Annotated in this window: 127 protein-coding genes, 1 tRNA gene, 1 pseudogene and 1 other annotated feature (2 of these 130 cut by a window edge); of the genes and pseudogenes, 76 read left to right on the top strand and 53 right to left on the bottom strand. The window is 62.2% G+C overall.

What is annotated here, in order from left to right; all coding sequences use genetic code 11:
• Positions 1 to 1,347 carry the 5' portion of an excinuclease ABC subunit UvrC gene (uvrC, locus tag KFK14_RS11875; RefSeq protein ID WP_212607777.1) on the bottom strand. The gene continues 573 nt to the left of window position 1, outside the view, so only the first 1,347 of its 1,920 coding nucleotides appear in the window; its start codon is at positions 1,345 to 1,347; its stop codon lies beyond the left edge, outside the window.
• Between the two features lie 234 nt (positions 1,348 to 1,581).
• Here uvrC and KFK14_RS11870 point away from each other — a divergent pair, with 234 nt between their 5' ends.
• From KFK14_RS11870 to KFK14_RS11860, 3 genes are all read left to right on the top strand, one after another.
• A complete protein-coding gene (locus tag KFK14_RS11870) occupies positions 1,582 to 2,007 on the top strand; it encodes a VOC family protein (protein ID WP_212607776.1) in 426 nt (141 codons plus the stop codon).
• A gap of 265 nt (positions 2,008 to 2,272) precedes the next feature.
• Positions 2,273 to 2,467, top strand: coding sequence for a hypothetical protein (locus KFK14_RS11865; protein ID WP_212607775.1), 195 nt, complete (start codon positions 2,273 to 2,275; stop codon positions 2,465 to 2,467).
• Between the two features lie 154 nt (positions 2,468 to 2,621).
• Entirely contained in the window at positions 2,622 to 3,506 is an 885-nt protein-coding gene (locus KFK14_RS11860) for a bestrophin family protein (protein WP_070158000.1), read from the top strand.
• Between the two features lie 105 nt (positions 3,507 to 3,611).
• Here KFK14_RS11860 and KFK14_RS11855 read toward each other — a convergent pair whose 3' ends face one another.
• The 8 genes from KFK14_RS11855 to KFK14_RS11820 all read right to left on the bottom strand — a co-directional run bounded on the left by KFK14_RS11855 (position 3,612) and on the right by KFK14_RS11820 (position 10,231).
• On the bottom strand, positions 3,612 to 4,211 hold the full coding sequence (locus KFK14_RS11855) for a F0F1 ATP synthase subunit B family protein (RefSeq protein ID WP_212607774.1): 600 nt from the start codon (positions 4,209 to 4,211) through the stop codon (positions 3,612 to 3,614).
• Positions 4,204 to 4,698: a F0F1 ATP synthase subunit B family protein gene (locus KFK14_RS11850; RefSeq protein ID WP_212607773.1), complete on the bottom strand. Its 495-nt coding sequence runs from the start codon at positions 4,696 to 4,698 to the stop codon at positions 4,204 to 4,206. The genes KFK14_RS11855 and KFK14_RS11850 overlap by 8 nt, the downstream gene beginning before the upstream one ends.
• 134 nt (positions 4,699 to 4,832) lie before the next feature.
• Complete coding sequence (locus KFK14_RS11845) at positions 4,833 to 5,060, bottom strand: F0F1 ATP synthase subunit C (protein WP_070157997.1); 228 nt, start codon at positions 5,058 to 5,060, stop codon at positions 4,833 to 4,835.
• 46 nt (positions 5,061 to 5,106) lie between these two features.
• Positions 5,107 to 5,892 (bottom strand): F0F1 ATP synthase subunit A, encoded by a 786-nt coding sequence (locus tag KFK14_RS11840; protein ID WP_212607772.1) that lies wholly within the window; start codon positions 5,890 to 5,892, stop codon positions 5,107 to 5,109.
• A gap of 39 nt (positions 5,893 to 5,931) precedes the next feature.
• Entirely contained in the window at positions 5,932 to 6,255 is a 324-nt protein-coding gene (locus KFK14_RS11835; RefSeq protein WP_212611132.1) for an AtpZ/AtpI family protein, read from the bottom strand.
• A 162-nt stretch (positions 6,256 to 6,417) separates the two neighbouring features.
• The gene (locus KFK14_RS11830; protein WP_070157995.1) at positions 6,418 to 6,816 is read right to left on the bottom strand and encodes a YdbL family probable chaperone protein; all 399 of its coding nucleotides are present in this window, start codon (positions 6,814 to 6,816) and stop codon (positions 6,418 to 6,420) included.
• A complete protein-coding gene (locus KFK14_RS11825) occupies positions 6,813 to 7,001 on the bottom strand; it encodes a YnbE family lipoprotein (protein WP_070157994.1) in 189 nt (62 codons plus the stop codon). The genes KFK14_RS11830 and KFK14_RS11825 overlap by 4 nt, the downstream gene beginning before the upstream one ends.
• Complete coding sequence (locus KFK14_RS11820) at positions 6,998 to 10,231, bottom strand: intermembrane phospholipid transport protein YdbH family protein (protein ID WP_212611131.1); 3,234 nt, start codon at positions 10,229 to 10,231, stop codon at positions 6,998 to 7,000. Before KFK14_RS11820 ends, KFK14_RS11825 begins: the two co-directional genes overlap by 4 nt.
• A 115-nt stretch (positions 10,232 to 10,346) precedes the next feature.
• Here KFK14_RS11820 and radC point away from each other — a divergent pair, with 115 nt between their 5' ends.
• Positions 10,347 to 11,060: a RadC family protein gene (radC, locus tag KFK14_RS11815; RefSeq protein WP_212607771.1), complete on the top strand. Its 714-nt coding sequence runs from the start codon at positions 10,347 to 10,349 to the stop codon at positions 11,058 to 11,060.
• Between the two features lie 122 nt (positions 11,061 to 11,182).
• On the opposite strand, the gene KFK14_RS11810 is transcribed toward radC, so the two are convergent.
• The gene (locus KFK14_RS11810; protein ID WP_070157291.1) at positions 11,183 to 11,539 is read right to left on the bottom strand and encodes an EF-hand domain-containing protein; all 357 of its coding nucleotides are present in this window, start codon (positions 11,537 to 11,539) and stop codon (positions 11,183 to 11,185) included.
• Between the two features lie 263 nt (positions 11,540 to 11,802).
• On the opposite strand from KFK14_RS11810, the gene purB reads away from it, so the two are divergent.
• From purB to pyrF, 3 genes are all read left to right on the top strand, one after another.
• Positions 11,803 to 13,113: an adenylosuccinate lyase gene (gene purB / locus KFK14_RS11805; RefSeq protein ID WP_212607770.1), complete on the top strand. Its 1,311-nt coding sequence runs from the start codon at positions 11,803 to 11,805 to the stop codon at positions 13,111 to 13,113.
• Between the two features lie 93 nt (positions 13,114 to 13,206).
• Complete coding sequence (locus KFK14_RS11800; RefSeq protein ID WP_212607769.1) at positions 13,207 to 13,551, top strand: lipopolysaccharide assembly protein LapA domain-containing protein; 345 nt, start codon at positions 13,207 to 13,209, stop codon at positions 13,549 to 13,551.
• A complete protein-coding gene (pyrF, locus tag KFK14_RS11795) occupies positions 13,548 to 14,222 on the top strand; it encodes an orotidine-5'-phosphate decarboxylase (protein WP_212607768.1) in 675 nt (224 codons plus the stop codon). Before KFK14_RS11800 ends, pyrF begins: the two co-directional genes overlap by 4 nt.
• A 122-nt stretch (positions 14,223 to 14,344) precedes the next feature.
• On the opposite strand, the gene KFK14_RS11790 is transcribed toward pyrF, so the two are convergent.
• Positions 14,345 to 14,587 (bottom strand): reeler domain-containing protein, encoded by a 243-nt coding sequence (locus KFK14_RS11790; RefSeq protein ID WP_246524604.1) that lies wholly within the window; start codon positions 14,585 to 14,587, stop codon positions 14,345 to 14,347.
• A 113-nt stretch (positions 14,588 to 14,700) separates the two neighbouring features.
• Between KFK14_RS11790 and KFK14_RS11785 the strand changes: the two genes are divergently transcribed.
• From KFK14_RS11785 to KFK14_RS11760, 6 genes are all read left to right on the top strand, one after another.
• A complete protein-coding gene (locus KFK14_RS11785) occupies positions 14,701 to 15,339 on the top strand; it encodes a phosphoribosylanthranilate isomerase (protein ID WP_070157304.1) in 639 nt (212 codons plus the stop codon).
• Between the two features lie 113 nt (positions 15,340 to 15,452).
• A complete protein-coding gene (gene trpB, locus KFK14_RS11780) occupies positions 15,453 to 16,694 on the top strand; it encodes a tryptophan synthase subunit beta (RefSeq protein ID WP_070157307.1) in 1,242 nt (413 codons plus the stop codon).
• Positions 16,691 to 17,503 carry a tryptophan synthase subunit alpha gene (gene trpA / locus KFK14_RS11775; protein WP_212607767.1) on the top strand — a complete coding sequence of 271 codons (813 nt, stop codon included), beginning with the start codon at positions 16,691 to 16,693 and terminating at the stop codon, positions 17,501 to 17,503. The genes trpB and trpA overlap by 4 nt, the downstream gene beginning before the upstream one ends.
• Positions 17,500 to 18,351, top strand: coding sequence for an acetyl-CoA carboxylase, carboxyltransferase subunit beta (gene accD, locus KFK14_RS11770; RefSeq protein WP_212610943.1), 852 nt, complete (start codon positions 17,500 to 17,502; stop codon positions 18,349 to 18,351). The genes trpA and accD overlap by 4 nt, the downstream gene beginning before the upstream one ends.
• A 37-nt stretch (positions 18,352 to 18,388) precedes the next feature.
• A complete protein-coding gene (locus KFK14_RS11765; protein ID WP_212610942.1) occupies positions 18,389 to 19,708 on the top strand; it encodes a bifunctional folylpolyglutamate synthase/dihydrofolate synthase in 1,320 nt (439 codons plus the stop codon).
• Positions 19,709 to 19,773: 65 nt separating this feature from the next.
• On the top strand, positions 19,774 to 20,214 hold the full coding sequence (locus tag KFK14_RS11760; protein WP_212610941.1) for a DUF6628 family protein: 441 nt from the start codon (positions 19,774 to 19,776) through the stop codon (positions 20,212 to 20,214).
• Here KFK14_RS11760 and KFK14_RS11755 read toward each other — a convergent pair.
• Complete coding sequence (locus KFK14_RS11755; protein WP_212610940.1) at positions 20,199 to 21,539, bottom strand: AmpG family muropeptide MFS transporter; 1,341 nt, start codon at positions 21,537 to 21,539, stop codon at positions 20,199 to 20,201. The genes KFK14_RS11760 and KFK14_RS11755 overlap by 16 nt on opposite strands.
• Before the next feature lie 125 nt (positions 21,540 to 21,664).
• A complete protein-coding gene (locus tag KFK14_RS11750) occupies positions 21,665 to 22,111 on the bottom strand; it encodes a response regulator (RefSeq protein ID WP_212610939.1) in 447 nt (148 codons plus the stop codon).
• Between the two features lie 143 nt (positions 22,112 to 22,254).
• On the opposite strand from KFK14_RS11750, the gene KFK14_RS11745 reads away from it, so the two are divergent.
• Positions 22,255 to 23,175 (top strand): pseudouridine synthase, encoded by a 921-nt coding sequence (locus tag KFK14_RS11745; protein ID WP_212610938.1) that lies wholly within the window; start codon positions 22,255 to 22,257, stop codon positions 23,173 to 23,175.
• Between the two features lie 66 nt (positions 23,176 to 23,241).
• On the top strand, positions 23,242 to 23,784 hold the full coding sequence (rsmD, locus tag KFK14_RS11740) for a 16S rRNA (guanine(966)-N(2))-methyltransferase RsmD (RefSeq protein WP_212610937.1): 543 nt from the start codon (positions 23,242 to 23,244) through the stop codon (positions 23,782 to 23,784).
• A gap of 77 nt (positions 23,785 to 23,861) precedes the next feature.
• Here the strand turns inward: rsmD and KFK14_RS11735 are convergent, their stop codons facing one another.
• Both KFK14_RS11735 and KFK14_RS11730 read right to left on the bottom strand, forming a co-directional pair.
• Positions 23,862 to 24,320, bottom strand: coding sequence for a Fe-S oxidoreductase (locus KFK14_RS11735; protein ID WP_212610936.1), 459 nt, complete (start codon positions 24,318 to 24,320; stop codon positions 23,862 to 23,864).
• Positions 24,321 to 24,449: 129 nt separating this feature from the next.
• Positions 24,450 to 24,842, bottom strand: a complete 393-nt coding sequence (locus tag KFK14_RS11730; protein WP_212610935.1) for a GFA family protein — start codon at positions 24,840 to 24,842, stop codon at positions 24,450 to 24,452.
• Positions 24,843 to 24,946: 104 nt separating this feature from the next.
• Here KFK14_RS11730 and KFK14_RS11725 point away from each other — a divergent pair, with 104 nt between their 5' ends.
• Positions 24,947 to 27,223 carry an ATP-dependent helicase gene (locus tag KFK14_RS11725; protein WP_212610934.1) on the top strand — a complete coding sequence of 759 codons (2,277 nt, stop codon included), beginning with the start codon at positions 24,947 to 24,949 and terminating at the stop codon, positions 27,221 to 27,223.
• A 136-nt stretch (positions 27,224 to 27,359) separates the two neighbouring features.
• A complete protein-coding gene (locus KFK14_RS11720) occupies positions 27,360 to 29,132 on the top strand; it encodes a tetratricopeptide repeat protein (RefSeq protein ID WP_212610933.1) in 1,773 nt (590 codons plus the stop codon).
• Here the strand turns inward: KFK14_RS11720 and KFK14_RS11715 are convergent.
• The 3 genes from KFK14_RS11715 to KFK14_RS11705 form a co-directional block, all read right to left on the bottom strand.
• Positions 29,129 to 29,680, bottom strand: a complete 552-nt coding sequence (locus KFK14_RS11715) for a GNAT family N-acetyltransferase (RefSeq protein WP_343227809.1) — start codon at positions 29,678 to 29,680, stop codon at positions 29,129 to 29,131. The genes KFK14_RS11720 and KFK14_RS11715 overlap by 4 nt on opposite strands.
• Positions 29,659 to 32,391, bottom strand: coding sequence for a preprotein translocase subunit SecA (gene secA, locus KFK14_RS11710; RefSeq protein ID WP_212610932.1), 2,733 nt, complete (start codon positions 32,389 to 32,391; stop codon positions 29,659 to 29,661). Before secA ends, KFK14_RS11715 begins: the two co-directional genes overlap by 22 nt.
• A 102-nt stretch (positions 32,392 to 32,493) precedes the next feature.
• A complete protein-coding gene (locus tag KFK14_RS11705) occupies positions 32,494 to 32,943 on the bottom strand; it encodes an energy transducer TonB (protein ID WP_212610931.1) in 450 nt (149 codons plus the stop codon).
• A gap of 127 nt (positions 32,944 to 33,070) precedes the next feature.
• On the opposite strand from KFK14_RS11705, the gene argJ reads away from it, so the two are divergent.
• Genes argJ through KFK14_RS11690 form a run of 3 tightly spaced genes read left to right on the top strand, consistent with a single transcriptional unit; the run spans position 33,071 to position 35,717 of the window.
• A complete protein-coding gene (gene argJ / locus KFK14_RS11700; RefSeq protein WP_212610930.1) occupies positions 33,071 to 34,297 on the top strand; it encodes a bifunctional glutamate N-acetyltransferase/amino-acid acetyltransferase ArgJ in 1,227 nt (408 codons plus the stop codon).
• Between the two features lie 4 nt (positions 34,298 to 34,301).
• Positions 34,302 to 35,096 carry an inositol monophosphatase family protein gene (locus tag KFK14_RS11695; RefSeq protein ID WP_212610929.1) on the top strand — a complete coding sequence of 265 codons (795 nt, stop codon included), beginning with the start codon at positions 34,302 to 34,304 and terminating at the stop codon, positions 35,094 to 35,096.
• Positions 35,097 to 35,105: 9 nt separating this feature from the next.
• Positions 35,106 to 35,717, top strand: a complete 612-nt coding sequence (locus KFK14_RS11690; protein WP_070157348.1) for a glutathione S-transferase family protein — start codon at positions 35,106 to 35,108, stop codon at positions 35,715 to 35,717.
• 19 nt (positions 35,718 to 35,736) lie between these two features.
• On the opposite strand, the gene trxA is transcribed toward KFK14_RS11690, so the two are convergent.
• From trxA to KFK14_RS11645, 9 genes are all read right to left on the bottom strand, one after another.
• On the bottom strand, positions 35,737 to 36,057 hold the full coding sequence (gene trxA, locus KFK14_RS11685) for a thioredoxin TrxA (protein ID WP_070157351.1): 321 nt from the start codon (positions 36,055 to 36,057) through the stop codon (positions 35,737 to 35,739).
• A 62-nt stretch (positions 36,058 to 36,119) separates the two neighbouring features.
• Positions 36,120 to 39,527, bottom strand: a complete 3,408-nt coding sequence (gene addA, locus KFK14_RS11680; protein ID WP_212610928.1) for a double-strand break repair helicase AddA — start codon at positions 39,525 to 39,527, stop codon at positions 36,120 to 36,122.
• A complete protein-coding gene (gene addB, locus KFK14_RS11675; RefSeq protein WP_212610927.1) occupies positions 39,520 to 42,495 on the bottom strand; it encodes a double-strand break repair protein AddB in 2,976 nt (991 codons plus the stop codon). Before addB ends, addA begins: the two co-directional genes overlap by 8 nt.
• A gap of 17 nt (positions 42,496 to 42,512) precedes the next feature.
• The gene (locus tag KFK14_RS11670; protein WP_246524998.1) at positions 42,513 to 43,232 is read right to left on the bottom strand and encodes a nucleotidyltransferase family protein; all 720 of its coding nucleotides are present in this window, start codon (positions 43,230 to 43,232) and stop codon (positions 42,513 to 42,515) included.
• Positions 43,229 to 44,218 carry an aminoglycoside phosphotransferase family protein gene (locus KFK14_RS11665; protein WP_212611128.1) on the bottom strand — a complete coding sequence of 330 codons (990 nt, stop codon included), beginning with the start codon at positions 44,216 to 44,218 and terminating at the stop codon, positions 43,229 to 43,231. Before KFK14_RS11665 ends, KFK14_RS11670 begins: the two co-directional genes overlap by 4 nt.
• A complete protein-coding gene (gene tsaE / locus KFK14_RS11660; protein WP_083276769.1) occupies positions 44,215 to 44,670 on the bottom strand; it encodes a tRNA (adenosine(37)-N6)-threonylcarbamoyltransferase complex ATPase subunit type 1 TsaE in 456 nt (151 codons plus the stop codon). Before tsaE ends, KFK14_RS11665 begins: the two co-directional genes overlap by 4 nt.
• Positions 44,663 to 47,011, bottom strand: coding sequence for a PAS domain-containing sensor histidine kinase (locus KFK14_RS11655; RefSeq protein WP_212610926.1), 2,349 nt, complete (start codon positions 47,009 to 47,011; stop codon positions 44,663 to 44,665). Before KFK14_RS11655 ends, tsaE begins: the two co-directional genes overlap by 8 nt.
• A 131-nt stretch (positions 47,012 to 47,142) precedes the next feature.
• Positions 47,143 to 48,567: an adenosylhomocysteinase gene (gene ahcY, locus KFK14_RS11650; RefSeq protein WP_070154625.1), complete on the bottom strand. Its 1,425-nt coding sequence runs from the start codon at positions 48,565 to 48,567 to the stop codon at positions 47,143 to 47,145.
• Positions 48,568 to 48,715: 148 nt separating this feature from the next.
• Positions 48,716 to 49,276, bottom strand: coding sequence for a YqgE/AlgH family protein (locus KFK14_RS11645; RefSeq protein WP_212610925.1), 561 nt, complete (start codon positions 49,274 to 49,276; stop codon positions 48,716 to 48,718).
• Positions 49,277 to 49,440: 164 nt separating this feature from the next.
• Here KFK14_RS11645 and KFK14_RS11640 point away from each other — a divergent pair, with 164 nt between their 5' ends.
• The gene (locus tag KFK14_RS11640; protein ID WP_070154616.1) at positions 49,441 to 49,920 is read left to right on the top strand and encodes a peroxiredoxin; all 480 of its coding nucleotides are present in this window, start codon (positions 49,441 to 49,443) and stop codon (positions 49,918 to 49,920) included.
• 87 nt (positions 49,921 to 50,007) lie between these two features.
• Here KFK14_RS11640 and KFK14_RS11635 read toward each other — a convergent pair whose 3' ends face one another.
• Positions 50,008 to 51,534 carry an oligosaccharide flippase family protein gene (locus tag KFK14_RS11635; protein WP_212610924.1) on the bottom strand — a complete coding sequence of 509 codons (1,527 nt, stop codon included), beginning with the start codon at positions 51,532 to 51,534 and terminating at the stop codon, positions 50,008 to 50,010.
• A gap of 119 nt (positions 51,535 to 51,653) precedes the next feature.
• Positions 51,654 to 51,706 (bottom strand) — a sequence feature (sul1 is cis-regulatory element that is thought to sense ions involved in sulfur or methionine metabolism; They are found in Alphaproteobacteria).
• Positions 51,707 to 51,892: 186 nt separating this feature from the next.
• On the opposite strand from KFK14_RS11635, the gene KFK14_RS11630 reads away from it, so the two are divergent.
• Positions 51,893 to 53,341 (top strand): AMP nucleosidase, encoded by a 1,449-nt coding sequence (locus KFK14_RS11630; protein WP_212610923.1) that lies wholly within the window; start codon positions 51,893 to 51,895, stop codon positions 53,339 to 53,341.
• 14 nt (positions 53,342 to 53,355) lie between these two features.
• Here the strand turns inward: KFK14_RS11630 and KFK14_RS11625 are convergent, their stop codons facing one another.
• From KFK14_RS11625 to KFK14_RS11615, 3 genes are all read right to left on the bottom strand, one after another.
• A complete protein-coding gene (locus KFK14_RS11625) occupies positions 53,356 to 54,513 on the bottom strand; it encodes a GGDEF domain-containing protein (RefSeq protein ID WP_212610922.1) in 1,158 nt (385 codons plus the stop codon).
• Between the two features lie 27 nt (positions 54,514 to 54,540).
• On the bottom strand, positions 54,541 to 56,370 hold the full coding sequence (locus KFK14_RS11620) for a M2 family metallopeptidase (RefSeq protein WP_212610921.1): 1,830 nt from the start codon (positions 56,368 to 56,370) through the stop codon (positions 54,541 to 54,543).
• A 61-nt stretch (positions 56,371 to 56,431) separates the two neighbouring features.
• The gene (locus KFK14_RS11615) at positions 56,432 to 57,301 is read right to left on the bottom strand and encodes an alpha/beta fold hydrolase (RefSeq protein ID WP_343227808.1); all 870 of its coding nucleotides are present in this window, start codon (positions 57,299 to 57,301) and stop codon (positions 56,432 to 56,434) included.
• A 78-nt stretch (positions 57,302 to 57,379) separates the two neighbouring features.
• Here KFK14_RS11615 and KFK14_RS11610 point away from each other — a divergent pair, with 78 nt between their 5' ends.
• From KFK14_RS11610 to KFK14_RS11600, 3 genes are read left to right on the top strand one after another with little or no spacing between them, the layout of a single operon-like run.
• On the top strand, positions 57,380 to 57,832 hold the full coding sequence (locus KFK14_RS11610; protein ID WP_070154654.1) for a MarR family winged helix-turn-helix transcriptional regulator: 453 nt from the start codon (positions 57,380 to 57,382) through the stop codon (positions 57,830 to 57,832).
• On the top strand, positions 57,825 to 58,901 hold the full coding sequence (locus KFK14_RS11605) for an HlyD family secretion protein (protein WP_212610920.1): 1,077 nt from the start codon (positions 57,825 to 57,827) through the stop codon (positions 58,899 to 58,901). Before KFK14_RS11610 ends, KFK14_RS11605 begins: the two co-directional genes overlap by 8 nt.
• A gap of 2 nt (positions 58,902 to 58,903) precedes the next feature.
• On the top strand, positions 58,904 to 60,445 hold the full coding sequence (locus KFK14_RS11600) for a DHA2 family efflux MFS transporter permease subunit (RefSeq protein ID WP_212610919.1): 1,542 nt from the start codon (positions 58,904 to 58,906) through the stop codon (positions 60,443 to 60,445).
• Positions 60,446 to 60,510: 65 nt separating this feature from the next.
• Here KFK14_RS11600 and KFK14_RS11595 read toward each other — a convergent pair whose 3' ends face one another.
• From KFK14_RS11595 to KFK14_RS11500, 21 genes and pseudogenes are all read right to left on the bottom strand, one after another.
• Positions 60,511 to 61,536 (bottom strand): aspartate-semialdehyde dehydrogenase, encoded by a 1,026-nt coding sequence (locus KFK14_RS11595; protein ID WP_212610918.1) that lies wholly within the window; start codon positions 61,534 to 61,536, stop codon positions 60,511 to 60,513.
• Positions 61,537 to 61,809: 273 nt separating this feature from the next.
• Complete coding sequence (locus KFK14_RS11590; RefSeq protein WP_212610917.1) at positions 61,810 to 62,934, bottom strand: tyrosine-type recombinase/integrase; 1,125 nt, start codon at positions 62,932 to 62,934, stop codon at positions 61,810 to 61,812.
• A gap of 205 nt (positions 62,935 to 63,139) precedes the next feature.
• A complete protein-coding gene (locus tag KFK14_RS11585) occupies positions 63,140 to 63,532 on the bottom strand; it encodes a hypothetical protein (RefSeq protein WP_212610916.1) in 393 nt (130 codons plus the stop codon).
• The gene (locus tag KFK14_RS11580; RefSeq protein ID WP_212610915.1) at positions 63,525 to 63,902 is read right to left on the bottom strand and encodes a hypothetical protein; all 378 of its coding nucleotides are present in this window, start codon (positions 63,900 to 63,902) and stop codon (positions 63,525 to 63,527) included. The genes KFK14_RS11585 and KFK14_RS11580 overlap by 8 nt, the downstream gene beginning before the upstream one ends.
• A gap of 190 nt (positions 63,903 to 64,092) precedes the next feature.
• Positions 64,093 to 64,506: a helix-turn-helix domain-containing protein gene (locus KFK14_RS11575; protein ID WP_246524997.1), complete on the bottom strand. Its 414-nt coding sequence runs from the start codon at positions 64,504 to 64,506 to the stop codon at positions 64,093 to 64,095.
• 539 nt (positions 64,507 to 65,045) lie between these two features.
• Complete coding sequence (locus KFK14_RS11570; RefSeq protein ID WP_212610914.1) at positions 65,046 to 65,303, bottom strand: hypothetical protein; 258 nt, start codon at positions 65,301 to 65,303, stop codon at positions 65,046 to 65,048.
• Between the two features lie 75 nt (positions 65,304 to 65,378).
• Positions 65,379 to 65,588, bottom strand: a complete 210-nt coding sequence (locus tag KFK14_RS11565) for a hypothetical protein (protein WP_212610913.1) — start codon at positions 65,586 to 65,588, stop codon at positions 65,379 to 65,381.
• Positions 65,581 to 65,784, bottom strand: coding sequence for a hypothetical protein (locus KFK14_RS11560; protein WP_212610912.1), 204 nt, complete (start codon positions 65,782 to 65,784; stop codon positions 65,581 to 65,583). Before KFK14_RS11560 ends, KFK14_RS11565 begins: the two co-directional genes overlap by 8 nt.
• Positions 65,781 to 65,984 carry a hypothetical protein gene (locus KFK14_RS11555; protein WP_212610911.1) on the bottom strand — a complete coding sequence of 68 codons (204 nt, stop codon included), beginning with the start codon at positions 65,982 to 65,984 and terminating at the stop codon, positions 65,781 to 65,783. The genes KFK14_RS11560 and KFK14_RS11555 overlap by 4 nt, the downstream gene beginning before the upstream one ends.
• 176 nt (positions 65,985 to 66,160) lie before the next feature.
• Positions 66,161 to 66,637: a hypothetical protein gene (locus KFK14_RS11550; protein WP_246524996.1), complete on the bottom strand. Its 477-nt coding sequence runs from the start codon at positions 66,635 to 66,637 to the stop codon at positions 66,161 to 66,163.
• Positions 66,638 to 66,875: 238 nt separating this feature from the next.
• Positions 66,876 to 67,076, bottom strand: coding sequence for a hypothetical protein (locus KFK14_RS11545; RefSeq protein ID WP_212610909.1), 201 nt, complete (start codon positions 67,074 to 67,076; stop codon positions 66,876 to 66,878).
• On the bottom strand, positions 67,073 to 67,471 hold the full coding sequence (locus KFK14_RS11540; RefSeq protein WP_212610908.1) for a hypothetical protein: 399 nt from the start codon (positions 67,469 to 67,471) through the stop codon (positions 67,073 to 67,075). The genes KFK14_RS11545 and KFK14_RS11540 overlap by 4 nt, the downstream gene beginning before the upstream one ends.
• Positions 67,472 to 67,664: 193 nt before the next feature.
• A protein-coding gene (locus KFK14_RS11535; RefSeq protein WP_115288562.1) for an IS3 family transposase occupies positions 67,665 to 68,791 on the bottom strand; the annotation gives its coding sequence in 2 pieces (ribosomal slippage) (positions 67,665 to 68,560 and positions 68,560 to 68,791; 1,128 coding nt in all).
• A gap of 150 nt (positions 68,792 to 68,941) precedes the next feature.
• Positions 68,942 to 69,154, bottom strand: coding sequence for a hypothetical protein (locus KFK14_RS11530; RefSeq protein ID WP_212610907.1), 213 nt, complete (start codon positions 69,152 to 69,154; stop codon positions 68,942 to 68,944).
• Complete coding sequence (locus tag KFK14_RS11525) at positions 69,151 to 69,441, bottom strand: hypothetical protein (RefSeq protein WP_212610906.1); 291 nt, start codon at positions 69,439 to 69,441, stop codon at positions 69,151 to 69,153. The genes KFK14_RS11530 and KFK14_RS11525 overlap by 4 nt, the downstream gene beginning before the upstream one ends.
• Positions 69,442 to 69,667: 226 nt before the next feature.
• Positions 69,668 to 70,528: an IS21-like element helper ATPase IstB gene (gene istB, locus KFK14_RS11520; RefSeq protein WP_212608198.1), complete on the bottom strand. Its 861-nt coding sequence runs from the start codon at positions 70,526 to 70,528 to the stop codon at positions 69,668 to 69,670.
• A pseudogene (istA, locus tag KFK14_RS11515) lies at positions 70,525 to 71,783 on the bottom strand (IS21 family transposase). Before istA ends, istB begins: the two are co-directional and overlap by 4 nt.
• 110 nt (positions 71,784 to 71,893) lie before the next feature.
• Positions 71,894 to 72,019: a hypothetical protein gene (locus KFK14_RS24230; protein ID WP_281417183.1), complete on the bottom strand. Its 126-nt coding sequence runs from the start codon at positions 72,017 to 72,019 to the stop codon at positions 71,894 to 71,896.
• Positions 72,016 to 72,801, bottom strand: a complete 786-nt coding sequence (locus KFK14_RS11510) for a hypothetical protein (RefSeq protein ID WP_212610905.1) — start codon at positions 72,799 to 72,801, stop codon at positions 72,016 to 72,018. Before KFK14_RS11510 ends, KFK14_RS24230 begins: the two co-directional genes overlap by 4 nt.
• Before the next feature lie 92 nt (positions 72,802 to 72,893).
• Positions 72,894 to 73,301 carry an HIRAN domain-containing protein gene (locus tag KFK14_RS11505; protein ID WP_246524995.1) on the bottom strand — a complete coding sequence of 136 codons (408 nt, stop codon included), beginning with the start codon at positions 73,299 to 73,301 and terminating at the stop codon, positions 72,894 to 72,896.
• Between the two features lie 577 nt (positions 73,302 to 73,878).
• Entirely contained in the window at positions 73,879 to 74,628 is a 750-nt protein-coding gene (locus tag KFK14_RS11500) for a S24 family peptidase (protein WP_212610904.1), read from the bottom strand.
• Positions 74,629 to 74,691: 63 nt separating this feature from the next.
• Between KFK14_RS11500 and KFK14_RS11495 the strand changes: the two genes are divergently transcribed.
• From KFK14_RS11495 to KFK14_RS11425, 15 genes are read left to right on the top strand one after another with little or no spacing between them, the layout of a single operon-like run.
• The gene (locus KFK14_RS11495) at positions 74,692 to 74,988 is read left to right on the top strand and encodes a hypothetical protein (RefSeq protein WP_212610903.1); all 297 of its coding nucleotides are present in this window, start codon (positions 74,692 to 74,694) and stop codon (positions 74,986 to 74,988) included.
• On the top strand, positions 74,988 to 75,314 hold the full coding sequence (locus KFK14_RS11490) for a hypothetical protein (protein WP_212610902.1): 327 nt from the start codon (positions 74,988 to 74,990) through the stop codon (positions 75,312 to 75,314). The genes KFK14_RS11495 and KFK14_RS11490 overlap by 1 nt, the downstream gene beginning before the upstream one ends.
• The gene (locus tag KFK14_RS11485) at positions 75,311 to 75,475 is read left to right on the top strand and encodes a hypothetical protein (protein WP_212610901.1); all 165 of its coding nucleotides are present in this window, start codon (positions 75,311 to 75,313) and stop codon (positions 75,473 to 75,475) included. The genes KFK14_RS11490 and KFK14_RS11485 overlap by 4 nt, the downstream gene beginning before the upstream one ends.
• Positions 75,472 to 75,759, top strand: coding sequence for a LexA family protein (locus KFK14_RS11480; protein ID WP_212610900.1), 288 nt, complete (start codon positions 75,472 to 75,474; stop codon positions 75,757 to 75,759). Before KFK14_RS11485 ends, KFK14_RS11480 begins: the two co-directional genes overlap by 4 nt.
• Positions 75,760 to 75,794: 35 nt before the next feature.
• Positions 75,795 to 76,232: a hypothetical protein gene (locus tag KFK14_RS11475; RefSeq protein WP_212610899.1), complete on the top strand. Its 438-nt coding sequence runs from the start codon at positions 75,795 to 75,797 to the stop codon at positions 76,230 to 76,232.
• A 40-nt stretch (positions 76,233 to 76,272) separates the two neighbouring features.
• Complete coding sequence (locus tag KFK14_RS11470; protein WP_212610898.1) at positions 76,273 to 76,737, top strand: hypothetical protein; 465 nt, start codon at positions 76,273 to 76,275, stop codon at positions 76,735 to 76,737.
• Positions 76,737 to 77,663, top strand: a complete 927-nt coding sequence (locus tag KFK14_RS11465) for a DUF5131 family protein (protein WP_212610897.1) — start codon at positions 76,737 to 76,739, stop codon at positions 77,661 to 77,663. The genes KFK14_RS11470 and KFK14_RS11465 overlap by 1 nt, the downstream gene beginning before the upstream one ends.
• Positions 77,660 to 77,941, top strand: coding sequence for a hypothetical protein (locus KFK14_RS11460; protein WP_212610896.1), 282 nt, complete (start codon positions 77,660 to 77,662; stop codon positions 77,939 to 77,941). Before KFK14_RS11465 ends, KFK14_RS11460 begins: the two co-directional genes overlap by 4 nt.
• A complete protein-coding gene (locus tag KFK14_RS11455; RefSeq protein WP_212610895.1) occupies positions 77,925 to 78,149 on the top strand; it encodes a hypothetical protein in 225 nt (74 codons plus the stop codon). The genes KFK14_RS11460 and KFK14_RS11455 overlap by 17 nt, the downstream gene beginning before the upstream one ends.
• Positions 78,146 to 78,862, top strand: coding sequence for a DNA-methyltransferase (locus tag KFK14_RS11450; RefSeq protein WP_212610894.1), 717 nt, complete (start codon positions 78,146 to 78,148; stop codon positions 78,860 to 78,862). The genes KFK14_RS11455 and KFK14_RS11450 overlap by 4 nt, the downstream gene beginning before the upstream one ends.
• Positions 78,859 to 79,185 carry a DUF7768 domain-containing protein gene (locus tag KFK14_RS11445; protein WP_212610893.1) on the top strand — a complete coding sequence of 109 codons (327 nt, stop codon included), beginning with the start codon at positions 78,859 to 78,861 and terminating at the stop codon, positions 79,183 to 79,185. The genes KFK14_RS11450 and KFK14_RS11445 overlap by 4 nt, the downstream gene beginning before the upstream one ends.
• On the top strand, positions 79,182 to 79,379 hold the full coding sequence (locus KFK14_RS11440; RefSeq protein WP_212610892.1) for a hypothetical protein: 198 nt from the start codon (positions 79,182 to 79,184) through the stop codon (positions 79,377 to 79,379). Before KFK14_RS11445 ends, KFK14_RS11440 begins: the two co-directional genes overlap by 4 nt.
• Positions 79,376 to 79,642: a DUF2312 domain-containing protein gene (locus KFK14_RS11435; RefSeq protein ID WP_212610891.1), complete on the top strand. Its 267-nt coding sequence runs from the start codon at positions 79,376 to 79,378 to the stop codon at positions 79,640 to 79,642. Before KFK14_RS11440 ends, KFK14_RS11435 begins: the two co-directional genes overlap by 4 nt.
• Positions 79,643 to 79,646: 4 nt before the next feature.
• Positions 79,647 to 80,075, top strand: coding sequence for a DUF7694 domain-containing protein (locus tag KFK14_RS11430; RefSeq protein ID WP_212610890.1), 429 nt, complete (start codon positions 79,647 to 79,649; stop codon positions 80,073 to 80,075).
• Between the two features lie 4 nt (positions 80,076 to 80,079).
• Entirely contained in the window at positions 80,080 to 80,610 is a 531-nt protein-coding gene (locus tag KFK14_RS11425) for an HNH endonuclease (RefSeq protein WP_212610889.1), read from the top strand.
• Positions 80,611 to 80,663: 53 nt separating this feature from the next.
• Here KFK14_RS11425 and KFK14_RS11420 read toward each other — a convergent pair whose 3' ends face one another.
• Complete coding sequence (locus tag KFK14_RS11420) at positions 80,664 to 80,954, bottom strand: hypothetical protein (protein WP_212610888.1); 291 nt, start codon at positions 80,952 to 80,954, stop codon at positions 80,664 to 80,666.
• Between the two features lie 373 nt (positions 80,955 to 81,327).
• On the opposite strand from KFK14_RS11420, the gene KFK14_RS11415 reads away from it, so the two are divergent.
• The 36 genes from KFK14_RS11415 to KFK14_RS11250 form a co-directional block, all read left to right on the top strand.
• Entirely contained in the window at positions 81,328 to 81,918 is a 591-nt protein-coding gene (locus KFK14_RS11415) for a hypothetical protein (protein ID WP_212610887.1), read from the top strand.
• Complete coding sequence (locus tag KFK14_RS11410; RefSeq protein WP_212610886.1) at positions 81,905 to 82,102, top strand: hypothetical protein; 198 nt, start codon at positions 81,905 to 81,907, stop codon at positions 82,100 to 82,102. The genes KFK14_RS11415 and KFK14_RS11410 overlap by 14 nt, the downstream gene beginning before the upstream one ends.
• Positions 82,099 to 82,233 carry a hypothetical protein gene (locus KFK14_RS24225; RefSeq protein WP_281417182.1) on the top strand — a complete coding sequence of 45 codons (135 nt, stop codon included), beginning with the start codon at positions 82,099 to 82,101 and terminating at the stop codon, positions 82,231 to 82,233. The genes KFK14_RS11410 and KFK14_RS24225 overlap by 4 nt, the downstream gene beginning before the upstream one ends.
• Positions 82,233 to 82,814 (top strand): hypothetical protein, encoded by a 582-nt coding sequence (locus KFK14_RS11405; protein WP_212610885.1) that lies wholly within the window; start codon positions 82,233 to 82,235, stop codon positions 82,812 to 82,814. Before KFK14_RS24225 ends, KFK14_RS11405 begins: the two co-directional genes overlap by 1 nt.
• A 97-nt stretch (positions 82,815 to 82,911) precedes the next feature.
• Positions 82,912 to 82,985: transfer RNA gene (locus tag KFK14_RS11400), tRNA-Gly, on the top strand.
• 188 nt (positions 82,986 to 83,173) lie between these two features.
• Entirely contained in the window at positions 83,174 to 83,362 is a 189-nt protein-coding gene (locus KFK14_RS11395) for a hypothetical protein (RefSeq protein ID WP_212610884.1), read from the top strand.
• Positions 83,362 to 84,105, top strand: coding sequence for an HNH endonuclease (locus tag KFK14_RS24310; protein ID WP_212610883.1), 744 nt, complete (start codon positions 83,362 to 83,364; stop codon positions 84,103 to 84,105). The genes KFK14_RS11395 and KFK14_RS24310 overlap by 1 nt, the downstream gene beginning before the upstream one ends.
• Before the next feature lie 242 nt (positions 84,106 to 84,347).
• A complete protein-coding gene (locus tag KFK14_RS11385) occupies positions 84,348 to 84,749 on the top strand; it encodes a hypothetical protein (protein WP_212610882.1) in 402 nt (133 codons plus the stop codon).
• Positions 84,706 to 86,583 (top strand): terminase large subunit, encoded by a 1,878-nt coding sequence (locus KFK14_RS11380; protein WP_212610881.1) that lies wholly within the window; start codon positions 84,706 to 84,708, stop codon positions 86,581 to 86,583. The genes KFK14_RS11385 and KFK14_RS11380 overlap by 44 nt, the downstream gene beginning before the upstream one ends.
• Before the next feature lie 11 nt (positions 86,584 to 86,594).
• Positions 86,595 to 88,538, top strand: coding sequence for a phage major capsid protein (locus KFK14_RS11375; RefSeq protein WP_212610880.1), 1,944 nt, complete (start codon positions 86,595 to 86,597; stop codon positions 88,536 to 88,538).
• 60 nt (positions 88,539 to 88,598) lie between these two features.
• Positions 88,599 to 88,856 carry a hypothetical protein gene (locus KFK14_RS11370; protein WP_212610879.1) on the top strand — a complete coding sequence of 86 codons (258 nt, stop codon included), beginning with the start codon at positions 88,599 to 88,601 and terminating at the stop codon, positions 88,854 to 88,856.
• Positions 88,857 to 88,861: 5 nt separating this feature from the next.
• Positions 88,862 to 90,241 (top strand): phage portal protein, encoded by a 1,380-nt coding sequence (locus tag KFK14_RS11365; RefSeq protein ID WP_212610878.1) that lies wholly within the window; start codon positions 88,862 to 88,864, stop codon positions 90,239 to 90,241.
• Entirely contained in the window at positions 90,234 to 91,418 is a 1,185-nt protein-coding gene (locus KFK14_RS11360; RefSeq protein ID WP_212610877.1) for a collagen-like domain-containing protein, read from the top strand. The genes KFK14_RS11365 and KFK14_RS11360 overlap by 8 nt, the downstream gene beginning before the upstream one ends.
• Positions 91,411 to 91,935 (top strand): head-tail connector protein, encoded by a 525-nt coding sequence (locus KFK14_RS11355; protein WP_212610876.1) that lies wholly within the window; start codon positions 91,411 to 91,413, stop codon positions 91,933 to 91,935. The genes KFK14_RS11360 and KFK14_RS11355 overlap by 8 nt, the downstream gene beginning before the upstream one ends.
• Before the next feature lie 13 nt (positions 91,936 to 91,948).
• Complete coding sequence (locus tag KFK14_RS11350) at positions 91,949 to 92,209, top strand: spike base protein, RCAP_Rcc01079 family (protein WP_212610875.1); 261 nt, start codon at positions 91,949 to 91,951, stop codon at positions 92,207 to 92,209.
• Positions 92,210 to 92,265: 56 nt separating this feature from the next.
• Positions 92,266 to 92,613: a hypothetical protein gene (locus tag KFK14_RS11345; protein WP_212610874.1), complete on the top strand. Its 348-nt coding sequence runs from the start codon at positions 92,266 to 92,268 to the stop codon at positions 92,611 to 92,613.
• Between the two features lie 257 nt (positions 92,614 to 92,870).
• On the top strand, positions 92,871 to 94,052 hold the full coding sequence (locus KFK14_RS11340; protein WP_212610873.1) for a hypothetical protein: 1,182 nt from the start codon (positions 92,871 to 92,873) through the stop codon (positions 94,050 to 94,052).
• Positions 94,053 to 94,557: 505 nt separating this feature from the next.
• Positions 94,558 to 97,074, top strand: a complete 2,517-nt coding sequence (locus tag KFK14_RS11335) for a glycoside hydrolase family 16 protein (RefSeq protein ID WP_212610872.1) — start codon at positions 94,558 to 94,560, stop codon at positions 97,072 to 97,074.
• On the top strand, positions 97,071 to 97,289 hold the full coding sequence (locus KFK14_RS11330) for a hypothetical protein (RefSeq protein WP_212610871.1): 219 nt from the start codon (positions 97,071 to 97,073) through the stop codon (positions 97,287 to 97,289). Before KFK14_RS11335 ends, KFK14_RS11330 begins: the two co-directional genes overlap by 4 nt.
• A gap of 14 nt (positions 97,290 to 97,303) precedes the next feature.
• Positions 97,304 to 98,299 carry a phage head spike fiber domain-containing protein gene (locus KFK14_RS11325; RefSeq protein WP_212610870.1) on the top strand — a complete coding sequence of 332 codons (996 nt, stop codon included), beginning with the start codon at positions 97,304 to 97,306 and terminating at the stop codon, positions 98,297 to 98,299.
• An 83-nt stretch (positions 98,300 to 98,382) separates the two neighbouring features.
• Entirely contained in the window at positions 98,383 to 99,093 is a 711-nt protein-coding gene (locus tag KFK14_RS11320) for a hypothetical protein (RefSeq protein WP_212610869.1), read from the top strand.
• Between the two features lie 121 nt (positions 99,094 to 99,214).
• Positions 99,215 to 99,697, top strand: coding sequence for a hypothetical protein (locus KFK14_RS11315; protein WP_212610868.1), 483 nt, complete (start codon positions 99,215 to 99,217; stop codon positions 99,695 to 99,697).
• A gap of 10 nt (positions 99,698 to 99,707) precedes the next feature.
• Positions 99,708 to 100,070: a phage head completion protein gene (locus KFK14_RS11310; protein ID WP_212610867.1), complete on the top strand. Its 363-nt coding sequence runs from the start codon at positions 99,708 to 99,710 to the stop codon at positions 100,068 to 100,070.
• The gene (locus tag KFK14_RS11305) at positions 100,067 to 100,495 is read left to right on the top strand and encodes an HK97-gp10 family putative phage morphogenesis protein (protein ID WP_212610866.1); all 429 of its coding nucleotides are present in this window, start codon (positions 100,067 to 100,069) and stop codon (positions 100,493 to 100,495) included. The genes KFK14_RS11310 and KFK14_RS11305 overlap by 4 nt, the downstream gene beginning before the upstream one ends.
• A 1-nt stretch (position 100,496) precedes the next feature.
• Positions 100,497 to 100,892: a tail completion protein gp17 gene (gp17, locus tag KFK14_RS11300; RefSeq protein WP_212610865.1), complete on the top strand. Its 396-nt coding sequence runs from the start codon at positions 100,497 to 100,499 to the stop codon at positions 100,890 to 100,892.
• A 3-nt stretch (positions 100,893 to 100,895) separates the two neighbouring features.
• Complete coding sequence (locus KFK14_RS11295) at positions 100,896 to 101,342, top strand: phage tail protein (RefSeq protein WP_212610864.1); 447 nt, start codon at positions 100,896 to 100,898, stop codon at positions 101,340 to 101,342.
• Positions 101,342 to 101,734: a hypothetical protein gene (locus KFK14_RS11290; protein WP_212610863.1), complete on the top strand. Its 393-nt coding sequence runs from the start codon at positions 101,342 to 101,344 to the stop codon at positions 101,732 to 101,734. The genes KFK14_RS11295 and KFK14_RS11290 overlap by 1 nt, the downstream gene beginning before the upstream one ends.
• Positions 101,735 to 101,817: 83 nt before the next feature.
• Complete coding sequence (locus KFK14_RS11285) at positions 101,818 to 101,982, top strand: hypothetical protein (RefSeq protein WP_212610862.1); 165 nt, start codon at positions 101,818 to 101,820, stop codon at positions 101,980 to 101,982.
• Positions 101,983 to 101,992: 10 nt separating this feature from the next.
• Positions 101,993 to 103,945: a tape measure protein gene (locus KFK14_RS11280; protein ID WP_212610861.1), complete on the top strand. Its 1,953-nt coding sequence runs from the start codon at positions 101,993 to 101,995 to the stop codon at positions 103,943 to 103,945.
• Complete coding sequence (locus KFK14_RS11275; protein ID WP_212610860.1) at positions 103,942 to 104,538, top strand: hypothetical protein; 597 nt, start codon at positions 103,942 to 103,944, stop codon at positions 104,536 to 104,538. The genes KFK14_RS11280 and KFK14_RS11275 overlap by 4 nt, the downstream gene beginning before the upstream one ends.
• Entirely contained in the window at positions 104,539 to 105,120 is a 582-nt protein-coding gene (locus tag KFK14_RS11270) for a hypothetical protein (RefSeq protein ID WP_212610859.1), read from the top strand.
• Positions 105,113 to 105,523, top strand: coding sequence for a DUF6950 family protein (locus KFK14_RS24335; protein ID WP_425516672.1), 411 nt, complete (start codon positions 105,113 to 105,115; stop codon positions 105,521 to 105,523). Before KFK14_RS11270 ends, KFK14_RS24335 begins: the two co-directional genes overlap by 8 nt.
• On the top strand, positions 105,523 to 107,364 hold the full coding sequence (locus tag KFK14_RS11265) for a phage tail protein (RefSeq protein WP_212610858.1): 1,842 nt from the start codon (positions 105,523 to 105,525) through the stop codon (positions 107,362 to 107,364). Before KFK14_RS24335 ends, KFK14_RS11265 begins: the two co-directional genes overlap by 1 nt.
• A complete protein-coding gene (locus KFK14_RS11260) occupies positions 107,361 to 107,906 on the top strand; it encodes a hypothetical protein (RefSeq protein ID WP_212610857.1) in 546 nt (181 codons plus the stop codon). The genes KFK14_RS11265 and KFK14_RS11260 overlap by 4 nt, the downstream gene beginning before the upstream one ends.
• 24 nt (positions 107,907 to 107,930) lie before the next feature.
• Entirely contained in the window at positions 107,931 to 108,353 is a 423-nt protein-coding gene (locus tag KFK14_RS11255) for a hypothetical protein (protein WP_212610856.1), read from the top strand.
• Positions 108,346 to 108,506: the 5' portion of a hypothetical protein gene (locus KFK14_RS11250; protein WP_212610855.1), read on the top strand. The gene runs 1,537 nt beyond the window's last position; 161 of the gene's 1,698 nt are visible here — the first part of the coding sequence; it begins with the start codon at positions 108,346 to 108,348; its stop codon lies beyond the right edge, outside the window. The genes KFK14_RS11255 and KFK14_RS11250 overlap by 8 nt, the downstream gene beginning before the upstream one ends.

Genomic DNA, 108,506 nt, shown 5'->3' with positions numbered 1-108,506 from the left:
GGCGTTCTTGCGGAAGCCCTCCGGCCCGGCGACGACCATGGCCCCCAGCGCGTTGGTCCCCTGGATATGGCTGTTGTCATAGACCTCTATCCGGTCCGGCACGCCGTCCAGCCCAAAGACGTCGACCATATCGTTCAGCACCCTGGTCTGCGTCGTGGATTCGGCGAGGCGGCGGTCCAGCGCCTCCACGGCGTTGCGCTGCGCCTGACGGATCAGCTTCATCCGCTCGCCGCGCTGGGGCACCTCTATCCGCACCTTGACGCCGATCCGTTCCGTCAGCGCCTCGGCCATCAGGTCGCATTCGGCGGGCGCGCGGTCGGCGAGGATCAGGCGCGGCGGCGGCACTTCCTCGTAAAATTGCGCCATGAAGCTGGCCAGCACCTCATCCTCCGCGACCTCCGCCGTGTGGACGGGGAAGAAGCTGCGATGGCCCCAATTCTGGCCGCCGCGAATGAAGAACGCCTGAATGCACATCGCGCCGTTCTTCGACGCGAGGGCGAACAGGTCGGCGTCGCCCAGTCCCTCCGCATTGATCGCCTGCGACCCCTGAATGAAGGTCAAAGCCTTCAGCCGGTCCCGGATGACGGCGGCCTGCTCGAAATCCATCGCGTCGGACGCCGCCTGCATCGCCTGCCCCAGCTTCTGCTGCACCTTGGTCGATTTGCCGCCGAGGAAATCCTGCGCATCCTGCACCAGTTCACCATAGGCGGCGTCCTCTATGCGGCCGACGCAGGGGGCGGAGCAGCGCTTGATCTGATAGAGCAGGCAGGGACGGGAGCGGTTGGCGAAGAAGCTGTCGGTGCAGCTTCTCAGCAGGAACAGCTTCTGCAGCGCATTGATCGTGCGGGTGACAGACCCGGCGCTGGCGAAGGGACCATAATAGCGTCCCTTCGCCTTGCGCGCGCCGCGATGCTTCTGAATGCGGGGGAAGGCGTGATCCTCCCGCAGCAGGATGAAGGGGAAGCTTTTGTCGTCGCGCAGCAGCACATTATAGGCGGGCCGGAACCGCTTGATGAGCTGCGCCTCCAGCAGCAGCGCCTCCGCCTCATTATTGGTCGTGACGATGGTCATCGATCGGGTCTGGGCCACCATGCGCTGCAGCCGCTTCGGCAGGCGGTCGACCTGCGTATAATTGGTGACCCGGTTGCGGAGGGCGCGGGCCTTGCCGACATAGAGCACGTCGCCGCGCGCGTCCTGCATGCGGTAGACGCCGGGGCGCGCGGGAAGGGTTTTCAGGACGTTACGGATGGCTTCGACACCGGCGTCGATGTCCGGCTGGCCCGCGCCGCGCACGGCATAGGTCGCCTGATCCTCGTTGAAACGGTCTGGAGATTGGGGGCGGGACATGGTGGGGAGATAGAGCGCGGGAGCGGGAAAGCAAAGGCCGGGAATGGCGGCGGGGACGGTTTGGCCATCGGGCGGGACGGAAGCCGTTCGCCTCTCCCCTACGCCGGATTGTCGAGCAGCGTATCCATGGCGATCCCCGCGTCCCTGATCGCGATGGCCATTTCACATTCCAATGGCATGTGAAATGACCGTAGGCATAGAAATGGGCATAGGCGTGGATTGGGGAGAGTGTCGATGAAGCAGATGTTGGGCATGGTGATGGCCGGGGCCAAGGATATTGGCGCGCTTCGCCGTTTCTATGAGGATGGGCTTGGCTGGACGCCCTGGACGCCAGCCGACGACAATCAGGTGCAATACAGGCTTGGCGGGACAGTACTCGTGTTCCTGCCCCTGCCCTATCTGGAGGCCGAGAGAGGCGTTTCCGCGACGCCCCAGGGCAATGTCAGCCTGGCGATGTTCCTGTCCAGCAAGGCGGAAGTCGATGCCGCTTTTCAAAAGGCGCTGAACGCTGGCGCGACAGAGACAAGTCCTGTGCGCGAGCGGGATTTCGGCGTCTATTCGGGATATGTCGCCGACCCCGAAGGCAATAGCTGGGAGATATGCTGGAGCCAGTTTCTGCATCAGGACGGCGATGGATCGCTGCAATTCCGGCCGGGCTGACGCGCCTTGCGCGCATCAAGCGCCCTGTTCCACGCAAGGCAGCAATCAAGCCTTTAAAATTATTGCGGTTGCGAATTGCAGCAGACATGTTCGCGACGAATATGCTGATAATTTCCTACAATATATTGAATAACCGGTGATTTATCGTCGCAATTTTATAACTCTCCATTACGTTGCGTTGCAGCAATCACACCTCACAATAGGCTAACATATATTCGCTTTGGCCGAACCTACATAGGCGCTCCCCCAACAGAGGAGACTATGCATGGGTCAATTCGACGATGAGAGAGGCAAGAGCAAATTGGAAACGATAGTGGGATCGCTGATGCTGCTGTCATTCGGTCTGGGCATATTGGCGTTCCTGATCGCGATCGATCACCCCGAATGGTTCAGCCTGCGCCCGGCGTCCGGCACCGCCGCCGCCATGTCCAAGGCGTCCAACTTCGCCCCACATAAATAAGCGGCGCAGGCATGCCGCCACGGACCGCATAAAGCCGGCCGTCATGAGAGGGAGAGGATGCCGGAGGGTACAGAATAGCCTGACAACGGCTGCTGTTTCAGGAACATTTCCGCCGTTCGTCGTTTGACGAGCGCGTCCATGACCCAGAGGGCCTATGATCATTACCGCCGCACCAAGTTTCAAACAGATTATCCGGGAAGTATGGAAGCCGCTGGCCCTGCTTTTCGTGTGGGACGTATTCGTAACCGTCACCTATTATGTGCTGCCGTTCACGGCCCCTTCCCTGCCGCTGACCCTGTTCGGATCGGCCCTGGTCCTGTTTCTGGGTTTTCGCAGCAACTCGGCCTATCAGCGCTGGTGGGAGGCGCGCGGTCTGTGGGGACTGATGATCAACGCCAGCCGCAGCCTCGCCCGGCAGGCGCGCAACTTCCTGCCCGACGAAGCCGACGAGTTGAAGCGGTCCATCGTCCTGCGCCAGATCGCCTATGTGAACGCCCTGCGCTGCCAGCTACGCCGGCAGAAGCCGGATGACGAAGTGCATCGCTTCCTGACGCGGGGCGAAGCGGATTTCGCGCTGGCGCGGACCAATGTGGCGAACGGCATTGTCGACGGCACGGGACGGCGCATCAATGTCGCGCGGGAAAAGGGCTGGATAGACACGATCCAGCAAACGTCGATGGAAAGCGTGCTGGTGGACATCGCCAATGCGCAGGGCGGCATGGAGCGGCTGAAGAATACGCCATTGCCGAGCCATTACCGGTTCTTCCCGACGCTGTTCACGCATCTGTTGTGCATATTGCTGCCCATCGGACTGGTGGAGACGCTGGGCTTTGCGACGCCGCTGGGATCGACGATGGCGGGGCTGATGTTCCTGGCGGTGCTGGCCATTGGGGACGATCTGGTCGATCCCTTCGCCAATACGCCGCATGACGTGCCCCTGACCGCCATGTGCCGCACGATCGAGATCGACCTGCTGCAGGCGATTGGCGAAGCCGCGCCCGAACCGTTGAAGCCCGATGCCGGAGGCGTGCTGTGGTGATGCGGGACAGATAGGCGGCCGGACCGATAGCAAACGGACCGGCAGCAAAAGAAAAGGCCGCTCCGGCATTCCGGGCGGCCTTTTTCGTTTCTTCGGGGATGGCGGTCAGACGACCGGGCCAAGACCCTTGATGGCGCCATCCACCAGCAGCTTGTCAGCCTTCGCATCATGCGTTTCGGCGATGATCGAGGCAGCGGCGCTGGTCGCCGCCTGAACCGCCTTGGCGCGGATGTCGGAGACGGCGCTGCGCTCGGCGGCGGCGATCTTTTCCTCGGCCATCTTCTGGTGGCGCTTCACCAGCGCGGCGGCGCGGGTCTTGGCGTCGTCAACGAGCTGGGCGGCTTCTTCCTCCGCGCGCGACCGCAGAGCGTCGGCTTCGGCGGCGGCGCCGGAAAGCTTCTTCTCATATTCGGCCTTGAGCGCTTCGGCTTCGGCGCGCAGCTTGGACGCTTCGTCAAGCTGGGCGCGGATGCCGGCGATCTTGCCGTCCAGCGCCTTGCCGATCAGGGCAGGCACCTTCTTGAACACCAGCACCAGGAGGAATACCGCCATCGCGCCGCTGACCAGAGCGCCGGGAGTCAGGACCCCGAAAAGCGCCAGCTCCGAATGGGTTTCGCCGCCATGAGCGACAAGCCCTTCCTGATGATCGGCCTGCGCCAGATTGTGCGCGACTTCCGCCGAGCCTGCGTCGAGTTGTTCAGCCATGAGCGAGGGCTGCCTTTACTGCTTTCTTGGCCGCAGCCGCGGTGGGCTGAACGCCGGAAATCTTGACCACCATGTCCTGCGCAGCCTCGGCGGCGACCGCCTCGATCTCCGCCATGGCGGACGCGCTGGCGGCGCGGATTCCCGCTTCCGCAGCGGCGATCTTGTCCGCTATCTTGGCGTCGGCCGCCGCGATCTTCTTCTCCGCATCCTTGGCGGCCTTGGCCTTGGCCTCTGCGACCAGGGCCTGCGCTGCGGCGCGGCTTTCATTCTCACGAGCGCGATAGTCCGCCTCGATCTCGTCGCCGCGGGCGAAAGCGGCCTTGGCGGCTTCCAGATCCCCGGCGATCTTGCTGTCCCGCGCTTCCACGGTCGACTGGATCTTTGGCACCATGCCGCGTCCAACGACGAAGAAAACGAAGCCGAAGGTCACCAGCATCCAGAAGATCTGGGACGACCATACTTCAGCAAGTTGCGCGATTTGAGGCATTGGAACTCCGCGATACCTTAACCCGTTCCGACTGAGCTTGTCGAAGTCCCCGCCTGAGCGGAGCGAAGGCGCCTCGCTTACGCTCGGCCGAACCCTTCGACTTCGCTCAGGGCGAACGGATTATGCGTTTGATCTTAGGCGACGAAGATCAGGATCATCGACACAACGAACGCCAGCAGGCCGAGAAGTTCGGCAGCGGCGAAGCCGATGAACAGGCGGCCCTGCTGACCGTCGGCGGCCGACGGATTGCGCAGCGCGCTCTCAAGGAAAGAACCGAAGACGTTGCCCACGCCGAGCGCGGCCATGCCGGCACCGATAGCAGCCAGACCGGCACCGATCAGCTTTGCGGCTTCTGCGTCCATTTTACGTAACTCCTTCTAAGAAACTTTGAAAAACAACCAATAAAACTCAGTGAAGATTGACCGCGTCGTTGATGTAGAGCGAGGTCAGAAGTGCGAAAACATAAGCCTGGATCACGGCGACCAGCAGTTCCAGCGCGCTGATGCCGATCATCAGGATGAAGCTGGGCACGCCGATCATCAGGCCCCAGCCAGCGCCGGCGTTGCCGCTGTTGATGACGAAGCTGGACAGCACTTCCAGAAGGATGTGGCCGGCCATCATGGCGACGAAGAGTCGCAGGCCAAGGCTGAACGGGCGAACCATGAAGGACACGAGTTCAATGAAGGGGATCAGCCACAGCAGCCAGACGGGCGTGCCATGCGGCACGAACAGCGAGAAGAAGTGCAGGCCGTGGCGCGCGAAGCCGACGATCAGGACGATCGAGAAGCTGAGGATCGCGAGGACGCCGGTGGCGGTGAAGTGGCTGGTGAAGGTGAAGGCATGGCTGCCGACGAGGCCGAGGGGCAGCAGGCCCAGCAGGTTCGCGAACAGGATGAACATGAACAGCGAGAATACGTAGGGAACGTAGCGCTTCCCCTCCGGCCCGACATTGGCGAGCAGCAGATTGTCGATGAACCCGGTCATCGTTTCCGCAGCGGCCTGCCAGCGGCCGGGAACCAGTTCCCGCTTCATGCCCAGCAGCATGAAAGCCCAGAGCGCGACGGCAGTAATGACCATCCACAGCGCGCTGTTGGTGAAGGCGATATTATAGCCGCCGATCGCCCAATGTTCCGTGCCGAACAAAGGCTCGATCGCAAACTGGTGCATCGGGTCGATTTTGCCTGCCTCTGCCACGCTTACTCCAAGCCTTCCAATACTGCGACAAAAGCGCCCTTATTTATCAGGACGCTTCGTCGAAATCCTAATGATGTTCCTGAAGGCGGCGATGGTCCCCAGAGCGAGGAGCGCCAACAGGAGCCAGGGGGACGTTCCGAACCAGCGGTCAAGCAACCAGCCGATCAGCGCGCCGCCGGCAAGACCGCCGATCAGTTCCGCAAGGACGCGGTTGCCAAGGCGATAGCTTTCGTCCGCCCCGTGCACCTGCCCCTTTCCGGTCCTGACCGCTTCGTCATGCTCGGCCCGGACAATCCGCTCTCTGAGCGATTTGATCCGCGCGTCCTCGCCGACTGGGTCTTCCCCGGGCGCATCCTCGACCATCATCCTCTCCACATTTCCCGTATGGAGGCGGCATGGCCCGTGCGGCTGCACCCGTCAAGGCGCGGCCCGTTTAGAAAGGGTGTGTGTCCGAGTCAACACTTCTGCCAACCCCGGCCAAAAGGACAGTGCGGCAGGCCGATTTCGGGACGGAATCGCGGGCGATCAGCCAGCGGTTGCGCAATAGTCCGGCAGCGCGATCGCGCCGCTTTTCTTCTGCCAACCACCGCCGGACAGCTTATACATCTGCCCGTCCTTCACCCGGCTGGCGAGGGTCTGACAGCCCGTGGCGGCGGCCACATCGGCGACGGTTACGCCGCGCTTCGACGCCAGATCGGTATAGACCGCGCGGCGCTTGATGTTGATCGAATCCACTTCCGACTTCACGTCCGCGCCGACCGAGCCAACGATGCCGAGATAGCCGTCCGCCTGCTCGCCGACGGTTCCGGCGGCCATGGCGGCCGCGACAGCGCCGGACTGGGCGCGCGCGGGTGCTGTGAGGACAAGCCCTCCGGCGACGATGACGGCGGCGGTTGCGGCGAGAGCGATAAACTTGCGTGTCATTGCGGGAACAACTCCGGGTTATTCTGGATCAGATCCTGTGCGTCGCGTTGCAGGCGCACGACCACTTCCTGTTGAACCTTCACGTTGAGGTTGATCTCAATCGGCTTGTCCGGCGCGCGCACCTGAATGCACCCTCCCAAGGAAAGGCCCGCGATGGCGGCCGCAAAATATCCTGCTGTCTTCATTTCTGCTCCCCAGATGGCACTTTGTCGCTTTCGGCAGGCTGAACCGCAAGCCCCTTCAACACCTGTTCCTGATATTGGTCGCCCACGCTGTTGCGGATGAGGCCGCTCGGATCGACGAAGGACTTGGCCGTGCTCATCAGCCCGCGGAAGGGCGCCTGTATGCGGATGTTGAACAGGAAGGGCAGGCCCAGGAAATTGCTGGCGATGCCCTTCTGCTCCGGCTGACCCCGGTTGATGCCGTTGAACACGACATTGGTCACGACTTCTCCGTCCAGCGCGCCGTCCATCAGGATGGACAGGCATTTATACTGGAGATTCTTGAGCGCATCGAAGGCCATCTTGCCGAAAACGCCGACCTGCTCGTTGGAAACGGGGCCGACATAGGAAAGGGTGCCGGACTGGCGCTGCGGATCGCAGGGAATGGAGGGCAGAACCCCTTCCGGCATGATCAGCGGCGGAAGCCCATCCTGCCGGGCGACAAGGACGCCGCCCGCGATCCGGCCGCCGTCCATGTTGAAGATCAGCGGCATGATGCCGTCAAAGGTGCCGGTCGCGGAGATATTCTCCAGCTCCATCTTCTGAATGAAGGCCCCCGCATCGAGGCCGATGACCCGGAAGGTCAGATAGCGCTCCGTATCGGCGCTGAAATCCATCGTAGTCGGCAAAAGCTTCAGATCGCCGCCGGAAAAGGGCCATGCGCCGCCCTCTATATGCACCTTCTGCCCCGGTTCCAGCCGGTAATAGACGATGCCGTCCGTCGCCTCGATACCCGGATTGACGCTGGCGATGCGCACTTCCTGATGCGGCGCGGTGACGAGACCGACAAGGTCAGTGAAGCGAATCTCGCCCGAAAGGCCGCTGACCGGGCCGAAGGCGGCGGCAAGGTCCATCTTGTCGGTTCTAAATACGCCGTCGCTGGTGACGGCATTGCCATTCCAGCGCACCTGCCCCTTGCCCGACACTGTGCCGGCGGCATTGGCGACGACGCCGAGCGCAAGCCGGGTGATCGCCTCCGGCTGTAGCGTGGGGGAGAAGGTGATGCCCGGCACGTCGAGATCGGCATGGCCCCGGCCCGGTCCCAGATCATGCACGATGTCGGCGAGCAGGACCGTCGCGCCGCTGGCCGGTTCGGCCAGCGTTCCCTTTGCCGTGATGCGGCCATTCTGCATGGTCAGGCGGAAATTGCGGCTGTCGAGCGGATTGAAGCGGTCCGGCGCGGCGGTATCGCTGAGCGTCAGGCCGCCATTGACCGTGAGCGCACCCTTCGCAAAGCCCCAGCGGCCGGAGAAATTGCTGGCCGCCAGCGGCACCGCGCCGATCCGGCCTGCGCCGCCGCTTAGCTGGCCGCCCATCCCGCCGCCCGCCGCCAGTCCGGTAAGCTGGGCGGCGGTGATGCGCACCGGCGAATCAGCGGGACCGATACGCAGGTCGGCGTTGCGCGCCTCAAATCCCGGTCTGGCGAAGGCGACGCGGATCAGATCGGCGGAGAGGCGCAGCGGACTTTGCCCCAGCCGCCCCTCAAGCAAGGGCGCGCGGACCGATGCGCCGCCGGACAGGCCATTCGGCCCATAAGCGAGGATCGCGCCGTCCGCCGGGCACAGCGTCATCCGGGTGCGGCCGAGCGAGACATTTTCATAGGCGAGGCTGGTGAGCGCTACGGGCGCGCACGCCGGATTGACCCGCAGGTTGCCGCGCCCGTCCACGCTGCCGTCGATGGGCAGGGTCAGCCCGCGCAGGCCGCCGCCGGGCAAGGGGCCATCCAGGCGGGCCTCCGTCTGAAAGCGGGTGACGCCGCCTCCCCCGGCAGTGAAGCGCACGGGTTCGAGCGCGAGGCTGGCGCCGCCCTCCGCCGTGTAGGGGTCCATGAAAAGCTGGCCGCCAAATCCGCCGCCCGGCCGCTTGGAAAGACGCAACGCCGCCTTGGGCAGGCCGCCGCCCTCCATCGTCGCGCTGCCATCCAGCGCCCAGTCGACCTTCGGCCAGGACAGGGAGAAGCGGCCGCCCTCCCCCAGTGCGATGCGCGCGCCGCTGCGGCTGGCGAGGTTGGAGTCCGACAGGATGAGCGCGCCGGTCCCGCCGCGCTGGGACAAAGCGAATCGGGTGCTGATCCGGTTCTCGCGGCCTATGCCCTGCACGGCGTTGGCGAACTTCACGCCCAGCGGGCCAAAGGGCATATCCGCGCCAAGCCGCCGCAGCGAACCCGCCGGATCATCGCCGCCATAGGCCGCATTCTGGACGGTCAGCATCCCCTCCGCCCGTGCGCGCAGCCCCTGCGGCGCGCTGGTGTAGGACCAGGATCCCGATGCCCTGGACGCGGCGGCGGTCGCGCCAGCGCCCTTGAACGCGGCCGACGCAAGGTCGAACTGCCCACGCGCGGCGTAGGCGCTGCCGTCGAAAAGGACGCGCCCGGAAGGACGGGACGCCGCAAGGCCGGGAACGCGAAGCGCCGATCCGGCAAGGCTTGCATGCCCGGTCCAGCGGTCCAGCGCCTTGCCGAATGTCACGTCCATATCGGCCTGCGGCGCGGCGAGCGCGATGCCGCTCGCCGAGCAGCCCAGCGCACGGGCGCGCACCGGGCCGGACAGCCTTGGCTGGCCCTCGCGCATCGTGACGTCGACATAGGCGGTCGCACCGCCGACGCCGCAGCCGCCGAAGCGGGCATTGGGCATGACCGCGGCGAGCTTGCCCGCAAACCCGTCCTGCAGATTGCCCCGGCCATCGAGATGAATGCCGAGCTGCCCCGCGTCCGTATCCAGACGCATCCGTACATCCTGAAGCGCGACGGCCATGTTTGGCAGGCTGAACGGCGCGGTGGATTTGGGGTCGCGAAACTTGTCCAGCTCGCCAAGCGACAACGCGCCGTCATGGACCCGGCCGCGCAGCCGGACCCCGCCCGCGCGGACGGCCGCCACGCCAGGGGTCAGGCCGCTGAGCGTCAGGTCGACCTCCACCCATTTGGCGGTGAGATCGGGGCGGGCCGGATCGCCCAGCACGATATTCTCTATCCTGTGCGTGCGAAGGCCGATGGACACGAGATCATAGCGCGCCCGGACATCGAGGGCGTTCAGTTCCCGGCCGATGAAATTTTCCGCAATCGGCGCGCGCTGCGTCCAAAGCCCAAGCAGGACAAGGCCCAGCGCGCCGGCCGAGCCGGCGATCCAGGCAGTCCGGTTGCCGCGATGCGTCGCCTCGCTCTCCCCATCCCTACCGTCCCCGTCCTCATCGACCATGCGCGCGTCCGACCCCGGTACCTGTCTTGCAATGCCATTCCGTAACGCATCGACAACGTCCCGTGCCACGGAAATATCCTTGCGGGGCGTTTCTCCCGGCCTTAGCCCTGGAATCATGACGGGGGGCAATCCGGACGAAAGTAGCAAAAGCGGGGTCGCGCATGTCGGCGCGGGCCATCGCGAACGGTTGCGCACGCGGCTGCGCGAAGGCGGCGGCGACGCTTTGCTGGACCATGAGCTGATCGAATATCTGCTGGCGCTGGCGATACCGCGCAGGGACACGAAGCCGCTTGCCCGGCTGCTGCTGAGCGAATTTGGCGGCATAGAGGGCGTGCTGACGGCGGATTGGGCAGCGCTGGAGCGGGTGCCGGGCATGGGCGAAACCAGCGTGGCGGCGATCAAGGTGGCGCAGGCGGCTTCCCTGCGCCTGCTGCGCAACCGCGTCATTGAGCAGCCCGTGCTGGGAAGCTGGCAGGCGGTGCTGGATTATCTGCGCGCGGACATGGCCTGGCTGGGCGTGGAGCGAGTCCGGGTTCTGCATCTCAACAGCCGCAACATGTTGATCCGGGATGAAAAAATGTCGGACGGATCGATCGACCAGGCGGCGATCTACACCCGCGAAGTCATCAAGCGCGCAATGGAGCTTGGCTCCAGCTCCCTGATCCTGGTCCATAATCATCCGAGCGGCAATCCCGCGCCGAGCAGGCAGGACATTGAAATAACAAAGCATATCGCCGAAGCGGGCAAGCGCATGGGCATTTCCGTGCATGACCACATCATCATGGGCGCGGAAGGCCATAGCAGCATGCGGGCGCTGGGCCTCCTCTAGACTGGAAGCGGGAATGGAAAGCGGGCGGCCCGGCGCTTGGCCGGACCGCCCGCGATCGACCCGTGGGCGGGGTCCACACGGGCCGGGGGGACTGTTCAGGAGACTCAGGCGGGGGACGTCATTCAGGACGATCCGCCAGTTAGATATTTCACCAACTCTTCCTTGCTGACCGCGCCACTGCCGTCGGCGTCGGCCGAGGTGAAGGCGCCGCTGGCCCAGGCGCTGATCTCTGAGGCAGGCAGGGCCTTGCCCGTCGCCTTCATCTCCTGATCCTTCAGCGCGACCATCCATTTGATGAATTCGGGCTGCTCAAGCTGGCCGGACTGATTCGCGTCATAGGCGGGAAATTCGCTGTCGACGATCGACTGCACGGAGCTTGCGCCCTGGGACTGGTTGCCGGAGGCGGCATTATCCCCCTGCCGCGCCAACGCCGGGGACGCCGCAAACAGCGCCACGGCGCAGACCATCATGAACTTCATTCTTTTTATCTCCGGTTTTCAAACCGCTAGGGCGACCCATTTTTGGATGGGGTGTTGACAGATAGTATGTCCAGCAGGTGCATTCCGTTCCAGTAACGATTGCTGAACGGCATCGTTCCAGCGCGGGAAATCGTCGTTTCACCGGCGTCTGCAGGCGTTTTTGCGACCAGTTGCAGGATGCGGCCATTTCCGATCCGATTTGCCGCGCGGGATCAGCGCTGCTACGCGCCGCCCATCCCATTTTCTGACAGGATTCGACCCCCATGGTTCCGCGTTACTCCCGCCCTGAAATGACCGCGATCTGGGAACCGGAGGCGCGATTCCGCATCTGGTTCGAGATTGAGGCGCATGCGACCGAGGCGCTGGCCGATCTGGGCGTCGTGCCAAAGGAAGCGGCCAAGGCGCTGTGGGACTGGTGGGCGACCAACCCGGCCATCGATGTCCCCGCCATCGACGCGATCGAGGCGGTGACGAAGCATGACGTGATCGCTTTCCTGACCTGGGTCGCGGAAAATGTCGGCGACGAGGCGCGCTTCATGCATCAGGGCATGACCAGTTCCGACGTGCTCGACACCTGCCTGGCCGTGCAGCTCGCCCGCGCGTCCGACATATTGATCGCCGATCTCGACAAGCTGCTGGAGGTCATCAAGCGGCGCGCGTTCGAGCATAAGCTGACCCCGACCATCGGCCGCAGCCATGGCATTCATGCAGAGCCGGTGACGTTCGGCCTGAAGATGGCGGAAGCCTATGCGGAATTTTCCCGCTGCCGGGCGCGGCTCGTCGCGGCGCGGGCGGAGGTTGCGACCTGCGCCATTTCCGGGGCGGTCGGCACTTTCGCCAATATCGACCCGCGCGTCGAGGAATATGTCGCCGGCAAGCTGGGCCTGGCGGTGGAGCCGGTATCGACGCAGGTCATTCCGCGCGACCGGCATGCGATGTTCTTCGCGACGCTGGGCGTCATTGCTTCGTCCATCGAGCGGCTGGCCGTGGAAGTGCGCCATCTGCAGCGCACCGAAGTCCTTGAGGCGGAAGAATATTTCTCGCCGGGGCAGAAAGGTTCATCGGCGATGCCGCACAAGCGGAACCCGGTGCTGACCGAGAATCTGACCGGCCTCGCCCGCATGGTCCGCTCCTACGCCCTGCCGGCCATGGAGAATGTGGCGCTGTGGCATGAACGCGATATCAGCCATTCCTCGGTCGAGCGCTATATCGGCCCGGATGCGACGATCACCCTCGACTTCGCGCTCGGCCGCCTGACCGGCGTGATCGACAAGCTGCTCGTCTATCCCGAACGGATGATGAAGAATCTCGACAAGATGGGCGGTCTTGTTCACTCGCAGCGCGTTCTGCTGGCGCTGACGCAGGCGGGCGTCAGCCGTGAGGACAGCTATCGCTATGTTCAGCGCAACGCCATGAAGGTGTGGGAATCCGATGGCGCATTGTCGCTGCTGAACCTGCTGAAAGAGGATGAGGACGTGAGGGCGGCCCTTTCCGCGCAGGAGATCGAGGAGAAGTTTAACCTCGATTATCACTTCAAGCAGGTGGATACGATCTTAACGCGGGTGTTCGGCTGAGGAACAGCGCTTGGCAAATATGACCGTGACGGGGTGGAACGGCCCGGAAATTTCCCTTAAGCTTGCGATGAAGCAACTGTGGAAGGGGATGGAATGCAGTTCCTGAGAACCGCTTTGTGGGTCGTGCTTGCCGTCGCCCTGGCCCTGTTCTGCAAGGCGAACTGGGTTTCTGTATCCGTGAAACTGTGGGGCGACATGGTGGCCGACACACGGTTGCCGGTTCTGGTCGTCGGCGCGTTCCTGCTGGGCGCGGTGCCCTTCTGGATCATGGCGCGGGCGACGCGGTGGCGGATGAAGCGGCGGCTGGACGCGACGGAGCGCGCTCTGGCCAGCGCCACCGCAGCGGCGGCGCCCCCGCCCCAGACCGGCATGAGCCTCCCTAATTCCACCGACCCCCTCCTCGACAAATCCCCCCTGACCCCGGCAAGCGAAGCATGACCAGCCCAATCTATGTCGCCATCGATACGCCCCACCTGCGCAAGGCGCAGACGCTGGCGCAGCGCGTGCGCGGCCATGTGGGAGGATTGAAGCTGGGCCTGGAATTCTTCTGCGCCAATGGCCATCACGGCGTGCATGAAATGACGAAGTTCGGCCTGCCGATCTTCCTGGACCTGAAACTGCACGACATCCCCAACACCGTCGCCAAGGCCGTGCAGGCGCTGCATGTGCTGGAGCCGGCGATCCTGACTGTCCATGCCGCGGGCGGACGGGCGATGCTGGAGGACGCCAAGGCCGCCGCCGGGCTGAACACGAAAGTCGTGGCGGTCACCGTGCTGACCAGCCTGGATGACAGCGACCTGATCGACATTGGCGTTGGCGGCGCGGCGATCGATCAGGTGGAGCGGCTTGCCGATCTCGCCCGCGCGTCCGGCCTGGACGGCATCGTCTGTTCCGGCGAGGAAGTGGCCGCCGCGCGCAAGGCGTGGCCGGACGGCTTTTTCGTAGTCCCTGGCGTCCGCCCCAGCGGCGGCGCGATGGGCGACCAGAAGCGCGCCGTCACGCCGCGCGAAGCGCTGGACCGGGGCGCATCGATCCTGGTGGTGGGCCGGCCGATCAGCCTGGCCGCCAATCCGGATATCGCCGCGCGCGAGATAGAAGCGACGCTTTAGGGCGCGATCAGAAGGACATTTGCGCTCCTGCGGATGCAGACGGCTGGCCCTAACGTCTGAACTGTGCTGCCGCCTTCGCAGGAGCACTCGCGTTCCTAAGCCTTAGATGCGGCGCAGAGTTCTCAGCACACATCCGCTTCCGCCACCACCGGGCGGCTTTCGCGCGTGGCGCGCATGCGGCTGACCGGATCGTCGGGATCGGACGTCAGCACGACATGATCGTCATGCACCTCCATCAGCACGCCCATGAAGGGAAAATCGGCAAGGCTGCCGGTCACGCGATAGCTGACCGTATCGCCGACCTTGAAGGTCGCGGGGTCGAAATTAAATTCGAACGGGCAATTTTCGCCGCTGCCATTGTCCATATCCTGTCTCCTTTGCATGCAATCTATGGGATGGCGGACGACTTTCAAGAGCATTTCTGCGGCGGATGCGACGGCGGTTTCCTGCCGGGCCAGTAGCGTCTAGACGAGCCGCCATGTCCCGAATCGCGATCAAGATTTGCGGCCTCTCGACGCCGGAGACAGTCGAGGCAGCGCTGAAAGGCGGGGCGAGCCATGTCGGTTTCGTGCATTTCGCCAAAAGCCCCCGGCATCTGGAGATAGACCGGCTGGCGGCGCTTGCCCGGCGCGCGCCCGATCATGTCGGCCGGGTGGCGGTGCTGGTGCAGCCGGACGACGCATTGCTCGCCGCCATCGCGCCGCATGTCGATATCGTGCAACTGCATGGCGATGAGACGCCGGAGCGCGCCGCAGCCATCCGCGCGCGGTTCGGCAGGACGCTATGGAAGGCGATCCCGGTAAAGACGCGGGCCGACCTAGCCGCCGGATCGGCCTATGCCGGCGCGGTGGACATGCTGCTCTATGACGCAAAGACCCCTAAGGGCGCCGACCTGCCGGGCGGAATGGGTCTGCGATTCGACTGGGACCTGCTTGCCGGGTTCCGGCCGCCCGCCCCCTGGGGGCTTTCCGGCGGGCTGGACGCCGACAATGTGGCGGAGGCGATCCGCATCACGGGCGCGCCGCTGGTCGATGTGTCTTCGGGCGTCGAAAGCGCGCCGGGCATCAAGGATGTGGACAAGATCGCCGCCTTCTGCAATGCGGTTTCGACATGTTGACGCAGGCCGCCACGATCATACGCACGGGCACGCGCATCTGGACACGATGGCGCTGATCGCTTCCCCTTTACCGAAGCGAACAGTTTTCCATGTCTAGTGAGATTGAAGCGACCATGACCGATACCATCACCTTGCCCAACAGCCTGCGAAGCCAACCGGACGAACGCGGCCATTTCGGCGCTTTCGGCGGACGTTATGTCGCCGAGACGCTGATGCCCCTGATCCTCGACCTGGAGAAAGAATATCGGGCGGCCAAGGCCGATCCCGCTTTCGAGGAAGAATTTCAGACGCTGCTTAAGCATTATGTCGGGCGGCCAAACCCGCTTTATTATGCAGGGCGGCTGACCGAGGCGCTGAGAAAGAATGCGCCGGCGGGCAAAGGCGCGAAAATCTACCTGAAGCGCGAGGAATTGAACCACACGGGCGCGCACAAGATCAATAACTGCATCGGCCAGATCCTGCTCGCCAAGCGGATGGGCAAGACGAAGATCATCGCGGAAACGGGGGCGGGCCAGCATGGCGTGGCGACGGCGACGGTGGCGGCGCTTTTCGGCCTGCCCTGCACCATCTTCATGGGCGCGAAGGATGTCGAGCGGCAGAAGCCCAACGTCTTTCGCATGAAGCTGCTCGGCGCGGAGGTGCATGCCGTCACTTCGGGATCGCAGACGTTGAAGGATGCGATGAACGACGCCCTGCGCCACTGGGTGTCGAACGTGCATGACACATTCTACATTATCGGCACGGCGGCCGGACCCCACCCCTATCCTGAGCTGGTTCGCGATTTTCAGTCGGTCATCGGCAAGGAAATCCGCGCGCAGATGCTGGAGGCGGAGGGCCGCCTGCCCGACATGCTGATCGCGCCGGTCGGCGGCGGGTCCAACGCCATCGGCATGTTCCATCCTTTCCTGGACGACAGCGACGTCGCCATGGTCGGCGTCGAAGCGGCCGGCGAAGGGCTGGACGGCAAGCATGCCGCGAGCCTGGCGGGCGGCGCATCCGGCATATTGCACGGCAACCGCACCTATCTGCTGCAGGATGAGGATGGGCAGATCACCGAGGCGCACAGCATTTCGGCGGGTCTCGACTATCCGGGCATCGGGCCGGAGCATAGCTGGCTGCATGAGATCGGCCGGGTCGATTATGTGCCTGTGACCGACAAGGAGGCGCTGGCCAGTTTCCAGAAGCTCTCCTCGCTGGAGGGCATCATCCCAGCGCTGGAATCGGCGCATGCCGTGGCGGCGGCGGAGAGGATCGCGCCGACGCTGGATGCGGACAAGATCGTGGTGGTCAACCTTTCCGGGCGGGGCGACAAGGACATCTTCACCGTCGCAGAGGCGCTGGAGGTCGAGATATGACGGACCGTTTTGCGCAAAGGTTCGCGGCGTGCCGCGATCAGGGGCGATCGGCGCTCATCACCTTCGTCACGGCGGGCGACCCGACAGCCGCCGACAGCGCCGCCATATTGGATGCGCTTGTCGAGGGCGGCGCGGACATTATCGAGCTGGGCATGCCCTTTACCGATCCGATGGCCGATGGACCGGCGATCGAGCTGGCCAATCTGCGCAGCCTGGGATCGGGCACGACGACCGCCGATATCCTGGCCATCGCCACGGCGTTTCGCGGGCGGCACCCGGATATCCCGCTGGTGCTGATGGGATACGCCAACCCAATGCTGGCGCGCGGCGCGGACTGGTTCGCGACGCAGGCCGAGGCGGCGGGCGTCGATGGCGTGATATGCGTCGACATCCCGCCGGAGGAGGACCGGGAGATCGGCCCCGCCCTGCGCGCGGCCGGGATCGACCTGATCCGCCTCGCGACGCCGACCACCGATGCGGCGCGGCTGACCGCCGTTCTGGATGGCGCGGGCGGGTTCCTCTATCATGTTTCGGTCGCGGGCATCACCGGCAAGCAGCAGGCGCAGCTTACCCACATAGAACATGCCGTCGCGAAACTGAAGGCGGCGACCGACCTGCCCGTGGCGGTGGGCTTTGGCGTACGCACGCCGGAGCAGGCGGCCGCCATCGGGCGCGTGGCCGACGGCGTTGTCGTCGGGTCCGCGATCGTCGATATTGTGGGTTCGCATGGAGACAAGGCGGCGCCCTTCGTGCGCGACTTCGTCGCCTCGCTGCGCGCCGCCATGACAGCAAGGGAGCATGCCGCATGAGCTGGCTGAACCGGGTTCGCAACGCCATTCCGTTCATCGCCAAGCGCGAGACGGCCGATAACCTCTGGCATAAATGCAGCGGTTGCAACCAGATGGTGTTCACCAAGGAGTGGGAGGATAATCTGTCCGTCTGCCCGAAGTGCGACCATCATGGCCGGATCGGCCCGAAGGACCGTTTCGCGCAGATACTGGATGCGGGCAGCGCGGTCATCCTGCCGACGCCGGTGGTGAAGGAAGACCCCCTCAAATTCCGCGATTCCAAAAAATATACCGACCGGATCAAGGCGGCGCGCTCCTCCACCGGAGAAACCGATGCGCTGATCAATGCGCGCGGGACGATCGAGGGTTCGCCCGTCATCATGGGCGTGCAGGATTTCGCCTATATGGGCGGGTCGATGGGCATGGGCGTGGGCGCAGCCTTCGTCCAGGGCGTGGAGGAGGCGATTGCCCGCCGCGCGCCTTACCTGATCTTCACCGCCGCGGGCGGCGCGCGGATGCAGGAGGGAATCCTCTCCCTGATGCAGATGCCGCGCGCCACCGTGGCGATCCGCAAGCTGCACGATGCCGGACTGCCCTATATCGTCGTGCTGACCGATCCCACGACCGGCGGCGTCACGGCCAGCTATGCGATGCTGGGCGACGTGCAGATCGCCGAACCGAACGCCCTGATCGGCTTTGCCGGGCAGCGGGTGATCGAGAATACGATCCGCGAAAAGCTGCCCGAAGGGTTCCAGCGGGCCGAATATCTGCTGGAGCATGGCATGCTGGACATGGTGGTGCACCGGCATGAGCTGAAGGCGAAGCTGGCGCAGGTTATCGGCTACCTGACGACCAGGGCGGCCGCCTGACCTTCAGAGTTCGACCATAGCCAGCGGCAAGGACGCCATGCCAGACCACGCCGTTTCATCCGACCCCGCCGTGCAGGCGCAGCTCGACCGGCTGGCGATGCTGTCGCCGGGCGCAGACATATTGGGTCTGGAGCGCATAACGTCCCTGCTGGACAGGCTGGGCGATCCGCACCTGGCCCTGCCGCCGATATTCCATGTCGCGGGAACGAACGGCAAGGGATCGACCTGCGCCTTTCTTCGCGCGGCTCTGGAGGCGGATGGCAAGAGCGTCCATGTGTTCACCTCGCCCCATCTGGTCCGGTTCAACGAGCGCATCCGCATAAATGGCGGGCTGATCTCCGACGAACTGCTGGCGGCCTATCTGGAGCGGGTGCTGGATGTGGCCGAGGGGATCGGCGCGAGCTTCTTCGAGGTGACGACCGCGGCGATGTTCCTGGCCTTTGCCGAACATCGGGCGGACGCCTGTATTTTGGAGGTCGGGCTTGGCGGGCGGCTGGACGCGACCAACGTCATTGCTTCGCCGGCCGCATGCGGCATCGCGCAGCTTGGCATCGATCATCAAAGCTTTCTGGGCGACACGCTGGCGGAGATCGCCGGGGAAAAGGCCGGGATCGCGAAGGCCGGGACGCCCGTCGTCACCATGCGCTATCCCGCCGCGATCGCTTCGGTCGTCGAGCGCGCGGTTGGCGACCGAGGCGGTTTGTGGCGGCCCATGGGGTCGGACTGGGACGCTGCGGTCTATCGCCAGCGGCTGCACTATCGGGACAGCGAGGGGCGGATCGACCTGCCGCTGCCGCGCCTGTCCGGTCCGCATCAGCCCATGAACGCCGCGCTGGCGACAGCGATGCTCCGCCATCAACAGGTCGTGCCGGTAAGCGAGTCGGCATTGAAGGCGGCGCCCTTATGGGCGCACTGGCCCGCCAGACTGCAGCGGCTGGAGGATGGCCCCCTCCTCGCGCCGCTTGGGCCGGAAAGCATCGTCTGGCTGGACGGCGGGCATAATGCCTCGGCCGGAGAAGTGTTGGGCCAATATTTCGACGACGAGCGGCTGAACGGCCGGAAGCTGCACCTGGTGGCGGGCATGCTGGCGAACAAGGATATCGAAGCCTTCCTTGCGCCGCTTGAAGGGAAAGTCGCGCATATTCATGGACTTCCCGTAGAGGGGCATGCGCATCATCCCCCTGCCCGCTTCGCCGGGATCGCCGGGAAATGGGGCGTTCCGTTTACCGCGCATGCGGATGCGGCCGCCGCCATCGGCGCGATCGGCGCGCAGGACCGGTCCGCCGCCATCCTGATTGCAGGCTCGCTCTACCTGGCCGGAGACGTGCTTAAGGCGAACCGGCAATCGCCAGATTGAATTTAATTGCGATTGACTCGCAATAGCTGCATGATATGCCTCTGTCAGGAGATTGGAGGCACGGCATGCGCAACCCAGAAATCACGCACAAAATGACGGACAAGGCCCTGCCGGAGGACCGGGGGAACCGGCTGTTCCTGTTCGCGGTGCGGCGCATGGCGATGGCGGGCGTCAACGACGCGCACGCCGCCAACGCCCTGCTCGGCACGTTCGGCAAAAGCTATCGCAGACCGCTGGTGCTGTTGCGGGCGATGATGCTGGAGATGGCGCGGGCGTCGAGCCGCAAGATCATGGTCGCGCCCTGCTGCTGCTCCAAGATGACCGGCGATGAGGCGCTGCTGATGCAGGCGGTGTCGGAAGGTCTGAGCGATCCGCATGCCGCCTATGAGCGCGTGTCGGAGCTTCTGGCTTCCGACGCAGCGCTAGGCGCGCTGACATGCGTTCAGGCGGTGGCGCAGTCCTTCGCCGATCTGGGCCGGCCGATGGAATTTTACACGGCCGTCTGACCGGCGGGTTCCTCCACGCCAGCCTCGCCTATGCTCTGGTCGATGAGGCCGGAGCGGAGGAGGAACCAGTAGAGCAACACGCCCGGCAGCGCGAAGGCGGTGGTCAGCAAATAGAAGTCGACATAGCCGAACCGCTCGATCAGCGACCCCGCCGTGGTTCCGGTCAGGAAGCGCCCGACAATCGCCGCCGCGGCGGAGAGCAGCGCGAACTGCGTGGCGGTGAAGCGCAGGTTGCAGAGCGCGGACAGATAGGCGACCACGGTGACGCCGCCGATGCCGCTGGCGAAATTCTCAAAACCGATGGTCCAGGCAAGCATGGGCATGGAGTGGCCCACCGCCGCCAGCCCGGCGAAGCTGAGGTTCGATACGGCCATCAGGATCAGGCTGACCATCACCGACCGCTTCATGCCCAGGCGCGCATAGATGATGCCGCCGACGAAGATGCCGGCCAGCAGCGCAAAGAAGCCGACCCATACGTCGCCCCACAGGATTTCCGGCTTGGTGAAGCCAAGCTGCACGAGAAGGTCGCGGATCATGAGGTTCGCCATCGTGTCGCCGATCTTGTGGATCAGCACGAACAGCAGGACGAGAATGGCGCCCTTGCGCTTGAAGAAGTCGACGAGGGGGCCGTAAAAGGCGGCGAGCGCTTCGCCCGCGCTGCGCAGGGGTTTCGGCTCATGATGACGGGCGGGTTCGCCCGCGAAGATCGATGCGATGGGTCCGGCGAAGGCCAGCGGCATGCAGGCGATATAGCCCCAGGTCCAGTTGGAGATGCTGGCGACGGCGAGCGCGATGGTGGCGGCGAAGAAGGCCCCCAGCCGCCACCCATATTGCGACATGCCCGAACCGACACCGAGCTGTTCCGGCGCGAGCAGTTCGATGCGGTAGGCGTCGATCACAATGTCGAACGTCGCGCCCGCAAAGCCCAGCAGCAGCGCGCCGACGACAACGGCCTGCAATCCGGTGAGCGGGTCGGCAACGCCCAGCACGAACACCGCGATGGCCGTGGCGGTGCCGCAGAGCCAGAGCCAGGAACGGCGCTGACCCAGAGCGCTGGACAGGAGAGGCAGGCGGAACCGGTCGATAAGCGGCGCCCATGCCCATTTGAAGCTGTAGACGAGAAGCGCGAGAGCAAAGGCCGAGATCGATTTCTTCTCGATCCCGGCGTCGGCCAGACGATTGGTCAGCGTCGCGGCGAGCAGCGCGAAGGGAAAGCCCGAAGAAATGCCCAGAAACAGCGCCGTAAGCGGGGCGCGCTCGGCATAGGGGCGGATCGATTGCGGCAGGCTGGCGCGCCAGCCTTTTGCCTGTTCAGCATTTTCCATCTGCGGCCCCTGCCCCTTTTTGAACGTCGCGCCGCTGACAATGCGGGGGCCGGGCCGATGACGCAAGGGGATGTGACGTCATTCCGTCACGCGGGCCGCTCCCCCGCCCGATTTACGCCGGTTTTTCAGGCGGCGTTGCCATCCATCCGGCGTTCGAAAAGGCTGAGGCCGCGCGGCAGGCGCGGGACCTTCGCACCGCGCATGATGGCGTCCACAACCTCTATCGCAGAGAGGAGATCGCGCTGGGAATAGGGCTTGGCGAGGCAGCCATAGGCCAGATGGCGGGCATCCGCCGGGCAGGAGCCGGTGACGAACAACACGGCGATGCCTCGCCGGTGCGCCTCCGTGGCGACGGCGATGCCGTCCCGGTTCCCCGAAAGATTGACATCGGCGATCACCAGATCGATCACCTGCGAAGCAAGAACGGACTGCGCATGGCCAAGGCTGTCGACCGTATCGACGACCACATAGCCCGCATGGGTGAGGAAATGCTCATTGTCGAACGCGACCAGAGGCTCATCCTCAACCACCAGTATCTGGTGGACAACCCGCCGGTCTTTCCCAAAAAACATTGCCGTTCCGCCCTGTTTACGCCATCACCGCCTTAACGCGGCATATCTTGTATCGGTTTCAATTGGTTAGCGGACTCGCCGCCGAGTCTGCACCCTTTGTCCAATATTACACGCCGTTTTACCCCGGCGAAAGGAAGCTGTTCGTGCAACCCCCTCAGAAAAAATCACCGGGGAAAGGCCCACGGCCGGGGCCTCGCACGGCCGCGCGGCCCAAGTTTGGGGAAAAACCGGCGGGCGGCTTCCCCAAAACGCCAAGGCCGGCGTCCTCCAAGCCCAAGACGAACAAAGCGGCGTCACCCGCCAACCCGCATCCAGCCCGCGCCAAGGCCGCCGATGCCGGCGGCAAGGAGCCGCAGCGCATCGCCAAGCTGCTGGCGCGCGCGGGGGTCGCGTCGCGGCGGGAGATAGAGCGGATGATCGAGGAAGGACGGATAGCGCTGAATGGCGATGTCCTCACGACCCCTGCTACCCTTCTGAACTCGCTGCATGGCGTGACCGTGGATGGAAAGGCGATCGGCGCGACCGCCCCGGCCCGGCTGTTCCTGTTCCACAAGCCGAGCGGCTGCCTGACCACGGAACGCGATCCGCGCGGGCGGCCCACCATCTATGACCGGTTGCCTACGGATCTTCCCCGCGTGATGCCGATCGGCCGGCTGGATATGACCACGGAGGGTCTGCTGCTGCTGACCAATGATGGCGAGTTCAAGCGGCAGATGGAGCTGCCCTCGACCGGCATTCCCCGCACCTATCGCGCCCGCGCATTCGGCGAGGTGAGCCAGACGCAGTTGGAGGAGCTGATGATGGGCGTGGAGATTGACGGCATGCGTTATGGCCAGATCGACGCCAATCTGGAACGCAGCACGGGCCACAATAAATGGATCGAACTGACGTTGAAGGAAGGCAAGAACCGGGAGGTGCGCCGCGTGCTGGAGCATCTCGGCCTTCAGGTCAGCCGGTTGATCCGCACGAAATATGGTCCGTTTGAACTGGGAGAACTGGCATCCGGCGCAGTGACGGAAGTGCGGCAGCATGACCTGGTGGTTTTCCGCAAGGGACTGAAATGAAGATCATTTCTGGGCGTATGAGGGGACCGAAATGAGGATCATTTCCGGGCGTATGAGGGGGCCGAAATGAGGATCATTTCTGGCCAGTGGCGCGGGCGTCCCCTGGTTGCGCCGAAGGGCGAGGCGACGCGGCCGACGGCGGACAGGACGCGCGAGGCGCTGTTTTCCATGCTGACGAGCAGGCTGGGAAGTTTCGAGGGGCTGGCCGTCGCCGATCTGTTCGCCGGATCGGGGGCATTGGGGCTGGAGGCGCTGTCGCGCGGCGCGGGCAGTTGCATATTCGTGGAACAGGACCGGGAGGCTGTGACGGCCCTGCGCGCCAATGCGGAGAAGCTGGGCATCCGGCCGGACCTGCGGCAGACGTCCGTCCTAGCGCTGGGCAGCGCGCCCGCGCCGCTCGACCTGGTGATGATGGACCCGCCCTATGGCACGGGCGCGGGCGCGGTGGCGCTGGACAAGCTGGCGCGGCTGGGCTGGATCGGCCCGGCATCCTGGGTCACGATAGAAACGGACCGGCGCGAGGAGATCGACGTCAAGGGCTTTGCGGCGGAGGCGGTGCGGGACATCGGCAAGGCGCGGCTGCATATTCTGCGTTCAGCCGGCGACTGAACAATAGCCGGTAACGGGATGATAAACAGGGGTCAGGTTCGACCGGAACCTGACCCCCGATTGCAAAACCCGGCGGATTATTTCCGCTTCTTCTTCATCTTCTTCGCTTCGCCGGGATTGATGCAGCTATCCTGCACCGTCTTGCTGCACAGCGGATAGTCGGCCTGCGCGGCTGGCGGCGGCGTGGCGTTGCCGCCCACCTCAACCGGATTGGCCGATGTGCCGACCGGGGCCGCCGGGTCCTTTGGCGCGCGAGGGTCAGCGGGCGTCATGCCAGTCGCGGGCGGCACTGCGCCTGTCGGCTGACCGGCGTTGGGATCGGCCGGGGGCGCTGGAGGGGGCGGCGCGGGCGTCTGGGTCTGCGGCATCTGCGCTGCGCCCATGTCATTGGTGGCGGGCGGAGGCGGCGGTGGTGCGGTCGTCGACGGATCACTGGCCGCTGGCGGTGGCGCGGGCGGCGTGGCCGGTTGGTCCTGCGCCACGGCGGCGGCGGATAGGCTGAGCGCGGCTGCGCCGATGAGAAGCCTTATTTTCATGGTTTTTCCTCTCTCTGGGTGTGATCCCCGTTGGTGGAGAGAAAACCGGAATCGTGACGCTTGCGTTCCCTTAACCACTATCCCGCGCGACCAGCCGTGCCGTAGCTGACGCAGACCGTTTACGCGCAATCAGCCAGGATAACGCTCAAACTTCGGCAGAGTATGCGCCTCGGCCATCCAACCGGCGGTTTCAGCCATCTGGATATGGCCGAAGGGCGGGAAAGCGTCGAGATCGTCCAGCGTGCTTGTCTGAACATCGATCTTTCCCTGAAAGATCGCCGTGCTTGTGTAGAACAGGCCAGTGCCGCATATGCCGCAAAAATGCCGGGTCGCATGTTCCGACGACTGATATTTGACCGGCGTCCCCGTGATCGTCACCTTATCCTCCGGGAACAGCGCCCAGCCGACCATCGGCGCGCCCGCGCTGCGCGTACAATCGCGGCAGTGGCAAAGCGCGCTATGCTCCGGCTGCCCCTCCACCGTGTAGCTGATCGCCCCGCACATGCACTGTCCCGTCGCCATGACAATCCTCCTGATATTGATTCGTGTTTTGTTCTCATAAAGCATAGCGCTGCGCAATGCCATCGGGCTTGCCCGATCGCTCACCGTTCCCTAATTGTTCAGCTATGACAGCGCCTTCCCTTACTCCCGACGAACCCGCCTATCTGCACGGTCTCAACGCGCCGCAGCGCGAGGCCGTGCTGACCACGGAGGGTCCGTTGCTGGTGCTTGCCGGCGCGGGCACGGGCAAGACCGCCGCGCTTACCGCCCGACTCGCGCATCTGGTGGCGACACGGCGCGCCTTCCCGTCCGAGATCCTGTCGGTCACCTTCACCAACAAGGCCGCGCGGGAGATGCGCGAGCGTGTCGGGCGGATGATCGGCCCGGCGGTGGAGGGCATGCCATGGCTCGGCACTTTCCATAGCGTGGGCGCGAAGATGCTGCGCCGTCATGCCGAACTGGTGGGTTTGCAGAGCAATTTCACCATCCTGGACACGGACGACCAGTTGCGCCTGCTCAAACAGCTTATCCAGGTGGAGAGCATCGACGAGAAGCGCTGGCCCGCGCGCCAATTGGGCGGGCTGATCGACCGGTGGAAGAACCGGGGCATGACGCCCGCCGAGGTCGATGCCGGCGAGAGCGAGCATTACGCCAATGGCAAGGGGCAGAAGCTTTATGCGGCCTATCAGGCGCGGTTGCTGGCGCTCAACGCCTGCGACTTTGGCGATCTGCTGCTTCATATGCTGACCCTGCTCAAGACCGACCGGGAGGTGCTGGCGCACTATCAACAGCGGTTCCGCTACATCATGGTGGACGAATATCAGGACACCAATAGCAGCCAGTATCTCTGGCTCCGCCTGCTGGCGCAGGAGCGCAAGAATATTTGCTGCGTGGGCGATGACGATCAGTCCATCTATAGCTGGCGCGGGGCGGAGGTCGCCAACATCCTGCGGTTCGAGAAGGATTTCCCCGGCGCGAAGATCGTGAAGCTGGAGCAGAATTACCGCTCCACGCCCCACATCCTGGCCGCCGCTTCGGGCGTGATCGCGGAGAATGGCGGGCGGCTGGGCAAGACCCTGTGGACCGACGAGGCGGAGGGTGAGAAGGTCCAGGTGCTGGGCGTGTGGGACGGACCGGAGGAAGCCCGGCGCGTCGGCGACGAGATTGAAAGCCATCAGCGCAATGGCGGCACGCTGGACGATGTCGCCATCCTTGTCCGCGCGCAGCACCAGACCCGCGAATTTGAGGACCGCTTCATCCAGATCGGCATGCCCTATCGCATAGTCGGCGGTTTTCGCTTCTACGAGCGGGCGGAAATCCGCGATGCGCTCGCCTATCTGCGGTTGGTGAACCAGCCCGCCGACGACCTGGCGTTCGAGCGGATCATCAACGTGCCCAAGCGCGGCCTGGGCGACAAGGCGGTGGAGAAGCTGCACCGGCTGGCGCGGGCGGAGGGCATCCCCCTCACCTTCGCCGCCGCGCGGATCATCGATACCGATGAACTGACGCCGCAAGCGCGGCGGGCGCTGGGCAATTTCGTCGGCGATCTGGCGCGCTGGCGGGACAAGGCGGCCCAGTTGCCGCATCCGGAGCTGGCGCGGCAGATATTGGACGAGAGCGGCTATACGACCGTCCTTCAGGCCGAGCGCACGGTTGAGGCGTCCGGCCGTCTCGAAAACCTCAACGAGCTTGTCCGCGCGATGGAGGAATATGAGACGCTGGGCGCCTTCCTGGAGCATGTCTCCCTCGTCATGGACAATGAGGCGCAGGCGGACGAGCGCAAGGTCACGATCATGACCATCCACGCCGCCAAGGGGCTGGAGTTCGACACGGTGTTCCTGGCCGGATGGGAGGAAGGCATATTCCCTTCCCAGCGCGCGCTGGACGAGGGCGGCCTGGCGTCGTTGGAGGAAGAACGGCGGCTGGCCTATGTCGCGATCACGCGGGCGCGGCGCAAATGCGTGATCCTGCACGCGGCGAACCGGCGCATTTACGGCCAGTGGACATCCTCCATCCCGTCACGCTTCGTGGGCGAATTGCCCAGGGCGCATGTGGATGAGGAAAGCAGCATGTCGGGCGGCGCATCGCTATGGCGCGCCAACTGGTCGGAACGCGCCGATCCCTTTGCCGATGTCGGGCGGGGCACCGGGCGCGGGCCGGGATGGCAGAGGGCGCAGCAGGCGGGCGCCTTTTCGCGGGAGCCGGTGCGGGTTGTGGAAGCGCGCGGGTCGGCAGTGTCGCTGGGCAATAAGGGCCGCGACGATATGAGCGTGGGACTGCGCGTGTTTCACCAGAAGTTTGGATACGGCACCGTTGCGGAGATTGAAGGCAACAAGCTGGAGATCGATTTCGAGACCGCCGGGCGGAAACGAGTGATGGACAGCTTCGTCAGTCCGGGCTGATGGCCGCACCGGCTGCGTTGCAGCGAAAGCCTTTGGCCTGATCCCGCGAGAGTGATATCATCCCCCGCGAACGCCCCCGCCATATTCCGGCCGGGGCCGACGAATATTTCTTGCAAGCGTCTTTGGGGGGATTGCGATGCGGAAAGTTCATGCAAGCCTGTTTGCCGTTGCGGCCTTCCTTTCCGGCAGTTTCGCCAGTGAAGCGCATTTCTCTCAGGCGGCGCTGACGGCGCTAGACCCGCTCCGCGCAGCCTCCTCGCTCTGTGGAAGCAGGAAGGGTCAGGCGGCGTTCCGCCAACGCCTTATGCTCGCGGCGTTGGCCGTGGAACCGGCGAGCGGCGTTTCGGCGCCCATGCCGCTTTATCCCGACCTGGGGGTATCGCGCTTTCCGGTAAGCACGGACAATGTGCAGGCGCGCGCCTATTTCAATCAGGGACTGATGCTGACCTACGGGTTCAACCATGCCGGGGCGGTGCGATCCTTTCGCGAGGCGCAGCGGATCGACCCCGGCTGCGCGCTTTGCTGGTGGGGCGAGGCGCTGGCGCTGGGACCGAACATCAATGCGGCGATGGACGAGCGGGACAAGGATATGGCGTTGGCCGCCATCGATCGCGCCAGGGGGCTGAGCGGAAAGGCGTCCCCGGCCGAACAGGCCCTGATCGCCGCGATGGCGCTGCGCTATTCCCGCGATCCGGGCGCGGAACGGGCGGCGCTGGACGGCGCCTATGCCGATGCGATGATCGACGTCGCAAAGCTTTACCCGGATCAGGATGACGTCGCCGTACTTGCGGCGGAGGCGGTGATGGACACCACGCCCTGGAATTATTGGGAGGCGGACAAGATAACGCCTGTCGGGCGGTCGGGCGAAGCGGTTCGCCTGATCGAACAGGTGCTGGCCCGCGATCCCGACCATGCCCAGGCGGCGCATCTCTACGTGCATCTGATGGAGAATAGCGGCGATCCGAAGCGGGCCGAAGCGGCGGCCGACCGGCTGAGCGCTGCTCCGGTGCCCAGCGCGGGGCATCTGGTCCATATGCCAGCGCATATCTATCAGCTTCGCGGCCGTTACGCCGACTCCATGCGGGTGAATGTCGCGGCGGCGCGGGCGGATGAAGCGTTCATCCGGGATACGGGCGACCGGGGCCTCGTCCGCTATGGCTATTACCCCCACAATATCCATTTCATCGTCATGTCAGCGCAGATGACCGGCGACATGCGAACCGCCGTGCGGGAGGCGCAGAGGCTGCGCACCGTTCTGGACCCCGCCACCTCGGCGAAGATCGCGTGGATACAGGCGATCGATGCAGCGCCCTTCCTGGCGATGGCGCAGTTCGCGCCGCCCAAGAAGATATTGGCGATGCCAGCACCCGACTCGCGGCTGCCCTATGCCACCGCCATGCGGCATTATGCCCGCGCCGTGGCCTATGCGCAGTTGCGGAACGGACGGGCATTCGATGCGGAGCTATCCGCTCTGGCGAAACTGCGCGCATCGGACGCCTTTGCGGACATGATTGCGCAGGGCGTTCCCGCACCGGACCTGCTGTCTCTGGCGGAAGCGGTGGCGCGCGGTCGCTTCGCGTTTGCGCAGGGGCGCTACGGGGAAGCGGCCGGCCATTATCGAGCAGCGATCGTGCTGGAAGGGAAAATCCCCTATCAGGAGCCGCCCTACTGGTATTATCCGGTGAGCCAGTCCCTGGGCGCGGCGCTGCTGCGTGACGGCAAGCCGCAGGAAGCGGCGCAGGCGTTCCGCACGGCGCTGGCGCAGACGCCCGCCAATGGCTGGGCGGTCTATGGCCTTGCAGAAGCGGAGAAGGCGCAGGGGCATGAACTGGAAGCAGCGGCGGCGCGGCAGTCCCTGCAAAAGCTATGGATGGGCGATCCGGGCTGGCTGCGTGTGGACCGGCTCTAGATAGTATTCTCCAAGGGCTTGCGCATCACCGCCAGAAAAAATGGCGGATCGAGAGGGATCGGGAAAGGCTTCATGTCTCCGGTCTCGATATAGCCGCGACGGGTATAATAAGCGATCAGCTCTGGCCGCTGCGACACGACCGACAATTCCATCGTCCTTGCGCCGAAACGGCGCATCGCCTCCCGCTCGGCCGTGGCGATGATATGCTTGCCAAGGCCGCCGCTCTGCCGCCCCGGCTGGACCGTCAGGAGGCCGAAATAGGCCGAGGTAGCGGAAAGCCGGGTCAGGTGGACGCAGCCGATTATCGCGGAGCCGTCCCGGAATAGCAGCAGCAGTTCATCGGGATTGCCCAGGATCGCTTCCAGGGCCTCCAGACTGGTTCTCGGCCCTTCCAGCAGGTCCGCCTCATGGGTCCAACCCGCCTTTGCGGTGTCTCCCCGATAGGCGCTTTCGATAAGCGCATGCACCTCCGGCAAGTCCGCCGTTGTCGCCGGACGCGCCTCAGGATGGTCCATGATCGCGGGGGTCAGGCCAGCGCCCCGTGACAATGCTTGTATTTCTTGCCCGACCTGCAGGGGCATGGCGCGTTGCGGCTGATTTCCCCAGTGGCGACCGTCTCCCCATTTTCCGGGACGGCAAGGCGCTGGGTCGGGATCATCGTCGTGATCGCGCCTTGCGATCCGGCATCGCTGTCATCGGTATTATCCATGCCGGTGAACGGATCGATATGGGTGGTGATGAAGTCCGGTAGGACCGGCAGCTCCGGCATGTCCATGGGTTCTTCCATGCGGAACTGCACGCGACCGATGGTCTGCGTCACATCCTCGCGGATGTTGGAAAGCATCCGCTCGAACAGGGCGAACGCCTCCTGCTTATACTCATTGATCGGCGTTTTCTGCGCATAGGCGCGCAGGTGGACGACCTGACGCAGAGCGTCGAGCGTGGAAAGATGCTCCTTCCAGTGATGGTCGAGGCTCTGCAGCAGAATGCTCTTTTCGACCATGTGCCAGTCGTTGGTCTCAATCTGAGTCATTTTCTCCGCGACATGCGCGTCGGCCATCGCGGCAAGCCGTTCCTCGATCATCTCCGGATCGACGGCGTCTTCGTTCAGCCAGGCCTGAAGGTCCGGCTCGATGCTTAGAATCTCGCGCGACTGCTCGGCAAGCGCGGCGATATTCCACTGTTCGGGATAGCTGCCCGGAGGGCATGCGGCGCCGACAATATCATTCACCGTCTCGATACGCATGTCGGCGACGACATCGTCCACGGTCTCCGCATCCATGATGTCGCTGCGCTGTTCGTAGATCACCTTGCGCTGATCATTCATCACGTCGTCATATTCGACGACCTGCTTGCGGATGTCGTAATTGCGCGCCTCAACCTTGCGCTGGGCGGTTTCGATCGCCTTGGACAGCCATTTGGAGCCGATAGCCTCGCCATCCTCCATATTCGCATTCATCATGCGGGCGAACAGCGTGTCCGGGCCGAAGATGCGCAGCAGGTCATCGTCCAGGCTGAGATAGAAGCGGGACAAGCCAGGGTCGCCCTGACGGCCCGACCGGCCACGAAGCTGATTGTCGATGCGGCGGCTTTCATGCCGCTCAGTGCCAAGCACGAACAGGCCGCCGGCGGCGAGCACCTCGGCCTTTTCGGCGTTGATTTCCGCGGCGATGCGCTCGACGGCCGCATCGCGTTCCGGCCCCTCCGCCATGCCGGCGAGTTCATCGTCGACGCGAAATTCCAGATTGCCGCCAAGCTGGATGTCCGTACCGCGGCCCGCCATGTTGGTGGCGATGGTGACGGCGCCCTTGCGGCCCGCCTGCGCAACGATATGCGCTTCGCGTTCGTGGAAGCGGGCGTTCAGCACCTCATGCGCGACGCCCTCCTCTTTCAGGAAGTCCGACAGCATTTCCGACTTCTCGATGGACACGGTGCCCACGAGAACCGGCTGGCCGGTCTTAGCCTTCTCACCAATCGCCTTGGCGATGGCGCGGAACTTGTCATTGGTGTTCTTGTAAAATTCGTCTTCCTCGTCGATCCGCTGCACCGCCTTGTTGGTGGGGATGGTGACCACGTTCATCTTGTAGATCTCGTGGAATTCGGTCGCTTCGGTCGCGGCCGTCCCGGTCATGCCCGACAGCTTCGGGTACATGCGGAAGTAATTCTGGAAGGTGATGGAGGCGAGCGTCTGGTTCTCCGGCTCGATATTCACGCCTTCCTTGGCCTCGACCGCCTGGTGCAGACCGTCCGACCAGCGGCGGCCGTCCATCATGCGGCCGGTGAACTCGTCAATGATGATGACCTTGCCGTCCTTGACGATATAGTCGATGTCGCGGCGGAACATCATGACGGCGCGCAGCGCCTGATTGACGTGGTGGACGACCTGGGTGTTCTCAAAATCGTAGAGATTGTCGCCTTCGAGCAGCCCGGCCGCTTCAAGCATGCGCTCGATCTTCTCGGTGCCGTCCTCCGTCAGCGTGATGTTCCGCTGCTTCTCATCCTTCTCATAATCGTCGTCGGTGAGCTGCTTCACGATGCCATCGACGGAGATATAGAGTTCCGACTTGTCGTCGGTCGGGCCGGAAATGATCAGCGGCGTGCGCGCTTCGTCGATCAGGATCGAGTCCACCTCATCGACGATGGCGTAGTTGAAGGGCCGCTGCACCATCTGGGCGCGGTCATATTTCATATTGTCGCGCAGATAGTCGAAGCCGAGTTCGTTGTTCGTCGCATAGGTAATGTCGGCGTTATACGCCTCGCGCCGCTCCTCCTCACGCATGTTCGGCACGATGACGCCGGTGGTGAGGCCGAGGAAGCGGTAGACCTGCCCCATCCAGTCGCAGTCGCGGCGGGCGAGATAGTCGTTCACGGTGACGACGTGAACGCCCTTCCCCTCCAGCGCGTTGAGATAGGTGGCGAGCGTCGCGACCAGCGTCTTGCCTTCGCCGGTGCGCATCTCTGCGATCTCGCCGCGATGCAGGACAATGCCGCCGATCATCTGCACGTCATAATGGCGCTGGCCAAGGGTGCGCTTGCCCGCCTCGCGGACGGTGGCGAAGGCTTCGGGCAGAAGGTCGTCCAGGGTTTCGCCGGCGGCAAGACGTTCGCGGAACTTCACCGTCTGCGCGACCAGATCCTCGTCGGACAGCGCGGAGATTGCAGGTTCGAAGGAGGCCACCTTATCGACCAGCTTGCCCAGCGATTTAACGTACCGCTCATTGGACGATCCGAAAATGGACTTGGCGAGTGCGCCGAACATGCAAATTCCTGACGATTGAGAAACACAGGGCGGCCCCTTCGGACCCTATGCGGATATGCGCCGCGATTTAGGATCGCACGGGGGGATAGTCAATTGACAGCGTTAATCGGGTAACTGCCAAACAATGCGGCGATGCATACTATATTCGGTCCGGTGGCCGCTTGCATCACGGGCGGGCGTGAAGCGGCCGCGCAATGTGATCGCATTGCAGGCCGCCTCGTCGAGTACCCGATGCCCGCTGCTGTTAACCGTATGGCAGTCCGTAACGCGCCCGCGCTTATCTACGGTCCAAACAATCGCGCTGGTCCCCTCCCACTGATTGCGCAGCGCCTCGGCTGGATAATCGTCAGAGGATATCCATGTGGCCATGCCTTCGCCAAATGGGGAAGGCACCGCTGGACCCGGCGCTATATCGTCCAGATCTTCGAAGAATACACCCACGACACGCTTTTTCCATTGCTGTGCGCCTTCGGTCTGGGCCGCGAGAACAATCATCAGGGAAACCAGGAGAATAGCCAGCAGGGCTGTGGCTGTTTCAACATATTTGCTCATTGCCGCCCCCTGTCGATGATCGCGCATTGCCTGTCCGGAGCTACGCTATGCCGTATCCTGCGCCAAAATCCAGCGATGGCGCGATGCGGGCGATTGACCCTCGCCCCATATCGGCTAATCCCCGCGCATGACCGAACGCTCACCCCTCGCCCCCGCCACATTCCCCGACCTCCCGGCCATTGCGGGCGTGACGCTCCGTGTCGCGAAGGCGCGATACAAGGCGTGGGACCGGTGCGACCTGACCTATGTGGAGCTGGACGCTGGCACGGCCGTCGCGGGCGTGACGACGCAGAGCAAATGCCCTTCCCCCGAAGTCGAATGGTGCCGGGACGCCTTTCCGCTGGGCAAGGCGCGGGCGCTGGTCGTCAATGCGGGCAACTCCAACGCCTTTACCGGCAATCGGGGGCGCGCGGCGGTGGAGGCGATCGCCGCGCGGGTCGCGAACCATCTGTCCTGCCTGCCGAGCGATGTGTTCATCTCCTCGACCGGCGTGATCGGCGTGCCGCTGCCCATCGACAAGGCCGAGGCCGGGTTGGACGCCGCCTTTGCCGCCAAGCCGTGCGGATGGGAAGACGCGGCCGCGACGATCATGACCACCGACACTTTCGCCAAGGCGGCGACGGCCAGCGCGGTGGTGGATGGCCGGACGGTCAATCTGGTTGGCATCATCAAGGGTTCGGGCATGATCGCGCCGGATATGGCGACGATGCTGGGCTATATCTTTACCGACGCAGCGGTGGAGCCTGGCTTCCTGCAGCAGATGCTTTCGGCGGCGAACCGGACAAGCTTCTCCTGCATCACGGTGGACAGCGATACGTCGACCAGCGACACAGTGCTCGCCTTTGCGACCGGCAAGGCGGGCAATGCGCCGCTGGCGTCCTTCGACAGTAGCGGGGCGGACGCTTTCGCCGCCGCCTTGTCGGATGTCTGCCGTCAGCTCGCGCATCTGGTCGTGCGCGATGGCGAAGGCGCGTCGAAATTCATCGCCGTGACGGTAGAGGGAGCGGAAAGCGACGCCAGCGCGCACAGGATCGCCCTGTCGATCGCCAACTCGCCTTTGGTCAAGACCGCCATAGCGGGCGAGGACGCCAATTGGGGCCGCGTCGTGATGGCGGTGGGCAAGGCGGGCGAACCGGCGGAACGCGACCGGCTGGCGATCCGGTTCGGCGCGACGCAGGTGGCGAAGGACGGCCTGGCAGTCGAGGGCTATGAAGAAGCCCCCGTCGCCGCCCATCTGAAAGGACAGGAGATCAGCGTCGGCGTCGACCTGGGCCTGGGCGACGGACGGGCGACGGTTTGGACCTGCGACCTGACGCACGGCTATATATCCATCAACGCCGATTACCGGAGCTGACGCGATGCACGCACTTTACCGCCCGGTCGCGGAACTGATCGAGAAGGTCGCCGCCGAGATCGTCCTCCCGCGCTATCAAAATCTGACGGCGGAGGAGATCAGCGAAAAGGCGGCGGACGATTTCGTCACCATCGCCGACAAGGAAAGCGAGATCGCGCTGGTCGAAGGGTTGTCCCGCATCCTGCCCGAAGCGGGGATGATCGGCGAGGAAGCCAGCGCTGCTGACCCTTCCATCCTGGACGGTGCGGGTCAGGGCCTCAAATGGATCATTGATCCGATCGACGGGACCGGGAACTTCGCCGCCGGGAAACCGCCCTTCGGCATCATGGTGGGCCTTACCGACAATGGCGTGCCGCAGGCGGGATGGATATTCGATCCGCTGGATGGGCGGATGTGCCATGCCCTTGCCGGGGGCGGCGCGTTTATCGACGGGGAGCGGTTTTCCGCACGGGAAAGCGGCGCAGCCCTGCCGATCGTCGCCCTGCCCGTCTATTTCCTGTCCGCCGAACAGAAGGCGGAAATCGGCAGAAAGGCGGAGGCCAGTTTTACGCTGGTGGATATTCCCCGCTGCGCCGCCGAACAATATCCCCGGCTGGCGCTTGGCCAGAATGACGTCGCCCTGTTCGAGCGCTCTCACCCGTGGGACCATGTTGCGGGCGCCCTGCTGCTCAATGAATCGGGCGGCAGGCTCGCGCGGCGGGACGGGTCGGACTATGTGGTCGGCGACGGAAAATCGGGCCTGATCGGCGCATCCTCCCCCCGATTGTGGGAAAAGGCGGCCAAGGCCTTTGTCATTTAGGGTTCGGGCATGCTGACGCTTTGGGGCCGGTTAAATTCCCATAATGTGAAGAAGGTCGCATGGTTCGCGCAGGAGTTGGGCATCGCCCATGTCCGCCATGATATGGGCGGGCAATTCGGCATGTCGCCCGCCTATCTGAAGCTCAATCCCAACGCCCTTGTCCCGACCATCGAGGAGGATGGGCTGGTGCTGTGGGAGTCGAACGCCATCCTGCGCTACATGGCCGCGCGCCACGGCGGAGCGCGTTTCTGGCCCGCCGATCCGGCAGAGCGCGCGAGGGCGGACAAATGGATGGACTGGCAGTTCAGCTTTGCCGATGCGCAAAGAGACGCCTTCCTGAACCTGGTGCGCCGGCCCGAAGCGGAACGGGACAAGGCCGCGATTGCGCGTTCCGCCGAGAATGCAGGCCGCATGATGCAACGGGTGGAGGATGCGCTGACTGACGCGGACTGGCTGTCCGGCGCGGCGTTCGGGATCGGCGATATCCCCATGGGCGTCTATGCCCACACCTTCTTTACGCTCGATTTCGAGCGGCCGGACCTGCCGAATGTCAGGGCATGGTATGAACGGCTGAAAAGCCGGGGCGCCTATGCCGGAACGGTGATGATACCGCTGACATAGGCGCCCTGGAGCGACAGGATCAGAGTTCGCCCTGTAGCCAGCCCTTAAGCTGGCTCTTGGGCGCAGCGCCGACCTTGGTCGCGGCGACCTGGCCGCCCTTGAACAGGATCATCGTCGGAATGCCGCGCACGCCATATTTGCTGGGCGCGTCGGGATTTTCGTCGATATTGATCTTCGCGATCGTGACCTGCTCACCCAGCTCCTCGGAAATCTCCTCCAGAGCGGGGCCGATCATCTTACAGGGGCCGCACCATTCCGCCCAGAAATCGACAAGCACCGGGCCGGACGCATCAAGTACGTCGGCCTGAAAGCTGCTGTCGGAAATCGCCTTGGTAGCCATGAACTGTCTCCTTTGTTGGATCGCTATCTAGTGCGGCGAGGCACCGGCCTCAACGGCTGAACTCACAAATTGTGCTGCTCAGGCGAGAAGCCTGGCTTGTGGGGCGTCAACACCGCCGGCGGCAGGCCGATCAGCGCCGGTCCAGCGGTGTAGAGCAAGGCCGCCTCCACCGTCCGGCCGGGGAAAATCGCCTCCAGCGCGGCGACATAGGCGGCCATCTGACGCAAGTGGGGAACGGGCACGCCCTCCGCCGTTTCGGGGAAGCGGCCGCCGGTCTTGAAATCAACGACCTGAATGCTGTCCGGGCCGATACAGAGCCGGTCGACCGTGCCCGCGATCACATCCTCCCCCACCACGGCGGCGATCGGGGCTTCGGCCAGCGCTTCGGGCGAAAACAGCGCGGCGAAGCGCGGTTCCTCTATGATGCCCAGGGCATGATCGATAATACGCGAACGGTCGTCCGGGTCCGCAAGGCGCGCGACGGATTCCAGCCAGCGGTCCGCCGCCGCGCGCCGATCAGCAGGGGCGATGGCCGGAAGCCGTTCAAACAGGGCGTGGAGCCATTTGCCCCGATCCGCCGCAGCGCGCATGGCCGGGCTGGGCGGAGGATCGGGCGTGTCGTCGTCCACCGGCGCGGAAGGGGCAAGCGGACGCGGCGGGCGGGCCTCGACCGGTGCGGGAGTTCGCAGCCAAGCGGGTTCCGCCATGTCCTGACGTGTAACGCTTTCCTTCGGCTCCGGTTTGTGGGGCGGCAGTGCCTCCCTGCCCCGCCAGTAGCGGACGGCGCCCCAGAGAGGATCGGCATCCCAATCCGCGCTAAGGCCCTGCATGGCCCGGTCGACGGCGGAAAACCAGCTCGTCTCCGGCACCAGGCCCTTGCAGCGGGGACCGAGCGAGCCGGTGACGACCAGTTTCTCCTCGGCGCGGGTCAGGGCGACATAGAGCAACCGGCCATGTTCCTGCCGGTCGTCCCGTGCGGCCGTTTCGGCGGCGGCCCCGATCGGGCCAGCGCGTTCGGCCTTGCGCGGCGATATGAGCGGTAGACCCTCCCACTCCAGCGCATCGCTGCGATTACCGGCCTCCGGGTCATGCGCGGCGTCGGCGAGGATGACGATGGGGGCCTGCAGTCCCTTGGCGCCATGGACCGTCAGCAGGCGGACGGCATCCCCCTGCGCGGCGGCGTCACGGACGATATCGACCTCTCCCCGGTCGAACCAGTCGATGAAGCGCTGCAGCGAAGGCTGCCCGTCGCTTTCGAATGCAAGGGCGGCGTTCAGCAGTTCCTCGATGGGATCGGCCGCCTCCGCCCCCAGCCGGTGGAGCAGTTTCCGGCGGCCCTGCATGGGACCGGAGAGAATGCGCTCCAAATAGCGATAGGGCGTCATCAGGTCCGCCTGTCCCAGCAAGGCGCGCAGCGGGTCAAGCAGCGGGCCTTCGCCCAGGGTCGCGCGCAAATAGGTCCACAGTCCATCCCTGCGCGGCGCAGCGCGGGCGAGAAGATCGTCCTGGCTCCAGCCTATCAGCGGAGAGACCAGCAGGTTGGCGAGGTTGAGGTCATCCTCCGGCTGCACGGCAAAGCGCAGGGCGGCCAGCAGGTCGCGCACGGCGAGCGGCGCGTTGAGGCGCAGGCGGTCGATGCCCGCGACATTGACCCGCTCCTCATAAAGACGCGCGACGATGAGGCGGGCAAGGTCGCTGCGGCGGCGGACCAGGATCATGATGTCGCCGGGGCCGACGGGACGCCCCTTGCTTTCCAGCATCACGCCGTCGCGCAGCCATTGCGCGATCTGCGTGGCGATCTTTGCGGCCAGCGCGCGTTCCTGATCAGCGAGCCAGTCTTCCGCGCCTTCGGCTTCCTCCTCCGCGATGGGGCCTGCCGCGACGGGCTTCCACAGCATGACTTCGCCGGGATAGCGGTTGGCGCTGACATGTCGGGACGGAACATCGGGGAGACCAAGCCCCTCCTTCGTCAGCACATCGAGGGTTGCGTCCACAACATCGAGCACCGCCGGCGTCGAGCGAAAGCTGCGATCCAGGGAAAGGTCGTGGAAATCGTGTTTGGCTTCTTTGGCATAACGATGGAAGAGCATCTTGGCTGCTTCGAACGAAAGCGGGCTTGTGCCCTGAAAGCCGAAGATCGCCTGTTTGAAATCACCAACGGTGAATATGGTGCGATTGAGAGGTTCGTCTTGGGTGACCTCTTTGGCAAAAAACTCGGAGGCCAAAGAACTGACGATCTGCCATTGCAGATTATTGGTGTCCTGCGCCTCATCGACCAGAATATGGTCAGTGCGCTGGTCGAGCTTGTAGCGTATCCAGTCGCCCATGCCGGGTTCAAGGAGAAGCGCGGCGGCGCGGGCGATCAGGTCGTCGAAATCCACCGCTCCGGCATGGCGCTTCGCTTCCGCATAAGCCCCCGCATAGGCGCGTCCCGCATGGAGGGCCTGCCCCAGCATTGCGGCATAGGCGGCGCGGATGCGCAATCCGACCAGTTCGGCGCAGCGCGCGCCGAGACGCGCGGCGAGATCGGCATAGGCCGGTTCGGCGGCGAACTGCTTGGCGGACGCCTTGCGCGGTTCATCCTTGCCGGTGAGGAAAACCCCCTTGAGGTCTTCAAGCAGCTTTGCGCGGGACATGGTGTCCGCTCCACGCCACGTCCCGATCCGTTCGGCAAACCCGATGCCGGTCGCCGTGCCCCAGGCGGCATTGGCGGCGGCGATGCGGGACAGGGCGGCCATGTCGAACGCATCGTCGGAACAGCTTTCGGCGATATGCGCCTCTATGTCGCCTTCGGGCAGGTCCAGCGTCTGGAACAGCCAGCCCCGTAAATCGGCGGGCAGGTTCTGCATGGCATCCTGCCGCCGGGCGCAGCGCATCAGGAAATTTTCGGCGGCGCCTTCGCCCAGCCGCAGGCTGAGGGCCTGAAGCCCTTCGATCAACGGCGTGTCGTCCCGCGCCTCGGCCTCAACGATCATGTCGGCCAGCGCCTGCCGGGCGAGGAGCATCCGCTCGCGTTCCTCCAGGGGGCGAAAACCGGGGACCAGATCAGCCTCAAGCGGGAAGGCGGCCAGCAGTTGCTGGCAGAAGCTGTGGATCGTCTGGATGCGCAGGCCGCCCCCGGTCGCCTCCAGCACTTCCGCAAAGAGGCGGCGGGCCTTCTCACGGGCGGATGGGCCGGAGTCCTCGCCCAGCGCCTCCAGATCAGCGAACAGCGCCGCCTCGTCCATCTGCACCCATTGGGCGAGGCGATTGTGGATGCGTTCCGCCATCTCCGCCGCGCCAGCCTTGGTGAAGGTGAGGCAAAGGATGTTCTCCGGCGGCACGCCGCCCAGCAACAGGCGGTAGACGCGCGCCGTCAGCACATGGGTCTTGCCGGTTCCCGCGGACGCCGACAGCCAGACATGGGCATCCGGGCCGGATGCGAGCGCCTGATCGCCGGCGAGCGGCTGGAGTGGGCTGGGTCTAGACATCGGCCTCCCCTCGCCCATACCATTCCTCAAGCCGCATAAGCTGATCATAGTCCGTGTAGGTGGGAATTTCCGGGTTCAGCTTGGCTGTGAAAGGTTCGCCGCCCGTCAACCAGCGCGCCGCCGCCTGCGTAAAATCATCGAGCGCTGCAGAGGTAAATTCATCGGTGCGGATCTTGTCGCGCTTGCCTTCGGCATCGGCGGGCCGTTCGCGATAACCGAAACTGTCGCCCTTTTTGGCCAGCGACCAATATTCAAACTCGCCAGCGATGCGCCCCTGCCCCAGCGCTTCGAACCCGCCATGCTCGGCGATGAGGCCCAGCAGCCCCAGTTGCATGGCGTAGCCCGCCTTCACCATCTTGGCGCTTGGCGGTTTGCCGGTCTTGTAATCGACAATGGCGATGGCGCCGCCGGGCAGGATATCGATGCGGTCGGCGGTGCCCTTCAACAGAATACCGGCGATTTCCGCCCGCCCCTGTTCCTCGACCAGCTTAATCTCGCGCCCTGCCGCCTTGTCCGCCGCGATTTCGGCGGCGATCCAGCGCACCGCCTCCAGCAAGCGCGGTTGCCACAGGGCGCGCATCAGTGGGTGAGCGTCAGCGCTGCGGAGCAGAGCGATAGCGCGCTGTTCCAGCTTCGCCGGATCACCCCCATCCTCCTCCGCCCATTTTTCCAGGATGGCGTGAACGGCCGTGCCGCGCCAGGCGGCGCTGGGGTCGGCATCGATCTGGTCGAGCATGGAAAGGCCCAGGATCTTGCGCGCATAAAAGGCGTAGGGATCAGCCTTCAACCGGTCCAGATCCGTCACCGCGATGTCGCGGGGACGCAAGTCCTGGGGCGGTGACGGCGCGGGCTGGGACGCTGGCTTGCGCTCCCCCGGATCGTCAAGGTCAGCGAACCGCTGCGCGTCCTTCCATTGCGGACCGGCCATCGCCTTCAGCCGCAGCCAGAAGCGCGAGGCGACGGCCGGTGCGCTGGCGTCCCGGCGGGAGCGCGTGATCAGCACATGCGGCGCGCCGAGACCGCTGGCGAAGTCGTGCGCCGAAAGGCCGATGCGTCTTTCCAGACCCGGAAGCCCAAGCTCCTGCCGGATGCGCGGGGCCAGCCAGGGATCTGGCGCGGGAAGCGCGGGCCATGTGCCTTCGTTCAGGCCGGAGAGGATCATGAGGTCGGCCTGCTGGAGCCGCGCTTCAATCAGGCCGAAGATGGCAATGCGGGGGTGGCCGCCCTGCGGCGGGCGGATCGCAACGCCCTCCAACAAACGCTCAAGCAAAGCGGGGAAGGATCGGCCGTCGGCGTCGCGCGGTCCCTCTATGGCGGCGGCCTCTATCTCCGCGAACAGTTCGGCGGCGGCATGGCCCTGATGCCCGGCCCAGACGCGATCATGGGTGATGGCGCCCGCGGTTTCGCGCAGGGCGTCGAACAGCCCAGCAAGGCCATCGGACGCATTGAAGGCGCGTTCCAGAGCAGCGAGCAAGGCGCGCGCGGCTGGCCACCATTCCGCGACCTCCGCCCGCAGGCGGCGTTGCCGGTCATTCGCGCGTGGCGCCATCAGGGCATCGAGACCGGCAAGACCAGCAGGCGGGCGCGGACCGCGCAGCAGCAGGTCGAGGCGTCTGACATGCTCCAGCCACGCCAGACGTCCCTCCCCCCACATGACCAGCGGATGTTTGAGCAGGGTGAGGAGCGCGACCGGAGCGAAACGCTCCGCCGCCGCCTCCGCCAACGCGAGGAGCAGGGTTCCGGCGGGAACCTGCGAAAGCGGCTGCCCGGCGCTGTCGTCCGCCTGAATCCCCCAACGGTCGAGGTGCGCGACGACACGGGTAGCGAGCGCCCGGTCGGGCGTGACAAGCGCTGCGGTGCGGCCGGGAGTCTCCAGCGCCTGCCGCAAGGCGATGGCGATGGCTTGCGCCTCCTCCGCCGGCGTGGCGGCCTCCAGCGCTTCGACCCCGCCAAGCGAGCGGTCGGCGGTCTGAAGGTCGCGCCACTTCGTCGTAAGCCGGGGCACGAGCATGGCGTTGGAGATATTCCGGCTGCGCACCGCGCGGGCGTCATGCCCCCCGCCCCAGCGCCACAGGGCGACTTCCTCCCGCGCTATCCCCATACGATCAAGCAACAGCTTCTGCGCGAATTGCGGATGGGTTTCGTGCGCCCGGCGGCGGCGTCCCGTGACGGGATCGGGTTCGAAGGGGCCGATGGCGTCCCATTCCTCCGCCGTCATATGCTGGTCGAGTTCGGCAAGGACGACCTGCCCCCGTTCCATACGGGAGACTGTGCGGAGCAACGCCGCAATGGCGGGGGCCGTGGCGGAAATGCCCGCCGCGACCACAAAAGCCGGCGGTGGCGCATCTTTCCACCTGGCCGCGATATGCGCCAGCAGCCGGTTGCGCCGGTCGGCCATGTCGATGAAGCCCAGCCGCGCGAGTTCACGGGGCCATTGCTCCATGAGCAGCGAGAACAGATCGAGCGATTTTTGCCAATGGGTAGACAGGTCTCCCGCGACTTGAAGGTCATAGAGGCGCGTAAGGGGAATATCCTCGACGAGCAGTTGATCGAGCGCCGCGCCAAGCGCCTGACCCAGACGCATGGCTTCCCCGGCCTCCACCGGCTGTCCCGCCTGTGTGCGCGCCCTTTGCACCAGCCGGGCGAGGATCATCTGGCGAAGCATCGGTGGGCAGGCGGGCGGAATATCCGCGCCCGCGCCTATGGGGTCGAGGGCGCTGCCCAGACGCTCGCCCAGCTCCGGGTCTCCAACCGGCACCAGACGGGGAAGCAGCAGGCCCTTTTCAGAGCGCCGGACGAATGCATCGCTGATCGACCGGACGGCGCGGTTATTGGGCAGGAGAATGATGCCCCGCGCCAAGCCCTCAACGCTGCCGCCAAACTGGGCGATAAGACCGGCGGCAAGGGCATCGGCAAAGGACCGGTGCGCCGGGATCGTATAGACTGCGGGGCGCGCCCGGTCAGCCACGGCTTTCCACGGCCTTTTCAGGCATGGGCCAGCACATCTTCGACCACGGGGATCGCCTGCGGCGTGCCGACGTCGAACCAGAGACCCTGATGCGAGACGCCATAGGCGCGCCCTTCGGCAATGGCGCGGTTCCAGAAGATATTGGTGGAGAAGGCGGCCGACGGCGGATCTTTCAGCAGCCGGGGCGAAAGGATCTGGACGCCCGTGAACACGAAAGGCGCAATATGCCCCGGCTTTCTGCGCGAAAGGCGGCCTGTGGCGTCCATGTGGAAATCGCCCGGCCCAGAATGGCAGTTGGCGCGCGCGTGCGGCACGACAAGCAGCAGCGCGTCCATGCGCGCATCGTTCCAATGGGCCGCAAGCGTGGCGATGCTGTCGCGCGGACCGTCTATCCACAGATTGTCGCTATTGGCGCAGAGAAAGGGTTCGTCCCCCAGCAATTCCTTCGCCTTCATCAAGCCACCGCCGGTTTCGAGCAGTTCCTTGCGCTCGTCCGAGACAAGGATGGTCATCGCCCCTTTGCGGGTCCTGAGATGCGCCTCCACCGTGTCGGCCAGATAATGGACGTTGACCACAACCCGCTCGATGCCGCCCGCCTCCAGACGGTCCAGCGCATGATCGATCAGCGCCTTGCCCGCCACCTTCAGCAGCGGCTTGGGCCGGGTCGCGGTCAGCGGCCGCATGCGCTTGCCAAGGCCGGCGGCCATCAGCATCGCCGTCCTGATCCGGGTGCTCATGCAGGCGCATGTCCGGCAAGGGCGTCATGGCGCTTGTCCGCGGGGATATTCGCTGCAAACCATTGCGCGACAGGCGCCAGCGCGGGATGGGCGAGATCGCGTTCCAGCAACGACCACATGCGCGGCAGGAAGGAGAGATAGCGCGGCTTTCCGTCGCGCTGCCACAGGCGGGTGAAGATGCCGATGATCTTCGCGTTGCGCTGCGCGCCCAGCACGGCATAGGCGGCGTCGAAATCGCCCTTCGGTCCGGCGATCCGCTTGTAATAGGACAGCATCTCCGCCTCCACCTCAATCGGCACATCGCGGCGGGCGTCCTGAAGCAGCGACACAAGGTCGTAGGCAGGATGTCCGATCAGCGCATCCTGGAAATCGAGAAGGCCAAGGCCGCGCGACTGTTCGTGCCCTGGGATGAGCATGATATTCTCGGCATGATAATCGCGCAGCACCGTCACCTTCGGCGCGTCATCCTCCTCAACGACCGGCAGCACCGCGTCCCACGCCGCTATATAGCCCGGTTCATCCACGGTCAGACCCACCGCCGGGCAATACCATTCCGTGAGCAGCGCCGTTTCCCGCTGATAGACCGCCCGATCATAGGGCGGAAGGTCCGCGGGCGGGAGGCGGTGCAGGTCCGCAAGCAAGGTCACGGCGCGCTCATAGACCGCCAGTTCCTCATGCGGAGAGGCATCGAGATATTCGCGCACGCGGATGTCGCCGAAATCCTCCAGCAGCACGAGGCCCTGATCCAGATCGCGCGCCAATATCTGCGGCGCGGCGAATCCCTGACCGATCAGGTGATCGGCAATGGCGAGGAATGGCCGCGGGTCCTCATGCGGCGGCGGCGCATCCATCAGAACCGCCTGCCGCCCTTCCTCCACAATGCGGAAATAGCGGCGGAAAGAGGCGTCGCCGGCAAGCGGCAGGATATGCGCATTGCCCCAACCGGCGCTGGCGAGAAAGGCGGGCGCGGCAGCGGGCGGAGTCATAAGGGGGGCCATCTGTCCCTCCAAGCGAACGGCACCGTAGCTGTCAAGCGCCGCGCGCCATCCGGCTCCACAGCGATGTCGAGCAACAAGGCGTCCGGCCATATCCGGTTTCCCATACGGCCGGGCCATTCGATGACCAGCGCGCCATCCTCCAGATATTCGTCAAGCCCCAGTTCCTCAACATCCTCAGGCTCATCGATGCGGTAGAGATCGACATGGGCGACCGGCATGCGCACCAGCGGCGGATCATAGGGCTGAACAATGGCGAAGCTGGGGCTTGGCGCTTCTCCGGCAAGGCCAAGCGCGGACAGCAGCCCGCGCGTCAGGGTCGTCTTTCCCGCGCCAAGGCCGCCGGACAGGCCGATCACATCGCCGGGCCGGATGCGCGCGGCCAAGGCAGCGCCGATGGCGTGCATCGCGCTTTCGTCCGGCGCGAACAACGTGTCAGCCACGCGGCAGTTCCATGGTCACGACCGTACCCTGCCCCACTTCGGACAGGAGGGTGAGCGTGCCGCCATGCGCCTCCACCATCTGCTTGGCGAGCGGCAGGCCAAGACCAAGCGCCTCGCCCTTGCGCGCGCGATTGGCGCGGCTGAACCGGTCAAAGGCGCGGGCCTGCGCCTTGGCGTCCATGCCGGGGCCGTTGTCCGACACGACGAGGCGCGCAGTCTTTTCCCGCCCGTCGCCATGCAGAAGCACCCGGCCGCCCTCCGGCGAATAGCGGACGGCATTTTCCAGAAGGCGGTCCAGTGCCTGACCGATGCGGCGGGCGTCTCCGGTCACCTGACCGAGCGAAGGTTTCAATTCCACCGCAAGGTCAATCGCCTTCGCCTCCGCATCGGGGCGGACTCGCGCCATCGCCTCGGCCGCAAGCGTAGCGAGATCTATCGGTTTCTTGTCGAGCGGGAGATTGCCCGCCTCCCCTTGCGTGAGGTCGAGCAGATTGTCGATCAACACTTGCAGCCGCCCGGTGCTCTGCATGATGGCGTCGGTATAGTCGCGGGCGGCGGGCGGAAGCTCGCCCGCATATCCCGCCTGCATCATCTCCGCAAAGCCAGTGATCGACGTCAGCGGCGTGCGCAGTTCATAGCTCATCGTCGAGAGGAATGCGGTCTTGAGCTTGTCGGCCTCCTCCAGCGCCTCATTCCGGTCACGCAATATCTGCTCGACCCTGCGGCTGTCCGTCACATCCAGCATGGTGAAAAGCGCATTGCCGTCCGGCAGAGGAATGGCGGCGAAATCAAATATGCGGCCGTCGGCGAAGGCGACCCGTCCGCCGCGCTGCTTGCGCTCAACAGTGGCGGCGCGGACAAGCTCACGGACCAGGCTGGCCTGATGCGGCTTGATAAGGCGGCTGGCTACCTTCTGCATCAGCACGTCGATGCGGGGGTGCCCCGCCAGCATCGCCTCCTCCATGTCCCAGATGCGCCGGAACCGGTTGTTCCACATATGGAGGCGGCCATCGGAGGAGAATACGCCAATCGCCTCGAACAGATTGTCGAATGTCGCGGTACGGACTCGCAGAAGCGTGTCGCGGGCGCTGGAAAGCTGCACATGCTCGGTGCGATCCTCAAAGATCGTGAGCAGGCCGCCATCGGGCAGAGGCTGGGCAAAGACGCGCAAATGCGTGCCATCGGCGAGCAGCCAATTCTCCTCTCGCGCTTCCGGCGAGAGGAACCAGTCGCGGCGTTCCGCGCGCCATGCCGGGAAGTCGCGATGTTCCGGCACGCGCCCGGCCTCCCGCATGCGGTCAAGCACGCGCTCAAACTCCGGCGCTTCGGCCAGATGTTCGGGCTGCAGGGCAAAGAGGCTGGTGAAGGGCTGATTCCAGAAGCGCAGCGAGCGATCTGCGCCGAACTGGGCGACGCCGGCGGAGAGGCGATCCAGCAGGTCGCGCTGGGCCTCCGCCAGCCTGCGGGTTTCCGCGCGGGCCTGATCCAGCTCATGCACGTCGATGGCGAACCCCGCGACGCCGGCATTGCCAAGCGGAATATCGATGACGCGCATCATTCGCCGTTCGCCGTTGATGGTGGCCGGCACCATGCGGGCAAGCGGCTTGCCGGAGGCGAGCGCGAGCGCAGCCGCATCCTTGGGCGACTGGCCATCCAGCGCTTCGACCAGTTCGATCCCATCGCCGATCACCTGATTGGCGGAGCGCGCATCGACCGCCTCTACATAGGCGCTGTTGACGAGGGTCAGCCGGAAATCGCCATTGCGGTGCCAGGTCGGCATCGGCGCGGCCTCGATCAAGCCGGAGAGCGATTCGAGCGCGGCGCGCAGATGGTCGCGCTCCTCCTGCAGCGCGCCGATCTCCGACTGGCTCTCGGTCGCGTCGAACACCCACAGGATCACGCCGTCCGGCGCGGCGGTGCCCGGTCCTCCCGGCCCGCCCTTCACCAGCAGGGACCGCTCTGAACCCTGGGCGCGGACTGGCCGCACGAAGCTTTTCCCGGCTTTCTGCGCGGCGACGACATCCTTCGCCAGAAGGTCGGCATCCTCCGGGGTCAGCCCGCCATCAGGCGCGGTCAATTCGGACAGATAGGCAGGCGCGCGATCAAGCCCCAGCCAACGGCCCAGCCGGTCAGGCGCCTCCACGCGGCCATCTGCGCGGACGAGGACGGGAATCGCGGGAGCGGAATGCAGGAGGTTGGCGATGCGCTCCATCTGCGCACGCGCCTGAGCGCCATGCCTGCGCATGCCCAGGCCCGTATGCACCGCCCACACCGCGACGGCGAGCCAGAGCGCCAGGATCGCGCCGATCAATGCTACCGCTGAGGACGAGAGGGCTACCATGCCTGTCCCATCTGATGCTCGCCCCATGCCATCGGGCGGACGTAGCCCAAAGTCGCGGGCGGGTGAAGGCAAAGAAAAGCAAAGGGGCCAGCTTTCGCCAGCCCCTTTCCAATTTGTAATCCGCTACCGGCTCAGTAGCGATAATGGTCCGGCTTGAACGGGCCTTCCGGCGTAACGCCGATATAAGCGGCCTGCTTGTCGGTCAGCTTGGTAAGCTTCACACCCAGCTTTTCCAGGTGAAGCGCGGCCACCTTTTCGTCCAGATGCTTGGGCAGGACATAGACTTCATTCTTGTAGGCGGCGGTGTTCGTCCACAGCTCGATCTGGGCGATCGTCTGATTGGTGAAGCTGGCCGACATCACGAAGCTGGGGTGGCCGGTGGCGTTGCCCAGATTCACCAGGCGGCCCTTAGACAGGACGATGATCTTCTTGCCATCGGGGAACTCGACCTCATCGACCTGCGGCTTGATCTCGGTCCACTTCATGTTGGACAGGCCGCCGATCTGGATTTCCGAATCGAAGTGGCCGATATTGCAGACGATCGCCATATTCTTCATCGCGCGCATGTGATCGACGGTGATGACGTCGGCATTGCCGGTGGCGGTGACGAAGATGTCGGCGCGGGTCGCCGCTTCCTCCATCGTCACAACCTCAAAGCCCTCCATGGCGGCCTGAAGCGCGCAGATCGGATCGACTTCGGTCACCATCACGCGCGCGCCGCCATTGCGGAGCGACTGGGCGCTGCCCTTGCCGACATCGCCGAAACCGGCGACGCAGGCGGTCTTGCCGGCCAGCATCACGTCCGTACCGCGGCGGATGGCGTCGACCAACGATTCCTTGCAGCCATAGAGATTGTCGAACTTCGACTTGGTGACGCTGTCATTGACGTTGATCGCCGGGAAAGGAAGCTTGCCGTTCTTGGCCAGCTCATACAGGCGGTGGACGCCAGTGGTGGTTTCTTCCGACACGCCCTTGATGGCGGCGACGGTGCGGGTCAGGAAACCGGGGCGCTCTGCCAGTACGCGCTTCAGGACCGCGCAGAAGATTTCCTCCTCCTCATTGGTCGGGGTGAACAGCGTCTCGCCCGCCTCGACCCGCGCGCCCCACAGCGCGAACATGGTGGCGTCGCCGCCATCGTCCAGGATCATGTTGCAGACATCTTCGCCGGACTCATCGCCGGTCCAGTCGAAGATGCGCTCGACATAATCCCAATATTCCTGGAGCGTTTCGCCCTTCACCGCAAAGACCGGCACGCCCGAAGCGGCGATGGCGGCGGCGGCGTGATCCTGCGTCGAGAAGATGTTGCAGGTCGCCCAGCGCACCTTTGCGCCCAGCGCCGTCAGCGTTTCGATGAGCACGGCGGTCTGGATCGTCATGTGCAGCGAACCGGTGATGCGGGCGCCCTTCAGCGGCTGCGACGGGCCGAACTCGGCGCGCAGGGCCATCAGGCCCGGCATCTCGGTTTCGGCAATGTCCATTTCCTTGCGGCCGAAAGCGGCGAGGCTCAGATCCTTGACGACATAGTCGTTCGTGTCGAGGGCGGGGGCAGTGGCCACGCTGATACTCCATTTGCTGGAAAAAATTGGTCCGGCCAGCCGGTATGGCTGGCGATGATGGCGCTCCTCTACCAACCGGCGCACCGTTAATCAACCCAATATAAAGTTTCCTTTATGTCGTTTGCGCGACATCCGGACAGGGCCGCGGTCAGGCCGAACCGCCCTCGCTCACCAGCATGGCGGCGTCTATACCGCTTGCCGCGAAGGCGGCGGACCAGCGCTTTTCGGTCGGCGTTTCGAAGATCAGCCGGTTGTCGGGCGGCGCGAGGAACCAGCCATGGCCGGTCATCTCCTGCTCCAGTTGCCCGGCGCCCCAACCCGCATAGCCAAGCGCGACAATATAACTGTCCGGTCCCCTGCCCTCGGCAATCGCCTTCAATATGTCGAGAGAGCCGGACAGGCCCCAATGGTCATCGACCTGGAGCATTTCCTGACCGCCCCAGTCGAGCGAATGGAGGACGAAGCCCCGGCGCGGCTCAACCGGGCCGCCGCGCAGAACCGGCCTGTCCGGCACCAGCGCCCCGTCAATGTCGAAAGACGCAAGCAGTTCCCGGAGACCCAGCCCCTGAATTTCGGTGCCGATATCAATGCCAAGGGCGCCATTATCGTCATGCGCGCAAAGGGCGATGACCGAATGATCGAAATTATCGTCGCCGATACCCGGCATCGCCAGAAGAATTTGGCCAGCGTAAAAGGGAGGAAGGTCCATGGCGTCCGATATAGGGCTGTAAGGTGGCCGGGCAAGAACGATCCGAACCCGCCTATGGGTCCAGACGCCGGACCGGTTCTTTCATAAGGCGGGGCTTGACACCTGCCGCCGGACGCCCGACCTGACGGTCGCTATTGCTGCCCCTACAGGAAAGGAGCCTTCCCATGACGATCGCCAAGGGCGACAAACTGCCCGCCACCACATTTGTCACCATGACCGAAAACGGACCCGAACAGGTGGAGAGCGAAAGCTATTTCGCCGGGAAGAAGGTCGCGCTGTTTTCGGTTCCCGGCGCATTCACGCCGACCTGCTCCGCCCGCCACCTGCCCGGCTTCATCGACAAAGCCGCGGAATTGAAGGCGAAGGGCATTGACGAGATCGCCTGCACCGCCGTCAACGATCCTTTCGTGATGGGCGCGTGGAGCAAATCCGCCAGCGCGGATGGCATCACCATGCTGGCTGACGGCAATGGCGCGTTCGCCAAGGCGGTCGGCCTGGAAATGGATGGCAGCAAGTTCGGTCTGGGCACGCGCGGACAGCGCTTCTCCATGGTCGTCAATGATGGCGTGGTCGAGCAGTTGAATGTCGAGGCGCCGGGCGATTTCAAGGTTTCGTCCGCCGAATATATGCTCGACCAGCTCTAAGCCCGGCCGCTATTTTCTCGATGACCCCGCCCCGGCATGTCCGGCGGCGGGGTTTTCCTTGTTAGGCGCGATCAGGGTCAGGCGCGATCAGGCGCGCATAAACTTCGTCATCATCGACGCCGCCCTGCCCGCGCTGGACGACGGTTTCAGGCCCAGCAAACGGATGTCCGCTTCATCCAGTTTCAGCAGTATCCGGCACAGGGCAAGGTAGACGAGACCGCCCGCCGGGACGGCCAGGATAAGCGCATAGTCCGAGGGCCAGAGGTGAAGAATGCCCGCAGCCGTCAGCGCGCACCAGATGCTGGCCACCGCGATCGGGCGGAACCAGGACCAGGATACGGTTCCCGGCTGCACCCTGTTCAATTGATAGAGCGTGATGCAGGCAACGGTGGCCTGCGCCCCGAAACGGGCGGCGGCCGCCCCCATGATGCCGTAATGCGGGATCAGGGCGAGACCGAGCGCAATGGTCAGGACGCAGCCGGTCGCGCCGCCGATGACCAGTTTCGCATTCTGGTCGAGCGCGTTCATGACGTTGGACAGGGCGATCGTGATCACCGATCCCCCGGCGGCAAGCGCCAGGATGACGGCGGGAAGTCCGGCGCTGGCGAAATCCGGTCCATAGACCAGCGGGATGAGGCGCGGCGCGATGGCGGCGGTTCCGAACACCATTGGCATCAGCAGGAACAGAACCGCCTTCAGCGTCGCGCTGCTTGTCGCACGGCGGCCCTGCTCTCCTGCGGCGGAGAGATGGGGGAGGACAGCGCCGCACAGCATGACGCATATCTGGATGAGCAGCGCGGAGAAGGCGGCGGCGGCGGTGAACAGTCCGGCGGCGTTCAATCCCTGCAGCCGCTCGACCAGGATCAGGTCGACGCGCGTCCACAACAGGGGCGAGAGCAGGCCCGCGACCCACAGCGTCGCTGAATAACGGGTGACGCGGCGGCGATAGTCTCCCCGGATGGGGCGGCCGCGCAGGGCAAGCCGGAACGTGATGATCGCAAGCGGCAAGCTGCCCACAATATAGGCGATCATCGCGCCGCTTGGGCCGAACAGCATGCTGCCCACCAGGACGATGCCGATCTGCGCCACGGAGCCGGAAATGGAATAGGTTGCTATCGTGCCGAACCGCTCAATGCCGCGCAAATAATGATAGCCGAAGCTGTTCGCCATGTGGATGACAAAGCAGAAGGCGATAAGGCCGAAGGACAGCGTGCCATGCTCGCCGCGCCATGCCTCTATCGTGAAGGCTTCGGGCCACCAGAGCGCCATGGCGCCCGCCAGCAATAGCAAGCCGCTGGCCACCGACGCCCAGAATGCCCAGACGAGATAGGTCGTCACCTGACGGGTTTCGGCCGGATTACCCCTGGCCGGCGGCAGGAAACGGGCGAGCGCGCCGGTCAGCCCCCAGTCGCTGAGCGTCACGGCCGCGAACACCATCCAGAGCGCCATGGCGATGGTGCCCGTGCCGCTCACGCCCAGGATCCGCGCGACGATGATGCCGCTGGCGAACCCCGCGAAAGAGGACATGATGCCGGAAATCACGCTGAAAAAGGAATTGCGGACGAAGGTCGGGTTTTCCGAAGCCGCCGCCGGTTCATGCACCGCTGCGCTCACAATGCGCGTCCCGCGGGAAAGGGCAGAAATTCGATCATGGTCAACAGCATTCCGGACGACAGGCAGTTGGCATTCCCATACAAAAACAAGATTAAACTATCGTATAGGATATACCGCAAACGTGACCCAGGGTTAGGCGCCGGGAAAAGCCACCGGGCAGGCCCGGTCCGTCGAACATGCGTTCCATCCCGCATTGCAGCATGATTGGCAAGACTGTTTGTCGTGGCGGCCCGTTACGGCACACCATCTTATCTTCTTGATAGACGCGACAAAACGCCCGCCGTACGCCCGGCAAGCTTTTTCACCCGGTTCACGCCGCCGTCTTTCCCATTGCACATAGAGAGGGTAACAGGATGCGATGACAGAAAGCATAGGACAAATAACGGTCGCGCAGCTTGAGGCGCTGTATCAAAGCTCCATTCATTCCCTGCGCCACGCCATGCAGGATTTTGCGCGCGACGGCAGCGTGCCGGGACCGGAGGCGCAGGCGGAGCGGCGCTTCTGCTATCCCGAACTGCGGATCACCTATGGCAGCGAGAACCAGGTTCCCCCGCCCGGCCGCTCTTTCGCGCGCCTGTCCCATCCGGGCCGCTATGTGACCACCCTTACCCGGCCCGGCATGTTCGGCGACTATCTGGCGGAGCAGATCGACCTGCTGGTCGCCGACTATGGCGTGAGCGTAGAGACCGGTCTGTCCGACCAGCAGATCCCCTTCCCCTATGTGCTCGACGGTCTTGACGCCAGCGCGTTGGACGGCGTGCCGCCGACGGAACTGGCGCGGCATTTCCCGGCCACCGAACTGGCGGAGATTGGCGACGAGATCGCCGACGGTCTGTTCCTGCCCGACCGCGGCGGAGACCGGCCGCTGGCCCTGTTCGATGGCCTGCGCACCGATTTTTCGCTGGCGCGGCTCAAACATTATACCGGCACGCCCGCCGAACATGTGCAGCGCTACATCCTGTTCACCAATTATCACCGCTATGTCGACGAGTTCGTCGCCTGGGCCTGCGCGGAACTGAAGCAGCCGGGCAGCCGCTATTCCGCCCTGTCCGGCGCGGGCGGCGTATATGTGACGTCGGAAACAGCCGATCCGGCGCGGATGATCGCCGACAGTGCGTGGCGCAAGCACCAGATGCCCGCTTATCACCTGATCGCGCCCGACCGCAGCGGCATCACGCTGGTCAATATCGGGGTAGGACCATCCAACGCCAAGACGATCTGCGACCATCTGGCGGTGGTGCGCCCGGAGGCCTGGCTGATGATCGGCCATTGCGGCGGGCTGCGGCCAAGCCAGCGGATTGGCGACTATGTGCTCGCCCACGCCTATCTGCGCGACGACCATGTGCTTGACGACGTGCTACCGCCGGAGATTCCGGTGCCCGCCATCGCCGAGGTGCAGGTGGCGATGGCGTCGGCTGCCGAGGCTGTGCTGGGCGGCGGCGACGATTTCAAGCGGCGGCTGCGCACCGGAACGATCGTGACGACCGACGACCGGAACTGGGAACTGCGCTATTCCAAGTCGGCGCTGCGCTTCAGCCTGTCGCGCGCCGTGGGGATCGACATGGAATCGGCCACCATCGCAGCGCAGGGATACCGGTTCCGCGTCCCCTACGGCACGTTGCTTTGCGTGTCGGACAAGCCGATCCACGGCGAATTGAAGTTGCCGGGGCAGGCCAACCGCTTCTACGAGGAAGCCATTGCCGGGCATCTGCGGGTTGGCCTGATGACCTGTGAATTGCTTCGCGAACAGGGCGCGAAACTGCACAGCCGCAAGCTGCGGGCGTTTAACGAACCGCCCTTCCGCTAGATCAGGCGGTCAGATCAGGCTGCGGCCTTGCTCCAGAGGGTCACCCGGTCGCGGCCCTGCTGCTTTGATTGATACAGCGCCTCGTCCGCGCGGGCGATGAGGTCCTCCAGGGCATTGTCGCCGGGCATGAATTCGGCCACGCCGAAGCTTGCCTTCACACAGCCCGGAGGCATTTTGGCGACGGACAGGTTGGACAAGCTACCGCGGACGCGCTCCATAACCTCCACGGCCGCGTCGCCGGACGAGTCGATCAGCAGGACGCAGAACTCGTCGCCACCCAGACGGCCGACGACATCGCCCTTGCGCACGGCCAGTAACAGGGCCTTGGCGAATGTCCGCAACGCCGCATCGCCCGCAATATGGCCATAACCGTCGTTCAGGGTCTTGAAGCTGTCCATATCGCAAATGACCGCCGCCAGTTTGCGCTTCTGCCGCTTGGCGTTGGCGATCGCCATGATAGCGGCCTGTTCAACGCCCCGCCGGTTGAGGATGCCGGTCAACTGATCGTTGCTGACCATGGAGCCGAGCTGCTTGGCCAGATCGCCCGCCACCACCAGCACCGCCGCCACGCCGGTCGCGACATAGATGGGCGGCAGTCCCAAACCGAGTATCGCGCGATAGAGGGTCAGGCCGGCGTCCGAACCGCCCTGCCCGATCATCAGCCCTGCGGACACAAGAGCGAGCTGAAAAACGCCAAAGATCACCAGCATGACGATGAAGGCGCGTTCGGGCGGCGTCGCGATTCTGCGGCGGGGCCAGATGGCGGCGGCGGCGGCGATCATCATGACCCCGGTGAAGCTGGACGCGATGCTGCCCCGCATCGCCATCGTCCCCATCGGGCTGAATGCAACCGCGACCCCCGCGCCTGCAACCACCCAACCGATGAGGAACTGGCCCCATCCGACCGGCAGGCCCGACCTCTGCCGCGCGCCGATGGCGACCAGGGAGCTGCTCGCCAGAATGCACAGCCCCGCCAGCGTCATCAGCACATGGCTGTCGAGCAGCAGCCCGGCCCCATTAAACAGCCATTGCAGTACGGCGATGCCATAGGACATCGCCCAATACAGGACATGCCTGTCCCGCCCGAAACTGAACCAGGCGAGCGTCATGGCGACGCACATGATGCTGCTCGTGAAGAACAGGACCGACAGGATGACGACGTGTGGGTTCATCGGGTTTCCGGTAGAGTCACGCCGCGATTACCAGCCGCATTGCTTCCCCTTGTTCTGCGTCTTCAGCCATTTCTGCAAGGGCGCGAAATAGGCGAGCATCGGCTTGCCCGACATCTCGCGCGATCCGGTAAAGGCCTGCAGCGCGTCTGGCCAGGGCTTCGATGCGCCCATTTCCAGCATGGCGTTCAGCTTCTCGCCGACTTTCTTGTCCCCATAGAAGGAGCAGCGGTGGAGCGGTCCCTTCCATCCTGCCTGTTTGCACGCGGCCTGATAGAATTGGAACTGCAGCAACCGGGCAAGGAAATAGCGGGTGTAGGGCGTGTTGCCCGGAATATGATATTTGCCGCCCGGATCGAAACGGGTCTCGTCCCTTTCAACAGGCGGAACAATGCCCTGATATTCGCGGCGAAGGTCGGTCCATGCCTTTTGATAGCCGCTCTCCGGGATGGACCCGTCGAAAACGCCCCAACGCCACTTGTCGATCAACAGGCCAAAGGGCAGGAACGCCACCTTGTCCATCGCCTGCCGCAGCAGGAGGCCGATATCCTTGTCCGCACTCGGCACCTTCGCAGGATCGAGCAGGCCGATCTTCACCAGATAGTCGGGCGTAATCGAGAGCGCCACGAAATCGCCAATGGCTTCATGGAAACCGTCATTGGCGCCGTCGAGATACAGGAACGCCTGCTTGTTATAGGCGCGCTGATAATAATTATGGCCTAGCTCATGATGGATGGTGACGAAATCGTCGCCATTCACCTTTGTGCACATTTTGATGCGGATATCGTCCTTGTTGTCGAGATCCCAGGCGGATGCGTGGCAAACGACTTCGCGATCGCGCGGCTTGACGATCTGCGAGCGGTCCCAGAATGTCTGGGGCAGCGGCGTGAAGCCGAGCGAGGAATAGAAGCCCTCGCCCGCCTTCACCATCTTCACCGGATCATAGCCCTTGGCCGTCAGCAGTTCGGTCGTGTCATATCCCAAATCGCCCGCGCCCTTTGGCGCGACGATGTCGTAGATATTGCCCCATTCCTGCGCCCACATATTGCCGAGCAGGTCGGCGCGGATTGGGCCGGTCTTGGATTGAACCGCATCGCCATATTTCTCGTTGAGCTTGCTGCGCGTGTAGCAATGGAGATCGTCGTAGAGCGGCTTCACCTCGCTCCAGAGCTTGTCCGTAAGCTTGGCGAAATCGTCCGCAGGCATGTCATATTTGGAGCGCCACATCGCACCGGTGTCGGCATAGCCCAGCTCTTTCGCGCCGGCATTGGCGATGCCCACCATCCTGGCATAGTCGGCGCGCATGGGCGCACCCACATTGTCGTGCCAGCTTACCCACATTTCCTTGAGTTCATTAGGATTGCGGTCCGTGCCCATCTCGGCCTCGATATCGCTGCCGTTGATGGGCTGGCCGCGCAGGGTACCCTTGCCCTTGCCATAGGCGGATTGCAGCCGAGTGGAGATGTCGTTGAGTTGCTGCGCAGCCCCCGGCGCAGTCGGCGCGGGGAGCACAAGCTTGGTGCGGACGAGGTTCAACCGGCGCTGGGTTTCAGCGGAAAGGCCCGGCGCATTGGCATATTTGGCCGCTTCCAGCGCGAAATCGACATTCATCGCTGTGCGCTTGGCCCCGACTTCCGCCGCCAGCGCGTCGCTGTCATCCGTGATGTAGGTCGAATTGATCCAGTCGACCCGGTTCTGCGTAAGGTCATGCGCCGCCATCGCCGCTTCCGCGCGGGCGAGGAACGCTTCGGCGTCAGCCGCACTTGGAGCGGACGCGGATGTTTGCGCCGTGGATTGCGCGGCCAGCGGCTGCGCGGCGAGCGCCACTGCCAGAGCAGCGACGGAGAGGAGGATTTTCACAGGCAAGTCTCCCAATCTGGAGATATTATACGACCGTAAGTGACGGATGCCGGATGACCGGTCAAGCGGCCAGAAAGTCTCCTATCACCCTTCCCAGTTCGGGCTTGGTCACGCTGCTCATATGCGTGCCTGGAATTTCCTCTAAGCGGGCGTTGGGCAATATATCGGTCAGGTCCTGCGGCGAACCATTGTCCCTGTCCTCGGCCCCGCTCACGACCAGAATGGGCGTGGCGATGCCGGGAAGATCGGCGGGATCAATGTCTCCGAATGTGCGAAGCAGCAGCGCGGCGGCCTCGCCATCCACCTTCATGGTCTTCATGAACTGCGCCGAAAGCCAGCGCGGATCGCCATGCTTTATCGTGTCGCGATCAGCAATCACCGACAGGAAGAAATCCCGCCGTTTCGCCCAGCCCGACAGCCCCTGCAGTCCCATGCCCGCCAATATCGCCCGTCGCGGCGCAAGACCCCGGGTGAGCAACAGAGCCGTCGTCCGCGCGCCGAGCGAGAAACCGCCAAGATCATAATCCGAAAGACCAAGGCCGGAAATCAGCGCCTCAACGTCAAGCGCCAGCACGTCCGCCGGATAATCATCGAGATCATGCGAGGCGCTGCTTTGCCCATGCACGCGGAAGTCCGGCATGATGACCCGGAAACCCCGCTCCGCGATCGCCGCCGCCGTGCCATATTTGATCCAGTTCACATGGGCGTTCGAAAACAGGCCGTGCAACAGGATCAGCGGCCGTCCCGCACCAAGCTGATGCACTGCCAATGGAGCTGCCCTGTGGCCCGGCATCATCGTCACGGTCGCATCGGTCGAGAAATTTTCCGCCACTGAAAACACCTGTTCGCTAAGCATTTGTCCGCTTTGGCGGCATAGCACGCTGCCGCTTGCTCCGCCCGATATGCCGATGCCGAACCCATGTCGAGCCATGGCCATATGTCTGCAGCGTAACAGAAAATTTCGAGAGGAAGCTTCCTTTATATAACTATGCTTATTATATGCGCAGTCATGAGCGAACATTTTGGATTCTATGTCAGCGACATCGGCCGGCTGATGCGAAAGCATTTCGACGCCGCCACCAGGGATATCGGCGTCACCGGCCCGCAATGGCGGCTGCTTTTTACGCTGCATCGCCAGCCGGGAATCAATCAGGGCCAGTTGGCCGACCGGCTGGAGGTCGAACCCATCACCACCTGCCGCATGGTGGACAGGCTGGAGCAGGCCGGGCTGGTCGAGCGCCGGCGCGATCCGGCCGACCGGAGGGCCTGGCAAATTTTCATTACCGATGCCGCCCTGCCGCTTATCGAGGAGCTGCGTGAAATCGCGCATTTGAAACTGGCTGAGGCTGTGGCTGGCTTCACGCCGGAGGAAGTCGATACGCTGACCCAGATGCTGGCCCGGCTGCGCGACAATCTGCTTGAGGACCCTGCGCCGTTTTTGAAGGCCCAGAAGCATGGCTGAAGCCGACCGCCCGATCGCCGAACCCGGCACGCCCGTCACGCTTGAGATCGAGAATGAGGCGAACGGCAAGACCGGCAACCGCCGCCGCCTGGCGCTTATGGTCTCGGTTCCTCTGCTCATCGCTCTGGTCGGGGCGTGGTTCTACCTGACCGGCGGCCGGACCGTCAGCACGGACAACGCCTATGTCAAACAGGATGTGGTTTCGATTTCCAGCGATGTGAATGGAAGGATCGTCAGCGTCCGCGTGCGCGAGAACCAGATGGTGAAGGCCGGCGATACGCTGTTCACGGTGGACCCGGAACCGTATCGTGTCGCCCTGGAATCCGCCAATGCAGCGATTGCCACCGCCCAGGCGAAGGTCACTGGCCTGCAAACCGACCTGAGCACCAGCGCTGTCGATATTGAAGGCGCGCAGAGCGATGTCACATTCGCCAAGGCCGAATATGAGCGCCAGCAGGAGTTGATGCGCAGCGGCTTCACTACCAAGGCGAAGCTGCAGGCGGCGCAGAATGCGTATCAGAATGCCCAATGGCGTGTCCGGGAAGCGCAGGTCGATGCCGCCAAGGCCCGCGCCGCGCTGGCGAACGGCGCGCAGGTGCCGGGCGTCAATCCGGCCGTCGCCACGGCGCTGGCGCAGCGAGACAAGGCTGCGCTTGACCTGTCCAGAACGCGGACAGTCGCGCCGGTTGCTGGCAGGATCAGCCAGTCCGGCCGGCTGCAGGTGGGTCAGATGATGATCATGGGCCTGCCCGCCGTCAGCGTGGTCGCCAGCGACCGGAGCTGGATCGAGGCCAATTTCAAGGAAGGCCAACTGGAGAAAATGTATCCGGGCCAGCGCGCCACCATAACCTTCGACGCTTATCCCAACCTGAAGCTGAAGGGCCATGTCGAAAGCCTTGGCGCCGGAACGGGGTCGGAATTTTCCGTGCTTCCCGCCCAGAATGCGAATGGCAACTGGGTCAAGGTGACCCAGCGGGTGCCCGTGCGCATCGCCATCGATGACAAGTCCCCCCGCCCCCTCATCGCCGGGTTGAGCGCGGCCGTCACCGTGGATGTGCGGCAGCGGTAATCATGGCCGAAAACCCCGATCAGCCGCTGCTGAAAGTTCGGCAGAAGGGGCTATTGACCATCGCCATCATGGCGGCGACGCTACTGCAGGTTCTTGACACCACCATCGCTAACGTCGCCCTGCCCCATATGCAGGCGTCGCTGGGCGCGACCCAGGACAGCATTAGCTGGGTGCTCACCAGCTATATCGTCGCATCCGCCATCGCGATCCCGATCACTGGCTGGCTGGCGGATCGCATCGGCAGCCGGCGACTGTTTATCGTGTCGGTCTGTACCTTCGTTGTCGCGTCCATGCTGTGCGGCATCGCCACCAGCCTGATCGAAATGGTGCTATTTCGTCTGATCCAGGGCATTTCCGGGGCCTTTATCGCACCGCTCGCGCAGAGCCTGCTGCTGGATATCAATCGCAAGTCCGATCACGCGAAGGCCATGTCGATCTATGGCATGGGCATCATGATCGGCCCGATCGCCGGGCCGATACTTGGCGGCTGGCTGACCGAGAATTTCAACTGGCGCTGGGTCTTCTACGTCAATGTGCCGGTCGGAATATTGTGCATCGCCCTTCTGCTGTGGCTGCTGCCCTCCAAGGAGACAGTGAAACGGCATTTCGACGCCACCGGCTTTGCGTTGCTGGGGCTGGGACTGGCCGCCCTGCAACTGGTGCTGGATCGGGGCGAACATGTCGACTGGTTCAACGCGAACGAGATATGGATTGAAACAGGGATAGCGGCGGCCGCTTTCTGGATGTTCGGCGTGCATGCCTTCACCGCGAAATCGCCGCTATTCCCCAAAGATTTATGGCGCGACAGGAATATGGTGAGCGGGGCGATCTTCATGTTCGTGCTGGGCGTTCTCACCATGTCGGCCATGGCGCTGCTGCCACCGATGCTCCAGTCGCTATTCGGTTATCCGGTGATGGAGACGGGCACGCTGCTGGCGTCCCGTGGCATGGGCGTGCTGATCACCATGTTCCTGGTCGGCCGGATCAGCCACTTCGTCGATCTGCGCCTGATGGTTTTCGTCGGCTTCGTCATCTGCGCCGGGTCGCTCTGGATGATGACCGGCTGGTCGCTGGAAATGGACTGGGTGCCGGTGGTGGAGAGCGGCTTTGTCCAGGGTCTGGGCCTGGGGCTGATCTTCGTGCCGCTCAACATATTGAGCTTCGCCACATTGCATCCGGCATATCGGACGGACGGGGCCAGCCTGCTGAACCTGTCCCGCAATATCGGGTCTTCCATCGGCATTGCGCTGATGGCGGCGCTCCTCACGCGCAATACGCAGATTAGCCATGCCGACCTTGCCCAGCACGCGACATTCGAAAGCCTGCCGCTTGATCCAGCCATGTCGGGGATATTGGGCGCGACGGGGGACAGCGCCATGGCCATGCTGAACGGGGAAGTGACGCGGCAGGCGGCGATGATCGCCTATCTTGACGACTTCAAGCTGATGACGATCGCCACCCTGCTCGTGCTGCCGCTGATTTTGCTGCTCAAGCGGCCGACGCCGCGCAAACCGGGCGACGAGCTGCCCGTCATGGCGGAATAGGATATGGCGGCGATCCGGGGATCGCCGCCATAGCTTTTTGCCGGATATCTGCCGGGCTGTTGCCGTCAGCCCTTCTTCAGATGCCGGCGGCCCAGAAGCTCCGCAATCTGAACAGCGTTCAATGCCGCGCCCTTGCGCAGATTGTCGCTGACGCACCACAGGGCCAGACCATTTTCCACGGTCGCATCCTCACGGACGCGGCTGACGAAGGTCGCATAATCGCCCACGCATTCGACGGGGGTCACGTATCCGCCATTCTCCCGCTTATCGACGAGCATGACGCCCGGCGCTTCGCGCAGGATGGACTGCGCCTTCGCCGCGCTGATCTCATCCTCAAACTCCAGGTTGATCGCTTCCGAATGGCCGACGAACACGGGAACGCGCACGCAGGTCGCCGTGACCTTGATCTTGGGATCGAGGATCTTCTTGGTCTCGACGACCATTTTCCACTCTTCCTTGGTATAGCCATCATCCAGGAAGACGTCGATGTGCGGGATGACATTGAAGGCGATCTGCTTGGTGAACTTCTTCGCCTCCGCCGGATCGCCGACGAAGATGTTGCGCGACTGCTCGAACAGCTCGTCCATGCCTTCCTTGCCCGCGCCGGAGACCGACTGATAGGTGGCGACAACGACCCGCTTGATCGTCGCAGCGTCGTGCAGCGGCTTCAGCGCCACCACCATCTGCGCGGTCGAGCAGTTCGGATTGGCGATGATGTTCTTCTTGGTATAGCCGTCGATCGCCTCCGGGTTCACCTCAGGCACGATCAGGGGTACGTCCGGGTCCATGCGGTAAAGCGACGAATTGTCGATCACCACGCAACCGGCGGCGGCCGCCTTGGGCGCATATTCCTGAGCCGGGCCGGACCCCGCGGCGAACAGGGCAATATCCCATCCCGTAAAGTCGAAATGTTCAATATTCTTGCATTTCAGGGTTTTGCCGGTGTCTCCGAAATCAATCTCCGTGCCGGTCGAGCGCGGCGAAGCAACCGCCGCGATCTCGTCAATCGGGAACTCCCGCTCGGCAAGGATGGTCAGCATTTCACGGCCCACATTACCCGTGGCACCGACGACAACGACCTTGTAACCCACTGTTCAACTCCTGAAACGGCGCGCGTCCATGCGCGCGGGGCGCGCGATAGCGGAACCGGGAGGCTGGGGGAAGCGTGATTATCCTTGGGACAGACAAGGCTGCCCTATCGACGTCACTCCCGCGGGACGCCACAATCCTGTCCAACAAAGGCGACGGGGAAAGCGTGGGTATATCGCCTAATGGTGGGCGCGGTAGGGATTGAACCTACGACCCCACCCGTGTGAAGGGAGTTGGCGATTTAGCGCAACGGAATGATTTAATTAGAAAATCTTTCATTTCTTTTTTGCCTCTGTACGCGGTTTGTACGATTTGCCCCCAGAAGCGAGCTTTATGCGGGTCAGTTTTTCGGCCTCTTTCAGGCCGCGATAGAAGGCCTCGTGGACCTTCCCGGACACCTCTTCGGCGTGGGTATAGGTCCGCTTCATAAGCGCTGTGTCGGCCCATCCACCGAAAGCGCCGGCCGCCTTTTCATCGACCGATTGGCGGATGTTCATCTCCTGCCCGAACCCGTGGCGACCTGCCGCGTGGAATGGGATGAACGGGATCTTGGCATCCTCGCATGCCTTCGCCCATCCCTTGCGTGGGCTCGATCGATCCGCGAATCCGAATAGGCGCAGATTCTCCGCTTTCCGCTCGGCGCCCCGAGGATACAATACCGGCAGCGCCTTGAGCTCGTCCACCAGCTCCTTTGGTATGTCGAGCCAGCGATCGTCATGCCCCTTCGCGCCGGGGATGCATATCTGACCCTCGTCAAGACGGCAGTGCAGCTTCGGGTGCATGGATATGGCCTGGCTGATGCGGGCGCCCGTCACGAACATCGTCAGGGCCAAAGCGGCGTGGCGTTGCCCGGCATGCTGGCGGAACTTCAGGAGCCATTCCCAGCTGCCCGGTTCCTTTTTGACCCGGCTCTTCTTCCCGCGGCGCTTGTCCTGCTTCAGGCGGTCCTGCTTGCTGAAACCCTTCACGTGGAAAAGGTCGCCGCTGTCGCCATCCCTGAAATTGTTTATTACGGATCGGACCGGCGTGATGACTTGCCGCGTCCATGTGTCGGTGGATGCATTCGGATATAGCTCGCGGGCCAACTGGCGGACGTCTTTCGGCGCGATGCTGGAGAGCTTCTTTGAGCCCCACTTCTCAGTAATAGGAATCAGATAGGTCGCCGTCTTGTTGTTCGCCGGGTAGAGCATGACTGCCTCCGCGAAGCTCAGCGTCTTGTTGGCGCCGAGCAGGTGTTCATTTATGCGGCGCTCTTCTTCGTCCCGGCACCAGGCCCAAGCGCCCGCTTCCTCAGATGCTCCAGTGCTGTTTCGGTAGTAGTCGGTGATCGGCTTGCCGAGATATTCGACCCGACCCTTCGCCCACCATGTCGCGCCCCTTCTATAGGGTTCGAGCGGCATTTTCTGTCTCCAAGGATTATATCAATTTGAGAGGGGGTGATCAGCATCTTGCGGCCGAGGCGGTAACAGGCACCTAGCCGGTTGGCCTTCTCCCGCAGGGTCCGCTCGGAAACGTCCAGGCCGCGTTCGATCAGGATCCGCACCCATTCCTCAGGCGATTTCCCTCGATCAAGGATGGTCGATCCGGTGCTTACCATTGGCGCGTTCATGCCGCCCTCCTCCACTTCTTCGGCGGCGCCTTACGCGGCCGAGTGATGGCGCCGTCGGGCCAAACCCACTTCGCCAGACCGCTTGGCGAGATCACCTTGACCTTGCCGTCCTTCCGCAGACCCAGGACCGGGCATTCAAACTCAAATACTGGCGCGGGCGTGCCGGTGGGCCACCACAGTTCACGAGCGGTCGCAGGTCGCGTCACGACAAGAGTTTCGACCTCGCCGGGGACCAGGCCGTAGACAATCATCGAATGCATCTGCTCATTCGTGAACCGATCCCCTTCTCGGATCGATCCTTCCCAGAATCCTTGATTGGACGGGGTAATGGTCCTGCGGACCTTGTGATAGGGATAGACGATGGGTTTCATCTGCAGCGCCTCAATCACCTATCGCCGCCAAGGCTGTTGAGAAGCTTATCGCTATAATGGCGGGATTATCCTCCCACCTCTCCCCTGGCTTCGTATGAAGGGAATCCCATAGGGCTCGGTAGACTTGGACTGGATCCTCGTTCCAATGATTGGGGAGGGAATCAACGCGCCACCGATCCCCGTCGCGCTCGAGACCTTCCTCGATCGCGTCCTCGGCAGTGATGTCCCAGAGGCGCTGCTCGATAAGGTCGGAGACGGTCAGCGTCAGCCGAGACGCCCACCGGGGCATGTGGATGGACGGCACCTGTAGGCTGTCGCCGCCGCGATACGTCCGGAGATTCTCCCACTTCTTCTCCCACTCGAAAAGGTCGGGGATGAGCTTGCCCATATCGTCGGCAATATATTGGACGCCTTTGCGACCGGTGCCCGGCTCAACGGCCGCGCAGCAGGACTCGCGGACCCATAGGCGGTCGCGCGGAGTGCAAAGGCGCAGCGGTGAAGAGGCAAGGCGGCGCGTCTCGCTCTTGCGCTGGTTTATGAGGGCGCGGACCATAGGCGCGCTAAAGATGATCGGACGATCAGCCACGGTTGGCACGCCGTTCATGCCATATCAGGTCGTCGCCTCGCATTAGCGCCTCGGCGATCCTGTAGATCACATCTTCTACGGAGCTATTGTGGCTTATCGAGACCTCCAGTTCCTCACTGGTCAGCCACTCGAGAAACTTCGACCTTTCCGAGTTTTGAACTTCGGGCGCCGCTGTGCCGGCAGCCGAGAAGCATTTTTCAAGATCGCTTTTCCGGTAATACAGGCGCTTGCCTTTACGAATTACCGGGAGGTGACCTTGCTCGGTGAGATGGTACACCTGTCGGTCTGTCAGTCCAATGTAGGACCCTGCAGCGGCGGCGCCGCAAATCAGATCACTTGCCAGCATGTTAGCCGCTCCGATATTTGAGGATTCAGGCTGAGCACGATCGCTCAAAAGACTAGTCACGATGCGCGCCTTTCTCCAGCGCTTGCCGGATAGATACGGTGGCGGAGAACTCGCCCATCAACGATGTCCGGAGCGGTCCTTCCTCGCTGCGAGCGATCACGCGATTGACCTCATCGCCATAGCGACAGATCCACCGAATAACGGCCTCGCGCTCTTCAAGGATGGCCGCGTCAACTAAATGCACTTACCCTCTCCCTCTATGCGTGAGTATTGGAGCTTGCCCTGCCCCTGCGGCGCCCGAACGGACGTTGCGCTCGAATCGGTCCAGCGCGATGAGGCTCTGCTCTGCGGCCATTGCGGCAAGGCGCTGCCGTATGAGGCAGCTGCGCTCCGGGCTAATGCCGGAGTGAAGTCCAACGTCATGCATCGGACCGACCCTCTCCCGCCACGCAAGGCATGATCCCAATAAGATCAGACTGACAAACTATGCATGGGCACTCGTCTCCGCTGTCGGGCCCCCGCACCGGCGCAGGTACCGGCGCGCCGCCTAGGGTGGACAGGCGCTCGAAGAAGGATTTCTCGTGCTTCTTAGCCATCTCCTACCCCTCCTCTGTGAGGATGGCGTCGATCATGGCGCGATAGGAACAGTTCATCCAATGTTCGTCGTACGCCTTGGACCCGCCAGGGCGATCGCTTCGGAGGTCATCAACGAAACAGCCGGCTTCGACCATGTTGTCAGTTGGCTCACGCATCGCTTCGACTGCGGCGCGGGCGTGAGGCAGGAACGGCTCCCAAGGTCGGTCGAAACCGTCGCCATATTCAGCACCAGCTATCGCCCTCGCCACCCGCTCAATCATGGTCTCGCTCATCCCGGCCGGGATTTGGCTGCAAGCACAGACGGTTTCGCCGCATTCAGCGCAGTGTCCGCTCATCTACAAGCTCCCGTTGTTAGGGGTGGTGGGGGCGATGGCGTTCTGGAAATACGCTTTCAAGGCATCGACGCAGTACGGGCGCACCGGCCCAAGATCGCGCTCCAGTTCGATCCACCGGCCATCGCGCTGGATGACGTTGCGCATCATGCAGGGGCAGCGGGGCTGACCATTCTGCGGGCCGACGCAGTTGCAAACGCGGACCTCAGACATAAGGCGATCTCCTCACATCAGCGAGAGCGCGGGTAAGTTCCATGCTGGCGCGCTTGGCGCCGGGGAAAATGCGAATGTCCGACTTCCGCTTGCCCTCGAAGATGTCAGCGGCCTCCTCGGCGTATTGCATGAAGCGCTTGGCCTCACGGATTGCGGCGCGGAGGCGGCGGGCCTGCTTGGCGTTGACGTCGGTCACGCTGCCTCCTCCTGCTTGCGCGCCCAGGCGCGTCCCATCGTCGTTCCTTCGAGCCAAGCCAGCCAATAGGCGGTGACCACGTCACGCCCGTCGAAGTCGTATTTCTTCTGGAAGGCCGGCCACCCTAGCCTCTCGCCCTGTTCCGCATGATGGCCGTCGCACATGGGGAGGCAGGCAACATCACTTGCCTTGGTTGCCACGCCCTTATCGCCCCAAGGATCGAAGTGGCAGGCGCGAACCAAGCCTCTGCATCCGCCCTTTTCTGCGAGATAGCAGGGGCGCCCGTTCAGCCACTTGCGATAGCCTGGGACGCGTTTCTCCGCGTCAGCGCGGCGGCTGTTCTGCTTGCGCGGCTTAAGGGCGGAGCGGCGGAGCATCAGGCCGCGACCTTCTCTGGCTGCCGATAGACAACCCGATGCTCCGGTGAGAGATACTCCCGGAACGCCGCTACGGCTTCGTCGAGATTTGGATGCCGCTCGCTCATCCCGCCCTCATGAGAGCGCTGGAAGAAAGATAACTCGAAGTGCCCGGCGGCCTTGGCGCGGATCTCGCATCGAATGCGAGCCTCGTGACACAGGAACACCAAGTTGGTCAGCGGATAGAAGTCGAAGGTCGCCATGCGGCCATCGCGCCAAGGCACGAAAATTCCGCTATGCCATATGCCGGTGCCCCAGCTGACCTTCTCCCAGTTGATCGGGGCGTTGTAGATGCCGCCGCCGACCATACCGAGGATGTCCATGACCTTGGCCTGAAACTCGGTGAGTTTTTCGGGCGCAGGCCTGAACGACCTGCGGTTGCGGTTGACGCTGTTGAAGGCGCGATTGTTGTCCTCGACCCAGCCGGCATGGTCCATGCGGTTATAGCTCATCGCGCACCTGAAAGGTTGGCGCAGCGACCGGCCTCGACAGCCGCTGCGCTAACTAGGGAAGATCCGGTATGGGGTATAACCGGCGAGGCTTTGGGATGGATTTTTGCCCAGTATTGAGCCAGGGCGGCCATGCGCTGTCGTGTTCGCTCGGTCTCGGCATATATCTCTGCCAGCCTGCGCGGCGCTTCCGCCTTTTGGCGTGCCCTGCGTTCTTCACAAAGCGTCATGCCGCCACCTGCTTGCGATCACGCTCAGTCAGGCAGTAGAATTCAGCGAATTCTTCCCATGTGTGCTTGCCGTCTCGGACGTCGGCCAAGTGCTCGGCAAGCATCTCGAGCGAGACGCTGTAGCCGAAATCATCGGACTGACCGCCCTCTAGACAGTTTTTGGCCTGGCGAAGCATGTTTATGGCGTTGCACCTCATGCCTCGGACTCCGAATAAAATGTCTCTTCGTTTCGAGACGCAGTGAATGTCCAACGCCTGCATGGCTTCCATTTGGCAAACCAAGCGTCAAAGGCTGCGCCGAGCGATTGCTCAAGATCTGCGCGCGCACCATCCTTGAGGTCCATGTCAGCGCCGTCCTCGCCCCAAGCGTCCAAGTTTTGCTCTTCGAAGTTTTCAAGGACGATCTCGGCGTCAAAGCGGCAGCGTAGCGCACCTCCCTGATGAGCCTCACAGATAGTGAAGGTGTCGCCCTCAGCCTCACGCCGCGCCTGATCAATGGTGGCCTCGCGGGCAGCTTCGCCAATATAGTAGGATTCTGGACAGGAGCCGTAACCCCAGAACCACTGCCAACGCGGCTGCGCTCCGCTGGTCATGCTCGCCTCCAAACCATCCACCAGGGACGATCCTGCTCCATAGGCAGCAACTTGGACGCTGACTTGCGGCGCTTGATCTTCACCGGCCGCGGCGTGTCCAAGGGCTCTACACCCTCCAGCGCGTTCAGGATCTTCGGCCAATATTCATAAGCCATGTGGACTTGTAACGGTTTTGTGCCGGTCACCTATCTCATTATGCCACCTTGGCTTCGAACGCGAGCGGGCTGATGCCGCCTAGATATGAATGGCGGCGACGGGTGTTGTAGAAGCCATTGATGTACTGAAAGATGGCGGCTTCTGCCTGACGCCGCGTCGGCCAGCTCTGCCGCCAGATGAGTTCCGCCTTCAGGGATTTGAAGAAGGTCTCGACGGACGCATTGTCGTAGCAATTTCCCTTGCCGCTCATTGATGGACGCAGGCCATAGGCCTGCAGCTTTTTCTGATAGTCGTAGGAGCAATATTGGCTACCGCGATCCGAATGGAAAAGGCAGCCCTCGGGAGGCTGGCGCAGGCGCACCGCCATATCCAGCGCCCTGATCGCCAGGTCTTTCTTCATCCTGTCGCTGACTGCCCAGCCTACGACGCGACGGCTATGCAGATCGAGAATGACGGCAAGGTAGAGCCAGCCTTCGGACGTCCAGATATAGGTGATGTCGCCGGCCCATTTACGGTTGGGCGCATCTGCGGCAAAATCGCCGTCCAGCCAGTTCGCTGCGACACCCAGGCGATGGTGGCTGTCAGTCGTAACCTTGTGCTTGCGCGTGCGGACTGGCTTGATCCCGTTGATCTTCATCAGCCGCCCGACCCGGCGCTCGCCAACATCGAGCCCTACCTCCTTCAACTCCATCGTCATGCGAGGACGGCCGTAGCTGCCAAGGCTCAGCCTGTACTGTTCCCGGATATGGGCCAGCACTTTCATATCTGTCCGCTCCCGCCTGCTGATCGGGCGCGAGCGCCAGGAACGATAGCCGCGTTCACTGACATCCATGACACGGCAGAGCAGTTCAACGGGCCACCGGTGCCGCCAGCTATGCACAAATGCGAACTTCACGGCCTTTGGCTCGCGAAGAACTGCGTGGCCTTTTTTAGCACTTCCCTCTCCTCCCGCAGCACACGGTTCTCAAGGCGAAGGCGTTCATTCTCACGCGCCAGATCTGCCTGCGGCGCTGAAACCAGATCACTGGGCCGATACTGCGATACCCACTTGCCCAGCGTCGACTTCCCTATCCCCAAATCCGATGCAACCCGATCGCGCGGCAACCCGCTGGTCAGCGCGATCCGTACCGCCTCTTGCTTGAACTCTTCTGTATGCTTGATCATCTCGTCGGTCTCCTGTTGCGAGCTCTAATCGCTCAGGTGACCGGCGCAAAACCGTTACAAGTCCAATGAGCGCTATGAGAGTGACCGCTGAGATCCCGATGAGGTAGAGCATCACCACGGCGACGGGCGCCATGACTATCCAGACGCCGCTCATTGCGGAAACTCCCGCAAGCCGGACTGCGCATCGTATGTGGCGCAGCGGTTGCCGTGGACTTCGTCTCGGATCAGGCCATAGGCCGCTCCGGCTTTAATGTGGCGCTGAAGCGCCACCAATGCGTGGCCGTAGTCCGTGAATAGCAGATCACCCACCTTGAGTTCGGCTTCGGGATCGGCGAAGGCTTGCATCAAATAGGACGCGCTCATGCCGCCACCGCCTCTCCGGCAGCAAGCTGCGCATCGAGATATTCGACATGGGCGATAAGCCGCGCGGCTGCTGCGGCCGCATGCTCACGCCGGCGGTGAAGGCTGACATTGGGATCTCGCGCCTGTCCGGCGTAGTCGATCGCCGCGTTCAGCAGCATCTGCGGGTTGCCGTAATACGGTGCCCAGCAGTCATCCTTGGCCAGTTGATGCAGACCGTCGAGAAGATCCAAGACATCCTGAGAGCTTGGAGAAACGCCATAGCGCATGTCTGTGTGAGGCGAGCTCATGCGACATCTCCGAAGATGCGGTAGGCAACGACATCGCGCTGCGGATCGTCCTTGCTGTGCTGCCAGAGGCCTTTCCTGTCTCCGAAGTGACCTAAGGTCATGATGGGGCCGTCCCATCCACCCCGATACCGGAGCTGATACTCGACGGTTGTCAACGGGCGCCGAAGATTCCGCAAAAGTGGGCATCTAAAATTCCCTAGTTTGGCGGGAGGGTTTGTTTCGGTGATCAGCCGTGATGGAGATCGGGCTTTTCCTTTGCTGGCGGGCGGCCGCGCCGTTTCGGCAAGGGCGGTGGGTTGATGGACGTTGCCATGCGCGCATGCTCGGGCAGGAGGTCGGCGTGCTGTCGCATGCGATAGCTGGAGCCCTCGATCTGGATGACGACAGCGTGGTGAAGAAGGCGGTCGAGCAGCGCGGTGGCCACCACCGGATCGCCAAAGACATCACCCCATTCGGCGAAGCCGCGGTTGGACGTCAGGATCATGGCACCCTTTTCATATCGGGCGTTGACGAGCTGGAAGAAGAGATTGCCGCCCCCGGGCGTGACGGGAAGATACCCGATCTCATCTACGACGAGCAGGGAGGATCGGCATAGGAAGCGGATCCTCTCGCGCAGCGTGCCCTCCCGTTCCGCCTTGGTCAGTGAAGCGATCAGATCGGCGAGCGGGATGAAGTAGACGCTCTTGCCCGCCTTCACGGCCTCGACAGCAAGGGCAGTGGCGATATGGCTTTTCCCGGTACCGGGAGGACCCAACAGATGCACCACCTCGGCCCGGTTGATGAAGTCCAGGCCAGCGAGCGCCAGGATGCGGTTCCGGTCGAGCGATGGCTGGAAGGAGAAGTCATATCCGTCCAGAGTCTTGATGATCGGCAGCCTTGCCATGCGCAGGGCCGCCTTGATCCTGCGGTTCTCCCGGAGCGACAGTTCTTCGTTCAGCAATATGTCGATGGCCTCGATGCCATCGATTTTGCCCTGCTCTATGCCGCGCAGGGTGGCGTCGAGCATCTCCAGGGCGCGTGGCATTTTAAGATGGACCAGGCTGCGGCGGATATTATCGACGCGGGATGCGGCACCCCCATGGTTCATGGCCGTTCTCCCCGCGCCAGTTGGCTGCCGATCGCCTGATAGATGGCCAGGGAGCGCACAGCGACATGCTGGCCTATACGACCGATGGCGATTACCTCTTTGCCATGGATACGGCGCTTGGCGCCGCTGCCGCCTGTCCGATGCGTAGGATCGATCCTGTACTGTCGGGCCCCTCAAGAACCGGGTGCTCGGCAATGACCTGGCCCAGGTCTACGATCCGGATCTTGTCGGGCAACTGCTGGATTTCGACGACGCGCCGGGTGCGATCGGGAACGCTGTAGTAATTGCCGACCGAGACCATCCCATCGTGGCTGACGCGGCGCTCCAGCTTCAGAACAGCGTCAAAGCGGCCCGCCGGAAGCAGCTGCAACTCAGGCTGCTCGGCGGCGAAGGCTTCAGCAATAATCCGCTGCGTCGTGCCGTGGACACGGACGTTGGCGACGGTATCGAGCCAGTCGATCAGCTGGACATTGAGATCGTCCAGATTGCGGAAGCTCCGGCCCAGGAAGAAGTCTTTGCGGATATAGCTGAATGGCCGCTCGACCTTTCCCTTGGTCTTGGCCCGATAGGGACGGCAGGCGCGCGGCACGAAGCGATAATGCCCGGCCAGAGCCAGCAATGATCGATTGTAGATGATGTGGCCCTGATCGTCTTCCCCGGTCACAGCGGTTTTCATGCGATCGTAGAGGATCTCGATCGGGACGCCGCCGAGCGCTTCAAAGGCCTGCATATGACAGCGCAACAGGCTTTGGAGATCCTGATGCATGACGTAGCGCGCAAACAGGAAGCGCGAATGTCCCAGCACCAGGCTGAACAGCCAGACGATCCGGCTGACGCCGGGCTCATCGGTAAATTCGACGACGAACCGGGCAAAGTCGACCTGTGCCTGCACGCCAGGCGGCGTCTCGAACCGAACCTCAAAGGGCTTAGGGCCGTTTTCCGGCCGGATCGCTGCCAGGAACCGCTTTACCGCGGTATAGGCGCCCATATACCCCAGCTCACGGATTTCCCGCGTCAGACGCGCCGCCGTCAGATCGGGAAAGGCCGTCACTCGCTCACGCAAAAATTCCAGATAGGGTGCCAGTTTGTTCGGTCGCCCCAGCATGCGAGGGCCGTAAACCGGGGCCTCGATGCCCCGTTCGATATATTTTCGGATGGTTTTGGGGTCGCGACCAGTGCGTCGGGCAATGGCGGATATCGATACGCCCTGCCGATGTAGTTCGAGGATCATCATCAATTCTCCAAGTCGGATCATCGGCCCCGTCTCCGTGTCTGCAAAGGAGATGAGGACAATGTCGGCTCATCTCATTCTGCCGGGGCTAGCCCCGGCAGAATGAGATGAAGGGGCCACCAACTAGGGAATTTTCAAAGCCCACTTTTGCGGAGAATTGCACGACCGATGACAACGGTCTTGGACTGGATCGGGCAATCGCCGCCCGACCAATCGATCCAGCCATCATCACCGACGGCCTCTGCGACGGCAACGGTCATTGGACAGGCTCCTTAACCGCACACATCCGCCTGATCAGATCAAGGGCGCTATCCTGAAGGCTTAACTCAGTCGGCTTGAGGACATCGCGGACCGCGCTCCTTGCCGCGCTCCATGCCGCGCTCTCTGCCGCGCTCCTTGCCGCGCTCTCTGCCGCGCTCCTTGCCGCGCTCTCTGCCGCGCTCCATGCCGCGCTCTCTGCCGCGCTCCTTGCCGCGCTCCATGCCGCGCTCCATGCCGCGCTCTCTGCCGCGCTCCTTGCCGCGCTCCATGCCGCGCTCCTTGCCGCGCTCCTTGCCGCGCTCCATGCCGCGCTCCTTGCCGCGCTCCTTGCCGCGCTCGCATCCTTCTGGACAGCCTCCAGCGCGGGCTGGATCGATGGCACCTTGGCCATATCGGTAATTTCGGGGATCCCCGCGAGCGTGTCAGCCTGCTTCGTCAGGCCAGCCAAGCGCAGCCATGCGGGCGTCTGGACGCGGATATACCAGTCCATCGCCATCAGCGCGCGGCGCTTCTCGACGTATTCCGTTGATCGCGTTCCGATGGTCAGTGGGACAAGCGGGAGGATCAGTCTGTTGCGATCCTCGTCGGACAAATTGTCGTTCCACGAGATCATAAAGGCAGTGATAACCGGGCAAGCGCACTGCGGGTGGTCTGACCACGGCTCCCCGGCAATATACGCCGCAGCCTCCATTGCGCAGAGACCCGCCTCGATCCCCGAATGCCCGCCCGAGCTCAAACCTCTTGCCTGAACCTCGGCCAAGCGCGCTTCGTCGATTTGCATGTAAGACCTCCATCGCCCGGTGTGGGGCTAATGAAGATGTTATGTAGGACGTGTCCTACCGTGTCAACTGCAAAAGTAGGACTTGTCCTACGTCAATCGTCTGGCGGGATATAATCCGGCCACCATACTTCGTCAGTCTTCTCGGTACGTGGCGAATCGGCCGAGTCTTTAACTTGTTCTGGCGGAAGGGTTGGGGCGCGCCCGTCGAGCGACGCTCGGATGATTGCGCCCCATGGCTCTGAGCGCTGGAATATTGCGATAACTTCGCCACGGCTCATTGCGAGGCGGACCATTGGCGCACGCTCTGCACGGATGTATCCGATCTGGATCCCCCGCACGCTGAATACCGCGACAGCGTTGGGGTCAACCGGGTTTTTCGGCTCAGGCCGAAGCTCGATCGGCTCACCGGGCACACACATTTCGATTTCGAAAGTGCGCTTCGGTCCCGCCTTATTGTCAAATGCAGCCCCGACCACGGCTAAGGACATCTCACGCGGCATGACAAGATCCATTCTCGAACGATGCACGGTTGAACCGTCGCCAAGTTTCTTTGATAGTCAACTGGTGGTGGGGTGAAGCCGTGAAAAGATGTCCACAGTGCGCAGAGAAAATCCAGACGGCGGCGGTGGTCTGCCGCTTTTGCCAGGCCCGGCAGCCAGAGCGCCGAGGCAAAGAAAGCAACGCCATATTCGGCTGGATCCTGGTCGCAATCATAATACTGGGGATCTTCACCCTACCGACAAAGCCCAGTACGGCCGACCACAATGCAGCATCGATTGAGCACAAGCCGTCGGGCGACTCGAAGCCGTCTCCAGCGGTGCTTCAAGTTATGGCCCTAAGCAATTTAAGTAAAAGCCTTCGCGATCCGGGATCTATGGAGACTCGCAACGTTCGGGTTCCCATTGGGAAGTATTTCGCATGTGGCGAAATCAACTCTCGCAATGGCTTTGGCGGGATGACGGGATTTAAGCCATTCGTCGCTGGCTCCAGCGCTTCGATGCCTGTCGTAATTCAGGGAGAGGAAATCTCAGACGTTGAGTTCACAAAGCTGTGGAATTCCGCCTGCCTGTAATCAGCTTACGTTTTCCGAACGATCGCCACGACGCGCCCGACTATATTCAGCTCGCTATCGTAAGCGGTCTCTGGCGGGACGCTTGGGTTATCAGAGAGGATCTTCACACCACCATCTGGCATCGGCCGCAATCGCTTAATGTAGCCCACCGATCCTATCGCAACCGCCCAGAGCTTATCGCCAGTGCGGACCTCTCGCTCGGCTGTGTCGATGATTACCACGTCGGTGTCGAGGATTGTTGGCATCATCGAGTCGCCGGTTCCTCGGGCCAAAAAAACCTTCTCTGGCGGAGATCTTGTAAACTGGGTCATCCAGCCAGGAGAGAACTGATGCAGCTCGCCCGTTACCGGTAAATCCAAATACGTTCCCGAGCCCATGCCATAGGCGTAATCCCACTCCTGAATTTCGATGGTTTCAAGCGCGGTGTCAGACCGACCCTCATCAGGCTCGCCATCTAGGTCCACTGCCGCGGGAACGACATCTTCACCATTCGCGGCACGGGAGACCAAGTCAACAGGCTGCATCAACACTTCGGCAATGTGACGAAGCGTCGACGGGCCTGGATTTTGGCTTTTACCTCGAGAGATGTCGTAAAGCGGCTTGCCCTTAGTGCCGAGCCGCTTTTGCAATTGTTTATCGTAAAAGTCCCTTGCGCGGGGCAACTGCATGAGCGCCGCCGCCACGAATGTTTGCCAAGGGGTTTGACGGACTGGGTTCATGTAGGGCGCATCCCACAATTCAGGCATTTGCGCCATGCTAGGACACGTCCTACCATTTGTAGTTGACGGTAGGACACGTCCTACGTTATATCGGCCTTCATGTCCGAGCATCATCCCGAACTGGTCGCCGATATTGACGCTTTCCTTAACGAGAGCGGCATGTCGGAAATCACGTTTGGCCGGAAGGCCATGAGCGATCCGCATTTCGTCCGTGATATCAGGGGGCGCCGCAGGGTCTGGCCCACAACCGAAGAAAAAGTGCGGGCGTTCATGGCTGAGTATGCTGCGTCGGCATCGCCGGCACTCTGCACCACCTGCGACCACCGCCTCGACGACACCGCAATCCGCGCGTGCTCCATCAGGGAATGCCCCCATGCCCAGAGGGAGGCGGCCTGATGCTTTTTGAAGGCACGAAGCCAGCTCGTCACGAGGCAATGCGGACAGCGTTCGAGCTGGGCGACAGCATTGACACCATCGCCGACGAGTTCGGCGTCACCACCCAGGCAGTCCGCAATGTGCTCCGCCGAGCCAAGCTGATCGAAAAGGCGACTCCGGAGGAGATCAGCGAGGCCCGCCGCAGTGCTTGGCTTTACAAGAAAGAGGCGTGGCTCTCGAAGCCTCGCGTCCATCGCTACACGTGCTCGCGCTGTGGGGCGAATTCCGATCATGGCTGCCCCTGCCCCGGCGCAGATCGCCCACTGACTTCAAGGGCATACGCATGATCGGCGCCATCCTCATATTCGGCGGTTTCGCTCTCGCTGCGCTGTCTGCGGCATTCGGACTTACCTGGCTCCTGTCCGCAATGATCGGCCGTCATGAAACCGAGCCGCATCACGCCACCACCCCTGAATGGGTAGAGCCCGATTGGCCGGTGTACCAATGATGCTTGGCCTCACAGCACAGCAGGCAAAATACCTGCGCTTCATCCGCGGTTATCAGCTGGCCCATGGCGGCACGTCCCCGAGCATTTCTGAGATTTGCAAGGGCGTCGACACAAGGTCGCGCGGAACAGCCGCTTATAACGTGAAGCAACTGGAAGTGTTCGGGTTCATTCGACGCCTGCCCAATCGCAACCGCGCCATCGAGATCGTGAAAATCCCGTCGGTTCCAAGCTTCGCAGGCGTGCCACTTTATTCCGTTCCTTATCATGAAGGACCTTTTGCATGACGCAGTGCAACAATTCTGTCCGAAACGGACCAGTCGTGTCGGACGAGCGTGTCCGTGAGGAGCTGCGGAGCGAGATCGACCGCGCCATCAATATCGAGCGGTCGACGACGCGCGCCGACCTGGCTCGAAAAAGCGGCGTCAACGTCCACCAGATCGACCAGCTGCTGACCCGTATCCCGGAGAAGCAACGGCGCGTTGCCCTGGCAGACGCGCTCTCCATTGCATGGGCGCTAGGCGAGCGCGCCGTAAATGCCCTCACTGCCACGATCGGCTATCAGGCCAGTGCCATCGAGGAAGATCACGAGATGCGTCCGATGATGATCGTGGCCACGGCCATGAAACATCTGGCGGTAATCACCGACGCCGCCGCGGATGACCGCATCGACCACGTTGAGCGCCCGAATACGACCGAGGCTGCGGATATGTTGATCGCTACCGTGTGGCCCCTTTCGAGCCACGGGGACAGCATCTGACCTGAATTTGAGCGGGGTATCGACCCCACTGGAGTGAGCAATGGAAATCGCAGAAGACGCGGTCGCTGAGGGCGATTCCGCGAACGCTAAAGTCCTGACCGCGAAGATTGCAGCCGAAGCGCTCAATGGTCGCCAATACCGTAAAGAGTGCCCGAAGGAATTCGCGAAGGAACTGAAGGCTGCGGGCCTGGTCGCAGTCTTTGGTGCCAGCGATGATCTCATGGAGATCCGTGGCGCGGTGACCGATGAGGTCGACTGCTACATGGGCGGCACCGCCTACTTCACCGATAGTGGCCTGTACCAGCGTCAGTGCGACAGCGATCAATGCCCCCATGAAAAAAATCGGCTTGGATATGCCACCAAGGTCGAAGCCCTTTGGTGCGAGGAAGAGGGATACTCCTGGGCCTATCGGACTGTCATTCCCCACGAGACATTCGAAATCCTCGAGGATGACGCAAAGTACTGCCGGGGCATCGTCTTTGCTTTGGCGGACGTGCCCTTCTGATGGCCGAGCACACTTCGATTGAATGGACCGACGCCACGGTCAACTTTTGGTGGGGCTGCACCAAGGTCGGCCCTGGTTGCGACCACTGCTACGCCGAAGCGTGGGCGAAGCGCACTGGCTTGAAGTGGGGGCTTGGAACCGAGCGCCGCAAGATTAAGTCGGCGGTCAAACTCTTGTATAGGCTTCACAATGGCGCCTCGTGGTGGGCCGCTGACTACTATGTCGGAAAGATTAATCCGACGGCGTATCGCCGCGTTTTCATCCAATCGATGTCTGACTTGTTCGACACTGAAGTGCCGATCGATTGGTTCGCTGAGGCTTGGGGCCATATCTGCTGCGCGGACAGGCTCGCTATACAGATCGTAACGAAGCGCGTGTCAGTGGTGGAAAAGCGCCTGGCGTCAATCAACGCCCCGGCGTGGCCGTCGCACGCTGGCTTGCTGATATCGGTCGTCAACCAAGAGGAGGCCGATCGCGACATTCCTCGGCTTATCGCACTAAAGGCGAAGCTCGGCATTCCGTGGGTTGGGTTGTCGATGGAGCCCCTTTTGGGCGCGGTAATTCTGAAGCCTGAATGGCTCGAAGCGCTTGATTGGGTCATAGTCGGCGGCGAGAGCGGCCCCGGAGCTCGGCCGATGCATCCCGACTGGGCCCGCAGCCTGCGAGATCAGTGCGCCGAGTCCGGAATACCCTTCCTCTTCAAGCAATGGGGTGAGTGGGAAGTAGCCTTAGACCGTGACCGCGACGATCCAGATTGGCGAGCGGACTATTCCAACAACTATATCGATCGCGGCAAGTCTCGCTGGCTGAATCTTGCCGGCGGCAGCGGATTCCACGGCGCCCGTTTCCACGTGGTGCGCCGCGTCGGAAAGAAAGCCGCCGGTCGCCTCCTAGACGGTGTCCAGCATGATGGGATGCCGTCATGAGCGGACAGCGTCAAGCCCGGATCAAAATCGAAATCACGCGGAAGCCCCCTCCCCCGCCGCTGGACCCGTTCGAATGCCTGGCCTGCCGCCAAATGATCGAACGCGATCCATACACACCCGAATTTCAAGAGCCGCCGATCTGCTGGCAGTGCGCCCATGCCATCGGTGGCCGAACCCAGCTTGCCCACCTTCCATACGAAGCATGGGGACAGTTCCGGAAGGCGCAGGCCCTCCTCAACCTCATAAAGATGGAGGTCGCCCATGTCAGAAAGCACTGACGTTGCGAGCCCCTATAGCTTGGACGCTATCGTTAAAGGCATCGCGGACGATCTGGTCTCTCTGCGTAGGGGCGAGATCAGCATCAAGGATGCCGAGGCGCGCGCCATGCTGGCCAAGCAGTACATGAACGGCGTGCGGCTCGTGATCAACGCGCGGCAGAGCTTGGAGGCGGCGGCCAAGCCCGTAGCGATAGGCGGCGGCAAATGACCCGCGTCGAGCGCATAGGCGCGGCAACACTTTATCTGGGCAATTCCAGCGAGCTACTTCGAGAAGTTGGGAACATCGATGCGGTGATTACCGATCCTCCATATGAGTTTCCGACCTCTGGGGGAGGTATTTTCCGTCAAAACCGAACGAACATGGACCGCATCGCTGCGGCGAAGCTGGACAAGGGCTTCGACACTGGCGTGCTGACGACTGCAGTCGCCCAGGGCGCCAACAGCGTTGCCGTGTTCTACCATTACGACCAGGTTTTTCAGATATCACGGTGGTTCGAGACTTCCGGACTGGAGCGGCACTCGGGTAACTTTTGGCGCAAAACCAACCCGATGCCCGTTGCGAACCGCCACTATCAGCCGGAGTTAGAATATTACTGGCATGGGTGGCGGAAGCCTTTCGGGGTCGGCGGTGACAATCTCGCTCAGAAAAAGCGCGTCTGGGAAGGCAAAGTCGGCGACAGCGACTTCGGGCATCCGACGGAAAAGCCTCTCGATCTTATGAAGAAGATCGTCATTAACGCCAGCGATCTGGGTCAAACTGTGCTCGACCCATTCATGGGTAGCGGGACGACTGCAGTCGCAGCGCTCGCTCACGGACGGGCATTTGTCGGCATTGAGATCGATCCAGCGTTTTTCGACATGGCCTGCCGAAGAATTGAATCGTCCGTTCGGCAAGGCAATCTTTTCGGAGAGGCGGCATGAAGCTGGTCATTCTGGAAAGCCCCTATGCCGGCGATATCGAAGGCAACGTGACCTACGCCCGCACATGCCTGCGGGACAGCCTCAATCGCGGTGAGGCGCCGATCGCCAGCCACCTGCTCTACACGCAGCCCGGCGTGCTTTGCGACGAACTCGCGTCCGAACGGCAGTGGGGAATCGCCGCCGGCCTAGCCTGGCGCAAGGTCGCCGATGGAGCGGTTTTCTACGTCGATCGAGGCTGGTCCGCCGGGATGCTGGCGGCCGAAGAGCATTACCGGCTGACTGAATTCCCTTTCGAAATCCGCACCCTGATGGAGGCAGTATGATCAGCCTATTCCGCCGGAAGCCGTCCGCGCTTGATCTTCTCGGGGCGGATCGCGCCCGCCGTTATGCCGAAGTCGGCGGCTATCGAACGCACCGGGACAATCAGCTCTGCCCGGCCAGAAAGCAGCACATCCACGAAGTCATTTACGGCGGAAAGGTCCGTCCACGCAAAACCAACAAGGGATATCCGATATGAGCGAACAGACACCAGAAGGCATTCGGGACGGTGTGGTAGCCGCAGACGAACTGCGACTTTTGATCGAGCGCGCAGAACGCCTTGAGGAGGAGAAAAAGGGCCTCTCCGACGACATCAAGGATGTCTTCATGGAAGCAAAGTCCCGTGGCTTCGATCCCAAGGCTATGCGCAAAATCTTGGCGATTCGGAAGAAGAACCGCGAGGAATACGCGGTCGAGGAAGCGATCCTCGAGACTTACCTCGCTGCTCTGGGGATGATCTGATCCCATGCTGATGCAGCATCCTGGTCGCTCGAGAGAAGATCGGCGCGCAGCCGTGAAGCTCGAGCGCCAGGCGATCAAAACTGGCGACTGGGGACCATGGATCGAGACGGGATTGCCCGCCGGCATCCCCGGTGGATCTGGATGGTGCGCCGATATAAGGCGCGTCGCCAAGAACAATCTCTACGTGATCCTCATGCGGCCTGTGGCCACTGAATGGGGAAGAGTCTGGCATCTTGCGATCCGGACCGCCTCCAATCTCGAGCCGCCATGGCGCGACAAGCAGCGCATAAAGAACGCTTTATTCGGGCACAAGCGGGTCGCGGTCGAAGTGATGCCGCCAGACTCCGAGCTCATCGACGAAGCAGACATGTATCACATGTGGGTGATGCCTGAGGGCTTCGCGCTGCCGTTCACTATTGGGCGGAGGGAATAGCAAGATGGCGCGCAAAGCGATTTCGAAAACTGCCCGCTTCGAAGTTTTTAAGCGAGACGGATTCACATGCCAGTATTGCGGCAATCACCCGCCCCACGCCATTTTGGAAGTGGATCATATCATCGCGGTGGCCGCAGGTGGCGAGAACGATGAGGACAATCTCGTTACCGCATGCTTCAACTGCAATCGAGGCAAAGCTGCGCGAAGTCTTGATCTTGTTCCTCAGTCCCTGGCTTCTAAAGCTGCGGAGGTCGCCGAACGCGAAGCCCAGCTTGCGGGTTATAATGCCATTCTCAACGCAAAACGCGAGCGCCTTGAGGCTCATGTTTGGAGAGTGGTGGAACACCTTACTGGTGAGGCAAAAACATCCCACGAGCGGTTCAGCAGCATAAAAAAGTTCGTTGATATCCTCGGATTGCACGAGGTGCTGGACGCCGTCGACATAACCAAAGGTAGGAGGCCGCACGCTGACTATGCCCAGTGGAAATACTTCTGCGGCGTTTGTTGGACGAAGATCCGGGAGTCTGGACTTTGACCAAGCGGCCTTCGTTTCAATTCTATCCGTCAGACTGGCGGAATGAGGCTGGCCTACGCCTTTGCTCTATAGCTGCTCGCGGTCTGTGGATGGAAATGCTGTGCCTCATGCACGACGGCCAGCCTTATGGGCACCTGACGGCCAATGGTCGAAAGCTTAATGCTGATGCATTGGCGCGCCTTGCCGGTGAACCCCTCGCTGATGTGAAGCGCTGGCTTAAGGAGCTGGGAAACAACGAAGTCTACTCGCTCACCGCTGACGGCATCATTTTCAGTCGCAGAATGATTAGGGATGAGCTGATCCGTGAGGCCCGCGCCGCCGGAGGCAAGGCGGGTGCGGAACATGGCTATAAGGGTGCGGAACACGGTGCTAAGGGGGGTAGGCCTCGCACATCAAAACCCCCCTTACCCGATGACCAAAGGGGGGTTTTGGAACCCGCCCCTTCTTCTCCATCTTCCCCTCCATCTCCTGAAGATAATTCCGATGCTAACGCATCGGGCGTCGAAGCCGCCGTTGTTCTGGTAGATCCGCTCAAGGTCATGTTCGATGCCGGGATCCGGCTCTTCGCTGCAGAGGGCATCGGCGAGACAAAGGCGCGACCTCTGCTCGGAAAGTGGCGGCAGCGACATGGCCCTGAGGCCGTGATTGCCGCTTTGGGGCGAGCTCAGCGGGAAGGCGCCCTTGATCTAACCTCATTCATGGAAGGATGTTTCCGTCATGGCCAGCGCGGCACAGGACCGATTGGCAGCACAACCGAGCACGCCGCGAGAGAGCTTGCGGAGGAACTTGCAGGCGGAGGTGACGGACCTGACGGCGAAACTTGGCCCGCCGCCCCAGGCACACGCATTGGGCGAACTGACCCGGTGCCTCGTCTTGACGGTCCCCTCTGGGATGAACGCCGAGGACCGGAAAGCATGGCTTCGGGTCGCATTGGCTGAGGTTCGCGATATCCCCGCCTACATGTTCGACGAGGCTTGCGCGGCAGCGCGCAAGGTTGCCGATCATCCGGCGAAGATCATTCCCGAGATCTGCAAATATCGGCATCCCTTTCTCTCCAAAGGTATGCTGGAAGGACGGCTCAGTGCCGCCCGTGCGCAACTTGAAAACCTTGATGCTCCGCGCCTCGCCAGCGCCGATCCTGACATCGTCGATGTTGGAGAGGTCTCCGCGTTGGTTTCGGAGATGCAGGGCAATCTCGGTCGCCGGACATCTGCCGCCAAGCGGGATTATGCAAATCTGCGCATGCCGACGGACCAGGAGCTTGCTGAATTGGCCAAGATCCCCGGCGAAGCGAATGCCCAGGAATGAAGGCCTCGATCCCTTTTATGACTATGAGGACGGAACCCCTCCCCTTGTGGACATCCAGTTCCGCAACGGCCGCGTCGTGCGCGCGACTGAGACGAAGAAGTGGCGATGGACACCGTGGCCGGAGCATCCGGACTGGGATTTTGATATCGCGTCCTGGCAGCTCAGCGGGAGCAAGGCGTCATGACTGAGGTAGATATGGACCAGCTGCTGAGGTGCGTCCGCCGCAACAGCGAGCGGCCAGAGGACGTCCAGCGCCGGGAATTACTCAAAGAGATCGATCGGCTCATCAATCACAAGGTTATCGGGGAAAAATAGTGGCGAAATCTGGTAGGAAGCGGAAGCAAGGCAAGCGGACCAAGTCGGGTCAGCTTGTCCGCACGCCGCGCTACGATAAAGGTTGCGACGGTGTCATTCGCCGGCGTGCAGAGTTTGGCATCTATGCTGAAACGAAGGATGGTGAACGCATACTCGTCGATGCCACACAAACATTTGACGCCCTTGGCCGCGCATGGTCAGCCGGACTGTTGGGTGAGCCAGACCAAGCCAATCGCTTCCGCGACACTGGCCGCGTGATAGCGGCACAATATTGGCGGACCTATGGCTTCGCTACCCCGGACAGCCTCGCTCGTTTTCAGCCCAGCCAAGGCGTCGGGGTGTCCGATAGCGAGAAAGAAAAGGTACGGGAGAAGGCGCTCAACGCCTCGCTTGACCGCATCAAGAAGATGGGCCCTCAGGTAGCTTCTGCATTCAGCCAATTGGTGATAGACCTGAACCCGGATAAAGGGCCACCCTGGCTTGATCGGATCATCTACGGCAAGCGGACAGGCAAGCCCGTTGACGATCGCGACACCACCATTCTAGGCCACGCATTGGACGCTTTATCGGAGGTGGCTTGACGGTTGCGTCTGTTGTGATAATGCACGAAATGCAGGTGCGGAAATCGCGCCTAATGAAGCTCTCGGCCATGACGGTGACCGGGAGCTTTTTCATTTCGCGGTTATCGTCCAGAGGTAGGGCCTCTGCCTTCCAAGCAGATGACTTCGGTTCGATTCCGAATAGCCGCTCCACGTCGTGTCGGGGGACGCGATGCACGCCATCCCAGCCCATCGCCGTATCGAACAGTTAGCCGGTGACCTGCATGCGCTTGCCTTCGATATGGCAGAACCCTCACGATGCACGACACGATCGGATAGGCTGATAGCCGAGGCTGAACGTATCGCCGCTGAGGTGAGGAAGATCGTAAGAGGTTAGCTCCATGGCTGCTGTCCACCCTATCCACATGCCTAAGCTCATGAGTAAGGTGACTCTCAAGGTTAAGGTCTCAGGCCAACGCCGTACCAAATTACGTATCTGGATTGGTTCGCAGATCCTCAAGGCGGCAGCGATCGTCATAGGCTGCGGCATCGAGGTCGCATCAACGCTCGAGGTTGATAGCCAGCGCTGATGGCCGAGAGGTTACGCGGCCGTGCTGCCGTCGAGCAGCGTGAGCGTCGATTGCGCCAGCATCCATTATGCGCTCATTGCGCGAAGGTGGATAAGATCACGGTCACCGCCGAAATCGATCACATTACGCCGCTGGCCTTTGGCGGCACGGATACCGACGATAACGTCCAAGGGCTATGCCTCCCCTGCCACGCGGCCAAGACGGCCACTGAAGGAGCGAATAAGCAGGCCGCCGCCAACCACCCAGATTGGATCAGGCCATCGGCGATACCGACGACCATCGTTGCAGGCCCGCCGTGTAGTGGCAAGACTACCTATGTAAGCAAGCATTCCCGCCCAGGCGATACAGTCATCGATCTCGATAGCATCATGATGAAGCTGCAGCCCGGCTATCGCCATTGGTCAGACGGACTCCATCAGTCATTGCTGAATTCAGCGATACGAGCGCGCAACGCCATGCTCGGAAACCTGTGCCGAGAGACCAAGGGCCAAGCGTGGTTCATAGTATCCGCCCCGTCCGAGGCAGAGCGGAGATGGTGGCAGACGAAGCTGGGTGGTGAGGTTCTGCTGCTCCATCCCGGTGTCGATGAGTGTAAACGTCGCGCCGCAGCGCGCGGAACGCCCCGCGCCGTCGCTGGCGTCGACGCATGGGAGAAGTCGGCGCTTGCGCCCTGGCGGCCGCCAGCATCAAGGGCGGTGAGGGCTGCGGTCGGCCTCGATGGCTGGCCCGTAGATGCGAGTTGATCGCATCAAAATCGATACGCAATAAAGTTACGCCGCGAAGCACGAAACGGTTGCGCAACAATATACCCCCGGGGGGACATAATAAAATTTCCGGCTGATCGCTCGGAAACCGACGCGGGCAATTTCCGCGCGTTTTTGCAGATTGATGTTTTGAGTTGCTCAATGTGCAACGTTTTACTTGCGACTTTTACTTCAATTACTTTGAGCGTCAGCAAGTAATAAACAAATAATGGAATAGTAATATGGCGACGCGCGGAGCGAAGCCGAAGCCGGTAAAACTTCGGCTTGTCGATGGAACACACAATGTCACCCGCCACGGCAAAATGGCGAAAAGTCAGGAGATTGCGGAATCCGCCGCAACCTCCTTCGGAAAGCTGGAAAAACCCGCCTATCTTCGCGGCAATGCCGCCACAGCATGGAAAAGCTACATCTCGCCGGCGGGATGGTTGGATGCATCGAAAGAGCCTGCGGCAATCGCGTTCTGCGAACTGTGGGCGGAGTTCCGCGCATCGCCGATCAAATTCCCAGCTTCGAAGCACGGGCAGCTGAGAGCCTACATGGCTGAGCTCGGCCTGACGGACGAGCGGAACCGCGGCGACGATGGCAAAACGAAAAAGCCCGCCGACGACTTCTTCGACGACTGACCGCGGCACACAGTTTGCCAAGGATGTCATCGCAGGGAAATTCGTTGCAGGGCCTCACGTGCGGAACACCTGCCGCAGGCATCTGGACGACCTGAAGAAAGGCCCGAAGCGCGGGCTGCGCTACAACCAGGAGTTGGCGGACCGGGTCTGCCGGTTCTTCGAGACGAAGCTGCGGTTGAATGGCGGGCAGTTTGAGGGGCGGCCGTTCAAGCTGCATCCTAGCCAGGCATTCAAGCTCTCGATGATTTTCGGCTGGCAGAAGAAGGTCGGCGAAGATTGGGTCCGCCGATTCCGGCGGGTCTACATCGAGGAGGGAAAAGGCAACGGCAAAAGTCCTTTCGCCGCAGGTCTCGGCCTGTACGCGATGATGGCCGACGGCGAGCCGGGAGCCGAAATATACCCGATCGCTGCGCACCGCGATCAGGCGATGATCCTGTTCCGCGACGCGGTTGCGATGGTGAAGCAGTCACCGGACCTAGAATCCCGGCTCAAATTCTCCGGCGGGCCTGGCCGAGAGTTCAATATTGCCTGGCTAGCGAAGGCCAGCTTCATGCGGCCGCTCAGCCGAGAGGCTGGTAAATCAGGGTCTGGGCTTCGTCCGCATGTGGGGTTAGCTGACGAGGTGCACGAGCATCCCAATCGGGATGCATTGGAGATGATCGAGCGCGGCTTCAAATTCCGCCGACAGCCGATCCTGCTGATGATTACGAACAGCGGTTCGGATCGAAACTCGATTGCGCGTGAAGAGCATGAGCACGGCGTCAAGGTCGCCGCTGGCACCGCAACACCCGGCAACGATTTTGCCTATGTCGGCGAGGTTATCGACGACACGACATTTTCTTTCATCGCCTCACTAGATCCTGGCGACGATCCACTTAACGACCCGAGCTGCTGGCCAAAGGCAAACCCGCTCCTTGGCACCATTCTTACGGAGGACTACCTCGCTGGCGTCGTCGCGCAGGCGAAGGCGATGCCCGGCAAGCTGAACGGCATTCTACGCCTTCACTTTTGCGTGTGGACCGATGCTGAGACCGCTTGGATGACGCGAGCGGCCTTGGAGCCTTGCCTGGCTGACTTCGATCCAGCTGAGCATCACGGGAAGAGAATCTGGCTTTCTGGAGACCTTTCGCAAAACCGCGACATCACTGCGATGGGGGCGGTGGTTGAAACCGGTGAAGTGGAAGTCGAAGCGGTCCGAGACGGCGAGGTCCAGACGGTTTGGAAGCCGACCTATGATGCTTGGGTCGAAGCATGGACACCTGGCGATACACTGGACGCGCGGGCGCTGAGAGATAAGGCGCCATATCGTGAATGGGCCGACGCTGGGCACATCCATGCACCCAAAGGCCAAAGCATCCGCTTCGACCACGTTGCCCAAGCGCTCGGTGAATATGCGCACGACTTCGATGTCCAGTGCTTTGCGTATGACCGGTACGCTTTCAAAAGAGGCTTCGAGCCCGAATGCGACAAGCTTGGCATCAGTGTCGAGTTCGTAGAACATCCTCAGGGCGGCACGAAAAAAGGCAAGCCAACCGACGCGATGAAAGTCGCAGCCGAGCAAGAGCAGCGTGAAGCCGAGGGGCTTTGGATGCCCGGCTCGGTCCGCGAGGTCGAAGACGCAATTATGGAAGGCAGGATCCGGTTTCGCCGGAACCCCGTCCTTATTTCAGCAATGATGAGTGCGGTCACCGATGAGGACCGCTGGGGCAACCATTGGCTCGCAAAGGAACGTGCAGCCAACAAGATCGACTGCGCAGTTGCCATCTGCATGGCCCTGGGCGCTGCCCGATCGGGCGCGTCCTCCGGCTTTGATGTCTCTGCGATGATCGCCTGAAGGGAATTTCCATGTCGGATCCGGTGTTCAAGGCCGTCGCCAGCGAAGCCGGCGACGACCCACTCGACTATGTCATGTCCGACGCCACGGTGGATCGTTACGGCGATTCCATTGTCGCTGAGGGCTGGAAACTCACCAATTTCCGCAAAAACCCGGTCGCTCTCTTCGGTCACAATTCCAATTTTGTAATTGGCCATTGGAAGAACGTTCGGGTCGAAGGGGGCAAGCTGCTTGGTCGGCTTGAACTTCTCGGCGAAGGGATTTCCGAGCGGCTCGACGAAATCCGCGCCGCAGTAGCAGCTGGCGTCCTTCGCGCGGTGTCGGTCGGTTTCCGTCCGCTTGCCGCCGACCCCATGCCCGGTGGCAAAGGGGCAAAATTCACATCCAGCGAGCTCGTAGAATGCTCGCTTGTGGCCATCCCGGCCAACCCCAACGCCCTGCAATTGGCGAAATCACTCAATCTTTCCGACGATGTTCAGCGGATGATCTTTGGCGAGCCTGCCGAGGGGGTCACTCCCATCCTTCGTCGCGACGGAACCGGCAAGTCAGCCAAGTCCCCACCTTTTTCAAGGAATACGAAGATGCCGACTTTGGCTGAGCGCATTGAGACTGCGCAGACCGAAATCGTCGAGCTGAAGGATAAGCTCGCCGACGAAACCCGTGCCGACGACGTCGATGCAACTGTTATCGAAGCCCTGACCACCGAACTCGAAACCAAAGAGGCCACCCTCGCCTCCCTGCGTCGCGCGGAAGCCGCGCTTTCGAAGTCGTCGACCTCCGTGGTCACCGACGAGCGCCGCGATCAGCAGCAGAACGAACAGCGCTCTGAGCGGCGTCCATTCGCCATGCCCGCCAAGAAGGTGGCGCCGAAGGACTACGTTCTCCGCTCCGCCGTTGCGACGGCACTGGGGCACGTCCTCAAGCGCAATCCGGCAGATGTCCTGCTCGAGCGTTATGGCGATGACGCCGTGACACGCGCGGTCTTTGACGTCGTGACCCGAGCCGCATCGGCGCCGGCTACGACCACGACCACCGGCTGGGCAGCCGAGCTCGTTCAGACGGCGATCCTCGATTTCATCGAATCGCTTCTGCCGCTTTCCGTCTATCCGGGCCTCTCGGAGCGGGGTGGCCGGTTCACCTTCGGCCGCAACGGCATCGTGAGCCTTCCCGCTCGCAACACCGGCAATAGTGTCGGCGGCTCGTTCGTTGGCCAGGGCGCGCCGATCCCGGTTCGCCAGGGGGCCTTCACCTCGACGTCTCTGACGCCGAAGAAAATGGCCGTCATCTCGACCTTCACGCGGGAAATCGCTCAGCACTCGACGCCTTCGATTGAAGCGGTGCTGCGCGAGGCGATCCAGGAGGACACGGCTGTCGCGATTGACACTGTTCTGCTGGATGCGACTGCGGCGTCGGCGGTTCGACCTGCCGGCCTCCGTAATGGCGTGACGGCCACGACCGCGACGTCGGGCGGCGGCTTTGCAGCCCTCGTCGGCGATCTCAAGGCGCTCATTGCCGCGCTGATCGCAAGCAGCAACGGCCGTATCCGTCAGCCGGTCTGGATCATGAATCCGATCCAGGTGCTGTCCGCGTCGGTGACTCAGAATGCCGGTGGCGACTTCCCGTTCAAGGCGGAGATCGCCGAAGGCAATCTGCTCGGCTATCCGATCCTGCAGTCGACCACGGTCGCTGCCGGCATGGTGTTCCTCGTCGATGCGGCCGACTTCTTCAGCGCGACCGGCGATGACCCCGTGTTCGATATGTCGGACCAGGCCACCCTCCACATGGAGGATACGACGCCCTTGGCGATCGGCACGACCGGCACCCCGAACACCGTGGCAGCCCCGGTCCGCTCGCTGTTCCAGACCGACACTCTGGCGCTGCGGATGATCCTCGACATGAACTGGGCGATGCGTCGCACCGGCACTGTCGCGTGGACTCAGTCCGTCACCTGGTAAGCATTTCCGGCCCGGTTCGCCGGGCCGGACTATGACGCGGGGGCGAATAAGGAGACCCTAATGACCAAGAGCAGCGACAAGGCCGAGATCGATCCGATCGAGGCTGCAAAGAAAGAGCAGGCGCGAATCGTCGCCGAAACTGAAGAGATGTGCGCTCTCCCCTGCACCCCGACGCAGGATGAGCTCAATCAGGCGATGGCCGATTTGGGCAAAACCAGTCACGTAACCGTGGATGATGAAGAGCCTGCCTCGAAGCCGAAGACGCTCGAACCCAACAAGACGGGCGGATATCAGACTCGGTCCACGGCGGCCGAATAAGCCCGATGGGCCTTCTCGCCAAAACTCTCTCCGCTCTAGGCCTTAAGGCTGCGGAGGGGGAATACCGGGAAGGCCCATATAATCTCCCGATAACTGGTGGCTGGCTTTCTGCCGAGGCTGGCCAGTATGCAAATTGGTGGCAGCTCGGCTTTGACGTTACCACCGGACGCCGTTCCGCGATGGTGGAGGCGTGTATCGCCTCCTACGCCCAGACCGTAGCCATGTGCCCTGGCTCGCATTGGAAGTGGTCCAAGGAAAACGGCCGCGACCGGATTACCGGCTCCGCCCTTACGCGCATCCTGAAGGCGCCGAACGATTACCAATCGATTTCCGACTTCCTCCTGAATGCGACAGCGAACCTTCTGGACGAAGGCAACTGTTACGCGGTCGCGCTGCGGAACAACCGGTACGAAATTCAAGAGCTTCACTTGATGAACCCGCGCCGCAGCGCACCGCAACTCGCGGTTACCGGCGAAGTGTTTTATCATCTGGGCGGCAATGAGATCCTTGAGGCCCGGATCGGCACAAACATCATCGTGCCGGCTCGTGACGTCCTCCACATCCGTTTGCAGACCCCTCGGCACCCGCTGATCGGCGAGGCGCCGATCGCCGCGGCCGCCCTTCAGCAGGCGGCCGGCAATGCGGCTTTGCAGCAGCAGATCCAGTTCTACCTTAATCAGGCTCGCCCCTCCTTTGTCCTCAGCACCGACCAGACCCTAAACAAAGACCAGGTCAAGATGCTTCGGGACAGTTGGAACGAGCAGGCAAAGGGTCTTAACCGAGGCGGAACCCCGATTTTATCGTCCGGACTTAAGCCGTCCCCGCTCTCAACGACCGCGAAGGATTCAGACCTTGCAGACATCCTAAAGATGTCAAACGAGGCCATTGCCCATGTCTATCGTGTCCCGCTGCAGATCCTGGGGACCGGCGACACACCTTATGCATCGACCGAGGCGCTCATGCAGTCCTGGCGGGCAGGTGGACTCGGCTTCGTCCTAAACCACATTGAAGAGGCGATCGGCAATCTCTTCAAGCTTGGCGGACAGCCGGATGAATATCTCGAACTCGACACCAGCGCTCTTCTGAGGTCGGCATTTAAGGATCGGGTCGAAGGTTGGGCGCGAGGTGTCCAGTCGGGCATTTTCGCTCGCAACGAAGCGCGAATGGACTTCGAGCAGGCTCCGGTCACAGGCGGCGACGAGCCCTGGGTCCAGCAGCAGGACGTACCCCTCAGTGTTGCAGCGGAGTTAGCAAAGAATCCGCCCACCCCTCCTCCTGCTCAGGGTGCGGCGGATGATGCCGCCGCACCGGAAGCCGACCCTGAACAGTCGCGGGCATTTCTCGCCCTCTATAAGCAGGATATGAGGGAGGCGCTGCGTGCTTGACACTAAGGCGCTCGCCGAAGCTACAGCGGAAATCGTGCGCGAGCACGTTGCATCGATTGTCGATCCGCTCATCAAGCGACTTGCCGCCCTTGAAAGTCGGCAGCCAATCGACGGCCGGGACGGCAAGGATGGCACCGACGGCAAGGACGCTGACCCGGAGGACTTGAAGGGGTTCATCAATGAGCGGCTCGCCGAGTTGTTGCCGCTGGCCACAGCTGATGCGATCGCCGCCCTTCCACCGCCAAAGGATGGTGTCGACGGGAAAGATGGGGCCGACGCTGACGCGGAAGCACTGAAGGCGAGCGCCATAGCCTACGTCGCTGAGATAGTCCCCGAAGCTGTTCAACTAGCTCTTTCAGCGCTTCCGACGCCAGAGAACGGCAAAGATGGAATCGACGGCAGGGATGGCAGGGATGCCGATATGGCGGCGCTTGAAGCCGCGGCGAATATCAAGGCCGAAGAGGTAGCCCTTGCGGCTGTACGAAGTGCGATCGCCGAAATTCCCGACCCCGTTCACGGCAAGGATGGTCGAGATGGCCTAGATGGGAAAGACGGCGTCGACGGCAAGGACGGAGCCGGAATTGCTGACCTGATCATCGATCGAGAAGGCAATCTCGTCTGTACGATGACAGACGGCCGAATGAAGACCTTGGGTGTCGTTGTGGGCAAAGATGGCCGCGATGGGACTGACGGAAAAGACGGTGCCGACGGGAAAGACGGCGAGGCGGGCCGCGACGGCCGCGATCTGGACGACATTCAAGTGGTTCAGGATGGCTCGACGATCGAGATGCATTTCCATGTCGGCGATGTGGAATCGATCTTTGAGTTCGAACTCCCAAGGGGCCCTGCTGGCGCCGACGGCAAGGACGGTGCCGATGCGTATCATGGCGAGGCGCGAGGATTGTTCGATCCGAAGGCGACCTATCGCGGAATGGACACCGTCTCGTTTAATGGGTCGGAGTGGCGAGCGAAACACGATGATCCGGGTGAGCTGCCGGGGCCGGGGTGGATGCTCTCGGCATCCAAGGGCAAGCGCGGCGAGCCGGGCAAGGAAGGCACCGCTGGCAAAGACGGCGTCTCTGCAATTGCAACCTACCTCAAGGGTTCAACGCTCGTCACCACACTTAGTGACGGGCAAGAGCTCAAGGCCGACCTGTCGGGCTTGCTCAGTGGCTGAGCCAATCGATCTTGATCAGGCGAAGGCTCAGCTGCGCGTCGACCACGGTGACGAAGACGACCTGATCACCGGCCTGATCCAGGCAGCTCGCGAATGGGTTGAGAATTACACGGGCCTCATACTGGTCCAGCGGAATGTAACGGAAACATTCGACAGCCTCTGCAAGGCGCAGCGGCTGGACGCATGGCCAATTGAGGCTGATGCCTCAGTTTCTATCGCCTATCTGGACGGCGGCGGCATCCAGCAGGAGCTGACTGACGTTCGCCTTCTCGCCGGGAAGCGCCCTGCCCGTATCAGCGCGGCAATCGGCGCGGCCTGGCCGACAATCTATAGCGCAGACGATGCGGTCGCAGTGACCGTCCAGGCCGGCTACCCCACTGCCGAGGCTGTCCCCTGGGCGCTGAAGCAGGCAATCCTTCTGCATATCCAAGCCATGTATGACCAAGGCTCGCTCGGCTCCGCTGAAGAAGCCGCCCTCAAGTCACTCTGCTGGCCCTTCGTTCGCATCACGGTTTAAAAGGACATGGCCTATGCCGCCCAACACTCCAGGCTACACGACCCAGTCGGCAGGCTACTTGCGCGCTGTGACGCCTCACGCGACCGACCCCCTTCCTGACGGCGTATGTCGTGGTTTGTTGATAGGCACTGGCGGCAATGTCTCGATTGTCGCGGAAAACGACACCGATCCAGTCCTCCTTAAAAACCTCGGTAGCGGCGTGATCTACCCAATTAAGGCTAAGGCTGTTCGCATCTCCGGCACGACCGCAAACGATATCGTCGCTCTGTATTGAGATTCGCTCAAGCTCCGGGGGCCTCGTCAATTTGCCGCTATTCGAAGGAGCCGCCGATGCCGCCCATCGACGAATACTACGAATTTCAGATCGGTGAGGGGATCCGGATAGCGATCGACGTCGACGAAGGTGATCTGGACAGTGTGAGTTCGCCGTCATCTCAGATGCGCAGAGTGAAAAACCGGCCGCTAGGCCCTCCTCAGCCTTTCGTTGGCGAACCTATTGATGCCGATGTCCTCTCGCTGTCTGCGGGCGCGGGCTTCGTATTGGCAATTGATGACACTGCAAACCTGTCTCCCGGCTGGTATCTGCAGGACCTACGGTTCTTAGTGTCGGGAGTGCCCTTCATCACTAGTCCAGTGGGCATCCGTTTGGTTCCGGCAGTGACGGGCTCCGAGCCGTGACCCTAAAGTTAAAGTGGCGTCCACAAGGGGATCCCAATTCTGCCGACCTTTATGAGATTACCGGGAACGCCGGCCCCGGCGGACCACTCAATATATATTCCAGGTTCTACGCCACCCCAACCGACGCCGGCAGCAGCTTCGTCTCTGCCGAGCTTTTTCTCACCGAGCCTTTTGCGTCAGCCCAGGTCTTTTCTACGCCTGTGGATGCCGACGCTGGGTTTGTATCTGTCGAATTTAGCCTGACAGGATCCTGACTTATGGCCCTGCCTTCCGGACAGTATGAAGTTACCCCGCTGGGCGGCCTCGTTGGCAAGTTCACAGGGGACAATGATGGCTATCTTCACCCGGTTCCTGGTGCGCTGGTGGCCAATACCTCATATAGCGGTCAGGCTCGGATCAGACGGCTTTCAGATGATGCGACGGTCGAAATCGCAATCACGGTCCCAGCAATTCCAGCCACCGGAACACCTGCCACACCGCCGGAAATGCCTCTGACGGCTGCATTCTTGGTGCCGGAGGCGCGGCCGAACGGCTCAATTATCGCTTATGTCGCGCCGACGACGGTTGGTTCACCGGCTCCGGCTTTCGCGATGACGCCGCTCCCTGGCGCAACGATCGATCCTTCGACCGGCGATATTCTGGTGCAGGATCGTTCGGCCCTGTTCACAGCGCTTGGCGATAACGGCGTGAACGTCACGCTGACCGCCTCTAATACCGCAGGACAGTCACAGACGACGCTGACCCTGACGAAAGGCGGTGATTACAAGGATCTGGACGAATTCAATGCCTATAGCGGGTATCATTGGGACATGCTGGATAACCGGCAGGTCACAATTGACGGTGCGAACGCGATCACTGGCATAAAGGACAAGAGCCCCTATGCCCGCCACCTAATCAACGTCACGCCCCGCACCAAGATGAGCTACGCGCTTAACGGGCTGATGGGGGCCGGAAAGCCTTCAGCCCGCATCAATGCGGTGAATGGGTCGATCGCGGGAGATTTTACGCAGGATGCACCCATATGGCATGGGTTGCGCAGCTTCGACTTCGTTACATCAAACGCCAGTTACGACCGCGTGCGCGTCCATTTTGACGCGGTTTATAATGCTACGGGCTACGACAACGACGCAGACTTCGTGTTTCTGGATTTCCCACCGGGGACATTCGTTGGAAAGCAGGTTCTCGTCTCCCTGCAATGGTCCACGACTAACATCAGCGCTTGGATCAATGGCGCATTGGTCATTGATAATTTCGCGATCCGCACATTCTGTAGGCCAAAGAAACCGGGCATGTTTTTCGCGTTAGTCCAGTGCAACACCTATCAGGGCAGCATCGTCTACACCTCGACAATTGGCCAGCACACATGGTGGCGCGGCACGTCGATGAACGGGGATGTCTGCTGTGTCCTCCAATATCCTCATGCAGTGGAGGCGTTATGAGGATCGAGCGAGACCATGAAGCTGTCGCAGAATCGCTGCTGAACGATTTTCCAGACGGTCAACTGCGGTCCGTTCTGGTGATGACCCCTAGTGGCGTGGTCGATTTTGCCAAGCTTCGTGCTGATCAGCGGCGTCCAGAAATAGACGGCCAATATCCCTGGCGCTCTCAGGGGCTAACCAAAATGTATAGTACATTTCTGGCGAATGCTTGTCGTTTCGCACCCTCAGTCTGGCGAGCATCCGCTCGGACTGTAGGCCTACGGCGCCGGCTAACAACGTGGGTATCTCAGGCATGTCGTTCTTTGGTTTATCGGCCACGCGAATCCTCCCAGGCTGTTCCGTCCAACGCATCATACGTGAATGCTGACTTCGAAACAGCGGTCGTAATTTGCGTCAATGGTGACCGCATTCGCCTTACCCGCGGTCAATTACGCACGCCGATCCACGTTGATGTCGGCGACGAAGGCGAAGTTTATATCTCACCGCTTAAACCGGAGCCCGCATAATGGTTCGCCCCCTCACCCACGAGCAAATCTACAATTACTTCACCGCGCGCCAGATGCAGAACTATACGTTCCGTGCCACGGCGCTGCCGTCCATTTCATCGTGGACGCAGACCTTCCTCCAAGACTTCGACGACGTATCGACCGCCGTCGTTGATCTGAACGAAGCGTCAGCACACTCGACCAATCCGAACCGCATGTATGCGCGCGGCAGCTATGACACCATTGGTATCGGCAAGATGGTGGCAAAGTCTTTCGTCCCGACAGGAAACACCGAAGGCAAAACCTCGCTCTACGTGCAGGGCGATCCTTCAGTCCTGCGGATGGGTTCAGGCCGCTTTCCGACGATCGGCCCCCTCAATTACAGCACAAACCTTGAGACGATGCGCCTGAAGCCGGGCACGAACGTGCACGCGGCGGAAGACGGCGTGACCAAGGTGTCTGAGGGCTTTGAGCAGCAGTACGGCTACTTCTCTTGCCTAATGAAGACCATGCCGACCTATCGTTCCGACACGATGATCGCATGGCCAGCGTTCTGGCTCTACTCAAACCGTTGGGATCTGCCAGAGCACCCGGCGATCGAGGATGATTCCGCCGAACTGTACATCAGTTCGCGCGACAATGTGCTACGCGGCGACGGTACGCACCACACCGCGTGGCACTACCACAATCCGCCCCGTTCAATCGTGCATCCTGGCTACATCTCGACCGACTACAACATGGCCGGTCAGCTGATGACCATGAACCCGAACCCAGACTTTGGGGCGGCTTCGGATTTCGAATGGGGCAATGCCTATCATGAATTTGGCGTGCTCTATACGCCCGAGTGGAAGATCAATTATCTGGATCGCAAGGAAATCCAGCGCATCCCGATGTTCGACGAATATCACCAGCTGATGCACATGATCGTCAGCAATCAGACCAGTGCATATCTGATGGACGGCAATGTTCGTCTTACAAAAAGCGGCGTCACGGGCTGGGAAGATAACAAAATCGTCTGGGCTGACGTTGACTGGGTCAAGGCATGGCAGAACCCAGACTGGAACAATCTCGCCATCGCTGGCACCGCTGACGCGCTGACGATGACCAGCGGCCTGCCCATGACAGGCGCTTATGAGAACGGGCGCATCTTTAACGGCACGGTAAATGCGCCAAACGGCACCACGACGCCGACGCTCAACGTCAATGGCTTGGGCGCGAAGGTCATCAAGAAGTATAGCAGCTTCCTGCTCCCGCCACCTTGGAACGGCGGCCTGGTCGCTGTTGCAGCCGGCGATCTTCAGGGGCGCTGCAATTTCAAATATGTGGCGTCAGAGAATGCGTTCATTCTGCTGAACCCTGGCCGCTCACTTGAGCAGCCGAAGCACTACGTTCCGCCGGCCTTAGCAGGTAGCCCGGCTTCGATTCCGCGACGCGAGATTGAAGGCCGCATCATGGCTGACTGGAACAAGGTGTCTTTGCTGGTCGGAGACGATCACCCCGGCAAAGCGATCACCTTTGACCCGAGTGTCGCGCAGCCCAGGTGTCTGCCGAATCTGGAACTAACGTCTGTGGAAACGCGCAAGGCGGGAGACTTGGCCGGACAATGCCGGGTCGCCAACACCCCAGCCGTGCCCGCCCGTGCAGTCTGGAATGGTCCTGCAGAATTCAGGGTCGTTAGGTCAACCGGCGATATCTATCATGCCACTGATAATCCCTCACCGGGCAAGTACGAGGGTGAAGTGTCTTTCTGGTCGCCCGGCATCCCGAGCAAAAAGGGGGCAAATATCCGGCGCGTCGTTATTGATGTGAAGGAAGACATCCCCTTCGACATGTCGTTCTTCGGCGCCAATCTGAATCTCGATTACAATTTCGATGCGCCGTCATCGCTGACGCTGGAAAGCGGAAAGATTGCGGCGGTCAACGACCTGTCCAGCTTCGCGAACCATGCCATGCAGCCTGATCCGGCAAAACAGCCCGGCTACGACGCTGCGGGATTTAATGGGCATGGTTGCCTTGTGTCGTCAGTCGCCGGGGACATACTCAATGTCACGTCGCTGGTTTTCGGCGTCAATCTTGTGAATCTGGTCGCCTACCATGCAGACGGAAAGGCGGGAGTTCGAGTTGCTGGCGTCGATTACAAGACGCCCGTATTTGATTATACGCTGCCGCACATCATCATGTTCTATTGGACGCCGGGCGGGGTGTTTTGCAAGATAAACGGATCTCCGGTCGAGATCATCCAGGGTGGCACGCCAACCAGCAGTGGATGGGCGATCGTGGCAGGGTCATCAAACGGCCCAGCCGGAACATACGCGTGCGTTTATGGTCAGAATGAGGTGAGCGCCAGCCTCGTTAACAGCAACGTTAGCAACAGCGGCTTCAACGGGAAGATTGCCCGGACATCGTTGAGCAAGAACAGCATATCGGTGGCGAACGCTGACAAGGTGATCGGCCTGTACGGGCACACCTTGGGCATGACCGACCTGTTCCCCAGCGACTTCCCCTACAAGACCGCATTCCCAAGGTATTACTCATGAGCGAAGAGAACCCTGCGCTGCACCGTCTTGACGACCTGATCGCTGAAGCTGGCGCACTCGCGGAAATGCTTGGCGAAGACCCCGGCGGCGTTCCGAGCCAGCATGTTGATGTTGTCTTGGGCGAATTGTCGGCCTGCCAGTCGCACGCCAGCGAAGCTGAAAGCGAGCGCATAGCCACTGCGATCAGCAATCTCAAATCCGCCTCAAGCAGGTGAGCATCGGCCTTTCAATGGGGCTCACGCTGCGAGGAGGCGTGGCGAGCGGCGCGGCCCCCTATGCCATTGCCCTACCCTTCAGCGATGCTACGCCAAACTACCAGGTCGGCGCTGCGCAAAGCACAAACCTGTTGTCTCTGGCCAGCTACACGCGCTCCGGGGCGAAATATGAGCTTCTAAGCAACGGGTCGTTGCTTTCCCTCGCCACAGACGCACCGGGCCTTCAGGCAGGTGAGGGATACTGGTCGCGGGCGTCGATCACGAATCTCAATCCCTATTCGAATACGACCAGCAATGCCGGGTGGACTGGCAACAACGCTAATAAAACGGCTGGCCAGACCGATCCTGTTTCCGGGAGCGATGCGGCTCTTATAGCCTGCGGCGCTGGAAATGCCGCGCACTACATAACATCCCCCGGGGCCTCTTATACCGGCTCCGGAACGGTTTTCACGATCTCTCGCTTGGTGAAGCCCGCAACTGGTAGCACTTGGTATCAGATTGTGCTTCCAGGAACGCAGTTTGGCGCGAACGCTTACGCCAACTTCAACCTGACCGGTTCGGGATCAATGGGAACGATCGGCGCCAACCTCGTGGCCGCCGGTATCCAGGTCATGGCGAACGGCTGGTATAGGATATGGGTTCGCGCGACCTTGCTAGCCAACGGTACGGCGGGCACAATAGTTGCCTTCATCAACAGCGGAACTGATGCGCGACTGGCGGTAATAACCTCAACCGCGACATGTTATCAGACTAGTGCCCAAGCCGTTGCCAGCACAACCGTGGGTCCACTCATTGTAACGGGGGCAAGCGCCGTGACGATCGGGGCAGACGCGCTAACGCTGAACAACGTCGCAAATGGCACTTATGATTTCACGTTCACCTTCGACGATGACAGCACGCAGGCGATAGCGGGCGTAGTGGTAAGCGGCGGCACTTACACGCTGCCTGTGCATCCCACGGTTCTAAATCGGCCAAAGCTGAAACGGGTGGACGGCCTCAAGGTTGCCTGATCGTTCCGATATGGCTGGGTACTGACTCGACTCCAAATGTTGCGCGGTTAACCATCCCCCCTTGAACAACAGGGGTGTTGGTTATGATCAGGTTATTTCTTCGATATTTCATCGCTTTGCTCGCCGTAGGCGCGGCGAATCAAGCCTCAGCTTCTGGCATCCCTGTGCAGACCGACCAGTACGCGACCTACACATTCCTCGGCGACGTTCTTTGGGGAACTGATAATGATGGCTTGTTTGGCGCACCCGGAGATTTAACCGGCCGAGATGTAATCCTTACATTCGCCCTGCTCAAAAAGTCCCCAACTAACGTGTCCGGCGAGTATGACATATCGAAGTATGTGTTTGGGAAAGACGGCTATGCGATTATCACCATCAACGGCGTTTCGCAAAAGTTGCCCGGCCTAACAGATATCTCGTTCTCCCGTGGTTTTCGGGCAGGCAGTGGCGAAGGCGCTGATAAGAGTGGCTATGGAAGCCTTGATGCTTTCGCGTCGGGTTCGGGCGGCAGTTTCGTAAATGGCGGAGTATTCTCTACTTACAGTCCCGGCTTTACCGGCACTTCGAGCGTATTTTCGCCGCTCGTTTATGAAGACGCCTCGTTTCACAATGCTTTAGGCGAGTTCCTGCTAAATACGTCCAGTGATCCCACGCACGTAGGCGCTTTTGCTACGCTCTATCTTGACCGCGGCGGTGCCGTCTCGCCCGTCCCCGGCCCGGAAGGCTGGCTGGTTATCCTCGCGGGCATAGGAGCTTTCGCGTACATCCAGCGCCGTCGGGCTATAATGACTTAAGGCCTCACCCTCGGTATCCACTGAGACGACAAACAAAGTCACTGAGACACTGGGGCCCTGCATTGCGGGGCCTTTTTCATATTTGACTCAATCGTCACTAGCTTTTTCATAGGAGAAAACCATGACGCTGAGAGCCACTCTCGCGCTGAAGGTCGACGCGCAACTTGCAAGCGCGCTCGATATCGGTTCAGCAGAATATAAAATTGATGAGCTATTCCGTCAGGTGTTGTCCAATGGCGTTGGGCTCAATCAAGCAAACAATTGTTTCACAGATAACTTTGCAATCGTCGGAGCGGGAAACCAGTCTTATGACGTCGCCGGCGGGCTGACGAATGCCCTGGGACAGGCCCTGACGTTCACGGCGATCAAGGCGATCTTGGTCAAGAACACCGGTACCGCCCCGCTGACGATTGGAGCGGGGTCCAACCCATTGGCTGCGTTCATGGGTGCAGGTACGCACACCATCATTATACCGCCCGGGGGTCTGATCCTGCTGATCGACCCAACCGCGGCAGGTCAGGCGGTGGTCCCGTCCACCGGTGACGTCCTTCGGATTGCCGGCACGGATGCTGCAGGGACCATCATGATCTTCGGCGAGGCCTGAGGCTCAACCGATGGGCCTCGCCTCTCGGTCCCGCAATCGAAAGATTGTGTTCGAGAAACAGAAGCTTGTGGAAGACGATGAATATGGCGGCGAGGTTCTGAAGTGGACCACGCACTGCCGGGAATGGGCTTCGGTAAACTTTGGCTCTGGTCAGGAACGCCGCTCCGCCGCGCAAGAAACCGCGAGCCAGGTCGCAACGTTTCAGGTGCTCGCAAACCGGGCCACAAATGACCTGAGTGTCAAGGACCGCCTCTGCTACCCGGTTACCGATCCGGACCCAAAGAAATGGCCGCGGTGGGACATCACCAGCATCGTGCCTTCGAAACAGGATCGGCGAGGCTGGGACGTTACGGCGGTGACCGTCGCCACATGAGTAAGGAGATCTACAAGCTCACCGGACTCCGGGAGCTTGAGCGGTCACTGGGCGAGTTGCCGAAGGCGACCCGACGGCAAGTGGCGCTGCGGACGCTGAAGGAAGGCGGCGAACCCATCGCCAAGGCGGCGCGGGCGCTCGTGCGTGTCGATAAGGGCGACCTGAAAGAAAGCATTGACGTCAGCACCAAACTCGCCCGCTCGCAGCAGGCGGACAAAGGCGCCGTTGCGCCCGTTGAGATGCATGTTGGCCCAGGCCAGCACCCTCAGGGAATCACGGAAGAGTTCGGGACGTGGTTCGAGCCAGGCCACCCCTTCCTGCGGCCAGCATGGGAGGCGGAGCGCCTGCATACTCTGGACATCATAGGAACGCTGCTCGGCATCGAAATCGAGAAGGCCGCAGCAAGGCGAGCCGCGAAAGGCTGACATGGACTTTCAAGCCGGCGTCCGCGCCAGACTGCTCGCAAACTATGATGTGCGGCAGATCGCCGACAAGCGCGTGACGTGGCTAGAGCGGCCGCAGCTGAGCGGGCTGCCGGCGGTGACGTTGCAGGTCGTCGCCGACCCAAGGCCGCAGAATATGAAGGGTTTCGAAGGGGCGCGGAGCACAGACGTCCAGGCCGATTGCTGGGCAGCGACCTACAAGGAAGCGTTGCAGCTGGCGCGCGCCGTCATCAGCTGCCTGGCTGGTCCAGCGGAAATCGAAGGCAAGAAATTCGGGAACGCGCAGGTGACGGGCCAGCGCGATCTGGGGGAAACCGTCGCTGACGGCTTTGTGCACAGGCAATCTGTGGATTTGACAATTCGCCACGTGGGAGATTGATAAATGGCCGGTGAAAACCAAGAGGCCTCCATTGGCTGGGGTGGCGAAGTCCATCTCTTCAATGGAACCACCCTCTATGAACTGCATGAGGTGGTAAGCTTCACGCTACCACCGGATACCGATAGCGAGGTGGACGCAACGCACTTGAAGTCCCCCGGTCGCCGCCGGTCGACGGTGCCCGGCCTCATCGAAGATTCGACGTTCCAGGTGGTCCTGAATTATCGGCCCCTTTCGGACACCGACATTCTGATCCGCGCCGCACGCGCCGCACGCGATACCCGCGCGATGAAGCTGGTGATCCCGCAGAACGGCCAACCCTTCGCGCAGGTCGAACTGACGGCCAAGTGCACTGGCCACAGCCGCGGCGAGATCTCTCCTGAAGGCGTGATGCAGGCGACCGTCACATTCCAGGTCAAGTCCGATGAGGACTTCTCGGAGTATCAGGCATAATGGCGAACCCCGCTAAGGGCGAAGCTGCCTGCGAACTGATGGACGGCACCAAGCTCACGCTGGTTATCGACTATGACGCGCTTGCTGAGGCCGAGGAAGCCGCCGACATGGGGGTGAATGACCTGCTCGGGGCCCTCGGCGGGGAGACGCCTCGCCTCAAGGTCATGCGAGCGATGGTCTACGGCGCATTGCGCGATCGTCATGAAGATCTCACGCTTCAGGACGTCGGCAGCTTCCTTCTGGACCAGCGCAACCACGGCGTGATCGGCGAGGCGCTTGGCAAGGCGCTGCAGGGGGCCTTCGACCAGGCAACTGGCGGTGCCGAAAACCCTCCCGCCCCGCCCAGTGGAGCTGGGACCGCCTCCAGCAAGACTGGGCGGCAGAAGGCCTAGATCCGGACCGGTTCTGGAAACAGACGCCGCGGTCCTACGCAAATGCCCTCCGTGGCCGGTCCCGGGGCCATCAACAGCGGATCTTGGCGCTAGCCCACCAGACCGAAATGATGGCGCGGCAAAAGCTGCTCCATCACCTCTCCCACTATCTCAAGACCCCCACCGCGCCGGCTGCAAATGATGCCGGAGCCGCGGACGTGCTCGCCATGCTCGAGCGAACGAAGGGGGTGAAGATCCAGCGTCTCTGAAAGGCACCCGATGGCAAAAGCTGTGATCGGCGCCCTTCGGGTGACGCTGGGGCTCGACAGTGCCGAATTCACGAAGGGCATCAACAACGCCTCTCGTCAGGCAAAGGGCTTCGAGGCCGCCTCGAAGACAATGGCCAACGCTGCTCAGGCGACGACCAATGCGATCCGGGGTCTTGGCGCGGCGTTTGGCATCGTTAGCATTGGAGCTGCCGGGAAGGCTTTCTTGGACCTGGCAACCCAGTCCAAACAGATGACTGCGCAGCTGAAATTGGCGACGGCAGAGTTCGGCCGACTGTCTGAGGCACAAAATGACGTGCGCCGGATCTCGGCAATCACGCGAAGCGGTCTAGGCGAAACGACAAAATTGTATGGCAACTTCGTCCGCGCGGTTAAAGATCTCGGCGGAACCCAAGAGGATGCGTCTCGCGCGACTTTGACTTTCTCGCAGGCCCTAAAGCTTGGCGGCGCATCTCAGGTCGAGGCCGCATCAGCCACGCTGCAGTTTGGACAGGCGCTCGCATCCGGTGTCCTGCGAGGTGACGAATTCAATAGCGTTATGGAGGCGTCGCCGCGCCTGTCCAAGCTTCTCGCCGAGAGTCTGAATGTGCCCGTCGGCGCCCTCCGTAAAATGGCAGAGGAAGGTGAGCTCACAGCCGATAAGCTTGTGAATGCTCTAACCAATCAAAAATTCACCGCAGGAATAGATGCTGAATTCAAAGAACTGCCGGTCACCTTTGACGAGGCAATGGGACAAGTCCGCAATGCGGCGGTCATCACCTTCGGGGCGTTCGACCAGGGCGGACAGTTCTCAACCGCATTTGCAAACTTCATAATTGGCGGCGCGGATGGGCTATCCGATCTTGAGCTTGCGGCGGAACAAGCCGGCGTCGAGATGCGCGCGACCTTTGAGGGCCTGCGCAATGTTTTCGAGCCGATGGTCCAAGGCGCGCTCTCAGCGTTCGGAACCATCGATCAGCGGGCAAACTATACCCGCGACGGCATCGCCAACCTGTTCGGCGCGATCGACGATCTCAACAATTTTCTCCCGAACCTGAACAATCGCGCCAATGCTTTCGACCGGCGGTTCTTCGGCACGACTTTCCTAGACGAGGCACCGACATCAAACCTTCGCGGCAACTTCCTAAAGGGATATAATTCAGCCCAGTCGAAGTTCGGCGGCGCCGCGGCGGAAGCGCGGTTTCGGACCATGAACAGTGGCTATGACATTCTGGGTAACCGGGTGAACGCCGTTGGTAAAAAGGTGACCATCCCCGGAAAGGCGGAGAAGCCGAAAAAGGCAAAGAAGGGCCCGAAGGAAAAGACCCCCATCGATTACACCGCCGAGAATATCTACGATTTCAAGGTTGCGCTGAACGACGCGCTGGATCAGCCGCTGGACTTCACGGCAATCAACAAGTCCGTCGATCTCGGCCTGGATCAGCTAGCAGCCAAGTTCAAAAAAACCGCTGAGGATGGCTCGCAGTCGATGGCCAATCTCGTCAACAACAGCCTCAATGCACTTAACAATTTTGCAGCATCGATAAAAAGCGGCGGCTTTCTCGACATTCTCTCGAGCGCCTTCAACGCCTTCGGGTCACTGGCAAAGACGGGAATATTTGGGTCGAAGCTCGCGACCGGCTTCAAAGATTTCACCGCCATAACCGGCTACGCGGGCGCTCGAGCCGCAGGCGGCCCCGTCACCGGCGGAAGAACCTATCTTGTTGGCGAGCGCGGTCCAGAGCTCTTCACGGCAACCCGGTCTGGATACATCCATCCTAATGGCGCGAACGATAATGGCGCAGGCGCCCGCCCCTACTTCGACTTGCGCGGCGCGGTGATGACAGCGGATCTGTTGGCGCAAATGAATCAAGTCGGTGAGGTTTCGGCGATCCGCGGCGCGTCGGGCGGAACGGCTGGGGCTGTTCGCGCTCAACAGCGCTCTTCGAAGTGGCAGATACCTTGATCAGTTTTCCTCGTGATCTGGAAATCTCTGACGCGGTGCCCAGCATTATCGATTTTGGCGGAGTCTTACGGCCTGCCACTGGCGCCGAGCTGCAGAAAATCAATCGCCAGGGGTCGCGGTTCAAGATTGCCGTCCAACTGCCCGTGGCGACCTCTGCTGACGCTCGCGAGATAGTCTCTGACCTGATTGACGCAAAGCTGGAAGGTGGGCGGATTTATTACCCCCTCCAATATGAAAATCAGGGGTATCCCGGACAACCTGTTGTCGACGGGGCAGAGCAGTCGGGAAAGACGCTCCGAATTCGCGGGCTGACCCCTAACTACGCAGTCAAAAAGGGATATTGGCTGAGCCTCGAAGACGCATCTGGCCAGCATTACCTCTACAATGTTCGAGCACATGGTATCGCGACCAGCGATGGACGGCTGACCATTCCAATCTCGCCTATGCATCGCAAGCCCCTTCCTGACGGCGCAAGGGTCCACATCGCCGATCCGCAGGTTGAAGGCCTGATCGATGGCGACGAGCAATCCTGGCATCTCGCACTCGCCGGACTGGTCGACAGTATCAGCTTTACTATCGAGGAAGCGCGCTGAGTGGACGTCATCCTACTGACCGGCCTCATGAAGATGGAGCTGAGGGACGGAAGGACGATCAGGCTCTGCGACGGCAACTTTCTGCGCTGGGGGGCGGACCTATACGAATCCTCCGATGAAACGTTCGGCACGATCGGCTCAATGGACGTTTTCCGTGAAGGCGTTGGCGATGAAGTACCGAACTTCCGGATGACCTTTCTGCCAGCGTCTACGGCTGCAGCGACCGCGATCTCGGCGCCCGGCATGCAAGGATCACGGGTTCGATTTTGGATCGCCGAGGTTGATGCCCACTCCGGGTTGATTCTTGGAGAGCCCGACCTGCAATTCGACGGCCAAATTGATCGCACGATCCTGCGCATCGGCCGAGGTAAGCGGGAACTGGATATCGAGCTCGTGTCCACTTCTGCCCGGCTGCTGTCCACTAACGAAGGAAATTCGCTCAATCCCCGCTTCCATAAGCTGATCAACCCTGGCGAAAAAGGGGAAGACAATGCGACCGGCCTTGGCATCGGCGTAGCCTGGGGCACTGAAAGCCAAGTGGCGTCCGGGGGCGGCCTTATAGGGTCTATCTTCGGTGATTGATTTGGAAGCACGGCGCGCTGCGACAAAGCTGACTATGGACAAATACCGCAACCGACCATTCGACTGGCGCAATCGCTCGACCTGCATTCACCTAGCTCGAACACAGTTGAGGAACCTTGGCCACAGACCTCCGCCGATCCCAAGTTTCCGGTCTGCGCTGGGCGCTCGTCGAGCGCTGGCGACTGCTGGTTTCGCAAGCATACCAGCTTTGTTGGACAGTTTTCTCGAGCGCATACCGCCGGCGGCGATGCTCGTCGGGGATTTAGCAGCGACAGAAGGCGATGACGGTTTCGAAGGCATTGTAGTTTGCGCGGGGGCCAAGATGCTCGGATGGAATGAGGTAGATCCTTCCGGCCTTCGCAACCTGATCGTGTCCGAATTTGTGGGCGCCTGGCGGGCCTAGTGTCGAAGACCTTGGGTAAAGTGGCAATGATCGCGGGCGCCGTGGCCCTCGTGGCCACTGGCGTCGGCGCAGTTGCCGGTGCCGGCACGGTTATAGGCGGCATTGGCACGGCGAGCAGCATTGCCTCCTATGCCTCGATAGCTGCGACCGCGGCGAGCATTGGCGCGCAGGTCACAGCAAAGAAGCCCCCGGCGCGCGGCACAGTGAACCAGGTGCTCATCGCTTCCGATGCGCCCTCTCCGTATGTTATCGGCCGGACTTTCTATGCAGGCGTTCTGCGCCACGATTGGGGATACGGCGCGACCCTCAAAAAGGTCAAAAACCCTTATCGGGGAATGGTCCTCGTCTATTCCGTGGCCGGCCCAATCGAGGGCATGGAGAGCGTTCTCTTTGACTACCAGGCCGTTCCTTTCGCCGGCGGGTCTGCCACAGGATATTATTCCGGATATCTCTACGAGGACCACCGACTAGGGAACACGCCGGACACGGCGCTTACCCCCCATTTCGCCGGGTTTTCCCACTGGGACAGTGATTACAGGCTGTCGGGAAAGGCATGCGGCCTATTCAATCTGCTTTTCGATAAGAAGGGGAAGCGGTTCTCTGGGGGTGTTCCGGTCAATGGCCGGGTGCTTCTCGGCGTCAAGGTCTATGATCCTAGGAAGGATTCGACCTATCCTGGTGGGTCTGGGGCGCACCGGATCTCCGATGAGTCCACATGGGAATATAGCGAGAACCCAGGACTGCATGGACTTACATACTCGCTCGGCCGGTACCGGGTTGGGAAAAAGGTCTTTGGTATTGGGCTTCCGGCTGACGGGATCGACATTGCGAGCTTTGTCGCTTTCGCGAATGTCTGCGATGCCAACAGCTGGAAAGTCGGCGGCGTTATTTTTGAACCCGGTTCGAAGGGGGCCAATCTAAAGGACATCCTTCAGGCCGGGGCCGCTGAGTGGACATTCATCGGCGCCAAGCTCGGGGTGAAATACAACGCGCCTCGGGTGGCGATCGACGTGATCACGCCGGCGGATTTGGCCGACGATGACGCTGAAATTCCAGCCATGCAGATCTGGCCGGATCGCAAGAACGGCCTAATTCCAAAGTTCCGCTCCGAAAACCACAAGTGGGAGTATGTGGCGGGCGATCTCGTTTCAGTGGCAGAATATGTCGCCGAAGACGGGGAGCCGAAAGAGGAGGAGCGCCAGCTCAACCTCGTCCAAGACAAGAACCAGGCCGCGCAGATCGTCGCATATGAGCTGGTCAACGGCCGTGAACTGTCGGGAATCAATCTGGTCTGCAAGCCGCGGCTACGGCGGTACGGCCCAGGCGATATGCTGACGCTTCAGCTACCGGAGCACGGCCTCGTCGACATTGACGCGGTGGTGACAGAGCGATCGGTTGATCCGGCGAGAATGACGGTCACGCTGTCGTTCATGAGCGAGACGCCCGGTAAACATGCCTATGCGCTCGGACAGGTGGGGACAGCGCCCCCGACACCCTCGCTACTCTCTCCGGAGGAAAAGGACGGAGTGGCATCCTCTGTCGCGGGCAACGACCCCGAACCGGCAACCAACTTGGTCGTCACCGGAGGATCCGGCAGCGCGACAGTCTCTTGGCGCAATCCGACCAACAGCGATTTCGAATATTCAAAGATTTATCGTGGGACGACGAATGTGTTCGGATCTGCAACCGTCATCGCTGGACCTCTCGCAGGCGCGCTTGGCCAAGTGCAGCAGATCAATGACGCCACATCACCGGGCACCAAATACTATTGGATCGAATCCTACACGGACGAAGATATTCCCGCTGATCCAACTGGCCCTGTGTCGGGAGTGATCACATGACAGTGAAGCTCAATGTGGTCGGAGGCGCTACCATTCAAGGCGGCGTCATGGTTCCATTTGCGGCCGATAAGGGCGATCCGGGACCGGCCAGCACCGTTCCCGGTCCCGAAGGTAACGATGGCTGGACACCGGTGCTCGCGGGTGAGCTCGACGGCGTCCGGACCCTTATCAAGGTCGCCGACTGGACTGGGGGAGAAGGTGGCAAGCCCGCCACTGGGATGTACATTGGCACCACGGGGTACGTGTCCAGCAAGGCGGCCGCCTTCAATTTCAACGCATCAAAGCGGGTCATGGTTTATTCCGCCCAGACCAACGCCCAAGGTGTCGCGACGATCGACTATTCGGCAATGGGATTCGCCAACGCCCCTGCAGTCAGAGCGCTGCCGGCGACCACAGCCGTCTTATCCGGCCCCACTCGATCATCGCCTTCGAGCATCACGAAGGACGGTTGCCTGGTGACCGTGCAGCAGCAGGCCATTCTCACTGGCGTCCTCAGCCTCTTGGCCGGTGCAACCGCAAACGTCCTCGTGATCGAGCAGTAGCTCAAACCTCCGGAGCTTTATTGAATGACGATACCAGCGAAGCTTCCGCTTCGAGGGCGCAGAAACGCGTACTTCGGAGAGGAGTGGCAGTTTACGGTCGCAGATCCTGATACAGGCATCGAGGGCCCTGTAGACCTGACGGGCTTCTCCGCGTCTCTTCAGCTGCGATTGTACGGAGCGCAGCCGGGATCGGCCAAAGTTACGCTCAGCAATGTCGGCGGGAATGTGGAAGGCGTCTGGATCATCGACCCGACTGAGGGCCGAGTTCAGATCTTGGCCACCGAAGCCACGTTGCGCAGCACCTATGACGATCTTTCCCCCGACGTCGAGCCGGGTTCCGACATCATCCTCGCATATGACCTGGTCCTCCGGGACGACAACGGCATGGACGATGTCTGGGTCGAGGGAAGCTTCACTCTAAGTCCGGGGGTTACCGTTGATGGTTGATGTAGTGAAGCTGTCCACGAGGGGCCTGCGGGGCCGCAGAGGCCTGCCAAGTGGACCGCTAGGCGATGGCTCGGTCGGACCCGATGAAATCAGCAACGATCCCGGCGAGCAGGCTGCCATCATGGCGAAGCTCGGCGGGTTGAAGCGCGACAA

Source organism: Sphingobium phenoxybenzoativorans (genome assembly GCF_018286635.1).
GTDB classification, from domain to species: Bacteria; Pseudomonadota; Alphaproteobacteria; order Sphingomonadales; family Sphingomonadaceae; genus Sphingobium; species Sphingobium phenoxybenzoativorans.
This window is presented reverse-complemented; position numbering and strand designations above follow the sequence as displayed.

What these genes read in the sequence shown, in the direction of transcription:
- KFK14_RS11870 (WP_212607776.1), top strand. Translation starts at nt 1,582, where the DNA reads ATGAAGCAGATGTTGGGCATGGTGATGGCCGGGGCCAAGGATATTGGC.
- KFK14_RS11865 (WP_212607775.1), top strand. Translation starts at nt 2,273, where the DNA reads ATGGGTCAATTCGACGATGAGAGAGGCAAGAGCAAATTGGAAACGATA.
- KFK14_RS11860 (WP_070158000.1), top strand. Translation starts at nt 2,622, where the DNA reads ATGATCATTACCGCCGCACCAAGTTTCAAACAGATTATCCGGGAAGTA.
- KFK14_RS11855 (WP_212607774.1), bottom strand. Translation starts at nt 4,211, where the DNA reads ATGGCTGAACAACTCGACGCAGGCTCGGCGGAAGTCGCGCACAATCTG.
- KFK14_RS11850 (WP_212607773.1), bottom strand. Translation starts at nt 4,698, where the DNA reads ATGCCTCAAATCGCGCAACTTGCTGAAGTATGGTCGTCCCAGATCTTC.
- KFK14_RS11845 (WP_070157997.1), bottom strand. Translation starts at nt 5,060, where the DNA reads ATGGACGCAGAAGCCGCAAAGCTGATCGGTGCCGGTCTGGCTGCTATC.
- KFK14_RS11835 (WP_212611132.1), bottom strand. Translation starts at nt 6,255, where the DNA reads ATGGTCGAGGATGCGCCCGGGGAAGACCCAGTCGGCGAGGACGCGCGG.
- KFK14_RS11830 (WP_070157995.1), bottom strand. Translation starts at nt 6,816, where the DNA reads ATGACACGCAAGTTTATCGCTCTCGCCGCAACCGCCGCCGTCATCGTC.
- KFK14_RS11825 (WP_070157994.1), bottom strand. Translation starts at nt 7,001, where the DNA reads ATGAAGACAGCAGGATATTTTGCGGCCGCCATCGCGGGCCTTTCCTTG.
- KFK14_RS11820 (WP_212611131.1), bottom strand. Translation starts at nt 10,231, where the DNA reads ATGGTCGATGAGGACGGGGACGGTAGGGATGGGGAGAGCGAGGCGACG.
- radC (WP_212607771.1), top strand. Translation starts at nt 10,347, where the DNA reads ATGACGGGGGGCAATCCGGACGAAAGTAGCAAAAGCGGGGTCGCGCAT.
- KFK14_RS11810 (WP_070157291.1), bottom strand. Translation starts at nt 11,539, where the DNA reads ATGAAGTTCATGATGGTCTGCGCCGTGGCGCTGTTTGCGGCGTCCCCG.
- purB (WP_212607770.1), top strand. Translation starts at nt 11,803, where the DNA reads ATGGTTCCGCGTTACTCCCGCCCTGAAATGACCGCGATCTGGGAACCG.
- KFK14_RS11800 (WP_212607769.1), top strand. Translation starts at nt 13,207, where the DNA reads ATGCAGTTCCTGAGAACCGCTTTGTGGGTCGTGCTTGCCGTCGCCCTG.
- pyrF (WP_212607768.1), top strand. Translation starts at nt 13,548, where the DNA reads ATGACCAGCCCAATCTATGTCGCCATCGATACGCCCCACCTGCGCAAG.
- KFK14_RS11790 (WP_246524604.1), bottom strand. Translation starts at nt 14,587, where the DNA reads ATGGACAATGGCAGCGGCGAAAATTGCCCGTTCGAATTTAATTTCGAC.
- KFK14_RS11785 (WP_070157304.1), top strand. Translation starts at nt 14,701, where the DNA reads ATGTCCCGAATCGCGATCAAGATTTGCGGCCTCTCGACGCCGGAGACA.
- trpB (WP_070157307.1), top strand. Translation starts at nt 15,453, where the DNA reads ATGACCGATACCATCACCTTGCCCAACAGCCTGCGAAGCCAACCGGAC.
- trpA (WP_212607767.1), top strand. Translation starts at nt 16,691, where the DNA reads ATGACGGACCGTTTTGCGCAAAGGTTCGCGGCGTGCCGCGATCAGGGG.
- accD (WP_212610943.1), top strand. Translation starts at nt 17,500, where the DNA reads ATGAGCTGGCTGAACCGGGTTCGCAACGCCATTCCGTTCATCGCCAAG.
- KFK14_RS11765 (WP_212610942.1), top strand. Translation starts at nt 18,389, where the DNA reads ATGCCAGACCACGCCGTTTCATCCGACCCCGCCGTGCAGGCGCAGCTC.
- KFK14_RS11760 (WP_212610941.1), top strand. Translation starts at nt 19,774, where the DNA reads ATGCGCAACCCAGAAATCACGCACAAAATGACGGACAAGGCCCTGCCG.
- KFK14_RS11755 (WP_212610940.1), bottom strand. Translation starts at nt 21,539, where the DNA reads ATGGAAAATGCTGAACAGGCAAAAGGCTGGCGCGCCAGCCTGCCGCAA.
- KFK14_RS11750 (WP_212610939.1), bottom strand. Translation starts at nt 22,111, where the DNA reads ATGTTTTTTGGGAAAGACCGGCGGGTTGTCCACCAGATACTGGTGGTT.
- rsmD (WP_212610937.1), top strand. Translation starts at nt 23,242, where the DNA reads ATGAGGATCATTTCTGGCCAGTGGCGCGGGCGTCCCCTGGTTGCGCCG.
- KFK14_RS11735 (WP_212610936.1), bottom strand. Translation starts at nt 24,320, where the DNA reads ATGAAAATAAGGCTTCTCATCGGCGCAGCCGCGCTCAGCCTATCCGCC.
- KFK14_RS11730 (WP_212610935.1), bottom strand. Translation starts at nt 24,842, where the DNA reads ATGGCGACGGGACAGTGCATGTGCGGGGCGATCAGCTACACGGTGGAG.
- KFK14_RS11725 (WP_212610934.1), top strand. Translation starts at nt 24,947, where the DNA reads ATGACAGCGCCTTCCCTTACTCCCGACGAACCCGCCTATCTGCACGGT.
- KFK14_RS11720 (WP_212610933.1), top strand. Translation starts at nt 27,360, where the DNA reads ATGCGGAAAGTTCATGCAAGCCTGTTTGCCGTTGCGGCCTTCCTTTCC.
- secA (WP_212610932.1), bottom strand. Translation starts at nt 32,391, where the DNA reads ATGTTCGGCGCACTCGCCAAGTCCATTTTCGGATCGTCCAATGAGCGG.
- KFK14_RS11705 (WP_212610931.1), bottom strand. Translation starts at nt 32,943, where the DNA reads ATGAGCAAATATGTTGAAACAGCCACAGCCCTGCTGGCTATTCTCCTG.
- argJ (WP_212610930.1), top strand. Translation starts at nt 33,071, where the DNA reads ATGACCGAACGCTCACCCCTCGCCCCCGCCACATTCCCCGACCTCCCG.
- KFK14_RS11695 (WP_212610929.1), top strand. Translation starts at nt 34,302, where the DNA reads ATGCACGCACTTTACCGCCCGGTCGCGGAACTGATCGAGAAGGTCGCC.
- KFK14_RS11690 (WP_070157348.1), top strand. Translation starts at nt 35,106, where the DNA reads ATGCTGACGCTTTGGGGCCGGTTAAATTCCCATAATGTGAAGAAGGTC.
- trxA (WP_070157351.1), bottom strand. Translation starts at nt 36,057, where the DNA reads ATGGCTACCAAGGCGATTTCCGACAGCAGCTTTCAGGCCGACGTACTT.
- addA (WP_212610928.1), bottom strand. Translation starts at nt 39,527, where the DNA reads ATGTCTAGACCCAGCCCACTCCAGCCGCTCGCCGGCGATCAGGCGCTC.
- KFK14_RS11670 (WP_246524998.1), bottom strand. Translation starts at nt 43,232, where the DNA reads ATGAGCACCCGGATCAGGACGGCGATGCTGATGGCCGCCGGCCTTGGC.
- KFK14_RS11665 (WP_212611128.1), bottom strand. Translation starts at nt 44,218, where the DNA reads ATGACTCCGCCCGCTGCCGCGCCCGCCTTTCTCGCCAGCGCCGGTTGG.
- KFK14_RS11655 (WP_212610926.1), bottom strand. Translation starts at nt 47,011, where the DNA reads ATGGTAGCCCTCTCGTCCTCAGCGGTAGCATTGATCGGCGCGATCCTG.
- KFK14_RS11645 (WP_212610925.1), bottom strand. Translation starts at nt 49,276, where the DNA reads ATGGACCTTCCTCCCTTTTACGCTGGCCAAATTCTTCTGGCGATGCCG.
- KFK14_RS11640 (WP_070154616.1), top strand. Translation starts at nt 49,441, where the DNA reads ATGACGATCGCCAAGGGCGACAAACTGCCCGCCACCACATTTGTCACC.
- KFK14_RS11630 (WP_212610923.1), top strand. Translation starts at nt 51,893, where the DNA reads ATGACAGAAAGCATAGGACAAATAACGGTCGCGCAGCTTGAGGCGCTG.
- KFK14_RS11625 (WP_212610922.1), bottom strand. Translation starts at nt 54,513, where the DNA reads ATGAACCCACACGTCGTCATCCTGTCGGTCCTGTTCTTCACGAGCAGC.
- KFK14_RS11615 (WP_343227808.1), bottom strand. Translation starts at nt 57,301, where the DNA reads ATGGCTCGACATGGGTTCGGCATCGGCATATCGGGCGGAGCAAGCGGC.
- KFK14_RS11610 (WP_070154654.1), top strand. Translation starts at nt 57,380, where the DNA reads ATGAGCGAACATTTTGGATTCTATGTCAGCGACATCGGCCGGCTGATG.
- KFK14_RS11605 (WP_212610920.1), top strand. Translation starts at nt 57,825, where the DNA reads ATGGCTGAAGCCGACCGCCCGATCGCCGAACCCGGCACGCCCGTCACG.
- KFK14_RS11600 (WP_212610919.1), top strand. Translation starts at nt 58,904, where the DNA reads ATGGCCGAAAACCCCGATCAGCCGCTGCTGAAAGTTCGGCAGAAGGGG.
- KFK14_RS11590 (WP_212610917.1), bottom strand. Translation starts at nt 62,934, where the DNA reads ATGCCGCTCGAACCCTATAGAAGGGGCGCGACATGGTGGGCGAAGGGT.
- KFK14_RS11580 (WP_212610915.1), bottom strand. Translation starts at nt 63,902, where the DNA reads ATGGGCAAGCTCATCCCCGACCTTTTCGAGTGGGAGAAGAAGTGGGAG.
- KFK14_RS11570 (WP_212610914.1), bottom strand. Translation starts at nt 65,303, where the DNA reads ATGATTGAGCGGGTGGCGAGGGCGATAGCTGGTGCTGAATATGGCGAC.
- KFK14_RS11565 (WP_212610913.1), bottom strand. Translation starts at nt 65,588, where the DNA reads ATGTCTGAGGTCCGCGTTTGCAACTGCGTCGGCCCGCAGAATGGTCAG.
- KFK14_RS11550 (WP_246524996.1), bottom strand. Translation starts at nt 66,637, where the DNA reads ATGGACCATGCCGGCTGGGTCGAGGACAACAATCGCGCCTTCAACAGC.
- KFK14_RS11545 (WP_212610909.1), bottom strand. Translation starts at nt 67,076, where the DNA reads ATGAGGTGCAACGCCATAAACATGCTTCGCCAGGCCAAAAACTGTCTA.
- KFK14_RS11540 (WP_212610908.1), bottom strand. Translation starts at nt 67,471, where the DNA reads ATGACCAGCGGAGCGCAGCCGCGTTGGCAGTGGTTCTGGGGTTACGGC.
- KFK14_RS11530 (WP_212610907.1), bottom strand. Translation starts at nt 69,154, where the DNA reads ATGAGCGCGTCCTATTTGATGCAAGCCTTCGCCGATCCCGAAGCCGAA.
- KFK14_RS11525 (WP_212610906.1), bottom strand. Translation starts at nt 69,441, where the DNA reads ATGAGCTCGCCTCACACAGACATGCGCTATGGCGTTTCTCCAAGCTCT.
- istB (WP_212608198.1), bottom strand. Translation starts at nt 70,528, where the DNA reads ATGAACCATGGGGGTGCCGCATCCCGCGTCGATAATATCCGCCGCAGC.
- KFK14_RS24230 (WP_281417183.1), bottom strand. Translation starts at nt 72,019, where the DNA reads ATGACCGTTGCCGTCGCAGAGGCCGTCGGTGATGATGGCTGGATCGAT.
- KFK14_RS11510 (WP_212610905.1), bottom strand. Translation starts at nt 72,801, where the DNA reads ATGCAAATCGACGAAGCGCGCTTGGCCGAGGTTCAGGCAAGAGGTTTG.
- KFK14_RS11505 (WP_246524995.1), bottom strand. Translation starts at nt 73,301, where the DNA reads ATGCCGCGTGAGATGTCCTTAGCCGTGGTCGGGGCTGCATTTGACAAT.
- KFK14_RS11500 (WP_212610904.1), bottom strand. Translation starts at nt 74,628, where the DNA reads ATGGCGCAAATGCCTGAATTGTGGGATGCGCCCTACATGAACCCAGTC.
- KFK14_RS11495 (WP_212610903.1), top strand. Translation starts at nt 74,692, where the DNA reads ATGTCCGAGCATCATCCCGAACTGGTCGCCGATATTGACGCTTTCCTT.
- KFK14_RS11490 (WP_212610902.1), top strand. Translation starts at nt 74,988, where the DNA reads ATGCTTTTTGAAGGCACGAAGCCAGCTCGTCACGAGGCAATGCGGACA.
- KFK14_RS11485 (WP_212610901.1), top strand. Translation starts at nt 75,311, where the DNA reads ATGATCGGCGCCATCCTCATATTCGGCGGTTTCGCTCTCGCTGCGCTG.
- KFK14_RS11480 (WP_212610900.1), top strand. Translation starts at nt 75,472, where the DNA reads ATGATGCTTGGCCTCACAGCACAGCAGGCAAAATACCTGCGCTTCATC.
- KFK14_RS11470 (WP_212610898.1), top strand. Translation starts at nt 76,273, where the DNA reads ATGGAAATCGCAGAAGACGCGGTCGCTGAGGGCGATTCCGCGAACGCT.
- KFK14_RS11465 (WP_212610897.1), top strand. Translation starts at nt 76,737, where the DNA reads ATGGCCGAGCACACTTCGATTGAATGGACCGACGCCACGGTCAACTTT.
- KFK14_RS11460 (WP_212610896.1), top strand. Translation starts at nt 77,660, where the DNA reads ATGAGCGGACAGCGTCAAGCCCGGATCAAAATCGAAATCACGCGGAAG.
- KFK14_RS11455 (WP_212610895.1), top strand. Translation starts at nt 77,925, where the DNA reads ATGTCAGAAAGCACTGACGTTGCGAGCCCCTATAGCTTGGACGCTATC.
- KFK14_RS11450 (WP_212610894.1), top strand. Translation starts at nt 78,146, where the DNA reads ATGACCCGCGTCGAGCGCATAGGCGCGGCAACACTTTATCTGGGCAAT.
- KFK14_RS11445 (WP_212610893.1), top strand. Translation starts at nt 78,859, where the DNA reads ATGAAGCTGGTCATTCTGGAAAGCCCCTATGCCGGCGATATCGAAGGC.
- KFK14_RS11440 (WP_212610892.1), top strand. Translation starts at nt 79,182, where the DNA reads ATGATCAGCCTATTCCGCCGGAAGCCGTCCGCGCTTGATCTTCTCGGG.
- KFK14_RS11435 (WP_212610891.1), top strand. Translation starts at nt 79,376, where the DNA reads ATGAGCGAACAGACACCAGAAGGCATTCGGGACGGTGTGGTAGCCGCA.
- KFK14_RS11430 (WP_212610890.1), top strand. Translation starts at nt 79,647, where the DNA reads ATGCTGATGCAGCATCCTGGTCGCTCGAGAGAAGATCGGCGCGCAGCC.
- KFK14_RS11425 (WP_212610889.1), top strand. Translation starts at nt 80,080, where the DNA reads ATGGCGCGCAAAGCGATTTCGAAAACTGCCCGCTTCGAAGTTTTTAAG.
- KFK14_RS11420 (WP_212610888.1), bottom strand. Translation starts at nt 80,954, where the DNA reads ATGTTCCGCACCCGCCTTGCCTCCGGCGGCGCGGGCCTCACGGATCAG.
- KFK14_RS11415 (WP_212610887.1), top strand. Translation starts at nt 81,328, where the DNA reads ATGGCCAGCGCGGCACAGGACCGATTGGCAGCACAACCGAGCACGCCG.
- KFK14_RS11410 (WP_212610886.1), top strand. Translation starts at nt 81,905, where the DNA reads ATGCCCAGGAATGAAGGCCTCGATCCCTTTTATGACTATGAGGACGGA.
- KFK14_RS24225 (WP_281417182.1), top strand. Translation starts at nt 82,099, where the DNA reads ATGACTGAGGTAGATATGGACCAGCTGCTGAGGTGCGTCCGCCGCAAC.
- KFK14_RS11395 (WP_212610884.1), top strand. Translation starts at nt 83,174, where the DNA reads ATGGCTGCTGTCCACCCTATCCACATGCCTAAGCTCATGAGTAAGGTG.
- KFK14_RS24310 (WP_212610883.1), top strand. Translation starts at nt 83,362, where the DNA reads ATGGCCGAGAGGTTACGCGGCCGTGCTGCCGTCGAGCAGCGTGAGCGT.
- KFK14_RS11385 (WP_212610882.1), top strand. Translation starts at nt 84,348, where the DNA reads ATGGCGACGCGCGGAGCGAAGCCGAAGCCGGTAAAACTTCGGCTTGTC.
- KFK14_RS11380 (WP_212610881.1), top strand. Translation starts at nt 84,706, where the DNA reads ATGGCAAAACGAAAAAGCCCGCCGACGACTTCTTCGACGACTGACCGC.
- KFK14_RS11375 (WP_212610880.1), top strand. Translation starts at nt 86,595, where the DNA reads ATGTCGGATCCGGTGTTCAAGGCCGTCGCCAGCGAAGCCGGCGACGAC.
- KFK14_RS11370 (WP_212610879.1), top strand. Translation starts at nt 88,599, where the DNA reads ATGACCAAGAGCAGCGACAAGGCCGAGATCGATCCGATCGAGGCTGCA.
- KFK14_RS11365 (WP_212610878.1), top strand. Translation starts at nt 88,862, where the DNA reads ATGGGCCTTCTCGCCAAAACTCTCTCCGCTCTAGGCCTTAAGGCTGCG.
- KFK14_RS11350 (WP_212610875.1), top strand. Translation starts at nt 91,949, where the DNA reads ATGCCGCCCAACACTCCAGGCTACACGACCCAGTCGGCAGGCTACTTG.
- KFK14_RS11345 (WP_212610874.1), top strand. Translation starts at nt 92,266, where the DNA reads ATGCCGCCCATCGACGAATACTACGAATTTCAGATCGGTGAGGGGATC.
- KFK14_RS11340 (WP_212610873.1), top strand. Translation starts at nt 92,871, where the DNA reads ATGGCCCTGCCTTCCGGACAGTATGAAGTTACCCCGCTGGGCGGCCTC.
- KFK14_RS11335 (WP_212610872.1), top strand. Translation starts at nt 94,558, where the DNA reads ATGGTTCGCCCCCTCACCCACGAGCAAATCTACAATTACTTCACCGCG.
- KFK14_RS11330 (WP_212610871.1), top strand. Translation starts at nt 97,071, where the DNA reads ATGAGCGAAGAGAACCCTGCGCTGCACCGTCTTGACGACCTGATCGCT.
- KFK14_RS11325 (WP_212610870.1), top strand. Translation starts at nt 97,304, where the DNA reads ATGGGGCTCACGCTGCGAGGAGGCGTGGCGAGCGGCGCGGCCCCCTAT.
- KFK14_RS11320 (WP_212610869.1), top strand. Translation starts at nt 98,383, where the DNA reads ATGATCAGGTTATTTCTTCGATATTTCATCGCTTTGCTCGCCGTAGGC.
- KFK14_RS11315 (WP_212610868.1), top strand. Translation starts at nt 99,215, where the DNA reads ATGACGCTGAGAGCCACTCTCGCGCTGAAGGTCGACGCGCAACTTGCA.
- KFK14_RS11310 (WP_212610867.1), top strand. Translation starts at nt 99,708, where the DNA reads ATGGGCCTCGCCTCTCGGTCCCGCAATCGAAAGATTGTGTTCGAGAAA.
- KFK14_RS11305 (WP_212610866.1), top strand. Translation starts at nt 100,067, where the DNA reads ATGAGTAAGGAGATCTACAAGCTCACCGGACTCCGGGAGCTTGAGCGG.
- gp17 (WP_212610865.1), top strand. Translation starts at nt 100,497, where the DNA reads ATGGACTTTCAAGCCGGCGTCCGCGCCAGACTGCTCGCAAACTATGAT.
- KFK14_RS11295 (WP_212610864.1), top strand. Translation starts at nt 100,896, where the DNA reads ATGGCCGGTGAAAACCAAGAGGCCTCCATTGGCTGGGGTGGCGAAGTC.
- KFK14_RS11290 (WP_212610863.1), top strand. Translation starts at nt 101,342, where the DNA reads ATGGCGAACCCCGCTAAGGGCGAAGCTGCCTGCGAACTGATGGACGGC.
- KFK14_RS11280 (WP_212610861.1), top strand. Translation starts at nt 101,993, where the DNA reads ATGGCAAAAGCTGTGATCGGCGCCCTTCGGGTGACGCTGGGGCTCGAC.
- KFK14_RS11260 (WP_212610857.1), top strand. Translation starts at nt 107,361, where the DNA reads ATGACAGTGAAGCTCAATGTGGTCGGAGGCGCTACCATTCAAGGCGGC.
- KFK14_RS11255 (WP_212610856.1), top strand. Translation starts at nt 107,931, where the DNA reads ATGACGATACCAGCGAAGCTTCCGCTTCGAGGGCGCAGAAACGCGTAC.